The following is a 109223-nucleotide window of genomic DNA, read 5'->3' on the forward strand; positions in this document are numbered from 1 at the left end:
TCTTCCACGGCAAGCTGCTGGTGCTGCGCGCGCTGGTGCAGGCGCGGCTCAAGGTCGCGCTCGACCAGGCGTAGCATCGCGTTACCTGCCGGACGCGGCGCGGAACGTTGCCGCGCCGTCGCGGTCCCATCCCCTGCCTATAATGATGCAGCTTTTTGCCCCCCAAGCCGGCGGGCTCTTGATCGTGGACTCTTTGCCGATGAAAAAAAACCGCTCCTTTCCGTCTCCTGTTGCGTTCCCCCGCCGCGCGCTTGCCGGCGCCGTGTTGTCGGCGCTGATGGCGGTTTCCATGCCCGCCTGGGCGCAGCAGCAGCCGGCGGGCCCCGCCACCGCCTCGGCGCCCGCCGCGGCCGTGGCGCCCGTCGCGGAACTGTCGGCGGTGCCGGCGCCCACTATCGCCGCGCGCGCCTGGGTCACCATCGACGTCAACAGCGGCCAGGTGCTGGCATCGTCCAACCCGGACATGCAGATCGAGCCCGCCTCGCTGACCAAGATCATGACCGCCTACGTGGTGTTCAACGCGCTGAAGGAAAAGCGCCTGACGCTCGAGCAGCAGGTGCCGGTGTCCGAGCATGCCTGGCGCACCGGCGGCTCGCGCATGTTCATCGAGCCGCGCAAGCCGGTCACGGTCGACGAGCTCATCCAGGGCATGATCGTGCAGTCGGGCAATGACGCCTCGGTGGCGCTGGCCGAGGCGGTGGGCGGCAGCGAGTCTGCCTTCGCCGCCCTGATGAACCAGGAAGCCGAGCGGCTCGGCATGGCGCATACGCATTTCATGAACGCCACCGGCCTGCCCGATCCGCAGCACATGACCACGGTGGCCGACCTGGCCATCCTGTCGGCGGCGCTGATCAAGGATCACCCCGATTACTACCACTACTACAAGCAGAAAGAGTACACCTACAACAAGATCACGCAGCCCAACCGCAACCGCCTGCTGTGGGCCGATCCGTCCGTGGACGGCATGAAGACCGGCCATACCGAGGCGGCCGGCTACTGCCTGGTGTCGACCGCGCTGCGCGGCGACCGGCGCGTGCTCACGGTGCTGGCCGGGGCCGACAGCGAGGCCACCCGCGCCGAGGAAAGCCTGAAGCTGCTGAACTGGAGCTTCCAGAACTTCGATACGGTCCAGCTGTATGGCCAGAGCCAGCCCGGGCTGGATGCCCGCGTCTGGGAAGGCACGGTCGAGACCGTCAAGCTGGGGCCGCCCAGCCCGGTGTGGCTGACCGTGCCGCGCGGCAAGTCGGCCGAGGTCAAGCCGGTAGCGCAGCGCACCGATCCGCTGGTCGCGCCGCTGTCCAAGGGCCAGCAGGTCGGCACGCTACAGCTCACGCTCGACGGCAAGACGCTGCGCAGCGAGCCGCTGGTGGTGCAGAGCGATGTCGAGCGCGCGGGCTTCTTCGGCCGCCTGGTCGACATGGTCAAGCGCAAGTTCCAATAATCATCCAGTCATTGCGGGGCGGGCGTGCCGCCCCTTTTTCCTTTTGAGGAGCCATCCATGATTCCGGGCATGCCGGGCGACAGCCAGGTGTATCTCAACGGCGAGTTCATGCGGGCCGACGAGGCCAAGATCTCGGTACTGGACCGCGGGTTCATTTTCGGCGACGGCATCTACGAGGTGGTGCCGGTCTACGACGGCAAGCCGTTCCGCATGACCGAGCACCTCGACCGCCTGGATCGCAGCCTGAAGGCGCTGCGCATCGCGCAGCCGATGGAACGCGCGGCCTGGGTCGACCTGATCGGCCAGCTGGCCAGCCGTTCGGCCACGCCCACCTGCATCGTGTACCTGCAGGTCACGCGCGGCGTCTACAAGCGCGACCACGCTTTCCCGGCGCAGGCCGTGTCGCCGACCGTGTTCGGCATGGCCACGGTGTTCAACCCGCCCTCGGCGGCGCAGCGCGAACAGGGCATCAGCCTGATCGGCATCCCCGACGAGCGCTGGCTGCACTGCGAGATCAAGTCGGTCTCGCTGCTGGGCAACGTGCTGGCGCGCCAGCAGGCGGTCGAGGCTGGCGCGGACGAAGTCGCGCAGTTCCGCGACGGCTTCCTGACCGAAGGCTCGTCGAGCAATATCTGGGTGGTGTCGGGCGGCAAGCTGCTGGCGCCGCCGAAGAACAACCTCATCCTGGAAGGCATCCGCTACGGCCTGATGGGCGAGCTGGCGGCCGAGGCCGGCATCCCGTTCGAGGCGCGCCGCATCACCGAGGACGAAGTGGCCGCCGCCGACGAGCTGCTGGTGACCTCGGCCACCAAGGAGGTGTTGCCGGCCACGTCCTTCAACGGCAAGCCGGTGGGCAGCGGCAAACCCGGCCCCGTTTATGCCCGGATCCGCGCGGGTTATGATGCCCGTATCGCCGCCCTGTAGGCCCGACGCGGCCGATCCGCCATGCACCATATCCCGCCCGAAGACTCGCTGATCGAGTACCCGTCCGACTTTCCCATCAAAGTCATGGGCAAGCAGCATCCCGATTTCGCGCAGACCATGACCGACGTGGTGCTGCAGTTCGATCCGGAATTCGATCCGGCCACGGTCGAGATGCGGCCCAGCAAGGGCGGCAACTACATCGGCCTGACCTTCACCGTGCGCGCCACCTCGCGCGAGCAGCTCGACAACCTGTATCGGGCGCTGCACGGGCACCCCATGGTGTCGATCGTCCTGTAGGCGGCCGGGCGCATGCCATGATCAAGTGGTTGCCCCGGCCGGCGGACTACACGCCGGTATGGCAGGCCATGCGGGCGTTCACCGCCGCGCGGCATGCCGGCACGGCCGACCAGGTCTGGCTGTGCGAGCACGCGCCCGTCTACACGCTGGGCCAGGCCGGCAAGCCCGAACACCTGCTCAATCCCGGCGCCATTCCGGTGGTGCAGTGCGATCGCGGCGGCCAGGTCACGTACCACGGCCCCGGCCAGGTGGTGGCGTATGCCTTGTTCGACCTGCGGCGCGCCGGCCTGTTCGTGCGCGAATACGTGCAGCTGCTCGAAGCGGCGGCCATCGGCACATTGGCCGACTTCGGCATCGCCGGCGCCTGCCGCAAACCTGGTGCGCCGGGCGTATACGTGCCGCAGGGGCCGGCCGGCGAACTGGCCAAGATCGCCGCGCTGGGCATCAAGATCCGCAACGGCTACGCCTATCACGGCGTGGCGCTGAACGTCGACATGGACCTGGCGCCGTTCCTGGGCATCAATCCCTGCGGCTATGAAGGCCTGCGCACTGTCGACATGGCTGTATGCGGCGCGCGGCACGACCTGGCGGCCGTGGGCGAGCGCCTGGCGGCCCGCCTGCTGGCCGCGCTGCCGCGGCCGCTGGACGCAACGCGCTAAAATGCCTTTTTCTCTCGGATCGCGCGGTGTTTTCCCGAACGGCGAGCGGTCAAGACGAAGGTGACGAATGTCCACGCTCGAGCCCTCCCTTTCCTCGAACGAATCGCAGGCCGCCGCGCCGGCCGCCTACGATGCCACGCAGAAGCAGAAGTCGCAGGCCAAGACCGCGCGCATTCCCATCAAGATCGTGCCGGCCGAGCGCCTGAAGAAGCCCGAGTGGATCCGCGTCAAGGCGGCCGCGCCGGGCTCGCGCTTCTACGACATCAAGCGCATCCTGCGCGAGCACAACCTGCACACCGTCTGTGAAGAGGCCTCGTGCCCCAACATCGGCGAATGCTTCGGCAAGGGCACGGCCACGTTCATGATCATGGGCGACAAGTGCACGCGCCGCTGCCCGTTCTGCGACGTGGGGCATGGCCGGCCCGATCCGCTCGATGCCAGCGAGCCCGAGAACCTGGCGCGCACCATCGCGGCGCTCAAGCTGTCGTACGTGGTGATCACCTCGGTCGACCGCGACGACCTGCGCGACGGCGGTGCCGCCCATTTCGTCGACTGCATCTCGCGCATCCGCGCCCTGTCGCCCAGCACGCGCATCGAGGTCCTGGTGCCCGATTTCCGCGGCCGCCTGGAACGCGCATTGGCCATCCTGAACGCCGGCCCGCCCGATGTCATGAACCACAACCTGGAAACCGTGCCGCGCCTGTACAAGCAGGCGCGCCCGGGCTCCGACTATGCGCATTCGCTGAAGCTGCTGGCCGAGTTCAAGCAGCTGCATCCCGAAGTGCCGACCAAGTCCGGCCTGATGCTGGGCCTGGGCGAAACCGACGAGGAAATCCTGCAGGTCATGCGCGACATGCGCGCCCATGGCGTGGACATGCTCACCATTGGCCAGTACCTGCAGCCGTCGGAACACCACCTGCCGGTGCTGCGCTACGCGCACCCGGACACCTTCGCCATGTTCGAGCGCGAAGCCTACGCCATGGGCTTCTCGCACGCGGCGGTGGGCGCCATGGTGCGTTCGTCGTACCACGCCGACGAGCAGGCGCACGCGGCCGGCGTCAACTGAACGCGGCGCAACTACGCAGCATCTATCCAGGTGTCAGACACCGGAAGGTGTCTGACACCGCCGCGATGCAACGCCATCCAGGTGTTCACAAGTGTCAGCCACCCTGCGGTGTCTGACGCCTCCGCCCTGCAACGCGCTCCAGGTGTCAGACACCCCATGCGGCGGTCGTTGCCTGCGTGGGGCGTCTCGCGGGGTGTCTGACACCTTCCGAGACACCTTCCCAGCCCGCTTGCCCTGCCGCTTACGGATACGTCTCCGCGTCCGCCAGCGCCAGCCCGCGCTCGTCTTTCTGCGACACGATCACGTCCGTCGTGCGCGGCCACTCGATGCCGATGGCCGGGTCGTCCCAGCGCAGGCAGCGCTCGTGCTGCGGGGCATAGTAGTCGGTGGCCTTGTACAGGGTCTCGGCGGCGTCCGACAGCACCATGAACCCGTGCGCGAAGCCCTCCGGTATCCATAGCTGGCGCTTGTTGTCGGCCGACAGCAGGGCGCCGGCCCAGCGTCCGAAGGTGGGCGAGGACTGGCGCAAGTCCACCGCCACGTCGTAGACCTCGCCGACGATCGCGCGCACCAGCTTGGCCTGCGGCTGGTGGATCTGGTAATGCAGGCCGCGCACCACGTGGCGCGCCGAGCGCGAATGGTTGTCTTGCACGAAGCGCGGCCGGCGCCCGAGCGCGGCTTCGAAGCGCGCGGCGTTGTAGCTCTCGTAGAAGAAGCCGCGCGCGTCGCTGAATACATCCGGCTCGATCAGCACGACATCGGGAATGGCCAGGGGCGTGATTTTCATGAGGCGTCGGACAGGGCGTCGAACGGGCGGGTCAGACAGTCTACCGTGCGGTCCAGGTGCACGGTCCAGTCCGGCAGATCCAGCCCCAGCGCGCCGGACAGCAGGCCGGTATCCAGCAGCGAATTGCGCGGCCGCGGCGCGGGCAGGGGATAGTCCTCCGTGGCGATGGCGCGGATGCGCTCGGGCCGCAGCCGCAGCGGCGCGCCGTTGCGGCGGGCCCGCTCGACCGTGCGGCGCGCCAGGTCGTGCCAGCTGGCGCGTCCGGCCGCGCTCAGGTGGTACAGCCCCTCGTCCAGCTGTTGCCGGCCGTAGGCGGCCAGCGCCAGCGCGGTCACGTCGGCGATCAGCTCGGCCGAGGTGGGGGCGCCGTGCTGGTCGTCCACCACGCGCAGCTCGTCGCGCTCGCGCGCCAGCCGCAGCACCGTCTTGACGAAATTGCGGCCGTGCGCGCCGTATACCCAGCTGGTGCGCAAGACCACCGCGCGGCAGCCGCTGGCCCGGATGGCTTCTTCGCCGGCCAGCTTCGAGCGACCGTATTCATTGAGCGGCGCGGCGGCATCGGTTTCGCGATAGGCGTCCGCCTTCAGGCCGTCGAAGACATAGTCGGTGGAATAGTGCAGCAGCAGCGCGTCGTGCTGCCGCGCGTGCGCGGCCAGCACCGCCACCGCCTCGGCGTTGACGCGGAAGGCCTCGCCCGGATGCTCCTGTGCGCGGTCGACCGCCGTGTGCGCGGCGGCATTCACGATCACCCGCGGCGCCTGCGCCTGCAGCAGGGCCCGCAGCGCGTCCAGGTCGGCCAGGTCCGCCTGCGCGCGCGGCGGCGCCGCCACGCCGCCCAGCGGCAGCAGCGTGCGCCGCAACGCGTTGCCTACCTGGCCGGTGGCGCCGAGCAAGAGTATCTTCATGGCGTGTATTGGGTCTGGATCCACTGGCGATAGGCGCCGCCCGCCACGTCCGCCACCCATTGGGCATGGTCCAGGTACCACTGCACGGTGGCGCGCAGCCCCGACTCGAAGTCGTGCGCCGGGCGCCAACCCAGCTCGCGCTGGATCTTGCCGGCGTCGATGGCATAGCGCCGGTCGTGGCCCGGCCGGTCGCGCACGAAGGTGATCAGCTCGTGGTACGAGCGCCCGCCGTCGCGGGGCCGGCAGGCGTCGAGCAGGGCGCACAGCGCTTGCGCCACCTGCAGGTTGCTGCGTTCCTGGCCGGCGCCGATATGGTAAGCCTGCCCGGGCTCGCCAGCCTGCAGGACGCGGCGCAGCCCGGCGCAGTGGTCCTCGACATACAGCCAGTCGCGCACATGGGCGCCGTCTCCGTACAGCGGCAGCGGCTGGCCGGCCAGCGCGCGGTGGATCAGCAGCGGGATCAGCTTTTCGGGGAACTGGCGCGGGCCGTAGTTGTTGGGGCAATGCGAGGTCAGCACCGGCAGCCCGTAGGTGTGCCCGTAGGCCCGCACCAGGTGGTCGGCGGCCGCCTTGCTGGCGGAATAGGGGTTGTTGGGACGGTACGGATCGCCTTCGGCGAAGGCCGGCGCGCCGGGCGCCAGCGACCCGTAGACCTCGTCGGTGGACACTTGCAGGTAGCGGAACGCATCGCGCGCCTCGCCCGCCAGGGTGTTCCAGTAGGCGCGCACCGCTTCCAGCAGCTGGAAGGTGCCCGCGACGTTGGTCTGGATGAAGGCCTCGGGTCCGCGGATGGCGCGGTCGACGTGCGATTCGGCGGCGAAGTTCAGCACCGCGCGAGGCTGGTGCCTGCGCAGCAGGTCGGCCACCAGCGCGGCGTCGGCGATGTCGCCCTGCACGAACAGATGGCGAGGGTCGCCCCGCAGGCTCGCCAGGTTGCCGGCGTGGCCGGCATAGGTGAGCTTGTCGAGGTTGATGACCGGCTCATCGGTCCGGCCGAGCCAGTCCAGCACGAAGTTCGCGCCGATGAAGCCCGCGCCGCCGGTGACGAGAATGCTCATGGAAGATCCGATCGCCCTAGGGTTGCACGCGCGAATGCTTGCTGGTCCAGAATACATCGCCCGTGCCCTGGGCGCGGTTCAGGTGCCGCGCCAGCACGAACATCAGGTCCGACAGCCGGTTCAGGTACTGTCGCGCCGGGGCATTGACGGGTTCGTCGCGGCCCAGTGCCACCACCGAACGCTCGGCGCGGCGCGCCACGGTGCGGGCCAGGTGCGCCAGCGCGGCTGCGCGGCCGCCCCCCGGCAGGATGAACTCGCGCAGCGGCGGCAGGGCCTCGTTGTACTGCGCCAGGCGCTGGTCCAGGAAGGCGAGCTGGTCTGGCTCGATGGCCGTGTGGCCGGGAATGCAGAGTTCGGCGCCCAGGTCGAACAGGTCGTGCTGGATGGTGTCCAGGTCGGCCTGGACCGCATCGGGCAGGGGTTCGGCGCGCAGCAGGCCGATGACGCTGTTCAGCTCGTCCACGTCGCCCAGCGCGGCGATGCGCGGCGCGTCTTTCGGCGTGCGGCTGCCGTCGCCCAGGCCGGTGGTGCCATCGTCGCCGGTGCGGGTGGCGATGGCGGAGAGTCGGTTGCCCATTGCGGATTCCTTGGGTCTGGAGGTGTTGTCGAGCGGACAAAGCCCTAGTGTAGTGCCGGGCCCGGCCGCGCGAACGCGTTATCCTGTACCTGTACGGACGGCGCCGTTTGCCGGCGCCGCAGGCAACAAGGAGCAATGCAGATGAAACGAGCGCGCACAATGGGGGCCCTGGCGCTGCTGGCCGCCGCGGGACTGGCCCTGTGGGCCGCCGGTCCGGCGCCCGCCCAGGCGGCTTCCCAGGAGACGCAGGCCACGGCCAGCGCCAGCGGCGAGGTGCGCCGGGTGGACGCCGCGGCCGGCAAGGTGACGATCAAGCACGGCGAGATCTCGGCCCTGGGCCTGCCCGCCATGACCCTGGTGTACCAGGCCGAGCCCGCCAAGCTGGCCGGCATCAAGCCAGGCGACAGCGTGCGCTTCACGGCCACGCGCAAGAACGGCAGCTACGTCGTCACGGAAATCAGCAAGTAACGCGGCGCGGCCCGCGGGGCCGCGCCCTGGCTACAGCACGTAGCGCGCCAGGTCCTGGCTGGCGGCGGCCTCCGACAGCTGCGCATCCACGTAGGCGGCATCGACCTTGATCGTCTTGCCGCTGCTGGCGGCGGCGTCGAACGACAGCTCTTCCAGCAGTTTTTCCATGACCGTGTACAGGCGCCGCGCACCGATGTTCTCGGTGCGCTCGTTGACCGAGAACGCCAGCTCGGCCAGCCGTTCGATGCCGTCCTGCGTGAAGTCCAGCTGCACCTCTTCGGTGGCCAGCAGCGCCGAGTATTGCTTGATCAGCGAGGCGTCGGTGTCCGACAGGATGCGCACGAAGTCCTGGGCCGACAGCGATTCCAGCTCGACGCGGATCGGAAAGCGTCCCTGCAGTTCGGGGATCAGGTCCGACGGGCGCGACAGGTGGAAAGCGCCGGAGGCGATGAACAGGATGTGGTCGGTACGCACCATGCCGTAGCGGGTGTTGACCGTGGTGCCTTCCACCAGCGGCAGCAGGTCGCGCTGCACGCCCTGGCGCGAGACGTCCGCGCCGCCGGTTTCCTGGCGCGCGGCGATCTTGTCGATTTCGTCGAGGAACACGATGCCGTTCTGCTCGACATTGGCGATGGCGGCGGTGCGCAGGTCGTCTTCGTTGATGCGCTTGGCGGCCTCTTCTTCGACGATCAGCTTGAAGGCTTCCCGGACCTTCATTTTCTTGGGCTTTTTCTTGTCGCGCGCCAGGCCGGCGAACATGCCGCGCAGCTGTTCGGCCATTTCTTCCATGCCGGGCGGCGTCATGACGTCCATCTGCGGCATGGGCTGGGCGATCTCGATCTCGACTTCCAGGTCGTCGATCTTGCCCTCGCGCAAGCGCTTGCGGAACGTCTGGCGGGCGCTGCCTTCCTCGCCGCGGTCCGGCTCGCCGGCGGCATTGCGCGCGGGCGGCACCAGCACGTCGAGGATGCGGTCCTCGGCGGCGTCTTCGGCCTGGGTGCGCACGCGGCGCATCTCCAGTTCGCGCGTCTGCTTGATGGAGTATTCGGTCAGGTCGCGGATGATGGTGTCGACATCGCGCCCCACGTAGCCGACCTCGGTGAACTTGGTGGCCTCGATCTTGATGAAGGGCGCGTTGGCCAGCTTGGCCAGGCGGCGCGCGATCTCGGTCTTGCCCACGCCGGTGGGCCCGATCATCAGGATGTTCTTGGGATGGATCTCGTGGCGCAGCGGCTCGGCCACCTGCTGGCGGCGCCAGCGGTTGCGCAGGGCCACGGCCACCGCGCGCTTGGCGCGGTTCTGGCCGATGATGTATTTATCGAGTTCGGAGACGATTTCTCCGGGGGTCATGGTGGATGCGGACATAAAGCGGAATCCTTGCTGCGGCCGGCCTGCGCCGGCGGCTTATTCGCCCAGGGTTTCGATGACGTGGTTCTGGTTGGTGTAGATGCAGATGTCGCCGGCGATCTCCAGCGATTGCTTGACGATCTCCTGGGGCGACAGCTCGGTGTTGCGCAGCAGCGCCAGGGCGGCCGACTGGGCGTAGGCGCCGCCCGAGCCGATGGCGGCCAGGCCGTGCTCGGGTTCGAGGACGTCGCCGTTGCCGGTCAGCACCAGGGTGTGCTCGGCGTCGGCCACGATCAGCATGGCCTCCAGGCGGCGCAGCACGCGGTCGGTGCGCCAGTCGCGGGTCAGTTCGACCGCGGCGCGCATCAGGTTGCCCTGGTGTTTTTCCAGCTTTGCTTCGAAGCGTTCCTGCAAGGTGAAGGCATCGGCCGTGGCGCCGGCGAAGCCGGCCAGGATCTTGTCGTGGTACAGGCGGCGGATCTTGCGGGCCGTACCCTTGATGACGACGTTGCCCAGGGTGACCTGGCCATCGCCGCCCAGCGCGACGCGGTTGCCGCGGCGCACGCAGACGATGGTGGTGGCGTGAAATTGTTCCATGCTTTCCTTCCTATGAAGGCCCTAGCTGGGGGCGAAGCGCAGGATTTCAAGGCGCGGCGGCCGCGGCCGCGCCGTCCATTATCCACCCGGCAGCGGAATGGAAAAGGGCCGCCGCGATGCTTCGCGGCGGCCCTGGCAAGCGGGCGATAAAGCAGGGACGGGCTCAGTCGCCGTACAGCTTCTGGCGCATTTCGCGCCGTTCCTGTGCTTCGAGCGACAGGGTGGCGGTGGGGCGGGCCAGCAGGCGGGGAATGCCGATGGGTTCGCCGGTTTCCTCGCACCAGCCGTATTCGCCGCTGTCGATGCGGGCAATAGACTGTTGCACTTTCTTGAGCAGCTTGCGCTCGCGGTCGCGGGTGCGCAGCTCGAGCGCGTGTTCTTCCTCGATGGTGGCGCGGTCGGCCGGGTCGGGCACGAACTGGGTTTCGCGCAGGTGCTCGGTGGTCTCGCCGGCGTTGGCCAGGATGTCCTGTTCGAGTTGCTTGAGCCGTTCCTTGAAGAACGCCAGCTGGCGCTCGTTCATGTAGTCGGACTCGGGCATGGCCAGCAATTCTTCCTCGCTGGGCAGATCAATCGCCGTATCGCTCGTCGACTTGCTTGATTTTTTGGTTGCTGCCTTGGTAGCCATGAAAACACTCCACTATGAATCGATCCTGGCGCGGGTCGCGCGTCGGGATGGCGGCATTAGCCTGCCAGGCACTGCTCCAAGCCCCGGGTGAAAATCTCCTGGGGCAGCTTGCGGCCGATGAAGACCATTTTGGTGAATGGCTTTTCGGCCGCGGTCCACGGCTTGCCGGGTTCGGCGCCCATCATCATGTGCACGCCCTGGAACAGCATGCGGCGGTTGATGCCCTTCATGTACAGGATGCCTTTGTAGCGCATCAGGTCGGGGCCGTATACCTGCACCACGCCACCCAGGAATTCCTCGAGCCGCGCGGGATCGAAGGGCTTGTTGGAGCGGAAGACGAACGCGCCGATTTCGTCGTCGTGGTGGTGGTGATGATGGTGGTGATCGTGATGGCAATGGTCGCCGCATTCGCCTTCGTGGTCATGATCGTGGTCGTGGCCATGGTCATGCCCGTGGGCGTGGCTGTGCGCGGCGTCGGGGTGTTCATCGGCCAGGAAGTCCGGGTCGATGTCGAGAATGGAATTCAGGTTGAAGCCGCTGATGTCGATGATGGACTTCAGGTCGGCGTCGCCGAAGTTGACCGGCGAGATGGGCGCGCGCGGGTTGATGCGCACCAGCCGGGCGCGCAGCGCTTCGTAGTCGGCCTCGTTGACCAGGTCTTTCTTCGAGACCAGGATGCGGTCGGCGAAGCCGACCTGCTTCTGGGCTTCGGTCTGGGCGTCGAGCGTGGCCATGCCGTGCTTGGCGTCCACCACGGTGACCACCGCATCCAGGCGGTAGTACTCGGCGATCTCGTCGTCCATGAAGAACGTCTGGCATACCGGGCCGGGGTTGGCCATGCCGGTGGTCTCGAGGATGACGCGTTCGAAGCTGAGCTGGCCGGCCTCGCGCTTGGCGCGCAGGTCGGCCAGGGTGCGCATCAGGTCGCCGCGCACGGTGCAGCACACGCAGCCGTTGCTGAGCTCGATGATCTCTTCGTCGCTGTCCTGCACGAGCAGATCGTTGTCGATGCTTTCCGGCCCGAATTCGTTCTCGATGACCGCGACGCGCCGGCCGTGGTATTCGGTGAGGATGCGCTTGAGCAGGGTGGTCTTGCCCGCACCGAGAAAGCCGGTGAGGATGGTGACGGGAACCATTTTGTCCAAACTGCGCTGGGTATTCATGGCAAGGCGAAAGCTGAAGGCGCGGAGGCGCAGGGGCGCGGCTCGGGCGCGGACTACGGGCGGCCGCTGTTGCGGCCGGACGCAGGATTACAGCACAGTAAGGGCGGGGGGGCAAACCCCGGGCCAACCCTGGCAAATGCCCTGGCGGAGCGACCGGAAACGGTGCCGCAATCCAATAGATAAGGTTATATGGGGATGTATTGCGGAAATTCAAGCCGCGCGCTTTTTCCGCTTGCCGACTCAGTGCGTATGGCCGTGGTGATGCGTCGCGTCAGCGGGCTGCTTCTGTTGGCACTGTGGGCACAGCGCGCGGATTTCCGTCTCGTGCGTGGCCAGCGCGAAGCCGGTGCGCGCCACCCGTTCGGCCAATTGGCGGCTCATGGCGGGGTCGCTGACTTCGGCCACGGCGCCGCAGCCGGTGCATACCACCAGCAGGTCGTGTGGCGCGCCGGCCGCGTCATGGCAAGCCGTCCAGGCATTGACCGCGTCCAGGCGGTGGATCAGCCCCTCGTCCATCAGGAAGTCGAGCGCGCGGTAGACGGTGGGCGGCGCCGCGCCCGGATGCACGGCGCGCATGGCGTCGAGCAGTTCATACGCCTTCAGGCTGCGGCCGTGCCGCAGCAGCAGTTCCAGCACCTTGCGGCGAATGGGGGTCAGGCGCCGGCCGCGCTGCGCACAGAGCGACTCGGCGGTGCGCAATTGCTCGCCTATGGGGTCGGAACGGGTCGAGCGGGAGGAAGTAGACATCGGCGGCCGGGCAGTGCGGGAATTTACGCGAAGGTAGCAGAAAACGCGGCCGGCGGGGACTGCCGGCGTGGCGGCGTGCCATATTTGTTATGATATAACATTGTGTTTGCTAATGGGCCGGCTCAGGCCCGCCGCCGCACCCTTTGCTTCCGAGTATGTCTCACAATGTTTCGGCCGTCTGCGCCCGGCCTCTCCGCTCCGCCTTGCGTGCCTCGGCCGCCGGCCGGCTGGTCGTCGCCCTGGCCGCCGCCGCGGCGCTGTGGGCGCTGACGGGCTGGGCACTGGGCTGGTGGGGGGGCGCCTGATGGCCGGCTGGTCGGATGCCGACCCCGGCACGCCGGTCATCGCGCTGCACGACGCCGCGTTCGGCTGGCGTGGGCAGCCCGCCGTACGCGCCGTCTCGGGCGGCTTCGCGCGCGGTTCGATGACGGCCATCGCGGGGCCGAACGGCGCCGGCAAATCCACCCTGGTCAAGGGCATCATGGGCCTGTTGCGGCCGTTGGCCGGCACGGTGCGGGTGGCCGCGGCCGAACGCGCGCGCCTGGCCTGGCTGCCGCAGGCCGCCGACCTGGACCGCGGCTTTCCCGTCACCGTGCTGGACATGGTGGCCATGGGGGGCTGGCGCCGCGTCGGGGCCTGGCGCGGCTTCGGACGGCAGGAGACCCGGCGCGCCTGGCAGGCCCTGGAAACCGTCGGCCTGGCCGGCGAGGCCGGGCGCATCGTCGGCACGCTGTCGGGCGGGCAGATGCAGCGGGCGCTGTTCGCGCGCCTGCTGGTGCAGGATGCCCAGGTGCTGCTGCTGGACGAACCCTTCGCCGCCGTCGACAGCGACACCGCCGACACGCTGATGCGATTGTTGTGCGGCCTGCACCGGGAAGGCCGCACGGTGATCGCGGTCCTGCATGATCTGGGCTTGGTGCGGCGCCATTTCTCGCAGACCTTGCTGCTGGCCGGGCGGCCGGTGGCCTGGGGGGCCACCGGCGAGGTACTGACGGCCGCCAACCTGTGCGCCGCGCGCGGCGCCGCGGAGCCGTGGCTGTGAGCCTGTTCGACTGGGCCGTCGCGCCATTCCTCGACTATGGGTTCATGCGCCGCGCCCTGGCGGGCACTTGCGCGGCGGCGTTCGGCGCCGCGCCCCTCGGCGTGTTCCTGGTACTGCGCCGCATGAGCCTGATGGGCGACGCGATGTCGCACGCCATCCTGCCCGGCGTGGCGGCGGGCTTCCTGCTGGCCGGCCTGTCATGGGGCGCGATGTTGCTGGGCGGCCTGGCCACTGGCCTGGCGGTCGCGCTGCTGGCGGGCCTGGTAGCGCGCCTGACGCCGTTGCGCGAAGACGCCAGCTTTGCCGCGTTCTATTTGATATCGCTCGGCCTGGGCGTGCTGCTGGTGTCGGCGCGCGGCTCGAACATGGATCTGCTGCATGTGCTGTTCGGCACCGTGCTGGGGCTGGACGACGCGGCCCTGCTGCTGGTGACCAGCGCGGCCAGCGCGACGCTGCTGGTCCTGGCTGCCCTGTACCGCCTGCTGGTGGCGGAATGCCTGGATCCGGGCTTCCTGCGCGCCAGCGGGGGCGGGGGCGCGCTGGCGCACATGATCTTCCTGGTGCTGGTGGTGCTGAACCTGGTGGCCGGCTTCCAGGTGCTGGGCACGCTGATGGTGGTGGGCATGATGATGCTGCCCGCCGCGGCGGCGCGCTTCTGGCTGCCCACGGCGGCCGCGCAGATCGCGCTGGCCGCGGTCCTGGGCGTGGTCGCGGGCATCGCCGGGCTGTTGGTCTCGTACCACTACAACCTGCCCGCCTCGCCGGCCATCATCCTGGCGGCGGGGCTGCTCTACCTGGTGTCCGTCGCCTGCGGTGCGCAAGGCGGCCTGCTGCACCACCTGGTCTGGCATCGCCGGCCGTCATACCGCTGAATGGAGAACGACATGCATCGGTTCTTTGCCGCCCAGGCGCGGCGCCGCGTATTGATGATGCTGGCCCTGGGCGCGGCTTGCGTGTCCGCGCCGCTGGCGGCGCGCGGTGCGCCCCCCGTGCCGGTGGTGGCCACGTTCTCGGTGCTGGGCGACATGGTACGCATCGTCGGCGGCGACGATGTGGCGGTGACCACGCTGGTCGGGCCGGACGGCGACGCGCACGGATACGAGCCGACCCCGGCGGCGGCGCGCGAGCTGGCCAAGGCCGCCGTGCTGGTCGAGAACGGCCTGGGTTTCGAGAGCTGGCTGCCGCGCCTGGCGAAGGCGGCAGGGTTCACGGGGCGCAGCGTGGTCGCATCGGCGGGCATCGCGCCCCGCAAGTTCGACGCCGACGCCCACAGCCATCACCATGATGGCGACCACGACCACGACCACGACCACGACCACGACCACGGCCACGACCATGGCCAGGCGGCGGGCGGGGGGCATCATCATCACGGCGACGTCGACCCGCATGCCTGGCAGAGCCTGTCCAATGGCGCGGCATATGTGCGCAATATCGCGGCCGGGCTGGCGGCCGCCGACCCGGCGCGGGCCTCCGCCTATCAGGCGCGCGCCCGGGCCTATATCGCCCGCATCGAGGCCCTGGACGCGCAGATCCGCGCGACGTTCGCGGCCCTGCCGGCCGAGCGCCGGCAGGTGGTGACTTCGCACGACGCGTTCGGCTACTTCGGCGACGCCTATGGCGTGCGTTTCATTGCCGTGGCTGGCTTGTCCACCGACGCCGAGCCGTCGGCCGCCGATATGGCCCGCATCATTGAGCAGGTCAAGCGCGAACGCGTGCCCGCGCTGTTCGTCGAGAACATCACCAACCCCGCGCTGGTGCGCCAGATCGCCCGGGAAACCGGCGCGCAAGTCGGTGGTACGCTGTATTCCGATGCGCTGGCGCCATCGGGAGAGCCGGCCGCGACCTATCTGGGAATGTTCGAATGGAATGCGCGCCAGCTTTCCGCGGCCTTGCAGCCGCGCTGATCATGGCCTGCACTGCGCCAGCGGTACAGGCTCATCCGCATATGTGGATCGACGCCCGGGCGCGCATTGCGTTCGACTCGCAAGGGCGCATCGCGGGCATCCAGCAGGACTGGCAATTCGATGAAATGTTCGGCGCCTATACCACCCAGGGCCTGGACAAAGGCCCGGACGGCAGCCTGCCGGCCGAGACGCTGCAGGGCATGGCGCGCGACTGGATGAGCGCCCTGGGCGAGCCGATCTCGCACTATTTCACGCGCGCGACGCTGGACGGGCAGACCCTGGCGTTTGGCGAGCCGCGCGACGCGACGGTGCGCTGGAATCCGCAAGACGAGCGCCTGACCCTGTCGTTCACGCTGCCGCTGGCCCAGCCGGTGGCGCCGGGCGCGCCGGGCGTGCGCTTTGACATCTACGACCCGACCTACTTCGTCGCCTATGCCTTCGACGCGCCGGGCGCCGTGACGCTGGCCGCCGCGCCGGCCGGCTGCGCGCCGGCCTACCAGCCGCCGCGCGAACTCGACTGGAAGACCATGCAGCAACTGGCCGCCATTCCGGCCGACCCGGACGCCTTGCCGGAGGAACTGTTCGCCATCACCAAGGGCCTGACCCATCGCATCGAGGTGGCGTGTCGATGAGCCGGTTGCGCGCCTGGGCATGGCTGTTGCTGTTGTCGCTGGCCCCGGCGCTGGCGTGGGGGCAGGGCGCGCACCCGTTCGGCGTGCCGGAGAGCGGCGCCGGCTGGGCCGGCCCCGATTGGCTGACGGCGCTGTTCGGGCAGGTGTCGGCCTGGCAGACGCATTTCTATCGGCAACTGACCGGCGCGGTGCGCGCCTGGCAGGCCGACGGCACGGCGGCGTGGGGCCTGCTGGGGCTGTCGTTCGCGTACGGCGTGTTCCACGCGCTGGGGCCCGGTCACGGCAAGGCGGTGATCGCGTCCTACGTGCTGGCCAACCGCCAGACCGCCCGCAACGGCGCGGTGCTGGCCTTGCTGTCGGCGCTGTTGCAGGCGCTGGTGGCGATCGCGCTGGTGGCGGTGTTGGCGTGGCTGCTGCACGCCACCGCGCCGGCCATGAACCGCGCCACTCGCTGGCTGGAAACCGCGTCTTATGTGTTGATCACCTTGCTGGGGGCCTGGCTGGTCTGGGCCAAGGCGGTGCGGCCCTCGCTGCGCCGCGGCGCGCGGCGGGATCCTCCTCATGCACCGGCGCATGCGCATGAGCATGGCCATGGCCACGCTCACGGGCACGCCGCGGCGCACGATCATGGCGCCTGCGGTTGCGGGCATGCGCACGCGCCCGCGGCGGAGCAGGTCGCCGGCGCGCTCGAATGGCGCAAGGCCGTGTCAGCCATCCTGGCGATGGGCTTGCGGCCGTGCAGTGGGGCGCTCATCGTGCTGGTATTCGCCTTGTCGCAGGGGTTTTTCGTGGCCGGTATCGCCGCGGCCCTGGCGATGGGCCTGGGCACCGGCCTGACCGTGGCCCTGCTGGCGGTGTTCGCCGTGCTGGCCGGCAGCGCGGCCACGCGCTTCAGCGCCCGCCTCTCTACCGCCGGCGCGGCGCGCGCGCGCATGGCCATCGAGGCGCTGGCCGCGCTATCCATCTTGCTGCTGGGTGTGCTGCTGCTGGGCGGCCAGCTCGCCGGCGGCGCCTGAGCCCCCATTCACCGCCGGCCGCCGCATGTCGCGGCTGGCCCGGCTGCCTGTCCGCGCCGGCCATTTTCCTGCTGTAAATCGAGTTGATATGTTATATCATTCGCTAGTTTTGAAATGATATAACGTTTAACGGGAAGGGAAATGGATTTCAAACCGCAGCCCCTGGCGCTCGCCTTGTCTCTGGCCCTGGCGCCCGCGGTCCAGGCGCAGCAGCAACCGGCCGCGCCGGATGCGGCGCCTACGCTGGCGCCGGTCATCGTCTCGGCCAGCCCCCTGGGCCTGGACGCCGACAGCATGGCGCTGCCGGCCCTGGTGGTGGACGGCGACGCGCTGATCGAGCGCCGCCAGGGCACCTTGGGCGACACGCTGAATGGCCTGCCGGGGGTTCATTCCGACACGTTCGGCGGCGGCGCCAGCCGGCCGGTCATCCGCGGCCAGACTGCGCCGCGCGTCAAGGTGCTGTCCGACGGGTCCGAACTGATGGACGCTTCCGGCGTGTCGCCCGACCACGCGGTGACGACCGAGCCGCTGCTGGCCGAGCGCATCGAAGTGCTGCGCGGCCCGGCCACGCTGCTCTACGGCGGCGGGGCCATTGGCGGGGTAGTCAATGTGCTGGACCGCAAGATCCCCACCGCCATCCCGGAGCGCGGCGTCGAGGCCGAGGCGGAAGTGCGCGGCGCCACTGGCACCCGCGAGCGCGCGGGCGCGGTCGGCATCACGGCGGGCGCCGGCCAGTTCGCGGTGCGGGTCGAAGGCATGAAGCGCCGCACCAGCGACTACGACGTGCCCGACTGGCCGGGCGGCAAGCTGGAAGGCTCGTATAGCGAATCGGCGCAGGGCAGCGTGGGCTTGTCCTGGGTGACGCCGCGCGGCTACGTCGGCGTGGCCTATACCTACCTGGAAAGCGAATATGGCTTGCCGGGCCACAATCATGACTACGAGGGCTGCCATCCGCACGGCTCGCACCTGCATTGCGGCGGGCATGACGGCCACGATCACGGCGAGGACGAGCACGGCGATGAGCATGGCGAGGGGCACGATCACGAACATGAGCATGGCGGCGTGCCGTATGTGAAGCTGCGCAGTGACCGGGTCGACCTGCGCGCGGAGTATCGCGAGCCGTTCGCCGGCTTCGAGAAAGTACGCTTCCGCGGCGGGCTGACCGACTACCAGCACCAGGAAATCGAAGGCGGCGAGGTCGGCACGACCTTCAAGAACCGCGGCTACGACGCGCGCCTGGAGCTGGAGCACAAGCCGCTGTACGGATGGCGCGGCGTCATCGGCATGCAGAATGCCTTCAGCGATTTCAGCGCCGATGGCGAAGAAGCGTTCCTGCCGCGCAGCGAAACGCGTTCCACCGGCATCTTCCTGCTGGAGGAGTACCGCCTGGCCGACTGGCGCTTCGAGGTGGGCGCGCGCCAGGACTGGCAGCGCATTTCACCCGAGGGCGGGCAGCCGCGCTCGAGCCAGTCGGGCACTTCGCTGTCGGCCGCCGCCATCTGGGACTTCGCGCCGCAATATTCGCTGGCCCTGTCGCTGTCGCGCTCGCAGCGGCTGCCGTCGGCGCAGGAGCTGTACGCCGACGGCGTGCACCTGGCCACCAATACCTATGAGGTCGGCAACCCCGACCTGGGCAAGGAAACCTCGCGCAATATCGACCTGACGCTGCGCAAGCACGCCGGCGACACGACCTTCAGCCTGAGCGCCTTCCACAACCGGGTGAAGAACTACATCTACGCCGACACGCTGGACCAGTTCGAGGACTTCCGCCTGATCGAGTACACGCAGCGCGACGCGGAATTCACCGGCCTGGAAGGCGAGGTGCGCCACCAGTTCACCAAGGTGTTCTCGGCGGCCGTGTTCGGCGACTATGTGCGGGGCAAGCTGACCGGCGGCGACGGCAACCTGCCGCGCATCCCGGCCGCGCGCCTGGGCCTGCGCGCCGACGCGAAGTGGCGCCAGTGGTCGGGCGGCGTGGAGTACTACCATGTGTTCCGCCAGAACGACCTGGCCGACTACGAGTCCAGCACGCCCGGCTACGACATGGTCAACGCGGTGGTCAGCTATCGCGGCGGGCTGGGCGCCGAGGCGGGCTACGAAGTGTATGTGCGCGGCACCAACCTGCTGGACAAGCTGGCCTACAACCATGCATCGTTCATCTCGCGCGTGGCTCCCTTGCCGGGCCGCAGCGTCATGCTGGGGGTCCGGGTCACGTACTGACCCGGACGGGCGTCAGGACTTGCGGCCGGCGCGCGGGTGCGCCTGGTCGTAGGCCTTGGCCAGGTGCTGGAAATCCAGCCGGGTGTAGATCTGGGTGGTGGAGATATTGGCGTGGCCCAGCATCTCTTGTACGGCGCGCAGGTCCTGCGCCGATTGCAGGACATGGCTGGCGAAGCTGTGGCGCAGCACATGCGGATGCACGTGCGCCGGCAGGCCGGCCGCCTGCGCGACCTTGGCCAGTTGCAGCTGCACGACGCGCGGCGAGATGCGCCGTCCGCGCGCGCCGACAAACAGGGCGGCGGCGTCGGACGGCGCGGCCGCCGCGGCCGCCAGTTGGGGGCGCGCCTCGATCCAGCGCTGCAGCGCGGCCAGGGCTGCCTGCCCCACCGGCACGCTGCGCCGCTTGCCGCCCTTGCCCAGCACGGTTACTTCGGCATCGACCAGGTTCAGCCAACTGCGCGATTCATAATCCGCCGATCGCTCGTAGCGCAGGTCCAGCCCGACCAGTTCCGACAGGCGCAGACCGCTGGAATACAGCAGTTCGAACATGGCCTGGTCGCGCAGCGCGGCGGGTTCGGTGGCCAGCCGCGCGGGCGCGTTGTCGAGCAGGGCCTGGGCCTGCTCGACCGACAGGGCCTTGGGCAGCCCGCGCGCCGCCTTGGGCGCGCGCACGCCCGTGGCGGGGTTGCCGGGCAGCCCCGCCACGGGCGCCCACCATTGATAGAAACCGCGCCAGGCGGCCAGCGTGCGCGCCAGGCTGCGCGGCCCCAGGCCCTGGGCGTGCAGGCGCGCGATGAACTGGCGGATGTGGCCATTGGCGAGCTGGTCCAGCGGCAGGCGCGCCGCGCCTGCCAGCTCGGCCAACTGGCGCAGGTCGCGCCGGTAGCCGTCCAGGGTATGGGGAGAATAGCGCCGGTGCGCCCGCAGGTGCTGCAGCCAGGCGTCCATCGGCTGTGGCAGCGGCGGGGACGATTCGGCGGTCGCCATGGCGGTTCCGGGCGGGAGGGCGGCCACCGGATGTCCCGGGATCAGCGTCCGGCCGAGGTGTCGAGCCGGCGCAGCGCGGCCGACGAGAGCCGGCCGATCGCTTCGAGGAAGACCGTGCCCATTTCCGGGCTGAAGCGCTCGGGGTCGTCCGACCCCAGCACCAGCAGGCCCACGCTGGGCTGGTCGGGCTCGAGGCGCAGCGGGACCAGGGCCAGCGACTGGGGCTTGGCGTCGAGCCAGCCGGCCGCTTCGAAGCCGGTGTCGGGGCCGCAATAGGGGGCCTTGAGGCTGTCGGTGAAAGCCTGCACGTCCGACGAGACCGGCTCGCCGTAGCCGGTGGGCGGCAGCCCCGCCAGGTTCCACAGGCGCAACGCCACGTGGTTCAAGTCGAACTGCTGGGCCAGGCCCAGCGCGATTTCGCCGGGCAGGTGCTGCGGGTCGGTCTCGCCGAGCAGGCGGGAGCACCATTGCGCGACGTGGTCGCCGATGGCCTCGTTGGAGTCGGCCTGGTGCACCAGCTCGTTGAGCCGCCATTCGAGTTCGCGATTGCGCTCGCGCAGCGTGAGGATCTGCCGTTCGCCCAGCGAAATGGCCTGCGCGCCATGCGGATGAGGCACGCGCAGCGTGGCGAAGACCTCGGCGTGCTGGTCGAAGAAATCCGGATTGTCCTGCAGGAAGGCCGCCACGTCCTGGGCGGTGAGAGCGGTGTCAGTCATGGGTATGTAGGGCCTGTTGGCACTGAAGGGGGGGCCGTCCTAGCGGCCGAGGGCCAGGGAAAAGACCAGTTTGTCGATATCGACCTGGCCTGCAAAGACCGAGGCGGCGGGGCCGGTCATGCGCAGGCGTTCGCCGTTCCAGTCGACCGTGAGCGTGCCGCCGCGCGTGTGCACGCGCACGGGCGAATCGAGCAGGCCGCGCCGGATGCCGGCGGCCACCGCCGCGCAAGCGCCGGTGCCGCAGGCCAGGGTTTCGCCGGCGCCGCGCTCGTAGACGCGCAGCCGGATGGCGTGGCGGTCGACCACTTGCATGAAACCGGCGTTGACGCGCCTGGGGAAGCGCGGATGGCGTTCGATGAGCGGCCCGATGGCGGCCACCGGCGCGGTGTCGACGTCATCGACCTGCTGCACGGCATGCGGATTGGAGATGGCCACGGCCGACACCTGCACGCTGCGCGGCAGGCCGGCGGACGCCTCGGGCAGGTCGAGCTGCCAGAGGGTGTCCTGGCCCTGCGTCGTGGCGGCCAGCCCGTTGGTGTCGAACGGCAGGGCGGCGGGATCGAAGCGGGTCACGCCCATGTCGACCGTGACCTGCTCGTCGTCGCCTTCGTCCAGCACCAGGATGCCGGTGGCGATTTCGGCGCGCAGCGGGTTGCGGTCGGACAGGCGCTGTTCGTGCACGAAGCGCACGAAACAGCGCGCGCCATTGCCGCAGTGCTCGACCTCGGAGCCGTCGGCGTTGAAGATGCGATAACGGAAGTCGGCGTCGGGGCGCGTGGCGGCCTCGACCAGGAGGATCTGGTCGGCGCCGATGCCGAAATGGCGGTCGGCCAGGGCGCGCGCTCGCTCGGGCGTCATCTGGATGGCCTGGCGCACGCCGTCGAGCACGACGAAGTCGTTGCCCGCGCCGTGCATTTTGGTGAAGTTCCACATCATGAGGCGATTATCGCCCATTACGCGGCCGCGTTGGCGTCAATAGAACTTCGGCTCGCCCAGCGGGCGGGTCTTGAAGCGCCGGTGCACCCAGTAGTACTGGCTGGGGCAGCGCCGCACCAGGGTTTCGATCTCGCGGTTCAGGCGCGCCGTGGCGTCTTCGAGGCTGCCGTCGCCCGGGAAGTCTTCGAGCGGCGGCAGGACTTCGACGTGATAGCGGCCGGTGGCAGGGTCCCAGAAATCGGCCACCGGCATGACGACGGCATTCCATTTGCGGGCCAGTTGCGCCGTGGCCAGCAGGGTGGCCGCCGGCACCCCGAAGAACGGCACGAACACCGCGCCGGCGCGGCCGAAGTCCATGTCGGGCAGGTAGTAGACCGGACGCGGCGCGCGCAGGTGGCGGATGAGCTCGCGCACGCCGTCCTTGCGGTTGACCAGGAAGACCTCGTTGAAGCGGGCGCGGCCGACGCGCACGATGGTGTCCACGGCCGGGTCGCTTTGCGGGGTGTACATGGTGGCGCTGCTGGGCACTTCCATGGTGAGCCGGGTGGCGGCTGCGTCCAGCGCCACGAAATGCGGCGCCAGCAGGATCACCGTGCGCCCCTGGGCGATGTGGTCGTTGATGCGGTCGGCGCCGGTCTGGGTGACCAGTTCGCGCACGGCCTCGGGCGTGCCGTACCAGAGCACGCCGCGGTCGACGATGGTCTGCGCCAGGGCGCGGAAGTGCTCGCGGGCCCAGCGCTCGCGGACTGCTTCCGGCTGGTCGGGAAAGCACAGGCGCAGGTTCAGGCGCACGATGCGCGCGCGCGAGCGGGCCAGCTTCAGGGTGAGCCAGCCCAGGGCGGCGCCAATTTTCAGGCGGGTGGCCGGGCGCAGGCGGCCGAACCAGGCGAACAGCCAGGCCAGGGCGCGCGTCTTGAATTCAGTCATGGGGCGGCAGGGCGGTTTCGGCAGCGGGCCCCGGCGGCGGGGGCGGCGCGCCGCGCGGGGTCTTGTAGCGGTTGTAGCTCCATAGGTATTGGTGCGGAATGCGGCGGATCAAGCCTTCCATGGCGGCGTTGAACAGCGCGGCCTGGGCCTGCGGGTCGGCCGGCAGCGGTTCCGGCACCCGCGCGAAGTGCACCCGCCAGCCGCGCCCGCGCGCCAGGCGTTCGCCCGCGACCACGATGACGGCGACTTGCGTCTGCGCGGCGAGCTTGCCGGGCAGGGTCATGGTGTAGGCCATGCGGCCGAAGAACGGCGCCCACACGCCTTCCCCCTCGCCGGGAGCCTGGTCGGGCAGCAGCCCGACCGATTCGCCGCGGCGCAGGGTGCGCACGAACTCGCGCACGCCCTGCATGGTGGCCGGCACGGCTTTCAGGCCGGAGGTGTTGCGGGCGGTTTCCAGCAAGGGTGCCAGCGCCGCGATGCGCGGCGGGCGGAACATCACCGTGACGGGGGTGCGGCGCGCCACCGCCACATAGCGGGCGGTGATCTCGAAACAGCCCAGGTGCGGCGTCAGGAACAGGATGCCGCGGCCTTCGGCCAGGGCCGCCTCGACCACGTGGAAATCGTCGGAGACCACCTTGGACAGGCTTTCCGCGCTGCGGAACCAGACCTTGGGCATTTCCAGGATCATCGCGCCGGTCTCGGCGGCGGCGCGGCGCGCGAAGGCGGCGTCGGGATAGCCGGCCTGGGCGGCGTTGGCGCGCAGGCGCTGGCGATAGCGCCCGGGCCAGGCGTAGATCAGGCGGCCCAGCAGGCGTCCGGCCGCGTGCAGCACGGGCAGGGGAAGCAGGGCGACGGCGCGGAACAGGGCAAGCAGCATGCGGGGCTTGGGCCGGCGGCGCGCCCGGGCGCGCCGCCAGAAACAGGTATGGATGCAGGCGATCAGCAAGAAGCGGGCATTTTCGCCTAAAATGGCCCGAGTCGCCGAGTTAACCGACAACTTGCGGGGCGACGCCGGGGGCGCGGGTACGCGGCCCGGGCAAAATCCGCTAAAGCGTCGCGCCCAGATCGTCATGTCAGGTTCAGGTCCGGGGCGCAACGCGCCTCGTCAAACCTGTGTGCCGGCCCCGCCGGTTTCGTAAGGACGCATCCGTGGCCAACAACGATTTCCTCTTCACCTCTGAATCCGTCTCGGAAGGGCACCCCGATAAGGTCGCCGACCAGATCTCCGATTCCATCCTCGACGCCATCTTCACGCAGGACCCCAACGCCCGCGTTGCCGCGGAAACGCTGTGCAATACCGGGCTGGTGGTGCTGGCCGGCGAGATCACCACCACGGCCAACGTCGACTACATCCAGGTCGCGCGCGACACCATCCGCCGCATCGGCTACGACAACACCGACTACGGCATCGACTACAAGGGCTGCGCGGTGCTGGTGGCCTACGACAAGCAATCGCCCGACATCGCCCAGGGCGTCGACCGCAAATCGGAGGACTACCTGAACCAGGGCGCCGGCGACCAGGGCCTGATGTTCGGCTACGCCTGCGACGAAACCCCCGACCTGATGCCGGCGCCCATCTGGTACGCGCACCGCCTGGTGCAGCGCCAGAGCGAACTGCGCAAGGACGGCCGCCTGCCGTGGCTGCGCCCGGACGCCAAGTCGCAGGTGACGTTCCGCTATGTCGACGGCCGTCCGGTCGAAGTCGACACCGTGGTGCTGTCCACGCAGCACGCGCCCGAGATTTCCCAATCGTCCATCCACGAAGCGGTCATCGAGGACATCATCAAGCCCAGCTTTCCCGACGGCCTGATCACGCCCAAGACCAAGTTCCTGGTGAACCCCACCGGGCGCTTCGTCATCGGCGGCCCGCAGGGCGACTGCGGCCTGACCGGCCGCAAGATCATCGTCGACACCTACGGTGGCGCCTGCCCGCACGGCGGCGGCGCATTCTCGGGCAAGGACCCGTCCAAGGTCGACCGTTCGGCCGCCTATGCGGCGCGCTACGTGGCCAAGAACGTGGTGGCCGCGGGCCTGGCGCGCCAGTGCCAGGTGCAGGTCAGCTATGCCATCGGCGTGGCCGAGCCCATCAACATCACGGTGTACACCGAAGGCACCGGCGTCATCCCCGACGACCAGATCGCCAAGCTGGTGCGCGAGCATTTCGACCTGCGCCCCAAGGGCATCGTCAACATGCTCGACCTGCTGCGCCCCATCTACGCCAAGACGGCAGCCTATGGCCACTTCGGCCGCGCCGAGCCGGAGTTCTCGTGGGAAGCCACGGACAAGGCGCAGGCCCTCAAGACCAGCGCCTGATCCTTCCGCGCATGCAGCAAGACCCCGCCCTGGTGGCGGGGTTTTTCATTAGCATGCCCGCCGGCCCCGGTGGCGTTCAAGGCCGCGCGGCCTGGCGCGCCGCGTCCAGCCGCATGTGCAGCAGCGGAAAAGGATTGCCCTGGCCGTCGACCGGCGAGCGGCCGACGATGACGAACCCCTGGCGCTGGTAGAACCCCACCGCCTGGGGGTTTTGTTCGTTCACGTCCAGCGCCGTGGCGCCCATTTGTTCGACGGCATGCCGCAACAGTTGCCTGCCGATCCCCTGCCCGCGCGCCTGCGGCGCGATGAACAGCATCTCGACCTTGCCGTCCGCGACGCCGACGAATCCGAGGACATGGCCCGATTCGTTCTTGAAGACGCGCAGCACGACCGCGTGAAGATATTCGTGGCGAACCCGTGGACGCAATTCTGCGATATCGGCTTCCCGCAGGAAGCCGTGCGTGGCCCTGACCGACGCTTCCCACAGGGTGGCAAGGGCGTCGAACTCGCTTTCCCGTGCCGTAAAAATCCCGTTCATTGCCAGAAAACTCCCTCGCCCTGAATTACCACACGTTTGCGTCGCTGCCCGGCGGCCGCACATGGCCGGCAAAGCGCTGCACCAGGAAATCCACGAACGCCACGGTCTTGGCCGGCAGGTTCAGGCGCTCCGGGTAGAGCGCATGGATGTCGGCCGGCGGCGTGTCCCAGTCGGGCAGCACCTGCCGCAGGCGGCCCGAGCGCAGATAGGCCGCGGTTTCCCATTCCGAGCGCATGACGACCCCGTGGCCGGCCAGGGCCCATTCCAGGGCGCTCTGCCCGTCGTTGGAACTGAGCGGGCCGCGCACTTTCACGGTTTCGACACGCTGCCCGGCGCGCAGGTGCCAGGTGCCGTAGGCCACGTCGTTCTCGCGCACCACGATGCAGCGATGGCGCTGCAGGTCGCCCGGCGCGCGGGGCTCGCCGTGGGCCGCCAGGTACTGGGGCGAGGCGCACAGCAGGCGCCGGTTCGAGGCGATCTTGCGGGCGGTGAGGCGCGCGTCGGGGATCTCGCCGAAGCGCACGGCAACGTCGAAGCCCTCGTCCAGCAAGCTGACCGGCCTGTCGGTCAGCCGCATCTGCACTTCCACGTCGGGGTATTGCCGCACGAAGTCCGACACGGCGGGCACGATGTGGGCGCGGCCGAAGCCGAAGGTGGCATTCAGGCGCAGCAGCCCGCGCGGCTGCGCCCGCGTGCTGGCCACGTTGCGTTCCAGCGCTTCCAGGTCGGCCAGGATGCGGCCGCCTTCGGCCAGGTACAGCTCGCCTTCCTGGGTGACGCTGACGCGCCGCGTGGTGCGGTTGAGCAACCGCACGCCCAGCCGGCGCTCCAGGTTCGCCAGCCGCGTGCTCACCGCCGGCGGCGTGAGCCCCAGTTCGCGCGCGGCCGCCGACAGGTTGCCGTGCTTGACCAGCAGCGAGAAGAAAGCCAGGTCGGACAGGGCATCCACGGCGCAGGCCTCGCCAATTATTAAATTGAATTAAATAAAGGTTTATCCAGGCATTAATTATAAGAACAAGATGGGCCTATACACTGGCCGCACAACATCAACCAAGGCCGCCCGGCGGCCCACCCCAGAGGAGACCCCATGGCTACATCCGTTTTCCGGCGCTTCATATCCGCTGCCAGCCTGGCCGCCTGTACGGCGGCCGCGCCCGCATTGGCCCAGGATTTCCCGCAGCGGGCCATCACCCTGGTCGCGCCGTTCGCGCCGGGCGGCAGCGTGGACATCACCGCGCGCCTGATCGCCGATGCCTGGGCCAGGAAGCTGGGGCAGAGCGTGGTGATTGAGAACCGCGCCGGCGCCTCGGGCAATATCGGCATGGCGGCGGTGGCCCGCGCCCGGCCGGACGGCTACACGCTGGCCATCAACACCATGTCGCTGGCGATCAATCCGTCGCTGTTCAAGGACATGCCGTTCGACACGCGCAAGGACCTGCGCTCGGTCGGCACGGTGGCGACCTCGCAGCACGTGCTGACGGTCACCAACAGCCTGCCCGTCGACAGCGTGGCCGAGCTGCTGGCCTATGTGCGCGCGCGGCCGGCCAACGAAGTGAGCTTCGGTTCGGCCGGCACCGGCAGCACCTTCCACATGGCGGCCGAGCTGTTCAAGTCGGTCTCGCAGACGCAGATCCTCCACGTGCCGTACAAGGGCGGCGGGCCCGCCATGCTGGACACCATCAGCGGCCAGGTGCAGATGAGCTTCCCGGTGCTGTCGGCGGCCAAGCCGCAAGTCGACGGCGGCAAGCTCAAGCCGCTGGGCGTGACCGGCAAGGTGCGCTCGCCGCTGTTGCCTGATGTGCCGACCATTGCCGAATCGGGCTTGCCCGACTACGAGTTCAATACCTGGTTCGTCATCAGCGCGCCCGCCGGCACGCCGCAGGCGGTGGTGGACGTGCTCAACGCCCGCCTGGGCGAGGCGCTGCGCTCCCCCGAGGTCGCCGAGCGCATGCGCAAGGAAGGATTCGAGCCGCTGATCTCCGCCCCCGACGAGACCGACCGCATGGTGGCCGCCGAGATGACGCGCTGGGCCGGCATCATCCAGGCCGCCGGCATTACGCCCAACTGAAGCATCCGCACGGCCCGCGGCGCGGTGCCGCGGGCGTGGCACATCGAGGACCCCGATCATGCCCGGCATGACTCTCTACGACAAACTGGTCGCCAGCCACGAAGTGGCCCGCATCGACGACGAGCATGTGCTGCTGTACGTCGACCTGCACATCATGAACGAATACACCAGCCCGCAGGCCTTCAGCGGCCTGGCTGCGCGCGGGCGCGGGGTGCTGCGGCCAGGCCAGCAGATGGCGGTGGTGGACCACGTCATTCCCACGCATCCCGTGCCCGCCGCGGCGCGCATCATCCCGCAGCCGGACGCCTCCCTGCAGGCGCGCAACCTCAAGCGCAACTGCAACGAGCAGGGCATCGCCCTGTTCGACACCACCGATCCGCTGCAGGGCATTGAACATGTGGTGGCGCCGGAGCACGGCATGATCCTGCCGGGCATGGTGGTGCTGTGCGGCGACAGCCATACCACCACCTACGGGGCGCTGGGCGCGCTGGGCTTTGGCATCGGCACATCCGAAGTGGAGCATATTCTCGCCACCCAGACGCTGGTGTATCGCGTGGCGCGCAACATGCGGGTCCGCGTCGACGGGCGCCTGGGCGCGGGCGTGTCGGCCAAGGACCTGGTGATCTACGTGGTGCATCGCCTGGGGGCGCAGGGCGCGCGGGGCTATGCGGTGGAATACTGCGGCGAGGCCATCGCCGGCCTGTCGGCCGAGGCGCGCATGACCTTGTGCAACATGACCGTGGAAGCGGGCGCGCGCGCCGCGCTGATCGCGCCCGACGCCACCACCCGCGCTTATGTCGAGGCGCGCGCCCGCCACCTCGACGCCGCCGAACTGGCGCAGGCCCGCGCGCACTGGCGCACCTTGTATACGGATGCCGACGCGCGCTTCGAGGCGGAGCATGCCTTCGACGCCGCCGCCATCGCGCCGTTCGTGACCTGGGGCACCAGCCCCGACCAGGCGTTGCCGGTGACGGGCGCGGTGCCCGACCCGGAGGCCGAGCCGGACGCGCTGGCGCGCCTCGCGCTGCGCAAGGCCGTCGACTACATCGGCCTTGCGCCTGGCACGCCGATCGCCGGGGTGCCGATCGACCGTGTCTTCATCGGTTCCTGCACCAATGGCCGCATCGAGGACTTGCGGGTGGTGGCGGGGCTGGTGCGGGGCCGCCGGGTGGCGCCCGGCGTGCGGGCCATGGTGGTGCCGGGTTCGGGCGCGGTGCGGGCCCAGGCCGAGGCCGAGGGTATTGCCGCCCAGTTGATCGAGGCCGGCTTCGAATGGCGCCAGCCGGGCTGTTCGATGTGCCTGGCCATGAATGACGACGTGCTGCGCCCGGGCGAGCGCTGCGCGTCCACCACCAACCGTAATTTCGAGGGCCGCCAGGGTCGCGGCGGCCGCACGCACTTGATGAGCCCCGCCATGGCGGCGGCCGCCGCGCTGGCCGGCCGCATCGTGGACGCGCGCCAACTGGAGCACGCCGCATGACGACATCTTCCCTGATCGCGGGCATTGCCGCCCCGCTGCCGCTCAGCAACCTGGACACCGACCAGATCATGCCCAAGCAGTTCCTGCGCATCGTCGACAAGGCCGGGCTGGACCGCGGCTTGCTGTACGACCTGCGCTTCGACGCGGCGGGCGCGCCGCGCGCCGATTGCGTGCTCAACCAGCCGGCCTATGCGGGCGCGTCGATACTGGTGGCCGGCCCCAACTTCGGCTGCGGCTCCAGCCGCGAGCACGCGGTCTGGGGGCTGCAGCAGTTCGGCATCCGCGCGGTCATCGCGCCGAGCTTTGGCGAGATCTTCTTCTTCAACGCCTTGAACAACGGCCTGTTGCTGGTGCCCCTGCCGGCCCCGGACGTGGACGCGCTGTTGCAGCGGGTGTCCAATGCCGCCGGCCCGCGCGTCGAGATCGACGTGCTGGCCGGGCGGGTGCGGGCGGCGGATGGCTGGGCGGCGTCGTTCCAGTTGTCGGCCCGGCATCGCGACATGTTCGCCCATGGGCGGGATATGGTCGGCGCCACGCTGGCGCAGCTGGACGCGGTGGCCCGCTACGAGGCCGCCCACTGGGCGCGCCACCCCTGGCTGAAAGATACCGCGCGCCGCGTGCGCGCCCGGCTGGACGCGGCGGGCTGACCGGCCCGCCGGCATCATGCGAGGAAACGCATCGTGACCGACACGCTCTTTGACCTGCCGCTGCGCAGCTTTACCGTCAATGGCATCCGCATCGCCGCCCGCGTGCAGGGGGAGGGGCCGCCCTTGCTGCTGCTGCACGGGCATCCCCAGACCCATGTCATCTGGCACCGGGTCTGGCCCGAACTGACCCGTCACCACACTTGCGTCGCCGCTGACTTGCGCGGCTATGGCGACAGCGACAAGCCGCCGGCCTCGGCCAGCCATGCCGCGTATTCCAAGCGCGAGATGGCGCGCGACATGGTCGATTTGATGGCGGCCCTGGGGTTCGAGCATTTCGACGTGCTGGCGCACGACCGCGGCGCGCGCGTGGCGCACCGCCTGGGGCTGGACCATGCCGCCCGCGTGGGGCGCATGATGCTGCTGGATATTGCGCCGACCCTGGACATGTACGAGGGCACCACGCGCGCCTTCGCGCAGGCTTATTTCCATTGGTTCTGGCTGATCCAGCCGGCCCCCCTGCCGGAAACCATGATCGGCCGCGACCCGGCTTTCTATGTGCGGTCGGTAATGGGCGGGCGGCCCGGCGGGCTGGCGCTGTTCGCGCCGCGCGCTCTGGCCGAATACGAGCGCTGCGCCGGGCTGCCGGGCTGGGCGACGGGCGTGTGCGAAGACTATCGCGCATCGGCCACGGTGGACCTGGAGCATGACCGCGCCGGCCGGCAGAGCGGCGAACGGCTGCGCATGCCGGTGCGCGTGTTCTGGGGCGAGCGTGGCGCGGTGGGCCGCAATTTCGATGTGCTGGGGCTGTGGCGGGCGGTTGCCGACGATGTCGCGGGCCGCGCCCTGCCAGGCGCGCATTACCTGGCCGAGGAGGTGCCCGAGCTGGTGCTGGAGGAGGCGGCGCGGCTGTTCCGCTGAACGCCTTGCGGTTGACCCGACCCGGCGGCAGGGGCATCTAAAAGGGGACGCACTGCGGGTGCTAAGCTTCGCAGATGAGCAACACCCCTCCCGATCACGCCGCCGTTGCCGCGCCCGATGCCGCGGCGCAGCGCAGCCTGGCCGCCAGCGATTCTCCCTGCGTGGCCGTGTGTTCCACCCTGTTCGACGATATCTGCCGCGGCTGCGGCCGTACGGCCATGGAGGTGGCCAACTGGGTGTTCATGACCGACGCGGAAAAGCAGGCCGTGTGGCAGCGCATCCGCGCCCAGGGCTACCCGCGCCGCAAGGGCTAGCGGGGGGCGCCGCGGCGCGGCCGGGCTGTCTCTGGCAGGTCACATTTCTGTCGTGGGTGTGTCATATTGGGCAGGCTAAATCCCGCTATTGCCCACTCTTCCGCCCGGGGGTCGCCCGATGCGCATTGTCCTCGTCACCGATGCCTGGCCGCCGCAAGTCAATGGCGTGGTCCGCACCTGGACCACCATGCAGCGTCTGCTGACCCAGTGGGGCCATGAGCTGATCGTGGTCAGCCCGCAGGGCTCGCGCACCATTCCGGCGCCATCCGAGCCCGAGCTGCGGCTGTGCCTGACGCCGGGCCGGCAGTTGCGCCGCATCCTGGGCGACACGGTGCCGGACGCGCTGCACATCGCCACCGAGGGCCCTCTTGGCGTGGCGGCGCGCCGCATGGCGCTGCGCCGGGGCTGGCGCTTCACCACGTCGTTCCACACGCTGTTTCCCGATTATCTGCAGGCCCGCATGGGGATCCCGGCGTCGCTGCCGTGGCGCTACATGCGCTGGTTCCACCGGCCGTCGGCGCGGGTGCTGGTGCCTACGCCGACGGTGCGCGACATCGTCGCGGCGCGCGGCCTGGCAAACCTGCAGGTCTGGTCGCGCGGCGTGGACGCGGCGCATTTCCGGCCGGGCCCGCGCGATGCCTTCGGCGATTTGCCGCGGCCGATTTTCCTGAATGTCGGGCGGGTGGCGCGCGAGAAGAACCTGGATGCGTTCCTGTCGCTGGATTTGCCGGGCAGCAAGGTGGTGGTCGGCGCCGGTCCGGACGAGGCGCGCCTGCGCAAGGCTTATCCCGAGGTTCATTTCACCGGCATGCAGCCGGACGAGAAGCTGCCCGCGTATTACTCGGCTGCCGATGTGTTCGTCTTTCCCAGCCTGACCGACACGTTCGGCCTGGTGATGCTGGAAGCCATGGCCTGCGGCACGCCGGTGGCGGCGTTCCATACCGAGGCGCCGCTGGCGGTGATCGAGGCGGGCGCGACCGGTTTCGTCAACGACGACCTGGGCATGGCGTGCCGCCAGGCGCTGGAGCTGGACCGGGCCGGCGTGCGCGAGGGCGCGCTCAAGCGCACCTGGGAGAAGATCGCCCAGGACCTGCTCGAGGCGCTGGTGCCGCTGACCCCGGCCGGCGCGGCTGACTGGCCGGTTGCGGCGGGACCGGCGGCTACGGCGTCGCCTTAGCGGGGCTTGATTCTTCTGTCGGCCAGACGATCGCAGTAGGGAGTCCAGGGCGGGGCTGGGGCGTGCGGGACGGCCAGTTGGAGCGAGGGCAGCCCCCGCAGGGGCCGAGGGCGCCTGGTGGCGCGCCCGAGCCGAGCGACGTGGCCGGCCCGCACGCCCCAGCCCCGCCCTGGACTCCCAACAGCGGCATGCGTCGGTCCGCTGGACCGTTGGCGATGGGGCCCGTTGGTGTTGATGTCGTGTGCATCGCCGTGTCACCTTGATGCCCGCATGTTGGTGTCAGACACCCCTGCCACGTTTTCTCCGTTAGCAAGGCAGTGCACAAGGGGTGTCTGACACCGCATACGAGGCTTCCCACATGGGATGTCCGGCACCGGCATTGTCCCGATACGAGACATTGCGAGCCCGAGCCTGCTGGCGAAACCCGGGCGGCCAGTTGGAGCGAGGGCAGCCCCCGCAGGGGGCCGAGGGCGCCTGGTGGCGCGCCCGAGCCGAGCGACGTGGCCGACCGGGTTTCGCCAGCAGGCTCGGGCGTCTCAAGAACCCACTATCAACCAACCAATCCAGCCACGGCAAACCAGCGTCAACCGGTTTGCACGCCTCCCATCAGCCGGTACAATTCGATCCAGTCCTGAGGAGCGCTGCGACGACCTCCGGCTGCCCGCCATGCGGGCGGTACGCAGGGGCCGCCAGGCTCAGGAATCTTCCCGGGCGCCGCAGTCGCGGCGCCCAGCAACGGCGCTCACCTTTGTCGCAACGACGGCGGCAAGGGCGGGCGCCGGTCTCATAGGTGTTCCGCACGGCCGTCCGCAATGCGCACATTGCCGTTGAATCTTTACCGGAGCACACACATGAATGCCGTAACCGACCAAGCCGTTGCTGATTACCACGTTGCCGACATGTCGCTGGCAGGCTGGGGCCGCCGCGAACTGGCCATCGCCGAAACCGAAATGCCTGGCCTGATGGCCATCCGCGAAGAGTACGCCGCCAGCCAGCCCCTCAAGGGCGCGCGCATCGCCGGCAGCCTGCACATGACCATCCAGACCGGCGTGCTCATCGAAACCCTGGTGGCGCTGGGCGCCGAAGTGCGCTGGGCCTCGTGCAACATCTTCTCGACCCAGGACCACGCCGCCGCCGCCATCGCCGCCACCGGCACGCCGGTGTTCGCCGTCAAGGGCGAGACCCTGGAAGAGTACTGGCAGTACACGCACCGCATCTTCGAATGGCCCGAAGGTCGCCACGCCAACATGATCCTCGACGACGGCGGCGACGCGACCCTGCTGCTGCACCTGGGCGCCCGCGCCGAGAAGGACGCCTCCGTGCTGGCCAAGCCGGGCAGCGAGGAAGAGCGCGTGCTGTTCGCCGCCATCAAGGCCACCCTGGCGCGCGACCCGCAGTGGTATTCGACCCGCCTGGCGCAGATCAAGGGCGTGACCGAAGAAACCACCACCGGCGTGCACCGCCTCTACCAGATGGCGCAGAAGGGCGAACTGGCCTTCGCCGCCATCAACGTCAACGACTCGGTCACCAAGTCCAAGTTCGACAACCTGTACGGCTGCCGCGAATCGCTGGTCGACGGCATCAAGCGCGCCACCGACGTCATGGTGGCGGGCAAGATCGCCGTGGTGGCCGGCTACGGCGACGTGGGCAAGGGCTGCGCCCAGGCGCTGGCCGCGCTGCGCGCCCAGGTGTGGGTCACCGAAATCGATCCGATCTGCGCGCTGCAGGCCGCCATGGAAGGGTACAAGGTCGTCACCATGGAAGAGGCCGCCGCCCATGCCGACATCTTCGTCACCGCCACCGGCAACTACCACGTCATCACCCGCGCGCACATGGAAGCCATGAAAGACCAGGCCATCGTGTGCAACATCGGCCACTTCGACAATGAAATCGACGTGGCCGCGCTGGAAGACTGCCAGTGGGAAGAAATCAAGCCGCAGGTCGACCACGTGGTGTTCCCCGACGGCAAGCGCATCATCCTGCTGGCCAAGGGGCGCCTGGTGAACCTGGGCTGCGCCACCGGCCATCCCTCGTTCGTGATGTCCTCGTCGTTCGCCAACCAGACCATCGCCCAGATCGAGCTCTTCACGCGCAACGACGCCTATGTGCGTGGCCAGGTCTATGTGCTGCCCAAGCACCTGGACGAGAAGGTGGCGCGCCTGCACCTGAAGAAGCTGGGCGCCAACCTCAGCACGCTGCGGCCCGAACAGGCCGACTACATCAACGTGCCGGTCGAAGGCCCGTACAAGCCCGAGCACTACCGCTACTGATGTAGCACAATAGGCACATGCCGCGCCCGCCCGGCGCGGCATGTCCCGCCTGTCCTGGCGCCTACCGGAGAACACAATGACCTTGATACTCGTCTGGCTCTTGAATGCCGTCGCCTTGCTGGCCGTGGCCTACCTGCTGCCCGGCATCACCGTCGCCAGCTTCGGCTCGGCGCTGGTCGCCGCGCTGGTGCTGGGCCTGTTGAACATGCTGGTCAAGCCGGTGCTGGTGTTGTTGACGCTGCCCATCACCATCGTCACCCTGGGCCTGTTCCTCATCGTGCTCAACGCCTTGTTGTTCTGGCTGGCCGGGTCCATCCTGCGCGGCTTCCAGGTCAACGGGTTCTGGTGGGCGGTGGCGGGCGCCATTTTGTACAGCATCATTTCCGGCCTGCTTTCCCGACTGATTCCCTGATGACCTCTACCCCCGCCCTGAGCCTGGAGTTCTTCCCCCCGCGCGACATCGCCGCCCAAGAGCGGCTGGTGCGCGCGGCCAAGCAGATGCTGGCCATCCAGCCGCGTTACGTCAGCGTCACTTTCGGGGCGGGCGGCTCGACCCGCGCCGGCACGGCCGACACGGTGCGCATGCTGCAGAACCTGGGCTGCGATGCCGCGCCGCACTTGTCGTGCATCGGCGCCACCCGCGACAACCTGCGCGAGATCCTGGCCGCTTATCGCGAGCAGGGCGTGCGCCGCCTGGTGGCGTTGCGCGGCGACCTGCCCTCGGGCATGGGCGGCGATGCCGGCGAGCTGCGCTACGCGGCCGACCTGGTGGCCTTCATCCGCCAGGAAACCGGCGACGCCTTCCACATCGAAGTGGCGGCCTATCCCGAGATGCACCCGCAGGCGGCCAGCCCGGCCGCCGACCTGGCCCATTTCGTGGCCAAGGTCGGTGCCGGCGCCGACGCCGCCATCACGCAATACTTTTTTAACGCCGACGCCTATTTCGACTTCGTCGACCGCGCCCAGGCCAAGGGCGTGTCCATTCCCATCGTGCCCGGCATCATGCCGATCACCAACCACTCGCAGCTGGTCCGGTTCTCGGAAATGTGCGGCGCCGAGATCCCGCGCTGGATCCGCCTGCGACTGGCCGAGTTCGGCGACGACAAGGCTTCCATACGCGCGTTCGGCGTGGACGTGGTGGCCGACCTGTGCCAGAACCTGCTCGACAACGGCGCGCCGGGGCTGCATTTCTATACGCTGAACCATGCCGAGGCGACCCTCGGCATCTGGCGCCAGCTCGATCTTGCGTCGGCTGGCGTCGCCTGATCGCGCTCCCGCATTGGTGTCATCGCCGGTGTCTGACACCCTGCGGGTGTCAGACACCTGAAAACGTGAAACGGAAAGGATCAGTCCTGCGGGCGCCAGGCAACTGGAACCGGAACGATCAGCTGGCTTGCGACTTGCCCGGGTCCTGCGCCAGCACTTGCAGCGGCGCGGGTGTCGCGTCGGCGCCGCCCGGCGTGAGCCGGTGCGGCTGGTGCAGGCGGCCCGCGGCGGCCAGCGAGCCGCTCGCGCCGGCGTCGGTCCAGCTGGGGTCGGCGATCTCGGCGAAGACTTGTCGCAGGCGTTCGCCCCAGGTCTTGCGGATCATGCGGAAGTACTCGTTGTCTTCGTCGATGTGGGCGAAGTGCGTGACGCGCAACGCGCCGGCTTCGTACACCAGCATGTCCAGCGGCAGGCCGACCGAGATATTCGAGCGCAGCGTCGAGTCCATGGAAATCAGCGCGCACTTGGCGGCCTCGTCCAGCGATGTGTCGGGGCGCAGCACGCGGTCCAGGATGGGCTTGCCGTACTTGGCCTCGCCGATCTGCACGTACGGCACGTCCGGGCTGGCCTCGATGAAGTTGCCGGCCGAGTAGATCTGGAACAGGCGGCAGCGTTCGGCGCCGATCTGGCCGCCGAAGATCAGGTTGATGTTGAAGTCGACGCCGTGTTCGCTGAGCGCCTCGGCGTCGCGCTCGTGCACGCGCCGCACGGCCTCGCCCACGCGGCGGGCGGCCTCGTACATGTCGGGCGCCGACCAGAGGGAATCGGGGCTGTCGCTGTCGAGCTGGGCCAGCAGGTTTACCACGGCCTGGCTGATCGCCAGGTTGCCGGAGGTCAGCAGCACCATGACGCGGTCGCCGGGTTGCTCGAAGACGTTCAGCTTGCGGGCAACGCTGATCTGGTCCACGCCCGCGTTGGTGCGCGAGTCGGACAGGAAAACCAGGCCCGCGTCCAGGCGGGCGGCTACACAGTAGGTCATTGGTCGTACGGTGGAAAACGGCTGGCGTATTGTAGGGGGGAACCGGGATGGCGTGCCGGCCGCGACTGTGAACCGACCCCGATTTATTGCTGGCCGGCCGCCTGCACCTGGACCGAGACGGTCATCGATTCCTCGCCGCCGCCGTGGCGCACCCCGCGCACCGGCGAGGCGGAGTCATAGTCGCGCGCCACCGCCAGGCGGCAGTGGCATTCCGAGGCAAACTGGCGGTTGGTGATGTCGATGCTGGTCCAGCCGATATCGGCCAGCCATACGTCGGCCCAGGCGTGGCTGGCGGCATGCTCCGCTTCGGTGTACAGGTAGCCGCTCACATACCGGGCCGGGATGCCCAGCCCGCGCACGCAGGCCAGGAACAGGTGGGCATGGTCCTGGCACACGCCATGGCCCAGCGCCAGCACCTGGCCGGCGGCGGTGGTGACATCGGTGGTGCCGGGTTCGTAGGCCACCTGGTCGCAGATGGCGCCGGCCAGGGCCAGCGCGTCGCCGGGCGTGCGCAGGCCGCCGGGCAATGCGGCATGCACGAACTCCCGGATGGCGCCGTCGGCCAGGGTCAGCGGCGTCGGCACGCAATAAGCATGCACCGGCAGCCGGTTTTCCTCGGGGCGCAGCCGGCCATCGGGCAGCGCATCGATGTCGACCTGCCCGGTCACGCACAGCTCGATGCTGTCGTGCGGGCGGGTCAGGGCCAGCACATGGGTGATGTTGCCGTAGGCGTCGACCTGCTGTTGCAGCGGGCCCGGCGCGTCGATGCGCCAGCGCCGCGTGCGCTGGTGTTCGTCGGGGCGCGGCGTCAGGCGCAGGGTCTGGATGCTGTAGCCGACCGGCGCGGTGTAGCGGTACTGGGTCAGGTGCCTGATCAAATGCTTCATGCGGGGCTCCTCAGGCGGCCAGCGGGACCAGGAAGTCCTGGCTGATCCGGTTGCCCAGGTCGTTGATGCGGTCGAGGAAGCGTTCCAGGTAACGGTGCAGGCCGCTGTGCAGGATGTCCTCGACGCGCGCGTAGCGCAGTTCGGCGTGCAGCATGCCGGCGCGCCGCTCGGTCTCGGCCGAGCGCTGGTTCGACACGCGCGCCAGGTCCTCGTTGAGCGCCTGCACCGAGGCCAGCAGCGAGCGCGGCATGTCCGGGCGCAGGATCAGCAACTCGGCCACCCGGTCCGGCGTGATCACGTCGCGGTACACCTTGCGGTAGATCTCCAGTCCGGAGACCGAGCTCAGCAGCGCCGACCATCGGTAGAACTCGCTGTGCCGGCTGGCGCGCGCGGGGTTGTCGCCGTCGTCTTCGTGGAACTTCACGTCGAGCAGGCGCGCGGTGTTGTCGGCGCGCTCCAGGTGCATGCCCAGCCGCAGGAAGTGCAGCGCCTCGTCTTCCAGCATGGTGCCGATGGTGACGCCGCGCGCCAAGTGGGCGCGGAACTTGACCCATTCGAAGAATTCGCCCGGATTGCGCTCGGGCAGGTTGGTCTGCAGGTGCTTCTGCAGTTCCAGCCAGGTGGCGTTGTAGGTTTCCCAGACTTCGGTGGTCAGGCTGCCGCGCACCGCGCGGGCGTTTTCGCGCGCGGCGCGCAGGCAGGCGTAGATGGACGACTCGTTGCGCGGTTCGCGCACCATGTAGTGCAGCACGTCCAGCGGCGTGACGGCGGGGTAGCGCGCGTCGTAGCCGTGCTGCAGTTCCGAGATGCGCAGCACGGCGCGCCACAGGCCGTCGCGTGCCTGCGCGTCCTGCGGCAGCAGCGACATCTGCAGATTGACGTCCAGCATGCGGGCGGTGTTCTCGGCGCGCTCGATGTAGCGGCACATCCAGAACAGGTTGTCGGCGGTGCGGCTCAGCATGGTCAGTCTCCCAGTACCCAGGTGTCCTTGGTGCCGCCGCCCTGGCTGCTGTTGACCACCAGCGAGCCCTCCACCAGGGCCACGCGGCACAGCCCGCCGGGCACGGTGCGGATATCCTTGCCGCACAGCACATAGGGACGCAGGTCGACGTGGCGCGGCGCCACGCCGGCATCGACATAGGTGGGGATGGTCGACAGCGCCAGGGTGGGCTGGGCGATGTAGTTGGCCGGATTGGCGCGCACCCGTTGCTTGAAGGCCTCGACCTGCGCGCGCGTCGAGGCCGGGCCCACCAGCATGCCGTAGCCGCCGGCGCCGTGCACCTCCTTGACCACCAGTTCGTGCATGTGGGCCAGCACGTGCGACAGCTCGTCGGGCCGCGCGCAGCGCCAGGTGGGCACATTGGCCAGGATCGGCTCTTCCCGCAGGTAGAAGCGGATCATGTCGGGCACGTACTGGTAGGTGGACTTGTCGTCGGCGATGCCGGTGCCGATGGCGTTGGCCAGCGTGACGCGCCCGGCGCGGTACACCGACAGCAGGCCCGGCACGCCCAGCGCCGAATCGGCGCGGAACGACAACGGGTCGAGGAAGTCGTCGTCCACCCGCCGGTAGATCACGTCGACCCGGCGCGGTCCTTGCGTGGTGCGCATGTACACGGTGTTCTGCTCGACGAACAGGTCCCGGCCCTCGACCAGCTCCACGCCCATCTGCTGGGCCAGGAAGGCATGCTCGAAGTACGCGGAGTTGTACATGCCGGGCGTCAGCACGACCACCGTCGGGGCGTCGATGCTGCGCGGCGCCACTTCGCGCAGGTTGTCCAGCAGCAGGTCCGGGTAATGCGCCACCGGCTTCACCTTCACGCGCCCGAACACATCGGGCATCAGGCGCATCGACATCTTGCGGTTTTCCAGCATGTACGACACGCCGGAGGGCACGCGCAGATTGTCTTCCAGTACATAGAACTCGCCGGCCCCGGCCCGCACGATGTCCACGCCGGCAATGTGGCAGTAGATGTCCTCGGCCACGTCCACGTCCTGCATCTCGGGGCGGTATTGCGCATTCAGGAACACCTGTTCGGCCGGCACCACGCCCGCGCGCACGATCTCGTGCCCATGGTAGATGTCGTGGATGAACAGGTTCAGCGCCCGCACGCGCTGCTTCAGGCCGGCGTCGAGCCGCTGCCATTCGTCGGCGGGGATGATGCGGGGGATCAGGTCGAACGGGATCAGCCGCTCGGTGCCGGCTTCGTCGCCGGCCACCGAAAAGGTGATGCCGACGCGCCGGAAGCTCAGGTCGGCCTCGATCTGGCGCGCCGCCATGGCGTCCTCGGGCTCTTGCGCCAGCCATTGCGAGAACGCCTGGTAGTGAGGGCGTACTTCGCCGTGGGCGTCGACCATCTCGTCATACGCCGCCCGGGGGGCGGGCTGGGGATGCTGCATGGCTCCTCCTTGTACCGGTTCGGGCCGGCCGCGTGATCCGGATGGAGCCTGCGGCCCGAAACGTGGGCGCGTGGGCGGGCGCGCCAACTGCAATCAAGCAACCCTCATGCCAAGTCCCGCAGGCATGGGGCGCCCGGGGGCCTGTAGCCGTTTTAGCAGAAGGCCCGCCGCGCAGGTAGGAGGGTTGGCCCTGAGGCATGCACCAAGTTGGTGCGAGCCTGGCCCGCGCGCGGGCGCCTGGCAAGGCTGTGCGCGGCCCGCGGCCCAGGCGCGGCAATCGTCAAGAATGGCAAAGGCCCCGCGCTGGCCGCCACGCGCCGGCGGGCGGTCAGCGCAGCACGTACGACCCCAGGCTGCCGCCAGTGGGCGCGCCGGGGCCCAGCAGCGGCGGCTCGGGTACCCAGCCATCGGGCGTGAGCACGGCATCGAGCCGCACGTCGTGCTCGGCCGGCTGGTAATCGTCGGCGTCGATCAAGCCTTCGTTCCAGGCCACGCCGATGGTGGTGCAGGGCTGGCCGTCGCGCTGCAGCGCGGCGAGCGTGCGGTCGTAGTAGCCGCCGCCGTAGCCCAGGCGGTCGGCCTGCAGGGTGTAGCCCAGCGTAGGCACCAGCACCACATCGGGACGCAGGGGCGGGCTGTCCGCGGCCGGCTCTTGCACGTTGTAAGGGCCGGCACGCAAGGCGGCGCCGGGCGTCCAGGCGCGGAACTCGAGCGGCGCGGCGGGCTCGCGGATGGCCGGCAGCGCGATGGCAATGCCGGCCTGCGCCCATTGATCGAGCAGCGGGCGCAGGTCGGGTTCGTGTTCCAGCGGCCAGAATGCCGCCACCGTGGCCGGGGGGCGCGCGCCGCGCTTGACGGCCTGGTCGCGCGCCGCATTGAGCCAGGTGAACAGGCGTCCGCGCATCAGCAAGCCGCCGCGGTCGCGTTGCGCGGCGGGCAGGTCGGCGCGGGCTTGCCGCAATCGCGCACGTAGCGCGACTGCGTTATTCTGTGCGGAATTTCGAATGTTCATGTGGGTCAACAATGCGGCAGTGGCTTGAATCAGGACCTTATCAGAAATCCGGCACGTTCGAGCCCCGCGGGGCCCGTCGCTGGTTGCCCGCATTGGCCCTGTTCACCGCTGCCTGCTCGTCGGTCGATGCCCAGCAAGGGCAGGTGCCGGCCGCCGCGGCGGCCCAGGCCGCCCGGCCGGCCATCGCCGTGCCACCGGTCAAGCTGGCCGGCCTGCCGCCCGCGACGCAGACGCCCGCCCGGGACGCGGTCGTCGCGGCTCGCGAAGCCAATGAGCGCAAGCAATGGTCGGTGCTGGCCATGCTGGCGCCGCAGGCGCGCGGCGACTTGCTGGGCGGCTACCCGGACTACTGGCTGCTGCGCTACCAGCTCTGGAACCCGCCCGGCGGCGTGCAGCCCAAGGCCGAGGCGGCGCGTTTCCTGAAAGACCACGCCGGCACTTACCTGGCCGAGCGGTTGCGCAGCAGTTGGATCCTGTCCGCGGCGCGCAGCGGCGATTTCGAAACGGCGCGCGAGCTGGGCGACCTGCCCGACGCCAATGCGCAGACCCGCTGCGCCATCCTCGAGGCGCGCCACATGACCGGCCAGCGCACCACCGCCAGGCAGGCGCTCGAGGCCTTCTCGCCGGGCCGCGACTGCTGGAACCTCTACGACCAGCTCGTGGCCGACGGCGTCTTGGGCTGGGACGAGATCCAGCCGCAGTTGCGCGCCGCCATCGAGACCGACCGAATCGGCGATGCGCGCAAGTTCGCCGACTATATCTTCGAGCCCAAGGACCAGAAGACCTTCGACGCGCTGCTCAAGAGCCCCATGAAGTGGCTGACCCGGCGCGACCACCAACTGGTGGGCCGCAATGAAAAGGAACTGGCCACCGTGGCGCTGGCGCGCCTGGCGCGCCAGGATCTCGACGTGGCCGACTCCTACTTGCGGCGCGAATGGGCCGGCAACCTGCCCAAGTCGAGCCTGGCCTGGGTGCGCAGCCAGTATGCGCTGATCGCCGCGTTGAATCTCGACAGCCGGGCGGACGCCTGGTACCGCGAGGCGGGCGACATCGCGCTGACCGACTATAACGGCGCCTGGCGCGTGCGCTCGGCCCTGCGCCAGCCCGACATCGACTGGCGCTGGGTGCATACGGCCATCGAACTGATGCCGGCCGCGCAGCAGGCCGAGCCGGTATGGGTGTACTGGAAGGCGCGCAGCGACGCGGCGCGCGGCCGCGCGACCCAGGCGCAGCGCGGCTATGCCAGCATCGCCGACCAATACAACTTCTATGGCCAGCTCGCGGCCGAGGAACTCGGCCGCCGCATCACGGTGCCGCCGCGGCCGACGCCGGTCACCGACCAGGAAATGGCCGAGGCGCGCGCCAATGCCGGCCTGCGCCGCGCCGTGCACCTGTTCCGGCTGGGGTGGCGGTCCGAGGCGGTGGGCGAATGGAATTTCGCGCTGCGCGGCATGTCGGACCGCCAGTTGCTGGCCGCCGCCGAGCTGGCGCGCGCCGAAGACATCTACGACCGGGTCGTCAATACGTCGGAGCGCACCGAGAAAGAAGTCGATTTCACGCAGCGCTACATCGCGCCGTTCGAGGGGCGGGTCACCGCCCAGGCCAACGCCATCGCCCTCGACCCCGCCTGGGTGTATGGGCTGATCCGCCAGGAATCGCGCTTCGTCATGAACGCGCGTTCGCATGTGGGCGCCTCGGGGCTGATGCAGCTCATGCCCGCCACCGCCAAATGGGTGGCGCGCAAGATCGGCATGGCCGACTATTCCCCGTCCAGCGTCAACGATTTCGACACCAACACCATCCTGGGCACCAATTACCTCAGCATCGTGCTCAATGGCCTGGATGGCTCGCAGGTGCTGGCCAGCGCCGGCTACAACGCCGGTCCGGGCCGGCCGAAGACCTGGCGCGCCACGCTGTCGCACCCGGTCGAGGGCGCCATCTTCGCCGAGACCATCCCGTTCACCGAGACGCGCCTGTACGTCAAGCACGTGATGTCCAACGCCACGTATTACGCCGCCATGTTTACCGGGCAGCCGCAGTCGCTGAAGGCGCGGCTCGGCCGCATCGAGCCGCCCACGGTGCGCACGGCCGAGCTACCGTGAACGCCGCCCCCGGCCTGCCCGCCGACCCCGACTGCGCCGGCTTGCAGGTGTATATCGTGGGCGGCGCCGTGCGCGACGACTTGCTGGGCCTGCCGGCGGGCGATCGCGACTGGGTCGTGGTGGGCGCCACGCCCGAGGACATGGCCCAGCGCGGCTTCATCCCGGTGGGCGGTGATTTCCCCGTGTTCCTGCATCCGCGCACCAAAGAGGAATACGCCCTGGCGCGCACCGAACGCAAATCGGGGCGCGGCTACAAGGGCTTCACCTTCTATACGGGGGCGGATGTCACGCTGGAGCAGGACCTGCGCCGTCGCGACCTGACCGTCAATGCCATCGCCCGCACGCCGCAGGGCGAACTGCTGGATCCGCTCAATGGCGCGGCCGACATTCGCGCGCGCGTGCTGCGGCACGTGGGCGAGGCGTTCGCCGAGGACCCGGTGCGCATCCTGCGCCTGGGCCGCTTTGCCGCGCGCTTCGGCGAATTTTCCGTGGCGCCGGAGACCTTGGCCTTGTGCCGCCGCATGGTGGATGCCGGCGAGGCTGATGCGCTGGTGCCGGAACGGGTCTGGAAAGAGCTGTCGCGCGGCTTGATGGCGGCCACGCCGTCGCGCATGCTGGCAGTGCTGCAGCAATCCGGCGCCCTGGCGCGCATCATGCCCGAATTGCAGGAGGTGGAGACGGTGAGCGCCGAGCTGGATCGCGCCGCCGGCACGGCGCTGGCATTGCCGGGCCGCTACGCCCTGCTGTGCCGGTTGACTCCCGAGCGCGATGCGCTGGCCCGCCGCCTGCGCGTGCCGACCGACTGCGCCGACCAGGCGCGCCTGCTGCCGCGCGTGGTGGACCAGGCCGGCGCGGCCGGTCCGGCCGCACAATTGGCGCTGATCGAATCCTGCGACGCGCTGCGCAAGCCGGACCGCTTCATCGCCCTGTTGCGCGCCGCCGCGGTGGTGGCTCCGGTCGACCTGCCGGCCTGGCAGCGCCGCGCCGAGGCCGTGCGCGGCGTGGATGCCGGCGCCATCGCCCGCCAGTGCGCGGGCGACCCGGCGCGCATCAAGCCGGCATTGCACGAGGCGCGCTTGCGCGCGCTCGCGGCGGCATCGCGCTGCGGCAAGGAGGATGAATGAATACCCCGTCGCCACCGCGCTCCGCGCCGCGGCCAGCCGGCGAAACGCCGCAGGCGGCGCCTCGCGAGGCCGCCGAGCCGCCCGGGATCATCCAGGAGTTCCTGTATCACGGCTTGTTGAATGCGTTGCCGGCCGCCATCTACACCACCGACGCGCAGGGCCGCATCACCTTTTATAACGAGGCTGCCGTCACCTTGTCGGGCCGCCGCCCCATCCTGGGATCGGACGAATGGTGTGTGACCTGGCGCTTGTATCGCCTGGACGGAAGCCCCATGCGGCACGACGAATGCCCGATGGCCGTGGCGCTGAAAGAAGGGCGCGAGGTGCGGGGAGTGGAAGCGATCGCCGAGCGCCCCGACGGCTCTCGCATTGTGTTCCTGCCCTATCCGACGCCCTTGCGCGACGCCCAAGGCAATATCGTCGGTGGCATCAACATGCTGGTCGACATCACCGAGCGCAAGGAGGCCGAGGAGCGGCAGCGGCTGTTGCTGCACGAAGTGAATCATCGCGCGAATAATCTGTTGTCGGTCATGCAGTCGTTCGTCGCCCTGACCGTAGCCCCGGATGTGCCCAGTTACCGCGCGGCGCTGGATGGCCGTTTGCGGACCCTGGCCCGCGCCCACAACCTGCTGGCCCACAGCAGTTGGGCGGGGGCCGACCTGGCCCGGCTGGTCACCGAAGAGCTGGCGCCTTACATGAAAAGCGATGAAAGCGGCGTCTGGCTGCAAGGGCCGGCGCTGCCGCTGGCGCCGATGGCCGCGCAATCGGTTGCCATGATCATCCACGAATTGGCCACCAATGCCGCCAAATACGGTGCGCTATCGGTGCCGGACGCCAGGCTTGCGGTCCAGTGGCACCACGCGCCGGACGACATCGTGATCCGCTGGACCGAAAATGGCGGTCCGGCGGTGCGTCAGCCGACGCGCGCCGGGTTGGGCTCTGCGCTCATCGACCGGTGCGTGGCGCAACTGGGCGGCACGCTGTCGCGCCAGTGGCTGGCCTCGGGGTTGCATGTCGAGCTGTGCCTGCCGTGGCGCCAGGACGGCGTCACGGGTTCGCTGGGCCAGGCGCCGAGATCTGCTCCAGCGCCCGGCGCAGTTGATTGACTTCCAGCGGCTTGCTCAGTACCGGCGCATCCGGATAGGCCTCGACAGGCTGGCTGCCGTATCCGGTCAGGAACAGGAACGGAATGCTCTTGGCGGAAAGCGCGCGGGCCACGGGGTTGACGTGTTCCCCGGCCAGATTCATGTCCAGGATCGCGGCGTCGGCGCCAGGTTCGTCTTCGATCAGCTGCAGCGCCGCCCGCACGCTGTTCGCCGAGCCCGCGAGCTCGCATCCGAAATCGGCCAGGTGAACCTCGAGCAGCATGGCGATCATCGCTTCATCTTCGACAACAAGAATGCGGCGTCCGTCTAGCGATGAGGAGGGCATGAAGGTCTCCGTGACATTGTCCGGGATATCCGGTCTCCGCGCCGGCGCCAGACAGTTTCCGATATTGTGCCGCGCCAGGCAAACGCCGCATGGGCGATCGAGCGGCCCGCCGCGTGCTGCGCGGCCACTCAGCACGCGGCCCATCCCCGGGGGGCGGGCTGTGGAGGTGCTGGCGCCGCTGTACGCGCGGCTAAGTCGTAGCTCGGTGTCTGACACCCGCAGGGTGTCAGACATCTGCCGACCTGCCGACCTGTCGGGCGCGCCGCCTACAGCGCCGCCAGCCGGTCGCCGCGCGCGAAGCCGCGCAGTGGCGCGGGGGTGTCGCGGCCCACGGCCAGCACCTTGAACAGTTCGCCCATCTCGGCTTCGCTCAGGAGCTTCTGCACCGGCGCCACCGCCTGCGCATAGGCGCGCGCGTCGGCCGGATCATGCCGCGCCAGCAGTTCCGCCAAGCCGGCATTCATCAGGAAGCGCGCCTGCGAGGTATAGCCCAGCACCTGCAGGCCGGCCTCGAGCGCCGCGTCGGCCATGGCGGTGAAATCCACGTGGGCGGTGATGTCCTGCACGCCGGGCGCGACCAGCGGATCGGCGTGGGCATGGTGGCGCAGATGGCACATCAGGGTGCCGCCGGCGCGTTGCGGATGGTAGTACTCGCGGCGCGGAAACCCGTAATCGAACAGCAGGGCGGCGCCGCGCGCCAGCCAACCGCCCATCGCCCGCATCCAGGCTTCCGCCTGCAGGTTGATCTCGGACACATAGCCGGGCAGGGGCGGCATGCGCGCGGCGACGGCCTGCGCCAACGGCGCGCCGGCCGGCCGGTCGTCCCAGGTGAAATCGCCGTTCGCGTCCAGGGCCACGCCGCGTTCCAGCACGGCGCCGGACTCGCTCCAGCGGAATAGCGATACCGGCATGGCGTCGAGCACTTCATTGGCCAGCACGCAGCCTGAAAAACTGGCCGGCAGCGCGTCGAGCCACTGCACGCGGGCGCCATGCGGCGCCAGGCGCGCCTGCTGGCGCGCCCGCAGGTCGGCCGAGACTTCGATGATGCGGTAGTCGGCGGCCACGCCGAGCGCGTCCAGCCCGGCCAGCACACTGTCGGCCAGGGCGCCGGTGCCGGCGCCGAATTCCAGCACGGTGGCCGTGCCGGTGTCGGCCAGCACCTGGGCCGCTTGCCGGGCCACGGTATGCCCGAACAATGGCGTCAGTTCCGGCGCCGTGATGAAGTCGCCCGCCGCGATGGGCATGCCGCGCGCATCCACGGCCGGCGCGGCCAGCTTCAGCGCGCCGGCCGCGTAATAGCCCAGGCCCGGCGCATAGAGCGCCTGCGACATCCATTGGTCGAACGGCAGCCAGCCGCCCGCCGCGCCGATGGCCTCGCGCAGGTGGGCGGCAGCGCGCGCGCTGTGGCGCGCGCTGTCCGGGTCGAGAGCAGGAAGGGAAGTGGTGGCAGGGCGTTGCATGGGCGCTATTGTCCCATGCCGCCCCTGCCGTGCGGTTTAGCCGCGGCGCGGGCCGCCGGGCTTGCCGTAGTGCTTGGACGGGCCGCCGGCGCGTTGCGCGAACGGCTTGGTCGACGGCCGGAAGCCGGCGGGACGGCGCTCGGCGCCACGAAATTCGCCTTCGCCGCGCGCCTGGCGGGGCTGGAATTCACCGCGGGGCTGGAACTCTCCGCGTGGCTTGAATTCACTGCGCGGCTTGAACTCACCACGCGGCTTGAACTCGCCACGAGGCTGGAATTCGCCGCGCGGTTGGAATTCGCCGCGCCGGCCGCCATCGCGGTGCGGACGCGGTTCGTACCCGGCCGTCGGACGGGCGTCGCGCTCGGCGCGCCAGTCGCCGTGTTGCGGACGCTCGCCAAAGGCGCGGGCGGGCCGGAAATCGCGCTCGCCGGCCGGACGGGCGGGGCGCTCGTCGCGGCCGCGCCAGCCGCCTTCGCGCGGCTGGAACTCGGCGCGGAAGCCGCCCTCGCGGGGCTTGGCGTCGTGGTTGCGCCAGCCGCCCTCGCGCTGCGCATCGGTGCGGAAGCCCCGCCCCTCGCGCGCCTGTGGGCGATCGCCGCCGAAACCTCCGGGCCGCTTGCCGAACGGCTTGCCGCCGCGACCGGCGCCGCCCGCATAGGGGCGCGGCGTACGCTTGGGCTCCAGGCCGGCAATCGTTTCCGGGGTGATCGACTGGCCGATGTAATGCTCGATGCGGCGCACCTTGTGGCGCTCCGCGTGGGTGGCCAGCGTGAAGGCCTGGCCATCGCGGCCGGCGCGGCCGGTGCGGCCGATGCGGTGCACGTAGTCTTCGGCCTGCATGGGCAGGTCGAAGTTGACGGCATGGCTGATGCCTTGCACGTCGATGCCGCGCGCCGCCACGTCGGTGGCCACCAGGACGCGCAGCTGGCCGCGCTGCAGCTGGGTCAGCGTGCGGGTGCGCTGGCGCTGATTCATGTCGCCGTGCAGGGCGGCGGCGGCAAAGCCCTGGTCGGCCAGGCGGTCGGCCAGGTCGTCGGCGCCGCGCTTGGTGGCGGTGAAGACGATCGCCTGGTCCAGCGTGGCGTCGCGCAGCACGTGGTCGAGCAGCTGCATCTTGTGGCTGGCGTCGTCGGCGTACAGCAGGCTTTGCGTGATATTGGCGTGCTTTTCTTTCTGGGCCGCCATTTCGATGCGCTGCGGTTCGCGCATCATGCGCGCGGCCAGCTTGGCCACGGTGCCGTCCAGCGTGGCCGAGAACAGCAGCGTCTGGCGCTGCTCGGGCAGGCGCTCGACGATGGTTTCGATATCTTCGATGAAGCCCATGTCCAGCATGCGGTCGGCTTCATCCAGCACCAGGGTGTGCACGGTGTTCAGCTTGACGCGGCCGGCCTTCAGGTGGTCGATCAGGCGGCCGGGCGTGGCCACCAGCACGTCGACGCGGCGCGACAGCGCCTTGAGCTGCGCGCCGTAGGGCATGCCGCCCACCACGGTGGCGGTGCGCAGGCCGGGCAGGTTGCGGCCGTACGAGCCGGTCGCCTCGGTGACCTGCATGGCCAGTTCGCGGGTGGGGGTCAGCACCAGCACTTGCACGCCCACGCCCTTGTTGCCGGGCTGGCCGGCGATACGGTTGAGGGCGGGCAGCATGAAGGCGGCGGTCTTGCCGCTGCCGGTCTGCGACGAGACCATCAGGTCATGGCCGGCCAGCGCCTGCGGAATGGCGGCCGCCTGGACGGGGGTGGGGGCGGAAAAGCCAGCCTCTTGCAGGGCCGACAATAGGGTGGGCGCGAGACCCAGGGTTTCGAAAGACATACCTTGTCCTTGCCGCGCGAAGCGGCGCATGTGCCAGGCGAGCCGAAGGAAAGCGGCCGGGTCCGGGCGACGGTTGATGGAGCATCGGGCCGACCGGAACAACCGTGCGCGCGGCGCGCTACAAGTGAAGCGCGAGGCGAAAGGAAAGGAGGTCAGGAATCGATGGTGACCGGCATGGGGTCGGGAAGCTGACCCGACAAACTGCGTCAGTGACCGCGTGGTGCTACTCAGGGCGCGGATTTAATGCCGGCACAAATTTGTGCAGTGCCGCGATCATAACCCGAATTCGCCTTGGCGTACATCCCCTTGGTTTTCTTCAGTCGTCCAGTCAATAGGGGTTTTGCCTTGTCCGGCCAGCCAGGCATTGACCTGGGTGAAGTGGCCGCAACCCAGGAACGGCACGGGGGGGCGCCGCGCGGACAGCGGCGAGGGGTGGTTGGCGGTCAGTACCAGGTGGCCGCTGTGGTCGGGCAGCAACACCTGCTTGGCCTGCGCATGCGCGCCCCACAGCAAGAACGCCTTGGGTGCCGGGTCGCGCGCCACCAGGCTGATCAGGGCGTCCGTCACGGTTTCCCAGCCGCGCCTGGCATGCGCAGCCGGCTGGCCGTCTTCCACGGTAAGCGCGGTATTCAATAGCAGCACCCCCTGGCGGGTCCAGCGCGACAAGTCGTTGCCCCGCGGCAGCGGCGTGCCGGGATGCTCCTGGGCGATCTGGTTGAAAATGTTGCGCAGGCTGGGCGGACGCTTGCAATCGTCCGGCACCGAGAAGGCCAGGCCCTGCGCCTGTCCGGGGCCATGGTAGGGGTCCTGGCCCAGGATCACGACCCGCACCTCGGCCGGGACCAGCCCCTCCAGGGCCCGGAAAGGGGTAGCCGGGTACACCACGGCCCCCGCGGCCAGCCGCTGCTCGACATAGGCGGTCACTTCGCGCAGCGCCCGGGCCACCTCGGGCTGCTGGAACGCTGCCTGCCAGGCGGCCGGCAACCGGGCGGCCTGGGCGGCCAGGGAATTTTTCTGCAAGCGATTGTCAAAAGGCATGGGCCGGATTTTTGCATACCGCGGCGCGGCTCTTCCAATGGCGGCCCGGCGCGGGCGCCGCACCCTTGAAACGCCGTGATGCCGCTTTTACATGGCGCGCCGGCCGGGTGCGCGACAGGCCCGCGGCGCGGGAGTAAAGTACATATGGCTGTCCCCGCCCGCGTTTCCCTCCACGGCCTCCCGGTGGTGCCGGCAGCCAGTGATTTTCAGGAAAGACGAACATGAAGTCCCGATTTTGGTGCGCGGCCGTCGCGGCCGCCCTGCTGGCCACGGCCAGCGGCCAGGCCTCGGCCCATGGCCGCTACCATGGCGGCTATTACTCCGGCTGGTGGGTGGGCGGCGCGGCGTTGCTGGGTGCGGGCGTGGCGCTGGCGCTCAGCAGCGGGCCGCGCTATGGCTACAGCGGCGTCACCTATGTGTCGCCGCCGGTGTACTACCCGCCGGTGGCCTACCCGGCGCCGGTCTATGCGGCCCCGCCCGCCACTTATGTGGCGCCCGCGGTTACATATTCGACGCCGCGCATCGCGGCCTCGTCCAGCCTGGACGTCATCGCCTACCCGGCCAAGGGCCAGAGCGATGCCCAGCAGGCGCGCGACCGCGCCGAATGCCGCCGCTGGGCCATGAACCAGAGCGGTTTCGACCCCGACAACATCAGCGAATACACCACCGGCGTCGCTACCGAATCGTACAGCCGCGCCATGGGCGCGTGCTTCAAGGGCCGCGGCTACAGCATCAATTGAGCGGCGGGGGGTTCAATTCCCCCCGGCCGCCGCGCTGCCGGCTTCAGCGTATGGGCAGCGCGTACATCAGGCCACCGTCGCGCCATTGCGCATTCAGCCCGCGCTCGATCTTCAGCGGGCTGCCGGCGCCCACGTTGCGGTCGAAGCTTTCGCCGTAGTTGCCCACCTGCTTGATGATGTTGTAGGCCCACTTTTCGTCCAGGCCCATGTTGGCGCCGGCGCCGGGTGTGACGCCCAGGATGCGGCGGATATTCGGGTTGGCGCTGTTGGTCTGCTGGTCCACGTTGGCGGAGGTGATGCCGTATTCCTCGGCCTCGATCATCGCCGACAGCGACCAGCGCACGATGTTCAGCCAGGCGTCGTCGCCCTGGCGCACGAAGGGCCCCAGCGGCTCTTTCGAGATGATCTCGGGCAGCACGAGGTAGTCGTCGGGGTTCTGCAGCCTGGAGATGCGGATGGAGGCCAGGCCGGAGGCATCGGTACTGAACACGTCGCAGCGTCCCGAGGCGAAGGCGTTGACCACTTCATTGAAGGTCTCGATGACCACCGGCTTGTATTCCACCTTGTGCGCGCGCGCCCAGTCGGCCAGCGTGTTCTCGTTGGATGTGCCGGTCTGCAGGCAGATGGTCGCGCCATTGAGCTCGGTGGCGTGCTTCACGCCCAGCGACTTGGGCACCAGGAAACCCTGTCCGTCGTAGAAATTGATGCCGGCATGGATGATGCCCAGCGCCGTATCGCGCTGCTGGGTCACCGTGGTGTTGCGCGTCAGCACGTCGACCTCGCCCGACTGCAGCGCGGTGAAGCGCTGCTGCGAATTCAGCGGCACGACCTTGATCTTCCCGGCGTCGCCGAACACCGCGGCGGCAATCGCGCGGCATAGGTCTACGTCCAGGCCGCGCCATTCGCCCTTGGCGTCCGGCGCGGAGAAGCCGGCAAAGCCGGTCGTCGTGCCGCAGCGCAGCTCGCCCCGTTCGCGCACGACGTCCAGGGTGGCGGCCTGCGCGCCGGCCATGGCGCCGGCCAGCAGGGCGGCGCCGATTAATCCTTTTGCGATCTTCATGGTGTGCTTCCCCATAAGCGCGGCCGCCACAGCGCCGGCCGCATTTCCAAGCCCGACAGCTTAGCCAGCCCGCCGTGCCGCGCCAAATAACCTGATCGTCGTAAGATATACGTGACCAGGCATTTTGCGATAGCGCAAACATTCACGTAATAGCCCGCCGACATCGGCGCGATGGCCGTTGGCGTTGCGCCGCGCGGGTAGACTCGTGCACAGCCGTGCCCGTCCGCACGGCGCCATTTTCTTGTCCGACAGCCATGGTCCAGATTCCCCTTTCTCCCTCTTCCCTGCATCGGCCCGCCGAGCCCCGGCAAGCGCCGCCTTCGGGCTGGGCGTTGTTCGCCCTGGGCTTCCGGCCCTTCTATCTGTGCGGCGCACTGTTCGCCGCCGTGGCGGTGGCGATCTGGGCCGGACAGCTGGCTGGCCTGGTGCCGCCGCCGGGAGCCGGCGCCATGGGCCTGGCCCTGCTGTGGCACGCGCACGAAATGGTGTTCGGTTTCGCCGCCGCGATCGTCGTGGGTTTCCTGTTCACCGCCGGCCGCGCCTGGACCGGCGTCGACACGCCGGCCGGCCCGGCGCTGGCGGCCCTGACGGCGCTGTGGCTGGCCGGCCGCGTGGCCATGTGGTCCGGCCCGCTGTGGCTGGCGACCCTGCTCGACGGGCTGTTCCTGCCGCTGGCGGCCTTGGCTTTCACGCGGGTGCTCCAGTGCGCGGGCAATCGTCGCAACTATCCGCTCGCCCTCGCGCTGTGGGTGTATGGCGCCGTCAACCTGGCCTTTCACGTCTATGCCTGGCTGGGCGAGCCCGGCCAGGCCCTGCGCGTGTGCGTGGCGGGCCTGGCCCTGCCCGTGCTGTTCGTGGTGGTGATCGGCGCGCGCGTGCTGCCCATGTTCACGACCAATGCCGTGCCTGGCTTTCGCCTGAAGTCGTACCCCAGGCTGGGCAAGCCCATCCTGGTGGCGACCATCCTGGCGCTGCTGGCCTGGGTGCTGGCCGCGCCCGGCTGGCTGACGGCGCCGCTGGCCGCGCTGGCCGGCGCATTGCTGGCGGTGCGGGTGGCGGGCTGGCGCGGCTATGCGGTGGGCAACCGGCCCATTCTGTGGATCCTGCACCTGGCGTACGCCTGGCTGCCGGCCAGTTTCCTGCTGCTGGCGGCCAGCGCGCTGGGCTGGGTGATGCCCGGCGTGGCAGAGCACGCCTTCGCGGTGGGCGTGGTGGGCACGGCCATCATTGCCATGATCACCCGCACGGCGCTGGGCCATACGGGCCGGCGGCTGGCGGCGGGCCGGGCCGAGGTCGCGGCCTACTGGCTGGTCGTCGCCGCCGCGGTGCTGCGCGTGCTGGGGCCGCTGGCCTGGCCGGCGGGCTTCCTGCACTGGGTCTACGGCGCCGCGTTGTGCTGGGCGCTGGGCTTCGCGCTGTACGTGCTGGCCTACGCGCCCCGGCTGGCGCGGCCGCGCGTGGACGGCCGCCCCGGCTGAATCCGCCAGCGTGGCGGCGCGTCATGCGGCTGTGAGAGAATGGCCGCTTCCCTGATCGTCACGCCATGGCCACTACCAAGAAGCCCGCAGCCTCCGGCGCCGAAGCTCCCGCCACGCCCGCGGCGCCGCCCGCCATGCTGGCGCGCATCGAAAGTCTGCTGTCGTCCATGGGGCCCGCCACGCAGCGCATCGGCGAATTCGTGATCCGGCATCCTGCCCAGGTCGTGCATATGTCGGTCAGCGAGGTGGCCGAGAAAACCGAGTCCAGCGAAGGCAGCGTGATCGGTTTCTGCAAAATGGTGGGCGCCACGGGGTTCCAGCAGCTGAAAATCGCCCTGGCGCAGGAAATCGTCCGGCCGGTGCAGTACATCCACGAAGACCTCGCGCCCGAGGACAGCGCCGGCACGGTGGTGGGCAAGATCTTCCAGAGCAATATCCAGGCCCTGCAGGAAACCGCCTCGGTGCTCGACACGCAGGCCCTGGAGCATGCCGTGCGGCTGCTGGCGCAGGCGCGCCGCATCGAGATCTACGGCATCGGCAGCTCGGCCACCATCGCCGAAGACGCGCACTACCGGATGCTGCGCATCGGCCTGAACGCCACCGCGGTCACCGATTCGCACGTGCAAGCCATCAGCGCATCGCTGACCGGGCCCGACGTGGCCGTGCTGACCATCTCGCATTCGGGCAGCACCCACGAAACCGTGCTGGCCACGCGCCTGGCCAAAGAGGCCGGTGCGCGTACCATCTGCATTACCAACTTCGGCAAGTCGCCGATCCAGGCCTTCGCCGACGTGCTGCTGCACACCATGGCGCGCGAGACGCGTTTTCGCACCGAAGCCATGACCAGCCGGCTGGCGCAGCTCGCCATCATCGACGCGCTGATTGCCTGCCTGGCGCTGGCCAACTACGACAAATCGGTCGATACCCTGAAGCGCACCTTCAACGTGCTGTCGCTCAAGCGCTACTGAGCGGGGCGTCGTCCAGCGCGAGCAGCTGCGCGGGCGTGGCCGCGGTCGCGCGCGCGTCGTTGCCCAGCAGCAGACAGGGCAGGCCGGCGCGCGCGGCGCCGGCGCCGTCGGTCAGCGGGTTGTCGCCGATCACCAGGGTGTCGTGCGGCGCGCCGCCCAGGCGGCGCAGCCCTTCCTCGAACATGGCCGGCTCGGGCTTGCCCACCATATGCCAGGACGCCACGCCGGCGCAGGCCCGCACGGCCTGCAGCAGGGCGCCAGTCTCCGGCACCTGCCGGCCGTCCGGTCCCGGGTGCGTCAGGTCGGGGTTGCTCACCACCAGGCGCGCGCCGCGCGCCAGCTCGTGCGCGGCGTCGGCCAGCGCGCCATAGCCGAAGCGCTTGTCCAGCGCCAGCGCGACGATGTGCGCATCGTGCTCGACCAACTGGCAGCCGCACGCCGCCGCGTGGCGCCGCAGCGCCGCGGATGCATACATCAGGATGCGCGCCCGCGCATGGTGGACGCGCAGGTATTCCACCATCTGTTCGCCCGCCAGCACCAGATCCGCCGCGCGCACCGGCAGGCCCATGCCGCGCAGGCGCCGGGCCAGTTGGCGCGCCGTGTGCGTGGAATTGTTCGAGACGATCACGAAGCGCCCGCGAAACGCCTGCAGCAGCGCGTGCGCGCCCTCGATCGGCTCGTGTTCGCGGATCAGCGTGCCGTCCAGGTCGAGGATCAGCCTGGAGCGCCCGGCGTGCCAGGGCGCGGCGGACGGTCGGGACGGCGCGGGACGGGGCAGGGCGGGGGAGGCGTAGGCGGGCATGCAATGCGTCGGGAAACAGGAGGCCCGCGCAGTGTAGCTGAGTAACACTCAATTATTGGAAAGTAATATTTGAAATCTATTCATTGTCCTGTCATGTCGGCTACCTAAGCTGCCATTCATCGACGACTCCACCTGCACAAAAGGACCCGTGATGAATGCGCTTTCTTCCCGCCCCTGGGCCGCGCTGGCGGCCAGCCTGCTGTTCTGCCTGTTGACCGCCTGTGGCAGCGGCAGCGACGACGACGATGATCCGCCGGTGCAGCAGCCCGAGACGCCGGAGAACCCCGCGCCGCAGCTGCGCTGCGCGCCCTGATCCGGCTGTTGCCGCGGCCAGCTCCTGTCCACCGTTCCCTTCCTGCCTGAGAACCTCCATGAACAAGCCTTTCCCCCCGGCGGCCGGCGCCCCCGCGCCCCGCAATGCGAACCGGCGCGACTTCCTGCGCAAATCGGCCGGCGCCATGGGCGCGCTGTCGGCCGCCGCCATGCTGCCGGCGTCGATCCAGCGGGCGCTGGCGATTCCGGCCGCGGTTGAAACCGGCACCATCCAGGACGTCAAGCACGTGGTGATCCTGATGCAGGAGAACCGCGCCTTCAATCACTACTTCGGCGCGATGCGCGGCGTGCGCGGCTTCGGCGACCGCTTCCCCATCCCGCTGGCCAGCGGCAAATCGGTGTGGTTCCAGTCCGACGGCACCAAGGAGGTGCCGCCGTACCACCTGGACCGCGAGTCGATGAACGCCATCTTCGTGCCCGGCACGCCGCATTCGTTCTCGGATTCCCAGGCGGCCTGGAACCAGGGCAAGTTCGGCTTCTGGCCCAAGTACAAGAACGTGCATTCGATGGGCTACTACCGCCGCAACGACATCCCGTTCCAGTACGCGCTGGCGGAAGCCTTCACCATCTGCGACGGCTATCACTGTTCGATCACCACCGGCACCGATCCCAATCGCATCGTGTTCTGGTCGGGCTCGAACTTCAACCCCGAGCTGGGCCGCCAGGGCATCAACTGCACCGATGCGGATGCCGAGCCGAACAACCTACGCTGCTGGATCACCGGGGCGCTGCCCGAACCGGGCTACACCTACCAGGGCTCGTCGTTCAAGTGGCCGACGCTGCCCGACCTGCTGGAGCAGGCCGGCGTGAGCTGGCGCTTCTACCAGGACCCCAACAACAACTGGACCGGCGCCATGCATGGCGGCCTGGCATTCGAGTCGTTCCGCACCGCCGAACCGGGCTCGCCGCTGTATGAAAAGGGCATGAAGCACTACAGCCTGGAGGACCTGACCGACGATGTGCGCAACAACAGCCTGCCGCAGGTCTCGTGGGTGCTGCCCTGGCCGGCCGTGTCCGAGCATCCCAGCGGCGGCGGCAGCACCTCGCAGGGCGCCGACTACATCTCGCGCGTGCTGGACGCGCTGACCGCCAACCCGGAAGTCTGGAGCAAGACGGCGTTCTTCATCACCTTCGACGAGAACGACGGCTTGTTCGACCACCTGCCGCCGCCCGCCGTGCCGTCGTACGACGCCGACGGCAAGCTGATGGGCAAATCCACGGTGCCGCTGGACGGCGAGTATTTCTCGGACCCCGGCCGCCAGTACCTGAAGGAGGATGACACCATCAGCGGCACCACGCGCCCGTGGGGCCTGGGGCCGCGCGTGCCCATGTACGTGATCTCGCCGTGGAGCCGCGGCGGCTGGGTCAGTTCGGAAGTGTTCGACCACACCTCGGTCGGCCGTTTCCTGGAAAAGCGCTTCGGCATCACGGTCGACAGCATCAGCCCCTGGCATCGCGCCGTGTGCGGCGACCTGACCTCGGCCTTCGATTTCGCCAGCCCCAATGACCCCTCCTTCCCGGTGCTGCCCGACAACGGCGACTACGCCGCGCAAGAGGCCCAGCAGCGCACCCTGCCGCGCGCCGATCCGCCGGCGACGCCGCAGGCGCTGTTCCAGGAAACCGGCACCCGGCCTTCGCGCGCGTTGCCGTATGAGCTGCACGTCAGCGCCCGGGTGGACGGGGACGGCCGCGTGAAGCTGCTGTTCAGCAACACGGGGGTGGCCGGCGCGGTATTCCATGTGTACGACAAGAAACACCTGGACCTGATTCCGCGCCGCTACACGGTCGAGCCCGGCAAGCTGCTGGAAGACGAATGGGACGCGTCCGCCGACGGAGGCGATTACGACCTGTGGGTCTACAGCACCAACGGCTTCGTGCGCACGTTCAGCGGCAACAGCGCGACCGGCGCCAAAGTGGAGGCACAGGTCTGCTACGACGTGCAGAACGGCGCGGTGTATGCCAAGGTGGCCAATAGCGGCGGCGCGCCGGCCAGCGTGGCGCTGCAGGCCAACGCTTATCGCGGCGACGGCCCCTGGCAGCTGGAGGTGCCGGCCGGCGGCGTGGCCGAGCAGCACTGGGCGCTGGGCGACAGCGGCAACTGGTACGACTTCACGCTGGTTGCCGATGGCGTCGAGCGGCGCTTCGCCGGCCGGTTGGAAACCGGCAAGCACGGCATCAGCGACCCGGCCATGGCGACCACGCTCTAGCCTGCGGGGACCGGGACGTCAGGCACCTTGCCGGGGGATCGAGGTGTCTGGCGCCTTCCCTGGAGGCCGAGGTGTCTGACACCCCTTGCCGCGCCCGTTGCCAGCGCGGGGCGCTTCATGGGGTGTCAGACACCTTCCCGGGAGAACCGAACTGTCTGACACCCTCTGCCACGCTCGTTGCCGGCGCAGGGCGCTTCATGGGGTGCCAGACACCTCCATGCGCCAAGCGGCGCCGGGCCTTTGCATTCAATGCCACAACAAGGCGTTCATGGCTTCGGCCAGCCGGTTGCGGTAGCGCGGCAGCAGCTGCTGGATGCGGCTTTGCCGCGCGTGCCAGTCCGGCGGTTCGGCGCCGGAGGCGACGCGCGGCGGCGCCCATACCGCGTCGGGGAAATGCCGGTCGCCGCGCCAGCGCGGGATGATGTGCCAATGCAGGTGCGGCACCATGTTGCCCAGCGAGGCCAGGTTGACCTTGTCGGGCGCCAGGATGTCGCGCTGCGCCTGTTCCACGGCGTAGACCGCGCGCATCAGCAGCTCGCGCCCGTGGGTGGACAGGCTGGTCATCTCCGGGATGTGGGCGTTCCAGATGACCCGGGTGAAGCCGGGGTAGTCGGCGTCATGCACCTCGATGACGCGCAGGTGCGGGCCCTGCCACAGCAGGCTGCCGCCCTCGTCCCGGCACAGCGGGCAGTCGGGGTCGCGCGCGCTCACAGGACCTTCCGGTACTGAAGGAACCCGGGCCGGTCGGCGATGCGGTCATAGAGCTGCATTGCCGTGTGGTTGGTTTCGTGGGTCAGCCAGTAGACGCGCGCGGCGTTGACGGCGCGCGCCTGGGCGTATACGTGCTCGATGAGCGCGCGGCCGTGGCCGCCGCCGCGCACGTCCGGCGCCACGAAAAGGTCCTGCAGGTAGCAGTAGTCGCCGGCCGTCCAGGTCGAGCGATGCAGGATCCAGTGCACCAGGCCGACCGCGCGGCCGCTGTCGTAGGCCAGCGCGGCGTGCATGGGCTCGGACGGATCCAGGAAGCGTTCCCAGGTAGTGCGGGTGACCGCGTCGGGGATGTCGACGTTGTAGAAGGACTGGTAGCCTTTCCAGAGGGGCAGCCAGGCGTCGAAATTGGCGGCGGCGACGGGGCGGATATCGGCGGGGGGCTTGGCGGGCTTCATGGCAGTAACCAATGGGTCAGAGGGAGTCTTCCAGGGCGGCGACGATATGCCGCAGCACTTGCACGCGCGCGTAGCGCTTGTCGTTGGACGGGATCACGTGCCAGGGCGCGTGGCCGGTGTCGGTGCGCGCCAGCATGTCGTCGACCGCGGCGGCATATTCACGCCACTTCTTGCGGTTGCGCCAGTCGTCGGGCGTGATCTTGAAATGCTTGAAGGGCGATTGCTCGCGCTCGCGGAAGCGCCGCAATTGCTCGTCGGCCGTGACCGCCAGCCAGAACTTCAGCACGATGGCGCCGTGCTCGGCCAGCTGGCGCTCGAAATCGTTGATCTCGGTATAGGCGCGGCGCCAGGCGCCCGGCGCGGCCAGGCCCTCGACGCGCTCGACCAGCACCCGGCCGTACCAGGAGCGGTCGAAGATGGCGATGCGGCCCTGCCGGGGCAGGCGGCGCCAGAACCGCCACAGATACGGGCGCGCCAGTTCGTGCCGCGCGGGCGCGCTGACCGGGGTGATGTCGAACTGCCGCGCGTCCAGCGCATGCGTGACGCGCCGGATGGTGCCGCCCTTGCCGGCGGCGTCCTGGCCTTCGAACACCAGGATCAGGCTGCGCCGGCGGAAGTCCGGCGAGCGGACGGCGCGCGCCAGGCGCCCCTGCAGCAGGCCCAGCACGGTTTCGTAGTCGTCCTTGTCGATATGGGCGTCGTAGTCGAGCTGGTCGAGCCGGCGGGCGTCGCGCGCCGGCTTGGCGGGCGGCCCGGCATAGGCCGGGTCGACGCGCGGCGCGGCGCGCTGCCGCAGCGCGGCCAGCACCGCTTCGCTGGTGCGTATGGCGCGCAGGCGATCGTCGGCGCTGGGTATCACTACCCAGGGCGCGTGGGCGCCGTTGGTCAGGCCGATGGCCAGGCGGCCGGCATCGCACAGGCGGTCGTATTTCTTGCGCACCTTGCGGTCGGCCGGCGTCACCTGCCAGGCGGTCTCGGGGCTGGCCAGCAGGCGCCGGGTGCGCTCGGCTTGCGCCTTGTCCGACAGGTGGTACCACAGCTTGATGATCTGCACCCCGTCGGCCGACAGCGCGGCCTCGAAGCGGCGGATGGCTTCTGCGTGCGCCTCGATGCGGCGTTGGCGGGGCTTCTTGCGCGCCGCTTCCAGCAGCAGCGGCACATACCACGATCCGAACACGATGCCGGTGCGGCCCTTGGCCGGCAGCTCGTTCCAGTAGCGCCACATGGGCGGGCGTTCCTGCTCGTCGGTCTCGGGAGGGCCGAAGGCCATGGTCTGGATGTGGCGCGGGTCCATCCATTCGTTCAGCAGGTTGATGGTGGCGCCCTTGCCGGCCCCGTCGATGCCGGCCACCACGATCAGCAGCGCGCGGTCGGCGCGTTCGAGGCGCTCGTACTGTGCCTTCAGCAGGGCGACGCGCAGCCGCGCTTCCTGGGCTTCGTAGGCCTCTTTGGACAGGGAAGGGTCGGATTGCGCTTCGGCGAACATGAGGCGACGCGTGCAAGGCCAGGCGGCGATGCATCGATGTTGCGGGATATTGGCGCGCGGCGCAAGCAGCGAGCGGCGGTGTGCCGGCAGGAGGTGTCAGACACCCACGGGGTGTCTGACACCTGGCAGAGGCGGTGGCGTGTCGGCGGAAGGTGTCAGACACCCATAAGGGTGTCTGACATCTGGAGGCGCCGCGCTACTTGTACGACCGCACGTCGTCGATGACCTTGCCGTCGTTGGGCAGGCTGCCGGGCTCGGCCCATTGCACATCGGCGCGCAGCTTGGTCATCTCGCGCACCGATTCGGCGATGCGCGCGGCCAGCGCCTCGCTGTGCTCGGGCGCCTCGATCTGCAGCACCATGCGGTCGGCGCCCATCTCGCCACTGACCACCAGCCGGGCGCGGGCGATCTCGGGGTGGCGCGCCAGCACCTCGGCGACCTGGGAGGGGTGCACGAACATGCCGCGCACCTTGGTGGTCTGGTCGGCGCGGCCCATCCAGCCCTTGATGCGGATATTGGTGCGGCCGCAAGGCGACGCGCCGGGCAGGATGGCCGACAGGTCGCCGGTGCCGAAGCGCACCAGCGGGTAGTCGGGGTTGAACGTCGTGACGACCACTTCCCCCACCTCGCCATCGGGCACCGGCGTGCCGGTGCCTGGCCGCACGATCTCGACGATGATCTCCTCGCCCACCACCAGGCCCTCGCGGGCGCCGGTCTCGAAGGCGATCATGCCCAGGTCGGCGCTGCCGTAGGCCTGGTAGCCGTCGATGCCGCGCGCGGCCAGCCAGTCGCGCAGCGAGGGCGGAAACGCCTCGCCCGACACCAGCGCGCGCCGCAGCGACGGCAGCGGCACGCCCAGCTCGTCGGCTTTTTCCAGGATGATCTTGAGGAAGCTGGGGGTGCCGGTGTAGCCGCTGGGGGCCAGGTCGGCAATGGCGCGCACTTGCTGCTCGGTCTGCCCGGTGCCGCCCGGGAAGACGGTGCAGCCGACGGCATGGGCCGCTGTCTCCATCATGGAGCCGGCCGGCGTGAAATGGTAGGAGAAGCAGTTGTAGGCCAGTTCGCCCGGCCGGAAGCCGGCCGCGTACAGGGCGCGGGCGAAGCGCCAGTAGTCGGCGCGCGCGCTCTCGGGTTCGTAGATCGGGCCGGGCGAGGCGAACACGCGCAGCGCGTGGCCCCAGCCGATGGTCGAGAAGCCGCCGAAGGCCTTCGCCGGGCCGGCCGGCCCGGCGCCGCCACGGCTGTGCTGCTGGCGCTCCAGCAGTTCGTGCTTGCGCAGCACCGGCAGCGCGGCCAGCGCCTGGCGCGAGGTGATGCCGCGCGGGTCGATGCCGCGCAGCTGGGCGGCGATGGCGGGCGCCCCGGCCATGGCGCGTTCGATGACGCCTGGCAGGGCCGCCATCAGGTCGCGTTCGCGCTCTTCGGGCGCGCGGGTTTCCAGTGCATCAAAAAACGCAGGCATGAGGTCGCACTCTTCGGGATGCCATAGGGAGAAAGCGTCGGGGCCGGTCCTGGAAGCCCTAGGCCAGCCAGCGCTTGCGACGCCGGTAGAACTTGTGGTCGCGGAAGCTCTTGCGCTCGCCGCTGGAAATGCCCAGGTAGAACTCCTTGACGTCCTCGTTGCGCGCCAGGTCGTCGGCCGCCCCGTCCATCATGACGCGGCCGTTTTCCAGGATGTAGCCGTAGTCGGCATAGCGCAGGGCGATGTTGGTGTTCTGCTCGGCCAGCAGGAAGCTGACCCGTTCGCGCTGGTTCAGGTCGCGCACGATCTCGAAGATCTCTTCGACGATCTGCGGGGCCAGCCCCATCGACGGCTCGTCGAGCAGGATCATGTTGGGGTTGGCCATCAGCGCGCGGCCGATGGCGGTCATCTGCTGTTCGCCGCCCGAGGTGTAGCCGGCCTGGCTGGCGCGGCGCTGCTTCAGGCGCGGGAAATACTGGTACACCCGCTCCAGCGCGGCGGCCGTGTCGCCGCGATTCAGGTCGCGGGTGTAGGCGCCGGTCAGCAGGTTTTCCTCGATGGTCAGGTGGGCGAAGCAGTGGCGGCCTTCCATCACCTGCACCACGCCGCGCTTGACCAGCTCGGCCGGCGACAGCCGCTCGATGCGCTGGCCGCGATACTGGATGTAGCCCTTGGTGACGTCGCCGCGCTCGCCCTTGAGCAGGTTGGACACGGCGCGCAGCGTAGTGGTCTTGCCGGCGCCGTTGGCACCCAGCAGCGCCACGATGCGGCCTTCCGGGACTTGCAGCGAGACGCCCTTGAGCACCAGGATGACGTGGTTGTAGATGACCTCGATGCCGTTCACGTCCAACAGTATCTTGGCGGTTTCGGCGGGGTTTGCAGCGGTCATGGCGGTTCCTGCGGCGGGTAGCCGCCGGCGCACGGGCGCCGGCGGCCGGTTCACATCAGCCTTCGCACTTGCGGGGCGTGATGTTCTTCTCTTTGGCGTACTTCGCCGCGGCTTCCTGCACCAGCGAGCGCGTCACCGACTTGTCGGACTGGTACCAGTCCGATGCCACCTTGAACTCCTTGCCGTCCCACTGCACGATGCGGGCCCAGTCGTCGCCCATATGGTTGCTGCACGAGGTCTTGACCGGCCGCATGATGTCGCCGAAGCCCAGCTCGTTCAGGCGTTCCTGGGTGATGTTCAGGTTCTCGAAGCCCCAGCGCACTTGTTCCGGCGTCATGTGCTTGCCCTTGCCGAACTTCTCCTGGGCGGTGCGGATCGCCTCGACCTGCAGCATCGAGATCATCATGCCGCGCGTGTGGGCGATGGTGCCCAGCGTGGTGTTGCCGGAAGCGTCGCTGCCCTGGCCTTTGTCGTAGACGTACTTCTTCAGGTCTTCATAGACCTTGCCCTGGGCGGCGCTGTTGTGGATGGTGATGGCGTTGTAGCCCTTGGCGACGCTGCCCAGGTCCTTGACGTCGCCTTCGGAGCCGGCCCACCAGATCGCGTACATCTTTTCGCGCGGGTAGCCGCTGGCCTGCGCCTCGCGGATGGCGGTGGGCGTCATGATGCCGGCGCTCCATAACAGCACGTAGGCCGGGCGCGACTGGCGGATCTGCAGCCAGGTGGATTTCTGTTCCACGCCGGGCGCGGTCACCGGATACAGCAGCAGTTCGAAGCCCTGCGCGGCGGCGCGCTTCTGCAACAGCGGGATCGGCTCCTTGCCATAGGGCGAGTCATGGTAGACCAGGGCGATCTTCTTGCCCTTGAGCTTGTCCATGCCGCCTTCTTTCTTGGCGATGTCCTGGATCATCACGTCGGCGGCGGTCCAGTAGGTGCCCAGCAGCGGGAAGTTCCATTCGAACACGCTGCCGTCCACCGACTGGGACAGGCCGTAGCCCATGGTCTCGACCGGCACCTTGTCGACGATGGCCTTGTCGCTGACCGCGAAAGTAATGCCGGTGGACTGGGTGTCGAAGCCGGACGCCCCGCCGTTCTTGCCCTTGAGGCGTTCGTAGCATTCCACGCCGCGGTCGGTGGCGTAGGCGGTCTCGCATTCCTCGTAGGTGATCTTCACACCGTTGACGCCGCCGTCGCGCGCGTTGACCAGCTTCAGGTAGTCGAGCTTGCCGTCGGCCCAGGGAATGCCCAGCGGCGCGAACGAGCCGGTGCGGTACACCAAGAGCGGAACGAATTGCTCTTCCGCCGCCAGCGCCGGCGCGGCGGCCGCGGTCAGGGCGCCGGATACGGCCACCATGGCCGCTGCCCACTTCAGGTTAAGACGCTTCATCTCCATTTACCTCCTGCTTGGTGCATGTGACACCGGGATTGGCCCGGTCTGAGGCCGGGTAGTCGAAAGGGCCGCCGCGCCGCGCGTGCCGGCGCGGCGGCCGGAACTCAATGCGGGAATGGCCAGATGCGCAGTTTCTCTTTGCCGATGCTCCACAGGCGGGCCAGCCCGTGCGGCTCGGCGATCAGGAAGAACACGATCAGCGCGCCGAACACCATGTGCTCGATGTGCGCGGCGGTGTCCACCGACAGGGACAGGCCCAGCAGGTGCGGCACGTTGGTCAGGGCCACCGGCACCAGCACGATGAATGCCGCGCCGAAGAAGCTGCCCATGATGGAACCCAGCCCGCCGATGATCACCATGAACAGCAGCTGGAACGAACGCGCCAGGTCGAAGGCCAGCGGCTCCCAGGAGCCGAGGTGGATGTAGCCCCACAGCGCGCCCGCCACGCCCACGATGAACGAGCTGACCGCGAAGGCGGTGAGCTTGGCGTACATGGGCCGGATGCCGATCACCGCCGCCGCCACGTCCATGTCGCGGATCGCCATCCATTGCCGGCCGATGGCGCCGCGCACCAGGTTCTTGGCCAGCAGGGCGAACACCACCACGAAGACCAGGACGAACAGGTAGCGCTGCAGCGAGGTGTGCACCGGCAGTCCGAACGCCGTCAGCGGCGGCACCGATACGCTGCCCGACGAGGAATAATTGGTGAAGAACGGGATGCGCAGGAACGCCCAGTCGACGAAGAACTGCGCCGCCAGCGTGGCCACCGCCAGGTACAGGCCGCGGATGCGCAGGCTGGGTATGCCGAACAGCACCCCCACCAGCGTGGCGAAGCAGCCGCCCAGCAGGATCTGCGCCACCAGCGGCATGCCGGGAAAGCGCACCCCGAAATTCCAGGCGGCGTAGGCGCCCACCGCCATGAAGGCGCCGGTGCCCAGCGAAATCTGGCCGCAGTAGCCCACCAGGATGTTCAGGCCCACGGCGGCCAGCGCCAGAATCAGGAACGGGATCAGGATGGCGCGCAGCAGGTAGTCGCTGGCCAGCAGCGGCACCGCCACGAAGGCGATCGCCAGCAGCAGGCCGATGAAGATACGGTCCTGGCGGATCGGGAAGATCTGCTGGTCGGCGCGATAGCCGGTCTTGAATTGGCCGTTTTCGCGGTAGAACATGGTTGCTTCCTCAGACCCGGTCGATGATTTTCTCGCCGAACAGCCCTTGCGGGCGGAACAGCAGGAACACGAGCGCCAGCACGTAGGCGAACCAGATTTCGATGCCGCCGCCCACCAGCGAGCCCAGGTAGACTTCCGACAGCTTTTCGCCCACGCCGATGATCAGGCCGCCCAGGATGGCGCCCGGCACCGAAGTCAGCCCGCCCAGGATGACCACCGGCAGGGCGCGCAGCGCCGCCGTGGAAAGGGTGAACTGCACGCCGAACTTCGAGCCCCAGATAATGCCCGCCACCAGCGCCACCAGCCCCGCCACGCTCCAGACGATGACCCAGATGCGGTTCAGCGGGATGCCGATCGACTGCGCCGCCTGGTGGTCGTCGGCCACCGCGCGCAGCGCCCGGCCGGTGCCGGTGTACTGGAAGAAGATCGCCAGGGCGGCCACCAGCAGCGCCGCCACCACGGCGGCGGTGAGGTCTTCCAGGTTGATCAGGATGCCGCCCTCGAACATGGACTCCAGGATGAAGGCGGGGTCCTTGGGCATGCCCACGTCGATGCTGTAGACCGAACTGCCGAAGGCGATCTGGCCCAGGCCGTCGAGGAAATAGCTGATGCCCAGCGTGGCCATCAGCAGCGTGGTGGCCTCCTGGTTGACCAGGTGGCGCAGCACGTAGCGTTCCACCGCCACGGCCAGCAGGAACATCAGCAGGGCGCTGACGATGAAGGCCAGCACATTGGCCAGCAGCAGGTTCTCGAAGCCGAGCCAGGCCGGTATCCATTCCGAGAAGCGCGCCATCGACAGCGCGGCCACCAGCACCATGGCGCCCTGCGCGAAATTGAACACGCCCGAGGCCTTGAAGATCAGCACGAAGCCCAGGCCGATCAGCGCGTACAGCATGCCGCTCATCAGGCCGCCGAACAGGGTTTCCAGGAAAAATCCCATGTCTTTCCGCCTTCTTTAGTGCGAGACGCCCAGGTAGGCCTGGATCACCGCCTCGTTGGACCGGACTTCGTCGGGCTTGCCGTCGCCGATCTTCTTGCCATAGTCCAGCACCACCACGCGGTCGGAGATATCCATCACCACGCCCATGTCATGCTCGATCAGCACGATGGTGGTGCCGAATTCGTCGTTGACGTCGAGGATGAAGCGGCTCATGTCCTGCTTTTCCTCGATGTTCATGCCCGCCATGGGCTCGTCCAGCAGCAGCAGGCGCGGCTCCATGGCCAGCGCCCGGCCCAGGTCGACGCGCTTTTGCAGGCCGTACGGCAATCGGCCGACCGGGGTCTTGCGGTGGGCCTGGATCTCCAGGAAGTCGATGATGTTCTCGACGAATTCGCGGTGGCGGATTTCCTCGCGCTCGGCCGGCCCCCAGCGCAGCGCCTGGGCCAGCAGGCCGCACTTCATGCGCAGGTTGCGGCCGGTCATGATGTTGTCCAGCACGCTCATGCCCTTGAACAGCGCCAGGTTCTGGAACGTGCGGGCAATGCCCATCTCGGCGGCGCGGCGCGGGTTCATGCGCGAGTAGCGCCGGCCCTCGAATTCGATGCCGCCCTGCTGCGGCGTATAGACGCCGTTGATGACGTTGAGCATCGAGCTCTTGCCGGCGCCGTTCGGGCCGATAATGGCGCGGATCTCGTGTTCGCGCACATTGAACGAGATGTCGGTCAGGGCCTTCACGCCCCCGAACGACAGCGAGATGTTCTGCAGGTCGAGCATGACCTTGCCGATGCGCTGGTCGCGGTCTGTCTGGCTCATGGTCTACGCGGCCCGGGCGGTAATGGGAGGGAAAGTCTTGACCGGGCGGATCTTCAGGTCGGCGGAAATCTTGCCGACGCGCCCGTCCTCGAACTTGACCTCGGTCTCGATGTATTGCGATTCCTGGCCGGCGAACAGGGCGTCGACCAGTACGCCGTATTTCTGGGCGATGAAGGCGCGCCGCACCTTGCGGGTGCGGGTGAGTTCGTCGTCATCGGGGTCCAGTTCCTTGTGCAGGATCAGGAAGCGCGCGATCTGCGAGGCAGCGAGCTTCGGGTCGCCCGCCAGGTCGGCGTTGATCTGCTCGATGCACTCGCCCACCAACTGGTAGACCTCGTCCTTGCCGGCCAGGTCGGTGTAGCCGGCGTAGGGCAGGCCGCGGCGCTCGGCCCAGTTGCCGACGGCCTCGAGGTCGATATTGACGAAGGCGCAGACGTGGTCGCGGCCCGCGCCGAAGGCCACCGCTTCCTTGATGTGCGGGAAGAACTTGAGCTTGTTCTCGAGGTACTTGGGCGCGAACAGGCTGCCGTCGGCCAGCTTGCCGACGTCCTTGGCGCGGTCGATGATCTTGAGCTGGCCGTCGGTGTCCAGGTAGCCGGCGTCCCCCGTATGGAACCAGCCGTCGGCATCGCGCGCTTCCTCGGTGGCCTGCGGGTTGCGGTAGTACTCCCTGAACAGCCCGGGGCTCTTGACCAGGATCTCGCCGTTGTCGGCCACCCGGATTTCCACCCCGCTGACGGGCGGGCCCACGGTGTCGTCGCGCACCTGGCCGTCGGGCTGCACGCAGACGAACACCGAGGTCTCGGTCGAGCCGTACAGCTGCTTGAGGTTGATGCCGATGGACCGGTAGAACACGAACAGGTCCGGGCCGATGGCTTCGCCGGCCGTATAGGCCACGCGTACCCGGCTCATGCCCAGCGCGTTGCGCAGCGGGCCGTAGACCAGCACATTGCCGATGGCGTAGCGCAGGCGGTCCCACGCGCCGACCGGTTCGCCGTCGAGGATGCGCACGCCCACCTTGCGCGCCAGGTTCATGCAGCGGCGGAACATCGCGCGCTTGACGCGGCCGGCGTCTTCCATGCGGATCATGACATGGGTGAGCAGGCCTTCCAGCACGCGCGGCGGCGCGAAATAATAAGTGGGGCCGATGTCGCGCATGTCGATCGCCACTGTATCGGGCGATTCGGGGTGGTTGACCGTGAAGCCGCTGACCAGCAGCTGGGTGTACGAGAACATGTTCTGGCCGATCCATGCCGGCGGCAGGTAGGCCAGCACGTCTTCCTGGTCGGTGAGTTTTTCCAGTTCGGCCACGGCGCGCGCGCGGTCGATCAGGGCATGGTGCGTCAGCACCACGCCCTTGGGCTTGCCGGTGGTGCCGGAGGTATAGAACATGGCGGCGGCGTCGTGCGGCTGCACCGCCGCCACCGCGTCGTCGAAATACGCGGGATGGCGTTCGGCATGTTCGCGGCCGATGGCCTCGAGCTGCTCGTAAGAGCGCAGCATCGGGTCGGCGTAATGGCGCATGCCGCGCGGGTCGTCGTACACCACGTGCGCCAGGGCCGGGCACTGGTCGCGCACTTCGAGCATCTTGTCGACCTGTTCCTGGTCTTCGACCACGGCCACGGTAATGCCGGCGTCCTGCAGCACATAGACCATTTCCTGCGCGACCGCGTCCTGGTAGAGCGGCACCGGGATCGCGCCGAGCGCCTGCGTGGCCATCATGGCGATGTACAGGCGCGGGCGGTTTTCGCCGATGACGGCCACGTGCATGCCCGGCGCGATGCCCAGCGCGGCCAGGCCATGCGCGGCCTGGCGGACGTGGCTGGCGACCTCGGCCCAGGTGAGCGTCTGCCAGATGCCCAGGTCTTTCTCGCGGATGGCCGGCCGCGTGCCGCGCACCCGGGCGTGCTCCAGCAGCAGGCCAGGAAAAGTGCCTGGCGTGGCCGGCGCGGGTGCGCCGGCGGGCAGTGCATGCGCCACGTTGTCTCCTCCGGTTTGGGGGCCGCCCCGTGTGGCGTTCAAGCTGGCGGCAGGAACACCGGGGCGGCACTTGACCAGTTCATTTTCGATATGCAGCGGTAGTTAAGGTATAAGGTTGGGTTGCGACCGACTGTCACGATTGCGACATTCCAGGAACATATAGGGTATTCCCGATGCAGTTAGCCGATTCCCTGCACCTTGCCGCGGCCTGGTTCCGCGTCTTGACCGACGAGCAGCAAGCGCGCGTCGAGCGGGATATCGCCGTGCAGTCCGCGCAGGCTGGCACGATCATAGAGCGCAAAGGCGAACTTGCGCAGGTCTGGATCGGCGTGCTGGCGGGGCTGGTGAAGGTTTCGGTGGGCAATGCCGAAGGCAAGATCGCCTCGCTGACCGGAGTGCCGGCCGGCGGCTGGATCGGCGAAGGCTCGCTGCTCAAGCGCGAGGTGCGCAAGTATGACGTGGTGGCATTGCGCGATTCCGTGGTGGCGCGGCTGCCGGCGGCCACCTTCGACTGGCTGCTCGACACCAGTATTCCGTTCAACCGCTATCTGCTGCACCAACTGAATGAGCGCGTGGCGCAGTTCATCGGCAAGGCCGAGTACGACCGCCTGCTGGACCCGGATGCCCGCGTGGCGCGTTGCCTGGCCGAACTCTTCAACCCGCTGCTGTACCCCGGCATGGGGATGCGGCTGGCCATCACGCAGGAAGAAGTCGGCTACCTGGCGCGGGTGTCGCGGCAGCGTGCCAACCAGGCGTTGGGGAAGCTGGAGGGGGCGGGGTTGCTGAGGGTGGAGTATGGGGCGGTGCGGGTGCTGGATCTGGAGGGGTTGAAGGAGTACGGAGGGGACGGGGCTGGCGAATGACCTTGTGACGAGGTTTATTTGTGGGTTCTGTCTGGGCCAGAATTCTTCTGGACGTCGTGGCGGGGCGGGGGCCGGGAACGGGCTTCACGGTGCCGGCCGGGCGCCCAGCGCGCCCGGCACCGCGTCGTCAACCTCGTCGCTGCGCTCCTTCGGTTTCCCTCGCTCGGCCCCGAGGCGCCCGCTCCCGGCCCCCGCCCCGCCACGACTCGCATCGGCTTGCGTTCACCCCGTCGCTGGGCAGGCCGTCTTGCTTGCGCTTCGTCGGTTCCCGCGGGTGGAGAGAGGAACAGTTTGCGGGGCCGCCTTTCGGGGGCCGCCCCGAGCGGCCCCCGAAAGGCATTCGACCCTGGCATGCCCGGGGCGTGGCGATGGAGTTCGTGGCGCGAGCGGTGATTGGCTGGTACCTGCGTCTATAAAGAAAACTTCTCGATGGTTCGCGTTTGACGTGTGCGAGTAAAGTGATCGTCACCATATGGTGGTGGCTGAGAGGCCGAGCCATTTAATTCTTCGGCAAGAAGGACGCCGTGGCCGCAAAGAGGCCTGCCTACCGGTCGCACCGCCACCCCCGCCACGACGTCCAGAAGAACCCGCCATCTGCCCTCAGGCACCGACCGGTTATCCCGCCACTCCTTTGTACGCCAGCCGCCCCGCTAATACGATCAGCACCACGGCGATCCCGCCGTCCAACACCCGCCAGGCGCGCGGGTTGGCGAACCAGGGGGCGAACAGGCGGGAGCCGATGCCCAGCACGGCCAGCCATAGCACGCTGGCGGTGAGCGCGCCGGCGGCGAAGGCCAGGCGGGCGTCTTCGAAGCTGTGCGCCAGCGAACCCACCACCATGATGTCCAGCCAGAAATGCGGGTTCAGCAGCGTGAAGCCGGCCGCGCCGAGCAGTGCGGCGCGGCGCGACGGCACGGCTTGCCGCGCGGCGACCAGGCCGCCCTGCGCCCGCAGCGCGCGGCGGGCCGACTGCAGCGCGTACCAGGCCAGGAACGCCACGCCGAACCACAGCACCGCCTCGGTCAGCCAGGGGAACCAGGCGGCCACGGCCTGCAGCCCCCACACGCTGGCGAAGATGAAGACGGCGTCGATGGCGGCGCACAGGGCCAGGATGCTCAACAGGTGCGCGCGCATCAGCCCCTGTCGCAGGATGAACGCGCTTTGCGCGCCCACCACGGCGAACAGCCCCAGGCCGGTGGCGGTGCCACTGGCCCAGGCGGTGAAGAAGGCGGGCAAGGACGCGAGCGAAAACATGATCCGTGGGTTCAGCAGGACATTGCCGTGGCGATGAAAACAACGCCGCGGCAATGCGCCGCGGCCAGGACCCGTATTCTGGCTTGTGGAGCGGATGAAATAAAGCTAATTTTGTTTAAGCTGATTAAGCAATGCTAATGTCATGAAAATCGATCACGGCAACCTGCGGGCCTTGGCCGCGGTAGTGCGCGAAGGCAGTTTCGAACGGGCCGCCTCGGCCCTCAACGTCACCCCTTCGGCCGTGTCGCAACGGGTCAAGGCGCTCGAGGCGCGCATGGGCCGGCTGCTGGTGCAGCGCACGGTGCCGGCGGTGGCCACGCCCGACGGCCAGGTGCTGGTGCAGCTGGCCGAACAGACCGCGCTGCTCGAGCACGACGCGCTGGACCGCCTCGGCCTGGAAGGCGACGCCGTGCCGCACGCCAGCATCGCGGTGGCAGTCAATCACGACAGCCTGGAGACCTGGTTCATGGACGCGGCCCGGCTGTTCGCGGCGCGCAGCCGGGCGACGCTGGACCTGCAGTCCGAAGACCAGGACCACACCGCGGCGCTGCTGCGCAACGGCTCGGTGATGGGCGCGGTCACCGCGCTGGCCGACCCGGTGCAGGGCTGCCGCATCCATCCGCTGGGCAGCATGCGCTACGTGGCGACCTGCACGCCGGACTTCCATGCCCGCCATTTCGGCCAGGGCGTCAATGCGCGCAGCCTGGCCAGCGCGCCGGTGCTGGTCTTCAACCGCAAGGACGCCCTGCAGGCGCGCTTTGCCCGCAAGGTCATGGGCGATGTGCCGTGGCAGCCGCCCGTGTGGTGGCTGCCCTCGTCGCGCGCCTTCGTGCAGGCCACCCTCGATGGCCTGGGCTGGACCATGAACCCCTTGCCGCTGATCAACGAAGCCCTGGAAAGCGGGCGCCTGGTCCCGCTGCGCGCCCGCGCCACGGAAGATGTGCCGCTGTACTGGCAGCACTGGCGGGTAAACTCGCAGGCTATGGAAGCCTTGACCCAGTCGGTCCTGGCGGCCGCCGGCAACCTGGTCCGGCGGCGTTAACCCGCCGCGCCCGGTCGCGGGCCGGCAGCATGGAGGAACGCCTCATGAAATTGCGTCAATGGACACTCATGGCCGCGCTGGGATTGTGCGCCGCGACGTCCGCCTGGGCAGTGGACTACAAGGTCGGCCAGGTCGAGATCGACGACGCCTGGGTGCGCGCGACCGCGCCCGGCCAGGCCAACGGCGCCGGCTACATGGAGATCGACAACGACGCCAAGACCGCCGACCGCCTGGTGTCGGTGACTTCCGACGCCGCCGAGCGCGTCGAGCTGCATACCGTGCAGACCGAAAACGGCGTGGCCCGCATGCGCCACCTGCCGGAGGGCATTCCCGTGCCGGCCGACGGCGACGTCAAGCTGGCGCCCGGCGGCTATCACATCATGTTCCTGAAGCTGAAGCAGCCGTTCGCCGAAGGCGGCGAAGTGCCCGCCACCCTGAAGTTCGAGCACGCCGGGGAAGTCGCGGTGAAATTCAAGGTCATGCCGATCGGCCACAACGCCGGCCATGGCATGCACATGAAGCACTGACGCCGCCCGGCCCTGCCGGGGCCCGCTAGGCGTAGTGCCGGGCCCCGAAAACGGCGCTGCCGATACGCACTTCGGTGGCGCCTTCTTCCACGGCGATCTCGAAATCGCCGCTCATGCCCATCGACAGGCGGTCCAGCCGCACCCCGTCGATGGCTTCGTCGCGCAGGCGGTCGCGCAATTCCCGCAGGCTGCGGAAGCAGGCGCGCACCGCGCCGGCGTCGTCCGACTGCACCGCCATGGTCATCAGCCCCTGCACCCGCAGGGCCGGGCATTCGCGCGCCACGGTGCGCAGGAAAGCGGCGGCGTCTTGCGGCGCCAGGCCATGCTTGCCGGGTTCGGGCGAGGTCTTGACCTGCACCAGCACGTCGATGGCGCGACCGGCGGCCTCGAGCCGGCGCTGCAGCGCGTGGGCCAGCTCCAGGCGGTCCAGCGACTGCACTTCGGCGGCATCGCGCGCCGCGTCCTTGGCCTTGTTGGTCTGCAGATGGCCGATCATCACCCATTGGATGTCCAGGTCGGCCAGCGGCGCGGCCTTCTGGCGGATTTCCTGGGTCTTGTTTTCGCCGAAGCGGCGAAAGCCCAGGGCCGCCGCCGCGCGCACCGCCTCGGCGCCGAAGGTCTTGCTGACTGGCAGCAATGCCACGCTGCCGGGGGCCCGGCCGGCCCGTTCGCAGGCCGCGTCGATGCGCTGGCGCAGCCGCGCCACGCGCGCCGCCATGGAGTCGTCGGAGCTCATCTGTGTGGGGGATTCCATACAAAACGACATGATAAACGCCGCCCACCGCCGCGCCGGCGCGCCGCGCGTTGACCGGCCTGGGGGGCGGGCATAGAATCTTTCGATATTTGTTTATATTTCAAGGTTCTATGCCGTCCCGCGGCGTCCTGCCGCGTCGATGCCCCTGTTCCCGCCGGCCTCGCCCTCCATCATGTCCTCCGCAGCGCCACGCTACGCTTTCGCCGCTCCCTTCCAGACCCCCGCCGCCTCGCCCATCCGCTCGCTCATGTCGTACGCCATGAGCCCCGGCACCATTTCGCTGGCGGGCGGCTATCCCGCCCAGGAACTGTTCGACATCGACGGCCTGACCAGCGCGTCGAACCAGGTGCTGGCCCGCCTCGGGGCGTGCCTGCAGTATTCCAACATCGACGGGCAGGCCAGCCTGCGCGCCGAGCTGGCGCGCCTCACCGCCGAGCGCGGGCTGGCATGCGATCCCGATACCGAGCTGGCCGTCACCGGCGGCTCGCAGCAGGCGTTGGCGCTGGTCAGCCGCGTCATGCTGCAGCCCGGCGACCATGCCTTCATCGAAAGCCCGGCCTTTCCCAATTCGGTGCAGGCCCTGCGCTACACTGGCGCCACGGTGCATCCGGTGGCGTCCGGGCCGGAAGGCATCGACGTGGACGCCCTGGACGACATGGCCGCGCGCCTGAAGCCCAAGATCGTCTGCGTGGTGGCATCGTTCTCCAATCCGTGCGGCGCCACTATCAGCCGGCAGCGCCGCCTGCGCCTGCTCGAGCTGGCCGTCAAGCACCAGTTCCTGATCGTCGAGGACGACCCCTATGGCGAGCTGCGCTTCGCCGGCGAGGCGGTCCCGCCCATCGCCGCCCTGGCCGAAGGCGAGGCGCGCCACTGGGCGGTGTATATCTCGACCATGTCCAAGACCATGGCGCCGGCGCTGCGCATCGGCTGGCTGGTGGCTCCCGCCGAGGTGCGCCGCCGCTGCGTGGGCGCCAAGGCGGCCGACGACATGGCCTCGTCGGCATGGGTGCAGGAAGTGGTGGCGCAGTATCTGGCCAGTGGCCGCTACCAGCAGCACGTGCCGCGCATCCGCGCCGCCTATGGCGCGCGTTGCGACGCCCTGGCGCAGGCGCTGGACGGCCTGGCGGGCCGCGTCAGCTTCCGCAAGCCGGAAGGCGGCATGTTCTTCTGGGCGCGCCTCGAGGGCGAAGCCGACGCCACCCGGCTGCTGCCCTATGCCATCGAGCAGGGCGTGGTCTACGTGCCGGGCAAGGCGTTCTATGCCGATCCGGCGCAGGCCGACCTGCACGCCATGCGCATGTCGTTCGCCACCATGAACGAAACGCAGATCGCCCAGGGCATCGCGCGCCTCGGCCAGGCGCTGGATGCGTGCGCCGCCAACGCGCCGGTCTCGGTGTCGCTGGCCGCCTGAGCGCGCGGCGCTAGCGCTTGCGCCGGTACAGCAGGGAAATCTTCGCGAAGGCGATCTGCAGTTCCCGCGTGCCGCCCTGGAACACCACCGGGCGGCCGCGCTGGGTGAACACCACCAACCGCTTCGAGAACAGCAGCGGCACGAACTTGGCGAACTGGATTTCCTGCCAGGTCACTTCGCGGCGGGTGATCCAGGTCTGGCGCAGGCCGGCTTCGTCGATGGTGGTGATGGATTTCTGCATGTGCCAGGAGACCAGCACCAGCCCCAGGAAACACAGGATCACGATGGCCGCCAGCACGGTGCTGACCTGGCCGGGCGGCAGCCGGATCGCCGACGAGACGATCTGCACGCCGATGATGGCCAGGATGATCCAGGCCAGGATGCGCACCCAGTCCGGCCAGGCCTGGCCGGTCAGCGGCAGCGGGCCGATTTCGCGCAGCAGGGCGTCGCGTTCTTCCACCGGGGGCGGGGCAAAGAGTGAGGTCATGAGGGGCGGGGTCCGGTGGCGCGGCGCGAAGCGGGCATTCTGGCGTGCCCCGGCTCAGGCGGCGCGCTTGGCGGCGACCGCGTTGCCGGCGCGGCTGCCGCTCTTGCGGTCCAGGTGCGCCGACATCCACTGGCCGATGTCGACCACGGCATCGAAGTCCACGCCCGTATCGATGTCCAGCCCGCGCAGCATGTACAGGACGTCTTCGGTGGCGACGTTGCCGGTGGCGCCCTTGGCGTACGGGCAGCCGCCCAGGCCGGCCACCGAGGTGTGGAAGATGCCGATGCCGGTTTCCAGCGCCGCCAGGATGTTGGCCAGCGCCTGGCCATAAGTGTCGTGGAAATGTCCCGAGACGCGCGCCGGATCGATCACCTGGGTGACCGCCGCCATGACTTCGCGGACCCGCCGCGGCGTGCCCACGCCAATGGTGTCGGCCACGTCGATCTCGTCGCAGCCCAGCGCCACGTAGCGGCGCGCGACGTCCACCACGGCCTCGACCGGCACCTCGCCCTGGTACGGACAGCCCAGCGCGCAACTGATGCTGCCGCGCAGGCGCACCCCGGCCGCGCGCGCGGCCTCGGCCACCGGTTCGAAGCGGGCGATGGATTCGGCGATCGAGCAGTTGATGTTCTTCTGGGAAAACGCCTCGCTGGCCGCGCCGAAGATCACGACCTCGTCCGCCTTGGCGGCCAGCGCGCCTTCCAGGCCCTTCATGTTGGGCGTCAGCACCGAATAGATCACCCCCGGCTTGCGCTGGATGCGGGCCATGACGTCGGCGGCATCGGCCATCTGCGGCACCCACTTGGGGGAAACGAACGAAGTGGCCTCGATATTGGGAAAGCCGGCCGCGGTCAGGCGGTCGACCAGCTCCACTTTGATATCGGTGGCGATGAGGGCTTTTTCGTTCTGCAGGCCGTCGCGGGGCGATACCTCGACGATCTTGGCGCGGGAGGGCAGCGGCATGTCTCTTCCTGTGGCAAGTAATGGCGCGCCGGGCGGCCGGCGCGGGTCGAATATCCCAATAGTAGCCCCGCTGCTTATTTCAGGCGCTGGAAGCGGCCGCCGTCCAGGCGCGCGACGCGGCCGGCCAGTTCCAGCTCGAGCAACTGGGCGTTCAGCGCGGCGATGTCCAGCCCGGTGCGCGCCTGCAGCGCGTCCAGGTGCAGGGGGTCGTAGCCCAGGGCCTGCAGCAGCGGCGTTTCCGGCAGGGGCGGGGCGGCCGCCGCGGTCGCCGTCGCCGGAGCGGCCGGGTCGCTGCCGCCCAGCTCGTCGGTGATGTCCTGTGCCGTCTCGACCAGCTTGGCGCCCTGGCGGATCAGCGCATGGCAGCCGCGCGACAACGGTGAATGGATCGAGCCCGGAATGGCGAACACCTCGCGGCCGCTCTCGCCGGCCAGGCGGGCCGTGATCAGGGAGCCGCTCTGGCGCGCCGCTTCGACCACCAGCACGCCGCGCGCCAGGCCGGCCACCAGCCGGTTGCGGCGCGGAAAGTGGTGCGGCCGCGCGCCCGTGCCCAGCGGCAGTTCGGACACCAGCGCGCCCTGCTCGGCGATGCGGTGCGCCAGGTCGCGGTGCCGGGCGGGGTAGACGCGGTCGATGCCGGTGCCCATGACGGCCACCGTGCCCGCGCCGGCAGGGCCGGCCTGCAGCGCGCCTTCATGGGCGGCGGCGTCGATGCCCAGGGCCAGGCCGCTGACCACGCACCAGCCGTGGCCGGCCAGGTGGCGGGCAAAGGCACGCGCGTTGTCGCAGCCGCCCGGCGTGGCGCTGCGGGCGCCCACCACCGCCAGCGCCCGCGTGGCCAGGCGCGCCGGGTCGCCATTGACGTACAGCAGCAGCGGCGGGTCGGCGGTGGTCAGCAGGCTTTGCGGGTAGGCTGGATCCGACAAGGTCAGGATGTGCCGGCCGGGCTCCGCCACCCATTCCAGGGTGCGGGCGATCTGGTCCTGCACGTCGGACACTGGCGGGGCGGCCAGCTGGCGCGCCAGTTCGTGCGGGACGTGGCGGGCCAGGGCGGCCGCGCCCAGCGCGTAGATCTGTTCCGGCAGCCCGAGCGCAGACAGCAGCGGGTAGGCGTCGGCCGGGCCCAGGCCGGGCTCGAGCGACAGGCGCAGCCAGGCGGACAGTTCGGCTTCGGAGTGCGAAAGCGGCATGGTTCGTGAGAGGGCGGCCGGCAGCCAGAACGCCGGGTGCGCTAGTGTCGCACGGCTCGCGGCCGGCGCCGCGCGCGCCGCGCCAAAAGCGTCCCGGCGACTGTCCGGGCAATGGCCCAATTAGCCGGAATCTATTAGAAATCAAGCTTCTAATGAATTATTATTAATCCATCGCTGAATAATCAGCTCCGACGATTTTGCGTTTGCCATGGCTTTGCTTCCCATTCTTCATTATCCCGACCCGCGCCTGCACAAGAAGGCCGCGCCGGTTGCGGTGGTGGACGACCGCATCCGGAAACTGGTGCGCGACATGGCCGACACCATGTACGAAGCGCCCGGCGTCGGCCTGGCGGCCACGCAGGTCGACGTGCATGAACGCGTAGTCGTCATCGACGTCTCCGAAGCCGGCAACGAGCTGCGCGTGCTGATCAACCCCGAGATCACCTGGAAGAGCGACGAGCGCCAGACCTACGAGGAAGGCTGCCTGTCGGTGCCCGGCATCTATGACGAGGTCGAGCGTGCCGCGCGCATCCGCTACAAGGCGCTGGATATCGACGGCAATCCGTACGAGGCCGAGGCCGACGGCCTGCTGGCGGTGTGCGTACAGCACGAGCTCGATCATCTCGACGGCAAGGTGTTCGTCGAGTACCTGTCCAACCTGAAGCAAAGCCGCATCAAGACCAAGCTCAAGAAGGCCGAGCGCGAAGCGCTGCGCGCCTGAGCCCCATGCGCCTGGTCTTCGCCGGAACGCCGGAATTCGCGCGCGTCGCGCTGGACGCGCTGCTGGCCGCCGGCCACGATATCCCCCTGGTGCTGACGCAGCCTGACCGGCCCGCCGGCCGCGGCCTGAAATTGACGCCCAGCCCGGTCAAGCAGGCCGCCCTGGCCGCCGGCATCGCCGTGGCGCAGCCGCGCAGCCTGCGGCTCGACGGCCGCTACCCCGACGAGGCCGCGCAGGCCCGCGACCAACTGCGGCAAGCCGCGCCCGAGGTGATGGTGGTGGCCGCCTACGGCCTGATCCTGCCAGCCTGGACCCTGGCGCTGCCGGCACACGGCTGCCTGAACATCCATGCCAGCCTGTTGCCGCGCTGGCGCGGCGCGGCGCCCATCCAGCGGGCCATCGAAGGGGGCGACGCCCGCACGGGGGTGACCATCATGCAGATGGACGAGGGCCTGGATACCGGCGACATGCTGCTGGATCGCGAAGTGCCCATCGGCGCCGACGACACTGCCGCCCAGTTGCATGACGCGCTGGCCGCCGCCGGCGGCGAGGCCATTGTCGCCGCCTTGCAGGCGCTGCAGGCCGGCGGCCTGCAGCCGCGCCCGCAGCCGGCCGGCGGCGTGACCTATGCCGCCAAGCTGGACAAGGCCGAGGCGGCGCTCGATTGCTCGCAGCCCGCCGCGCTGCTGGCCCGCCGCGTGCGCGCCTTCAACCCGGCGCCCGGCGCCACCGTGCGCCTGCCCGGCTTGGCCGACCCGGTCAAGGTGTGGCGCGCCCAGGCGCTTGACCAGGCCGTCGCCGAGCCGGCGGGTACCGTATTGCGCGCTGGGGCCGATGGCATCGACCTGGCTACCGGGGAAGGGGTGCTGCGCCTGCTCGAATTGCAAAAGGCCGGTGGGAAGCGGCAGCCCGTGGATGTCTTCGTGCGGGGATGGCAGCCGGCCGGTTGATCGCGGCGCGGCCGGGGGTGTTTGCGTTCTTCCGGCACCGCGTCGTCAACCTCGTCGCTGCGCTCCTTCGGTTTCCCTCGCTCGGCCCCGAGGCGCCCCGCCGCGCCCAGCCCCGCGCCCCGGCTCGCGACAACTCGAATCGACACATCGCCGGGGCGGTCGGGGTTCTGATGCTTCGGCGGCGGCCGCGGTGGAAGGGAAGAAAATCTTGCCGGGCCGGTCATTCAAGCCGCCCTGCGCGGCTTGAATGACCCTTCGCATGGCAGCCGTCGTGAGAGTGGGCGGCCGTCATATTGCAGCGCCTGGTTCACGCTTAATCAGCCAAGCGCTCAGGCGCTTGCCATGCCACCCGCCGCATGCCTAGCCCGAATGCGCCGGACAGGCGCGCAGGGCGCCTGTCCGGCGCGGCCCCGCAAAAATGTTCCCCCCTTCCCCTTGCGCGCCCACGAAGTGCAAGAACCACGATCAGCCCGGCCTCCCACAACGACGCCTATAGAACCCAAACCCCCGCCCCGGACCATCCCCCCGGCACGCACGCAATCAATACAAGGTATCTCGCACTCTCCCCGGCAGCGCCCGGTCATAGGCTTCGCCGTCGATGGTGCCGGCGCTGATGTCGGCCAGGATCCGCCCCGTGCTGGGCAGCCGCGACCGTTCGATCTGCGTGGCCGGGTCCCACAGCGCCGAGCGCACGATGGCGCGCGAACACTGGAAGAACACGGTCTCCACGTGCACCACCAGCACCGAGCGGGGCGGCTTGTCCTGCATGGCGAAGCGCGCCAGCAGGGCCGGGTCGGTGCTGATGCTGGCGTGGCCGTTGACGCGCAGCGTCTCGCCCACGCCCGGCACCAGGAACAGCAGCGCCACGCGCGGATCCGCCAGGATATTGCGCAGCGTATCGATGCGGTTGTTGCCGCGCCGGTCCGGAATGAGCAGGGTCTTGTCGTCGGCCACGGTCACGAAGCCGGCCGGGTCGCCGCGCGGCGAGGCGTCCAGGCCGTCCGGCCCGCTGGTGGCCAGCACCGCGAACGGCGCGGCCTCGATGAAGGCGCGGTAGTGCGGGTGCACATGGTCCACTTCCTTCATGATCGAGGCCTCGCTGGGCTGGCCGTACAGGGCCAGCAAGGCGTCGAGGTCGGCAATGCGATGGGAGTCGTCGATATCCATGGTCCAGGCTCTAGTCAGTGCGTGTCAGGACGGCCGGCAGGTCGGCCACGTGCATGATGATCTCGTCGGGGCCATGGCCGCGCAGCGCGTCCACGTGGTTATAGCCCCAGGCCACGGCGCCCACGCGCACGCCGGCCTTGCGCGCCGCGTCGATGTCGCGCATTTCGTCGCCGACCAGGATGCAGCGCTGGGGCGCCACGCGGTGGCGCGCCAGCAGCCGCTTCAGCTTGGCGGCCTTGCCGAACATGTCGATGCCGCATTCGTAATCGTCGAACAGCTGGCTGGTCTGCGGGCCCAGCGCGCGGCGCACGTTGTCGGGCGAATTCGAGCTGACCACCGCCAGCCGCAGGCCCGCCTCGCGCACGCGCGCCAGCGCCGGCGCGATGCCGTCGAACAGCTGCGGGCCGGGCGCGCCATCGCGCATGAGCTGGCGCACGTGCGCCATGATGGCCGGCATTTTCCACGCCGGGATGCCCAGGTACTTGAGAATGTCGTGGGCGTTGCGGTGGCGCAGTTGCTCCCGCTCGGCGGCGTCCACCTTGCGAAAGCCATAGCGGTCGGCCACTCCGTCCAGCACTGATTCGAACCAGGGCATGGTGTCGGCCAGCGTGCCGTCGAAATCGAATGCCGCCAGGTCGTATTTCAAGCCGTGCCGTCCGCCGGGTAGGCCGTGCGCTCGACCCGGCGGATCCAGTGCATGACGGGCGCCAGCGCCTCGATGGGCGGGGCGCTGGTGACCACGCGCTGCGAGTCCGTCCAGGGGTAGGGCAGCGCGGTCAGCCAGGCGAACACCGCCGGCGCGGTGTCGGCCGGCAGGCTCAGCATGGTCTCGATGGTGATCTCCAGGCGCGTGGCCAGGTGCGGGGCCTGCTGGAACACCCAGTCATAGGTGCCGCAGCCTACCCGCACCTGCCGGGTGCCCTTCTCCGTCATGCCCACGAACCAGTCGCAGGTGTACTCGGACAGGATCGCGTCGTCGCCCGGATGGGCGAGGTAGAAGGTGAATACGTTCTCGTAGGTCTGGCCGAAGGTGCGGACCAGGGCCTCGGTGATCGCGTCCAGGCCCCGCGCCTCGGGCGGGAAGGCAATGGCCTGGGTGCGCAGCGTCATCTTCAGGACTGCGTCCGGCGCGAAGGCGCGCGCCATGAAGAGTGGGCGGTTTTCGTCCTTGGCGCGGAGGTAGTTCCGCATCAAGGACGACGTACTGGCAGGGATGACCGTGGCTGTGGGCATGGCGGGATACGCGATGGACAGGAGGGTTCAGTTCAGTGTTCGCCCGGATCGATCCATTTGGATACGGTGGGCGGCTGGTAAGAAGCGAAACGGTCCAGCAGGGCGCCCGGCTGGCTTTCCACGGCCAGCATGGCGCGGTGTTCGGCGCGCATGAACGATTCCTGCACCGCATGGTCCAGGAAGCCGGCCAGTTGATCGTAATAGCCGGCGATATTGAGCAGGCCGCAGGGCTTCTCGTGCATCCCCAGCTGGGCCCAGGTCCAGGTCTCGAAGATTTCTTCCAGGGTGCCGGCGCCGCCGGGCAGGGCCACGAAGCCGTCGGCCCGCGCCGCCATCATGGTCTTGCGCTCGTGCATGGTCTGCACCACGTGCAGCTCGGTCAGGCCGCGGTGCGCCAGTTCCTTGCGCATCAGCGGCTCGGGGATGATGCCCATGACGCGGCCGCCCTCGGCCAGCACGGCATCGGCCACGATGCCCATGATGCCGACGCTCGCGCCGCCATAGACCAGCCCGATGTCGCGCCGCACCAGTTCGCGCGCCAGTTCGCGCGCGCCATCGGCGTAGTCGGGACGGCTGCCGCCGTTGGAGCCGCAATAAACACAAATGTTCTGTAATTTCATGGTTAGAGAGCGTACACCCGTTACAAATTACATCGCCCGCCACAGGGGCGATCAGTAACTAGTTTACGCAAGTTGCAGATCCTGCCCGGCGCGCCCCAAGCAATGTTTGGACACAGCGTGGGCACGGCCCGGTCGATACACTGGGTTGTCGGCGTCCCATGGGCGCCACCATCGTCTTGCCCTCATCAAAACAAGGAGCCAGCGATATGCAACAAACTACCCAAGCCCAATCGTCATCCCGCAGCGGCGGCGCGTTCGAAGTGGACGTGGCCGGGATTCGCGCCAAGGCCCGCCAGGACATCGAGTCCGGCGCCGTCACCGAGGGCTACCGCGCCGACCGCGAAGCGGTGCTCAAGCTGCTGAACGAGGCCCTGGCCACCGAAGTGGTCTGTGTGCTGCGCTACAAGCGCCACTATTTCATGGCGCGCGGCCTGAACGCCGAGCCGGTGGCCGCTGAGTTCGCCGAGCACGCCGCCGAGGAGCTCGGCCACGCCGACCGCATCGCCGAGCGCATCGTGCAATTGGGCGGCGAGCCCAACCTGTCGCCGGTGGGCCTGCTGGAGCGCAGCCATTCGGAATACGTCGAGGCCAGCAACCTGAAGGACATGATCAAGGAGAACCTCATCGCTGAACGCATCGCCATCGACAGCTACCGGCAGATGGTCGACTACGTGGGCGACAAGGACCCCACCACGCGCCGCCTGCTGGAGGAAATCCTGGCGGTCGAGGAAGAGCACGCCGACGACTTGTCGGATTTCCTGGCCAAGAACTGATGTCGCTGGTGCCAGGCACCCCGCGGGGGCCTGACACCATAGCAAGGCCGCGCAATTTCAGGTGCCAGGCTCCCGCAGGGTGCCTGGCACCGCGCCGCCGGACCCTGCGTCAGTCCGCGTCGCCGTGCAGGTCGTATTCGTCCGCCCCGGTGACGCGCACGCGCACCAGGTCGCCCGGCCGCAGCGCGCGCGCGCTGCTGACGTAGACGTTGCCGTCGATTTCCGGCGCATCGGCGCTGGAGCGCCCGACCGCGCCGTCGGCGTCGACGCTGTCGATCAGCACATCGATGTCGTGGCCCACGCGCGCCTGCAGGCGCGCGGCCGAAATGGCCTGCTGGTGCGCCATGAAGCGGTCCCAGCGTTCCTGCTTGACCTCGTCGGGCACCGCGTCCGGCAGGGCATTGGCGGGCGCGCCGTCCACCGGCGAATACTGGAAACAGCCGACGCGGTCGAGTTGCGCCTCGTTCATCCAGTCCAGCAGGTACTGGAAGTCTTCCTCGGTTTCGCCGGGGAAGCCGACGATGAAGGTGGAGCGCAGCGTCAGGTCGGGGCACTCCTCGCGCCAGCGCTTGATGCGCGCCAGCGTCTTGTCCTCGAAGGCCGGCCGTTTCATGGCTTTCAGGATGCGCGGGCTGGCGTGCTGGAATGGAATGTCCAGGTACGGCAGCACCTTGCCCTGCGCCATCAGCGGAATCACCTCGTCCACGTGCGGGTAGGGGTACACATAGTGCAGGCGCGTCCAGACGCCGAGTTCGGACAAGGCCGTACAGAGCTCGGTCATGCGCGTCCTGACCGGCCGGCCGTGCCAGAAGCCGCTGCGATACTTGATGTCCACGCCGTAGGCGCTGGTGTCCTGCGAGATGACCAGCAGCTCCTTGACGCCCGCCTTCACCAGGCGTTCGGCCTCGTTCAGGACCTCGCCCACCGGCCGGCTGACCAGGTCGCCGCGCATGGACGGGATGATGCAGAAGCTGCAGCGGTGGTTGCAGCCTTCGGAAATTTTCAGGTAGGCGTAGTGGCGCGGCGTGAGCTTGATGCCCTGCGGCGGCACCAGGTCGACATACGGGTTGTGGTCCGCCTTCGGCGGCGCGGCCTGGTGCACCGCGCGCACCACTTCTTCATATTGCTGCGGGCCGGTCACCGCCAGCACGCTGGGATGGACCTCGCGGATCACCGATTCCTCGACGCCCATGCAGCCGGTGACGATCACCTTGCCATTCTCGGCGATGGCTTCGCCGATGGCCTCCAGCGATTCGGCCTTGGCGCTGTCGATGAAGCCGCAGGTGTTGACCACCACCACGTCGGCGTCATCGTATTCGGGCGTGACCTGGTAGCCCTCGGTGCGCAGTTGGGTCAGGATGCGTTCGGAATCGACCAGGGCTTTCGGGCAGCCAAGGCTGACGAAGCCGACTTTGGGGGAAGACATGGAATACCTCGGGGAGCGCGCGGCGCGCGCAGGCGGTCGAAAATTGCGCAATTTTAGCCCACGGCACGGGGCAAACAGGCGATTCTAGCCGCTTCGCGGCGCCCGGGGCGCGCCGTTCAGGCGCCGCCGCGCCGGTACAGCGCCAGCGTGGCCGCCATGGCGATCAGCGCGCCGCCGCACAGGCGGTTGAGCCAGCGCAGCCCGCCGTGTTTCAGCGCCCGCATCATGCGGGCGCCCAGCAGCGCATAGGCCAGCATGGCGGCCAGGTTGAGTACGGCCAGCACGGCCGCCAGCGCCAGGTACTGGGGCAGCAGCGGCGCGGCCGGGTCGATGAACTGCGGCAGGAAGGCGGACATGAACAGCAGCGCCTTGGGGTTGGTGATGGCGACCAGGAAGCTGCGCAGGAACAGTTGCCGCGCGCCGGGCGCGTCGGGGGGCTCGGCCGCCAGCACGGCCGGCGCGTCGGTGCGCAGCAGGCGCCAGCCGAGGTAGGCCAGATAGGCGGCGCCGGCCCACTTGAGGGCCTGGAAGGCAACTTCCGAGGCCGCCAGCAGCACCCCCAGCCCCGATGCCACGATGGCGACCAGGATCATGTCGGCCAGCACGGCTCCCGCCATGCCCCAGGCGGCGGCGCGCACGCCATGGCGCGAGCCGTTGCTCATGGCGAGCAGCACGGTCGGGCCCGGCGTGGCGATGGTGATGCCGGAGGCCAGGGCGAACAGCAGCAGGGTGGCGAGAGTCATGGCGGCGGCAGGCGCGGCGGGGGCGGAGAAGGGCAAGTGTGGACCGCGGCGCCGGATTCGTCCAGCCAGCGGCTACCATAGCGGGGTTGCTTCTCGTGTGTCATCCATGTCTGCGCATTCCGATTCCCCTGATCCGCCATCGCCGCGTCCGGCCCTGGCAGCCGTCTTGCTGGCCGCCGCCGGCGCCGTGCGCGCCGTGCGCGACGGCCGTTCGCTGACCGACGCCCTGGCCGGGGTGGCCCCGGACTTGCGGCCGGCCGTGCAGGCGGTGTCGTTCCATGCCATGCGCTACCTGGGCTGGGCCGACGCCATCGCGGCCAGCCTGGTGCAGCGTTCGCCCGGGGCCATGTTCGACGCGCTGCTGCGGGTGGCGCTGACGCTGCTGAAGGCGCCGGCCGCCGCGCCGGCGCCGGAAGACGCGATTCCCGGCATGCCCGTCTATGCGCCGCACACGGTGGTGAACCAGGCCGTCACGGCCGCCGCCGGCCAGCGCGGCCTGTCGGCCTACAAGGGCCTGCTCAATGCCAGCCTGCGCCGCTTCCTGCGCGAACGCGACGCCCTGGAGGCCGCCGTGGCCGACCGTCCGGAGGCGCGCTGGCATCACCCCGGCTGGTGGGTGCGGGAACTGGAAAAAGCCTACCCGGCGCTGTGGCGCGACATCGTGGCGGCCGCCAACCTGCCGGCGCCCTTGACCCTGCGGGTGAACCGGCGCCGCGCCGGTCGCGACCAGGTGCGCGACGCGCTGGGCACGGCCGGCATCGAGGCCGAACCCGCCGGCCCGGCCGGCCTGGTGCTGGCGCAGGCCCGGCCGGTGACGCAACTGCCCGGCTTCGCCGAGGGCTGGTGGTCGGTGCAGGATGCCGGCGCGCAACTGGCCGCGCCGCTGCTCGGGGTGCGCGACGGCGAGCGCGTGCTCGACGCCTGCGCGGCGCCCGGCGGCAAGACGGCGCACCTGCTGGAGCTGGCCGACATCGACCTGCTGGCGCTGGATGCCGACGCCGGGCGGCTGCAGCGCGTGGCGCAGAACCTCGACCGGCTGGGGCTGCGCTCGGACCGCGTCGCGCTGGCCGCAGCCGATGCCGCCGACCCGGACGCCTGGTGGGATGGCCGGCCTTTCGACGCGGTGCTGGCCGACGTGCCTTGCACCGCATCGGGCATCGTGCGCCGCCATCCGGATATCCGCTGGCTGCGGCGCGCGCCCGACGTGGCCCGCACCGCCGCGCTGCAGGCGCGCATCGTCGATGCGCTGTGGCGCACGGTCGCGCCGGGCGGCCGCCTGCTATATGTGACGTGTTCGGTGTTTCCCGCCGAGGGCGCCGACCAGGCCGCCGGCTTCCTGCGGCGCCACCCCGATGCCCGGCGCCTGGACGCGCCCGGCCAGCTGCTGCCTGTTGCCATCGATGCAACACCGCGGGTCCAGCACGACGGATTTTTCTATGCGCTGTTTGCCAAGCAGTCCTGAATCGCCAAGAATACCCGGATGAAGTCGTTGGATGCCGAATGTCGATGATCTCTCGCCTATGTTGCGCGCTATTGCTGGTATTTGCCCTGTTCCCGCTCGGGCCGGGGGGGCTGGCGCACGCCGATGAGGCACGCGTCACGCGCATCGAGCCGGGCATCCGCGACGGCAGCCTCGAGATCAGCGCCGACATCGATTTCCCGCTCAACGACCAGTTGCGCGACGCCGCCGAACGCGGCCTGCCGCTGTATTTCACCGCCGACATCACCATCACCCGCGCCCGCTGGTGGTGGTTCGACGAAACCGTGGTCGACACCAGCATGACCTGGCGCGTGGTCTACAACGCCCTGACGCGCCAGTGGCGCGCCGGCAGCGGCGAGCTGTCGCTGCCGGTATCGTCGCTCGACGAGGCCATGGACATGGTGCGCCACATCCGCAACTGGGCGCTGGTCGGCGCGGACGAGCTCGACTACGGCGTGCCCTACAGCGGCCAGCTGCGCCTGCGGCTCGACACCTCGCAACTGGCCCGGCCGTTCCAGGTCAACGCGCTCAACAGCAGTTCGTGGTCGCTGGCCACCCCCTGGACCGATTTCTCGTTCTCGCTGGCCGAGCCCCGGGATCCATCATGAGACTCCTGCTACGCCTGGCTCTGATCATCGGGGCGGTCAGCGGGCTGGCGCTGCTGGGCCTGCTGGCCTGGTCCACCGGCAACGCCTCGCGCTTCGCCCGCTATTACGACACTCTGCTGATCCTCAACGGCATCTTCGCGCTGGCCCTGTTCGTCTGGGTGGTGGCGCTGACCACGCGGCTGGTGCGGCAGATCCGCCGCCGCCAGTTCGGCGCCCGCATGACGGCCCGCTTCGCGCTGGCGTTCGCCCTCATCGGCGTGGTGCCGGGGGCGCTGATCTACACCGTGTCGGTGCAATTCATGTCGCGCTCGATCGAGTCCTGGTTCAACGTGCGGGTCGACAGCGCGCTCGAATCGGGCCTGAATCTCGGCCGCGCCGCGCTCGACTCGCTGCTGGCCGACATGGACGCCAAGGCCCGCGCCATGGCCTCCGAGCTCAACAACGCCGCCGACCGCGACATCCCCCTGGCGCTGACGCGGCTGCGCGAGTCCAGCGGCGTCCAGGAGGTCATGGTCTTCACGGGCAGCGGCCGGCTGGTGGCGTTCTCCACCGACCAGTACGGCCAGCTGCTGCCCGAAATGCCGCCGCCCGCCGTGCTCAACCAGCTGCGCCTGGGGCGGGGCTACTCGGGCGCCGAAGCCGAAGAGTCCGGCCCGCAGGGCGGCCAGGACCGCCTGCTGCTGCGCGTGGTCATCCCGCTGGGCGCGCCGGCGCGCTTCGACAGCCTCTTGTCCTCGCCTTCCGAGCCGCGCTGGCTGCAACTGGTGCAGCCGGTGCCCGAGCAGATCGCCGACAACGCCAACCAGGTGCAGCAGGGCTTCCGCGACTACCAGGAACTGGCCTTGTCGCGGCTGGGCCTGCGCAAGCTGTACGGCATCACCCTGACGCTGGCGCTGCTGCTGGCGGTGTTCGCGGCCATCGCCGTGGCCCTGTCGCTGTCCAAGCGGCTGGTGCGGCCGCTGCTGCGCCTGGCGGCCGGGACGCAGGCGGTGGGGGTGGGCGACTACCGTCCGCTGCCCGAACCGCCCGAGCGCGACGAGGTCGGTCAATTGACGCGCTCGTTCAACGCCATGACGCGCCAGCTGGACGAGGCCCGCCACATGGTGGAAAGCAATCGCCGCCAGCTCGAGCGTTCCAATGTGTACCTGGAAAGCGTGCTGTCGAACCTGTCGTCCGGCGTGCTGGTGTTCGACGAAGGGTTCCGCGTCACCATGGTGAACCAGGGGGCGCAATCCATTTTGCAGGCCGACCTGCGTTCGGTCATCGGGCGGCCGCTGGAAACCGTCGACGGCCTGCTGGAATTCACCCAGGTCGTGCGGCAGGCCTTCGCGCAGCACGCCGCGGTCGGGTCCGAGCGCCTGCACTGGCAGCAGCAGTTCGAGATCGTCCTCGCCGGCGACGAGCCGCCGCAGCCGCTGACCCTGCTGGCGCGCGGCACCCACTTGCGGGTCGACGGGCGCGGCAACGGCTACCTGGTGGTGTTCGACGACATCTCCGAGGTCATCTCGGCCAACCGCACCGTGGCCTGGGGCGAAGTCGCGCGCCGCCTGGCGCACGAGATCAAGAACCCGCTCACGCCCATCCAGCTCTCGGCCGAGCGCCTGGCCATGAAGCTGGCCGACCGCCTTGCGCCGGCGGACCGGCAGATGCTCGAGCGCGCCACCAACACCATCGTCAACCAGGTGGGCTCGCTCAAGCAGATGGTCGACGACTTCCGCGAGTATGCCCGCACCCCGCCGGCCGTGATGCAGTCCATCGACTTCAACGCCCTGGTGGCCGACGTCCTGGCCCTGTACGGCTGGGAGCCGGGCGAGGGCGGCGCGGCACGCGCCGGCGCGCCGGCGCTGAACCTCGATGTCGAGCTGGAGCCGGGCCTGCCCTGGATCGAGGGCGATCCCACCCAGTTGCGGCAGGTCATCCACAACCTGCTGTCGAACGCCCGCGATGCGGTCGCCGAGCAGGGCGGCCAGGGGCGCGTGCGCGTCACCACGCAACTGATGCGCGGGCCCGACGACGAAGCGGCCGCGCAGCCCGCGGTCCGATTCACCGTCGCCGACACCGGCCAGGGCTTCTCGCAGAAGGTCATGCAGCGGGCCTTCGAGCCCTACGTGACCACCAAGGCCCATGGGACTGGGTTAGGATTGGCAATTGTGCGCAAAATCATCGAAGAACATGGCGGCAGGATCGATCTTGCCAATCGCAAGGAAGGTGGGGCGCGGGTCTCGATACTGCTGACCCGCCTGGCGCCGAAAGCCGGCGCTATGGACGCGACTGCGCAAGAAAAGGATAATGCGGCTACGCAATAGGTGGATGGTTTATGGCCAGAATTCTGGTGGTTGACGACGAAGTCGGCATTCGCGAACTCCTGTCCGAGATTCTTTACGATGAAGGACACACGGTCGAGCTGGCCGAAAATGCCGCGCAGGCCCGCGCCGCGCGCCTGCGCACGCGCCCCGATCTGGTGCTGCTGGACATCTGGATGCCGGACACCGACGGCGTCAGCCTGCTCAAGGAATGGGGCTCGCAAGGCCTGCTCGACATGCCCGTCATCATGATGAGCGGCCACGCCACCATCGATACCGCCGTCGAGGCCACGCGCATCGGCGCCATGGACTTCCTCGAGAAGCCCATCACCCTGCAGCGCCTGCTCAAGACCATCGCCGCCGGCCTGGCGCGCGGCCGGGCCCCGAATCCGCTGCCCGCCGCGGCGCCGCTGGCGCCGGTGGCGCCGGTCGTGGCGCTCGAGGACGAGCTCGACGCGCCCGTGGCCATGCCCGCGGCGCCCGCGGCCCAAGCCGCCCCGCTCGCCAGCGGCCGGCTCGGCTCCATCGCCCTCGACCAGCCCCTGCGCGAGGCGCGCGACGAGTTCGAACGCATCTATTTCGAATACCACCTGGCGCGCGAGAACCACAGCATGACCCGCGTATCCGAGCGCACCGGGCTGGAACGCACCCACCTGTACCGCAAGCTCAAGCAGCTGGGCATCGAATCCGCGCGCAAGCGAGGCACATGAAAATCCTCATCATGGGGGCCGGTCGCGTCGGCACCAGCCTGGCCGAAAACCTGGTGTCCGAGCAGAACGACATTACCGTCATCGACACGAACGTCGATCACCTGCGCTACCTGCAAGACCGCTTCGACCTGCGCGTTGTGCACGGCGACGGCACCCAGGTGGCCGTGCTGGAATCCGCCGGGGCGGCCGACGCCGACCTGTTCATCGCCTGTTCGGCCTCCGACGCGGCCAACATGGTGGGCTGCAAGATCGCGCGGCAGCTGTTCAATGTGCCGCGGCGCATCGCCCGCATCCGCATGCCCGATTTCGCCGAGCATCCCGAGCTGATGGGCGAGGAAGGCTTCTGCATCGACGCCCTGATCAGCCCCGAGCGCAGCGTCACCACCTACCTGCACAGCCTGATCGAATTCCCCGAGGCCCTGCAGGTGGTCGAGTTCGCCGACGGGCGCATCAGCGTGCTCACGGTGCGCGTGGGCCACGGCAGCCCCATGGCCCACCATCCCGTGGCGCAGCTGCGCGAAGTGTGGCCCGACGTGTCCGCGCGCGTGGTCGACGTGGTGCGCGACGGCCGGCCCCTGCAGGCCGACCGGGGCACCGTCATCGCGCCGGGCGACGAAGTGGTGCTGGTGGTCGACACCCGCCATGCGCGGCGCGCCGTGCGCCAGTTGCGCGAAGCCGAGAAGTCCGTGCGCCGCGTCATGATCGCCGGCGGCGGCAATATCGGCCTGCGCCTGGCCCGCCAGCTGGCCGAGGAAGGCTACAGCGTGCGCATCATCGAGCGCGACCCCAAGCGCTGCGAATACCTGGTCGCCGAGCTGCCCAGCAACGTGCTGGTCCTGAACGGCAACGGCACCGACGAAGAACTGCTCGAGCGCGAGAACATCGAGGACATGGACACCTGGCTGGCCCTGACCAGCGACGACGAGGACAACATCATGTCGTCGCTGCTGGCCAAGCGGCTGGGCGCCCGCAAGGTGATCGCGCTGATCAACCGGCAGGCCTACGGCGAGCTGATGCAGGGCAGCCACATCGACATTGCCGTGTCGCCCTCGCAGGCCACCATGAGCGAACTGCTGCGCCATGTGCGCCGCGGCGACATCGCCGCCGTGCATCGCCTGCGGCAGGGCGTGGCCGAGGCCATCGAGGCCGTGGCGCACGGCGACCGCAGCAATTCCAAGGTGGTGGGCCGGGCGGTCGGCGCCATCCGCCTGCCCCGGGGCGCCAGCATCGGCGCGCTGGCGCGCGGCGACGAGATCATCATGCCGGACGACGACACCGTCATCCAGACCGACGACCATGTCATCGTGTTCGTGCCGTCGCGCCAGATGATGCCGCGCGTGGAAAAGCTGTTCCAGGTGTCGGCCTCCTTCTTCTGACCGCGGACGGACCCACCCATGCGCCATACGGCCACGCACGCTGAGCGGATCGCATGAAGCGCTTGCTGGCGACCTTCTACGTGGCCGGCCTGACCATGGTCGTGTTCTCGCTCACCATGCTGCTGCCGCTGCTGGTGGCGTATATCGGCGGCGACGGCGGCTTTACCGCGTTCCTCGACGGCTTCCTGCTGGCCTTCGGCGGCGGGGCGGCGGTCTGGGCGGTAACGCGGCGCTGCCGCAGCGAGCTGCACGCGCGCGACGGCTTCCTGCTGGTGTCGGTGGTATGGGCCGTGCTGCCGCTGCTGGCGGCCATCCCGCTGCTGATCTATTTCGACCGGGCCGGCCTGCCGCTGTCGTTCACCGACGCGTATTTCGAGGCCATGTCCGGCCTGACCACCACCGGCGGCACCGTGCTGACCGGCCTGGACCGGCTGCCGTCGTCCATCAACCTGTGGCGCGCCACGCTGGTCTGGATCGGCGGCCTGGGCATCCTGGTGCTGGCGGTCGCGATCATGCCGCTGCTGGGCGTGGGAGGGCACCAGGTGGTGCGCGCCGAGACCCCCGGCCCCATGAAAGACGAGCGCCTGACGCCGCGCATCGCCAGCACCGCCAAGGCCCTGTACGGCGTCTATTTCGGCATGTCGCTGCTGTGCCTGGTGGCCTATCGCGGCGTCGGGCTGTCATGGTTCGACGCCTGGTGCCATACCGCTACAACCATGGGGCTGGGCGGCTTCTCCACGCGCGACGAAGGCTTCGCCTATTTCGATTCGGTGCCGGTGGAACTGGTCGCCATGTTTTTCATGACACTGGCCGGCATCAATTTCGCCACCCATTTCAGCGCGCTGCGCCAGGGGCGCATTCGCGCCTACCTGCTCTGCCCGCAGACCATTCCCTACCTGGTCATCATGCTGGGCGCCGGCGTGGTGATCTCGGCGTACCTGTATTTCCGCGGCATCTACGACGAGCCGCTGGAAGCCCTGCGCTACGGCATGTTCAACACCATCTCGGTGGCTACCACCACCGGTTTCGCCAATGTCGACTACGCCACCTGGCCCCTGGTCGCGCCGCTGACCATGCTGCTGCTGTCGGGTTTCGTGACTTCGGCCGGCTCGACCGGCGGCGGCATCAAGATGATCCGCGCGGTGCTGCTGGTCAAGCAGGCCCGCAATGAACTGGTCACCATGCTGCATCCGCAGGCGGTCAGCCCCATCCGCATGGGCGGGCGGCTGGTGGACCCGCGCGTCATGGCCTCGGTGCTGGCTTTCATGGTGGCCTATGGCCTGTCGATCGGGGTGCTCACCAGCCTGCTGCTGGTGTCGGGCCTGGAGCCCGTCACCGCCTTTTCGGCGGTCATCGCCAGCATCAACAATACCGGCCCAGGCCTGGGGCCGGTGGGCCCGATGGGCAACTTCGCGGTGCTGACCGACTTCCAGACCTGGGTCTGCACCTTCGCGATGCTGATCGGCCGGCTGGAACTCTTGACCGTAATGGTGTTGTTCACGCCGATGTTCTGGCGAAAATAGCCTGTAAAGTCCACTTGATGGCGGTGGTGTAATATTCAGTGTACTAACAATATAAGGCTACGTCTTCCATGCCGGAACGAGACAACCAGGCAAGCAAAAAGGCGCGCGGCGCTTCCCGGCCTTCCGAAAGCACGGTGTTCGACCCGGCCAAGCAGGTGCTCTGGTCGCGTCCCGGCTACCTGGTGCGCCGGCTGAACCAGATCCACTACGCACTGTTCTATGAAGAGTGCAAGACCCAGAACGTCACCCCCGTGCAATACGGGGTGCTGACCGCGCTGTCGCTCAGCCCCTGGCTGGACCAGACCGCCATCGGCATGGAGCTCGGGCTGGACCGCACCACCACGGCCGACGTGATCAAGCGCCTGCAGGAACGCGGCCTGGTCGAGCGCCGCGTCAATCCCAACGACAAGCGGTCGCGCCAGGCGGTGATCACCCAGGAAGGCCTGCGCATCATGGGCCTGCTGCAGGGCGGCATGGCGCGCGCCCAGCAGCGCCTGCTCGAGCCCCTGACGCCGCGCAACCGCGAAATCTTCATGAAACTGCTGTCCACGCTGGTCGAGGCCAATAACCAGTACAGCCGGACGGCCCTGAAGACGTTCTGAAGCCGTCCTGCGCCGCTTTTCCCGCTGGCCGCCTTCGTCCTCTTCCCACCCGCGGCCCGGAAAGGGGCGGGATAACCCTGTGCGCGATCGCCCAAAATCCTCTTTTATTTGTCAGTATGCTGAGTATAAAATCAGTATACTGAAATAAATCGCGGCCACTGCAGGCGTGGCGGCGGCGTGATAGTCACGGCGGCGTTCGCCGCATATATTCAGTATGCTGATTAACTGACCGGGTGGCCATGGCAATGACGGCCGCATCCCCAGGGGAGTAGAGGAATGACGACAGTGCGCAAGATCGCCTTCGAGGAGCATTACACGGCGGTCGGATTCGGGGACTATTCACGGGCTTTCGTCCAGCACCTGGACCCGGCCACCGCGGCGGAGCTGGGCGCCCGGCTGACGGATTTCGGCCAGGACCGCCTGGACCTGATGGACCGCGCCGGGATCGACTATGTCATCCTGTCGCAGACCGGCCCCGGCGTGCAGGGCGAGCGCGACCCCGCCGTCGCTCTCAAGCGGGCGCGCGAGAACAACGATTTCCTGGCCGCGCAGGTCGCGCAGCGCCCCGACCGCTACGGCGCGTTTGCCACGCTGCCCATGCACGATCCGGCCACCGCCGCCGCCGAACTGGAGCGCACCGTCACCGAGTTGGGCTTCAAGGGGGCGCTGGTCAACGGCCACACCAACGGCGTGTACTACGACGATCCCGCCTACGACGTGTTCTGGGAACGCCTGCAAGACCTGGACGTGCCCCTGTACCTGCATCCGTTCTACGCGTATGTCGAGCCGCACGCCTATCGCGGCCACCCGGAACTGGCCGGCGCCACCTGGGGCTGGGGGGTCGAGACCGCCACCCACACGCTGCGCCTGGTCTTCGGCGGCGTGTTCGACCGCTATCCCGGGGTGAAGCTCATCCTGGGGCACATGGGCGAGGGCTTGCCGTTCCAGCGCTGGCGGTTCGACAGCCGCTTCGCCGCCTATCCCTACGGCGTCAAGCTGCAGCGCAAGCCTTCCGAGTACATCGGCGCCAACGTCCTGATCACCACTTCCGGCGTGTGCTCGCACGCCACCCTGGTGGGCGCCATTGCGGAAATGGGCGCCGAGGCGGTGATGTTCTCCATCGATTACCCGTACGAATCCACCGAGCTGGCGGTGGAATTCATCGAGACCGCGCCGCTGGACGAGACCACCCGCGAGCTGGTCTGTCGCGGCAATGCCCAGCGCCTGTTCAAACTCTGACCATCGACGCCCACGGAGGACGACATGCAGAAGACCTACCGCATCGGCCAGATCGTGCCGAGTTCCAACACCACGATGGAAACCGAGATTCCGGCCATGCTGATGGCGCGCCAGCAGATCCGGCCGGAGCGCTTCACTTTTCATTCCAGCCGCATGCGCATGAAGAAGGTGGTCAAGGAGGAACTGGCCGCCATGGACGCGGAGTCCGACCGCTGCGCGGTGGAACTGAGCGACGCGCGCGTCGACGTGCTGGGCTATGCCTGCCTGGTGGCCATCATGGCCATGGGGCACGGCTATCACCGGGTCTCGGAGCAGCGCCTGCAGGCGCACACCGCGGCCAATGGCGCCGATGCGCCGGTGATCACCAGCGCCGGCGCGCTGGTCAACGGGCTGCAGGTCATCGGCGCGCGGCGCATCGCCGTGGTGGCGCCCTATATGAAGCCGCTGACCGAACTGGTGGTGGACTACATCCGCAACGAAGGCTACGAAGTGGCAGACTACCGCGCGCTGGAGATCCCGGACAACCTGGAAGTGGGGCGGCACGACCCGGCGCGCCTGCCGGCCATCGTGGCGCAGATGGACACGCGCGGGGTCGATGCGATCGTGCTGTCGGCCTGCGTGCAGATGCCGTCGCTGCCCGCCATCGCCAAGGTCGAGGCGCTGACCGGCAAGCCGGTGGTCACCGCCGCGGTGGCCACGACCTACGCCATGCTCAAGGCGCTGGACCTGGAGCCGGTGGTGCCTGGCGCGGGCGCGCTGCTGTCGGGCGCGTATTGAGCCCGGCGCGGACAACGGGAGGAACCATGAGCACCTATCTTTATGGCGCCCACGTGCGCGCCAACGGCATCCGCCAGCACTACCTGCGCTACGGCGGCGCGCGCGAGGGCGCGGACCCGGTGATCATCGTGCCGGGCATCACCAGCCCGGCGGTGACCTGGGGGTTCGTCGGCGAGCGCTTCGGCGCCGTGTTCGACACCTATGTCCTGGACGTGCGCGGCCGCGGGCTGTCCGAGGCCTCGGACAGCCTGGACTACAGCCTGGACGCGCAGGCCGCCGACGTCATCGCCTTCGCCCAGGCGCTGGGCCTGGCGCGCTACAGCCTGGTGGGGCATTCCATGGGGGCGCGCATCGGTATCCGCGCTGCGCGCGCCCAGCCGGAAGGCCTGGCGCGCCTGGTCATGGTGGACCCGCCCGTCTCGGGCCCGGGGCGCCGGCCGTACCCCGCCAAGCTGCCGTGGTACGTGGGCTCCATGGCCGAAGCGCGCGCCGGCATGAGCGCCGAGGACATGCGGGCCTATTGCCCGAGCTGGACCGACGAGCAGCTGCGCCTGCGCGCCCAGTGGCTGCATACCTGCGACGAGCGGGCCATCCTGGCGAGCTTCGATGGCTTCCAGCGCGACGATATTCATGCCGACCTGCCCGCGCTGCGCGTGCCCGGCCTGCTGGTGACGGCCGAGCGCGGCGACGTGGTGCGCGACGAGGACGTGCGCGAGATCCAGCAACTGGCGCCCGGCGTGGGCCATGTGCGGGTCGCCGGCGCCGGCCACATGATCCCCTGGGACAACGAGGCGGGTTTCTATGCCGCCTTCGGCGACTTCCTCGGCGCCCCGCTTTGACAAGGAGCCCATCATGCCTGTGAGCGATCATGAAATGATCAGCGCCTGGAAGCAGGTGCTGACGTTGTCCAAGTTGCAGGCCGGCCAGACGGTCACCATCCTGACCAGCGCCGCCACGCACCCGCAGAACCTGTCCACGGCCCTGATCGCCGCCCAGTCGATGGGCGCGGTGGTCAACCGGCTGGACCTGCCGCCGGTCAACGGCGAGAAGGCGCTGAGCCGCGACTCGCTGGCCTACCTGGGCACCACGCCGCTGACCGGCAACCGTGCGGCCATCGCCGCGCTGAAGGCAAGCGACCTGGTGCTGGACCTGATGACGCTGCTGTTCTCGCCCGAGCAGCACGAGATCCTGCAGGCCGGCACCAAGATCCTGCTGGCGGTCGAGCCGCCCGAGGTGCTGGCCCGCTTGGTGCCGACCGAAGCGGATCGCGCGCGCGTCAAGCGCGCCGCCGCCCGCCTGTCGCAGGCGCGCGAGATGACAGTGGTGTCGCAGGCGGGTACCGACCTGCGCTGCCCGCTGGGCGAGTTCCCCGCCATCAGCGAGTACGGCTTCGTCGACGAGCCGGGCCGCTGGGACCACTGGCCCAGCGGTTTCGTGCTGACCTGGCCGAACGAGCGCGGCGCCAACGGCACCATCGTGCTGGACCGTGGCGACATCCTGCTGCCGCAGAAGTGCTATGTGGCCGAGCCGGTCTACCTGACGGTGGAGAACGGCTATGCCACCCGCATCGAGGGCGGCGTGGATGCCGAGCTGCTGCGCGAGTACGTGGCCTCGTTCAAGGACTCGGAGGCCTATGCCATATCGCACATCGGCTGGGGCCTGCAGCCGCGCGCGCACTGGACCACGCTGGGCCTGTACGACCGCGAGGCCACCATTGGCATGGACGCGCGCGCCTACGAGGGCAACTTCCTGTTCTCGCTGGGCCCCAACAACGAGGCGGGCGGTTCGCGCACCACCACCTGCCACATCGACATCCCGCTGCGCCGCTGCACGGTGCGGCTCGACGGCGCGGACGTGGTGGCCAACGGCAAGGTGCTGGACGGAGAACCGGCATGAGCGTGGACAGGGAAGTCGGCACTTATCGCCGCCAGGGCTTCGGCGCCAGCCTCGAGTTGAAGGCGCCCGTGGGCCTGCTGATCGTCGATTTCGTCAACGGCTTTGCCGACCCGGCGGTGTTCGGCGGCGGCAATATCCCGCAGGCCATCGACCGCACGGTGCCGCTGCTGCGGCGCGCCCGCGAACGCGGCTGGGCGGTGGCGCACAGCCGCATCGTCTATGCCGACGACGATGCCGACCACAACATCTTCAGCCTCAAGGTGCCGGGCATGCTGACCTTGAAGGAGGCGGCGCCCAACAGCGCCATCGTGCCCGAGCTGGCGCCGCGGGCCGGCGAACTGGTGGTGCGCAAGACCGTGCCGTCGGCCTTCTTCGGCACCGGCCTGGCGGCCTGGCTGGCCCAGCGCGGGGTGCAGACCCTGGCGGTGGCCGGCGCCGTCACCAGCGGCTGCGTGCGCGCCAGCGTAGTCGATGCCATGTCGTATGGCTTCCGGCCGCTGGTGGTGGCCGACTGCGTCGGCGACCGCGCCCAGGCGCCGCACGAGGCGAGCCTGTTCGACATGGAGCAGAAGTACGCCGCCGTAATGCCTCGCGATGAAGCGCTGGCCGCGCTGGAGGGGCTGTAGAAAGCGGTGGGACAGGTGTCAGGCCACGGGGGCGCCCGACACCGCTGCGTGAGGGCGGCCTGGCCGCATCTCGGTGTCTGACACCCGCAGGGTGTCAGACACCTGCCGAGGCGCTTGAGGGGCGGACGCGGGGGCTTCCATGCCTAGGTGTCTGACACCCACAGGGTGTCAGATACCTGACGAAGCGTTTGAGGGGCAGGCGCGGGGGCTTCCATGTCTAGGTGTCTGACACCCGCAGGGTGTCAGACACCTGTTGCAGACCTTCTTGTGTGTCGCCGGTCCTGGCCGCGTCCTGGGTGTCTGACACCTCTCGGTGTCAGACACCTGCCGCGACGCCTGCCCCCGGGCAGGGCGGCCGGCGCTCAGACGGGATACACCAGGTCGTTGGCCAGGATGGTGGTGTCGTACACCACCTGCCGTTCGCGCAGCTTCAGCGCGCCGTCTTCCCGCGCGTAGCGGTCGTAGTACACGCCCGCCAGGTGCACGGTGGACGGTCCTTCCACCAGTGTCTGCAGCAGCAGGAAGCTGGCCGTCGCCGCGATTTCGCCGTCGGCCGACTCGTGCGTGACGCGCGTATTGCTCAGCAGGTGCAGCATGTGGCGCGGCGCGAACATCTGCGTGCGGGCAATGGCGACGGCGCGGTCGTGCATCATGTCGCGGCCCTCGGCATACACCAGGCCGACCGGCAGGCCCAGTTCGGCGTTCTCGCGCGCCGTGACCCGGTACAGCGCGTCCTGCGTGAAGAACTCGGGCCAGCGCTCGACCTCGCCGCCGTCCAGCGCCGCGCAGTAGTCGGCGTTGAACTCCTCGATCTCCAGTTTCAGCGCAATGGCGCGGGCGGGATCGATCCGGCGCTCGGCATAGGCAAGTTGCATGCTCATTGCGCGCCCCCCACGGGGATGCCCATGACCTGGCGGTAATAGGCATACATGGAGCGGATGGCCGCCTCGGAAATCAGGCTGTCGGAGGTACCCAGCTTGCCGGACTCGAGCTTCAGCACATTGACGCCGGTGCTGGCGCGCCGCACGCCTTCCTGCACGAATTTCATCGCCTCGTTGTCTTCCAGCCCCAGGAAACCGGCCGGCCCCATCAGGTTGCCCTGGCGCAGGCGGTGCCGCTGCATTTCCGGTGTGTCGTCTTCATAGCCGAACATGGTCCACTGCATGATCATGCTGTCCGGCCCGTTGGGCACGATCTGCCGCACGCCCAGGGTGTTCATCTCGCGCTGCACGATCAGGTTCGGCCAGATGGTCTGCATGGTGACCGACCAGGGCGAATCGAATTCCTTGACGAACTCCAGGAATCGGTCGTCGCGCAGCGACAGGCCGTCATGGAACGAGCGCATTTCCTTCTTGTTCTCGTCGCTGACCTTGGCGTATTTGTCTTCGCTCTTGGCCGAGGCCATGGTGCCGTGGCGGCCGTGCACGGTATCGACCAGCATGGCCGACTTGTTGCCCGCCACCAGCAGCCCGAACACCACCAGGAACGAATGCAGCAGCGTGGCGTGGTAGGGGTCTTTCAGGTTCTCGTGGTACATCTTCCAGTTGCAGGGCAGCTCGTTGCGGTAGTACCCCAGCACCTTGAGCGGCTTGCCCGGGAACACCGTGTCGAAGTCGGCCAGGATCTCCGGCGTCAGGTATTCCTCCAGCGCCTCGGTCTCGTCCGAATACGACGCGAACACCACGCCGTGCCGCGTGGTCACGCGCAGCTTGCGCAAGCCGTGCTGCTCATTGCGGAAGTCCTTGGGCATGCCGCCGATGCGGTTGACGCCGCGCTTGAAGGGTATGCCCTGCAAGTTGCCCTTCAGGTCGTAGGACCACTGGTGATAGGGGCACACGAACTCCTTCGCGTTGCCCTGGCTGTGCCGGCAGAACTCCGCGCCGCGATGCGCGCAGCGGTTCTCGAACACGTTGACCGAGCCGTCCTCGGCGCGCGACACCACCACTGGCGTGGGGCCGACGTAAGAGCGCTTGTAGTCCCCCGGGTTGGGCACCTCGGCTTCCAGCGCCACGTAGTTCCAGGTCTTGCCATGGAAAATGGCTTCGATCTCTTTCTCATACACGGCCGCGCTGGTGTAGACCCAGTCGGGAATGGCGTGCAGCGCGTCTTCGGGCCATATGCAGTCCTCGAGCGCGGCATCCTTGGCCGCCAGGGTGCGGCCGATGACGGTTTGTGATTGATACATGGAACAAGCTCCAGTCCGGAGGGAAGAAAGAACGGTCAGGCGCCGGCGGCTGCGCTTTGCCAGGCCTTGACCAACGGCTTGAGCGGCGTGTCCGGATCGGCGAAAGCCAGCGGGTCGATGGGCAGTCCGCGTTCGAACAGCGCGCGCAGTTGCCGCAGGTCGCCGCCGGCATTGACGGCGATGCCATGCACCGGCACGCCGTCGCGCAGGCCCAGGCACAGGAAGCGCGGCGCGTCGGCCGAGGCGTCGGCCGCGCCTCGGCGGACGTAGGCCAGGCCGGGCTGCGGCATGCCCAGCATCTGGATATTGCAGCCGTACTGGTCGGTCCAGAACCATGGGTACGCTGGCGTTGGCAGCGGCATGCCCAGCAAGCCCGCGGCGGCGGCGCGCGCCTGCTCGTTGGCGTTCTGCCAGGACTCCAGGCGCAGGCATGCATCCAGGCAGGCGCGATGCTGGCTGGCGCAGTCGCCGGCCGCGTAGATATGCGGATCGCTGCTGCGGCAAGCCGCGTCCACCCGTATGCCGCCGGTGGCCGCGTCGATGGCCAGGCCGGCGTCGCGCGCCAGCTCCACCGATGGGGCCAGCCCCACCGCCACCACCAGCACGTCGGCCTGCAGTTCGGCGCCGTCCTGCAATTGCACGCGGGCCGGCTGGCCGGGCGCGCTCGCGCGCAAGCTGCAGCCCAGCCGCAACGCCACGCCGGCCTGGCGCGCCCGCGCGGCGAGCCAGTCGGAAAAGTCGGGAGGCAGGGCGCGCGGCAGCAGGCGCGGCGCCGCTTCCAGCACGGTGACGCGGGCCCCCAGCGCCAGGGCGGTGGAGGCCACCTCCAGCCCCAGGAAGCCGCCGCCCACTACGACAACAGAGGCGCCCGGCTGCAAGGCGTGGCGCAACGCGGCCGCGTCATCCAGGGTGCGGATGTAATGCACGCCGGCCGCGCCGCGCGGCAAGCCCGGCAGTTCGCGGGCCTGGCCGCCGGTGGCCAGCAGGCAGCGGTCGTAGCGCAGCTCGCGCCCATCGGCCAGCGTTACCGTGCGGGCCGCGCGGTCCAGCGCGTGCACGGCGGCGCCGGTGACCAGCCGCACATCGCGCGCGCGATAGAAGTCGGCGGGGTGCACGGCGGCGGCCGCGGCGGCGGCTTCGTCCTGCAGCACCGCCTTGGACAGCGGCGGGCGCTCGTAGGGCGGGTGCGGTTCCTGGCCCACCAGCGTGAGCGCGCCCGTGTAGCCCAGCTCGCGCAGCGTGGCCGCCGCCACTGCCCCGGCCTGCCCGGCGCCGACGATCACGATGGAAGATAAGGGTTCCATGCGGGGCTCCTCATAGAGTCAACAGGCCCTAGCCTTCCAGGTCGACCAGGATGTCGCCGTTGTCGACCTTGACCGGATAGACGCGGATATCGCGCGTGGCCGGCGCGCACAGGGCGCGGCCGGTACGGATGTCGAACTTGGCCTGGTGCAGCGGGCATTCGATGCAACCGTCTTCCAGGAAGCCGTCCGACAACAGCGCGTAAGCATGGGTACAGACGTTATCGGAAGCAAAGAACTCGCCGTCGCTGCGGTACAGCGCAAGCTGTGTCTGGCCGACCGAAACCGGCAGGATTTCGTCGTCGTCTTCCAGTTGGTCGGTCGTGGCGATCTTGGTCCAGGGCATGATTTATATATTCAGTGTGCTGAGTAAATGTGCACAGTGTACTGCCTATAAATCGTGAACCGGGCTTAGGGATTTCCCGAGGCGCGGGTTGCCGGAAGGGGCTGTCGCAACCGGTCGTCCGCCGCTATCCGGTACCGCACCGAAAGCCGCGCCAGGCAAGGCGCTGCGAGCGATCGCGGAAGACAAGGCGCAGCGTTCCCGGGCTGCGCGAAAGCGCGCCTGGCGTGCGGGGAAAACCTCGTTGACACTCGAAAAATCTATCAGTATGCTGAATAAAACGTCAGCATACTGCATTTTTTAGGCAGAACTTTGCGCAGCAGCAAGTCGCGCTTGCGCGCGCTTCGGCAAGACCTTGGCAGATGCGGCAATCAGTCTTTGTAAAGCCTTCTTCATAAACCGGCGGACCGACTGCAACGTCCTCCGGTGCCGTGACAGACCGTTCTGCGGAACGATTTTCGGAAGACCAGGAGCTATTCATGCAACGACGCCGTTTTCTCGCTCAAGCCGCCGGCGCCGCCGGCGCCGGACTGGCCGCCGCCAGCCTGCCCGCGCTGGCGCAAGGCACCCCCGCCGTGCGCTGGCGCATGTCCACCAGCTGGCCCAAGAGCCTCGACACCATCTATGGTTCGGCGGACGAGCTGTGCAAGCGCGTCGGCGAGCTGACCGACGGCAAGTTCGAGATCCGCGCCTTTCCCGGCGGCGAACTGGTTCCCTCGGCGCAGAACATGGACGCGGTCAGCAACGGCACGGTGGAATGCAACCACGTGCTCAGCACCATGTACATCGGCAAGAACACCGCGCTGACATTCGACACCGGCCTGTCGTTCGGCCTGAACGCGCGCCAGCACAATGCCTGGATCCATTATGGCGGTGGCCTGGAGCAACTGCGCAAGCTCTATAAGAAGTACAACATCGTCAATCACGTCTGTGGCAACGTGGGTGTCCAGATGGGCGGCTGGTACCGCAAGGAAATCAATTCGGTAGCCGACCTGAAGGGCCTGAACATGCGTATCGGCGGCATCGGCGGCATGGTCCTGTCCAAGCTGGGCGCGGTGCCCCAGCAGATTCCGCCGAGCGACATCTATCCCGCGCTGGAGAAGGGCACCATCGACGCGGCCGAGTGGATCGGCCCGTACGACGACGAGAAGCTCGGCTTCAACAAGGTGGCGCCGTTCTATTACTCGCCCGGCTGGTTCGAGGGCAGCGCGTCGATCACCACCATGGTCAACGACAAGGCCTGGGAGGCGCTGCCGCCGGCTTACAAGGCCGCCTTCGAGTGCGCCTGCGGCGAGCAGACCATGAAAATGCTGGCGAACTATGACGCCCGCAACCCGCTGGCCCTGCGCAAGCTCATCGCCGGCGGCGCCAAGCTGCGCTTTTTCCCCAAAGAGGTGATGGACGCGGTATACAAGGCCTCGCAACAACTGTGGGACGAACTGTCCGACAAGAACCCGGATTTCAAGGCGATCTACCCGGACTGGAAGAAGTTCCAGGCCGACGAGGCCAGCTGGTTCCGCGTGGCCGAGAATGCCCTGGACAACTACACGTTCGCGGCGGTGGCGCGCAATCAGTCCAAAGCCTGACGCAACATAGAGGATAGCGATGAAAACACAAACCGCCGGCCATGCGGCACCGGCCGGCGCGCGCCAGGGGGTGGGCGCGCGCGTGCCGCGCAAAGAAGACGCGCGCCACTTGCACGGCAAGGGCAACTTCGTGGCCGACATGGCGATGCCTGGCCTGTGCGAGGTGGCGTTCTTGCGCAGCCCGCTGGCCCATGCGCGCATCACGGCGGCGCGCGTGCCCGACAGCGTGGCGGGCAGCGTGGTGCTGCGCGACATGATGGCGGACGCGCTGGACATCGTGGCCGACTCGACGCTGCCCACCTACCAGTCGTCCAGCCAGCCGCCGCTGGCCGCCGGCAAGGTGCGCTTCGTGGGCGAACCCGTGGCCATGACGTTCGCGCCCACGCGCGCCGAGGCCGAGGACTACGCCGAGCTGATCGAAGTCGACTACGAGGACCTGCCCGTGTACGCCGATGTCGCCAGCGCCCAGGCCGCCACCTCCGACCTGGTGCACGAGCACTGGCGCGACAACGTGTTCGTCACGCTCAACGCCGACAAGGATTTCGAGGCGCACGCCGCGCAGGCCGACCTGGTGGTGCGGCGCAAGATCGACCTGGCCCGCCAGTGCATGGTTCCCATGGAAGGCAAGGCGGTGCTGGCGTATTGGGACCACCAGGCCGACCAGCTGGTGGTGGTCAGCGCCACCCAGGTGCCGCACATGATCCGCAGCATCCTGGCCCAGTGCCTGGGGCTGGACCAGGGGCGCGTGCGCGTGATCTCGCCCGATGTGGGCGGGGCGTTCGGCTACAAGTGCGTGCTGCAGCAGGAAGAGCTGTGCGTGGCGTGGCTGGCCAAGACCCACCGGCGGCCCTTCCGCTTCATCGAGGACCGCCGCGAGCACCTGACCGCTGGCGCCAACTCGCGCGAACACTACTACGAGATGGCCGCCTATGTGGACCGGCGCGGCAAGCTGCTGGCGCTGGACGCCCAGATCACCATCGACGGCGGCGCGTACTCGGTATGGCCGTTCACCATCGGCCTGGAGCCCGGCCAGGCCATCGGCAACCTGCCCGGCCCGTATGGCTTCAAGGGCTATCGCTGCGTGACGCGCTGCGTGGCTACCAACAAGCCCGGCTTCGTGCCTTACCGCGGCGTGGCCCGCACCGGCGTGTGCTTCGCCATGGAGCTGACCATGAACGCGATTGCGCGCGAAGTGGGCCGCGAGCCGTGGGAAGTGCGGCTGGAGAACCTGGTCCAGGCCGAACAGATGCCCTATGTGAACGTGACCAACAAGCACCTGGACAGCGGCGATTACCCCGCCAGCCTGCGCAAGGCGCTCGAGATGGTCGATGCGCCGGCGGTGCGGGCGCGCCAGGCGGCCGGCGAGCCCGACGGGCGCCTGATCGGCCTGGGCGTGGCCACTTATACCGAACAGGCCGCGCACGGCACGTCGGTGTTCGCCGCCTGGGGCACGCCCGTCATCCCGGGCTATGATCAAGCCACCGTGCGCGTCACGCCCGACGGCGGGCTGGAGGTGCGCGTCGGCGTGCATTCGCATGGCCAGGGCATGGAAACCACCTTTGCCCAGATCGCCCACGAGATCCTCGGCATCGACGTGGACCGCATCAAGGTGCTGCATGGCGACACCGGCCAGACGCCGTTTTCCACCGGCACCTATGCATCGCGCTCGCTGGTCATGTCGGGCGGCGCGGTGTCGCAGGCATGCAAGCGCCTGCTGCCGCGCCTGACCCACATCGCCGCGCACCTGTTGGGCGCCGAGGCGGCCCAGGTGGTACTGCAGGACGGCTGCTACCGCGCCGGTGGCAAATCGGTGCCGACCGCCGAGGTGGCCGATGCCTGGTACCTGCGGCCGCACCTCCTGCCCGCCGATGTGGATCCGGCCGGCCTGGAGGTGCACGTGGGCTACAAGCCGAAAGTGGACACCGGCTGTTTCACCTATGCCAGCCAGGCGGCCGTGGTGGCCGTTGACCCGGACACCGGCGCGGTCGAGATCCTCGATTACGCGGTGGTCGAGGACTGCGGCACCATGATCAACCCGATGGTGGTCGAGGGCCAGACCATCGGCGGCATCGCGCAGGGCATCGGCACCGCATTCCTGGAGGAAGTGCCGTACGACGGCAACGGCCAGCCGCTGGCTTCGACCCTGGCCGATTACATGCTGCCGGGCGCCACCGAGGTGCCCAACCTGCGCCTGCACCATTTCGAAACCCCCTCGCCGCATACCGAGTTCGGCGCCAAGGGCATGGGCGAGGGCGGCGCCATCGCGCCGCCGGCGGTGCTGTTCGGCGCGGTCAACGACGCGCTGGCCCGCATCGGCGCCGCCGAGCTCTCGCATACTCCGCTGACGCCCATGCGCGTGCTGGGCGCCATCGCCGCCGGCGCAAAGGAGGCCGCGTGAAAGCCGCCCGCTTCGATTATGTGCGCGCCACGTCGGTGGCGCAGGCGCTCGGCCTGCTGCGCGAGCACGAGGGGCGCGCCAAGCTCATGGCCGGCGGCCAGTCGCTGGGGCCGATGCTCAATCTGCGCCTGGCGCGGCCGGCGGTGGTGGTGGATATCGCCGGCGTGGACGAACTGCGCGGTGTCGCCGAACAGGACGGCCGCGTGCGGGTCGGCGCCGGCGTTACCCATGCCGAGATCGAGGACGGGGTATTCCCGTTGCTGCGCGGCTCGGTATTGCAGCAGGTGGCCGGCGGCATCGCCTACCGGGCCATCCGCAATCGCGGCACCCTGGGCGGCAGCCTGGCGCATGCCGATCCGGCGGCCGACTGGGTATTGACCATGGTGGCGCTGGGCGCCGACATCGAGATCGCCGGGCCGGCCGGCGCGCGCCGCGTCGCCGCCGGCGATTTCATGCAGGGCGCCTATACGACGGTGGTGGGCGAGGACGAGCTGGTCGTCGCGGTGCACGTGCCGCGCCGGGCGGCCCAGGCGCGCTGGGGCTATTACAAGTTCTGCCGCAAGACCGGCGAATTCGCCGAGGCCGCCTGCGCGGCCTGGTTCGACCCCGCGGGCAAGGTGGCCCGTGTCGCGGTGGGCGCGCTGGACGGCCCGCCCGCGCTGCTGGCCGGCCTGGCCGCCGAGGTGGCCAGCACCGGCGCGGCGCCGGCTACCGATCGCATCCTGGACGAGCTGGCCGCCGTCATGCCCGGCAAAGACCCGCTGCACCGCAAGCTGCATGCCACCGCCGTGACGCGCTGCCTCGGGCAGGCCCTGGCCGCATAGGAAGACACCATGGTTCAAGTTTCATTGGAAATCAACGGCAAGCGGGTCTCGCACGAGGCGCCCGCGCGCATGCACCTGGGCGACTTCCTGCGCGACCAGGCGCGCCTGACGGGCACCCACCTGGGCTGCGAACATGGCGTGTGCGGCGCGTGCACGGTCTTGCTGGACGGACAGCCGGTGCGTTCGTGCATCGCCTTCGCCGCCGCCTGCGAGGGCCGCCGGGTGACCACCATCGAGGGCTACGACGGCGATCCGGTCATGGCCCGCCTGCGTCCGGCCTTCACCCGCCATCATGCGCTGCAGTGCGGCTATTGCACGCCCGGCATGCTGGCCACGGCACGCGACATCGTGCTGCGCCTGCCCGAGGCCGACGAGGCCCGGGTGCGCGTGGAGCTGTCCGGCAACCTCTGCCGCTGCACTGGCTACATGGGGATCGTCGCGGCCGTGATGTCGGTGCTGGCCGAGCTGCGCGAGCAGCCCGACGCGGAGGTGAACGCGTTGCGCGAGGCGCTGGCGCAGGGGCGCGGCGCCGCCCCGGCCGTGGAGACGCCCGCGCCCGCGGGCTTCCAGGCCTTTGCCCCGGCGGCCCCGGCCAGGCCGGCTGCATCGCGGGCCGCCGCGGCCGAGCCCGCGCCGGCCCGCGCGGCCGGCAAGGGCAACCATATACAAGGCGGCTTCCAGGTGCCGTTCCCGGCAGACCAGGTATGGGCCTTCATGGTCGACCTGCCCGCGGTGGCGGCCTGCCTGCCGGGCGCCGCGATCCAGGAGCACGACGGCGACCGCGTCAAGGGCCGCATCGCCATCAAGTTCGGCCCGATGGCCGCGGCCTTCAACGGCGCCGCGCGGCTCGAACGCGACGATGCCGGCCGGCGCGCCGTGCTGCGCGGTGCGGGCCAGGACAGCCTGAGCCAGTCGCGCGCCACCGGCGACGTCGCCTACCAGGTGCGCGCGCTGGAGGGCGGCCAGACCCGGGTCGACGTCGACCTGCAGTACACGCTGCAAGGGCCGCTGGCCCAGTTCTCGCGTTCCGGGCTGGTGCAGGACTTCGTGCGCCGCATGATCGCCGATTTCGGCAAGAACGTCGGCGCCCGGCTCGGCGCCGGCGCCGGCGCCGATGGCGAAGCGCCGGCGCAGGCCGAGTTCAACGCCGTGGGCATGTTCTTCAGCGTGCTCTGGATGCGCGTCAAGCGCTGGTTCGGGCGCGCCGGCTGACGGCCGGCGGGTCCGCAGCGAGGCAATCGACAAGGGGAAAAACGATGCACTCGGTGATGGAAAGAATAGGACGTCGCGTGGTGCTGGCCCTGGCCGTCGCATGTTGCGGCCAGGCGCTAGCGGCGCAGCCGCCGGAGCCGCTCAAGGTCCGGCTCGACTGGACGCCCTGGGGCGTGCAGGCGGCCTTCCACCTGGCGCAGCACAAGGGCTGGTACCGCCAGGCGGGCCTGGATGTCACGCTGGAAGACGGCAATGGCTCGGTCACCACGGTGCAGATCGTGGGCGGCGGAGACAGCTTCGATGTGGGCCACGCCGCGCTGGCGTCCATGATGATCGCGCGCGACAAGGGCCTGCCGGTCAAGGCGGTGGCCGTGTTCGCGCGCCACAGCGACATCGGCCTGCTGGTGCCGGCCGATTCCGGCATCGAGGGCCCGGCGCAATTGAAGGGCAAGAAAGTCGCCTACACCGCCGGATCGCTGGAGGCGCCGTTCATCGACGCCTTCCTGGCGCGTGGCAAGCTGGCCAAGAGCGACCTGGAGCTGGTCAATGTGGACGCCGCCGGCAAGGCGTCGACCTATGCGGTGGGCCGCGCCGATGCGGCGTTCTCCACCATCCCGTTCTTCTTGCCGGTGGTGTCGCAGAACCGGCCGTCCAAGGCGGTGCGCTTCGCCGATTTCGGCCTGGACATGCCCAGTTTCGGCCTGTTCGCCAGCGAACAGAAACTGGCCGAGCGGCGCGATGCCATCGCGCGCTTCGCCAGCGTCAGCGCGCGTGCCTGGGAATACATTTATGCCGGCCACCAGGACGAGGCCGTGCAGGCCATCCTGGCGCAGCGGCCGCAGGCGCGCCTGGATGCCCGCGTGCTGCGCGGCCAGATCGACGCGCTGCGCGACTACTTCGGCACGCCGGGGGCCGGCCAGCGGCTGGGCGCCCCGGTGCCGGCGGACTGGGCG

At 69.1% G+C, this 109223-nt stretch carries 107 protein-coding genes and 1 riboswitch (2 of these 108 running past the window's edge); of the genes, 55 read left to right on the top strand and 52 right to left on the bottom strand.

What is annotated here, in order from left to right; translation table 11 throughout:
- From ACKTT0_RS09635 to lipA, 6 genes are all read left to right on the top strand, one after another.
- Positions 1 to 74: the 3' portion of an alpha/beta hydrolase gene (locus ACKTT0_RS09635; RefSeq protein ID WP_407849682.1), read on the top strand. Its footprint begins 586 nt before the window's first position; the window shows 74 of its 660 coding nt (coding positions 587-660); its start codon lies off the left edge, out of view; the stop codon is at positions 72 to 74.
- A 125-nt stretch (positions 75 to 199) separates the two neighbouring features.
- Positions 200 to 1441, top strand: a complete 1242-nt coding sequence (locus ACKTT0_RS09640; protein ID WP_407849683.1) for a D-alanyl-D-alanine carboxypeptidase family protein — start codon at positions 200 to 202, stop codon at positions 1439 to 1441.
- 57 nt (positions 1442 to 1498) lie between these two features.
- Positions 1499 to 2365 (top strand): D-amino acid aminotransferase, encoded by an 867-nt coding sequence (locus ACKTT0_RS09645; RefSeq protein ID WP_407849684.1) that lies wholly within the window; start codon positions 1499 to 1501, stop codon positions 2363 to 2365.
- Positions 2366 to 2386: 21 nt separating this feature from the next.
- Entirely contained in the window at positions 2387 to 2662 is a 276-nt protein-coding gene (locus ACKTT0_RS09650; protein WP_028354439.1) for a YbeD family protein, read from the top strand.
- 17 nt (positions 2663 to 2679) lie between these two features.
- The gene (lipB, locus tag ACKTT0_RS09655) at positions 2680 to 3321 is read left to right on the top strand and encodes a lipoyl(octanoyl) transferase LipB (RefSeq protein ID WP_407849685.1); all 642 of its coding nucleotides are present in this window, start codon (positions 2680 to 2682) and stop codon (positions 3319 to 3321) included.
- 67 nt (positions 3322 to 3388) lie between these two features.
- Complete coding sequence (gene lipA, locus ACKTT0_RS09660; RefSeq protein WP_407849686.1) at positions 3389 to 4387, top strand: lipoyl synthase; 999 nt, start codon at positions 3389 to 3391, stop codon at positions 4385 to 4387.
- A gap of 241 nt (positions 4388 to 4628) precedes the next feature.
- Here lipA and rfbC read toward each other — a convergent pair whose 3' ends face one another.
- Genes rfbC through ACKTT0_RS09680 form a run of 4 tightly spaced genes read right to left on the bottom strand, consistent with a single transcriptional unit; the run spans position 4629 to position 7714 of the window.
- Positions 4629 to 5174, bottom strand: a complete 546-nt coding sequence (gene rfbC / locus ACKTT0_RS09665) for a dTDP-4-dehydrorhamnose 3,5-epimerase (protein WP_407849687.1) — start codon at positions 5172 to 5174, stop codon at positions 4629 to 4631.
- The gene (gene rfbD / locus ACKTT0_RS09670) at positions 5171 to 6079 is read right to left on the bottom strand and encodes a dTDP-4-dehydrorhamnose reductase (RefSeq protein ID WP_407849688.1); all 909 of its coding nucleotides are present in this window, start codon (positions 6077 to 6079) and stop codon (positions 5171 to 5173) included. Before rfbD ends, rfbC begins: the two co-directional genes overlap by 4 nt.
- Positions 6076 to 7137 carry a dTDP-glucose 4,6-dehydratase gene (gene rfbB / locus ACKTT0_RS09675; RefSeq protein ID WP_407849689.1) on the bottom strand — a complete coding sequence of 354 codons (1062 nt, stop codon included), beginning with the start codon at positions 7135 to 7137 and terminating at the stop codon, positions 6076 to 6078. The genes rfbD and rfbB overlap by 4 nt, the downstream gene beginning before the upstream one ends.
- 16 nt (positions 7138 to 7153) lie before the next feature.
- A complete protein-coding gene (locus tag ACKTT0_RS09680) occupies positions 7154 to 7714 on the bottom strand; it encodes a cob(I)yrinic acid a,c-diamide adenosyltransferase (RefSeq protein ID WP_028354434.1) in 561 nt (186 codons plus the stop codon).
- Between the two features lie 135 nt (positions 7715 to 7849).
- On the opposite strand from ACKTT0_RS09680, the gene ACKTT0_RS09685 reads away from it, so the two are divergent.
- Positions 7850 to 8182, top strand: a complete 333-nt coding sequence (locus tag ACKTT0_RS09685; RefSeq protein ID WP_407849691.1) for a copper-binding protein — start codon at positions 7850 to 7852, stop codon at positions 8180 to 8182.
- Between the two features lie 30 nt (positions 8183 to 8212).
- Here ACKTT0_RS09685 and hslU read toward each other — a convergent pair whose 3' ends face one another.
- The 5 genes from hslU to ACKTT0_RS09710 all read right to left on the bottom strand — a co-directional run bounded on the left by hslU (position 8213) and on the right by ACKTT0_RS09710 (position 12664).
- Positions 8213 to 9547, bottom strand: coding sequence for an ATP-dependent protease ATPase subunit HslU (hslU, locus tag ACKTT0_RS09690; RefSeq protein ID WP_407849692.1), 1335 nt, complete (start codon positions 9545 to 9547; stop codon positions 8213 to 8215).
- 39 nt (positions 9548 to 9586) lie between these two features.
- Positions 9587 to 10126 (bottom strand): ATP-dependent protease subunit HslV, encoded by a 540-nt coding sequence (gene hslV, locus ACKTT0_RS09695; protein WP_407849693.1) that lies wholly within the window; start codon positions 10124 to 10126, stop codon positions 9587 to 9589.
- A 163-nt stretch (positions 10127 to 10289) separates the two neighbouring features.
- Positions 10290 to 10754, bottom strand: a complete 465-nt coding sequence (gene dksA / locus ACKTT0_RS09700; protein WP_012251620.1) for an RNA polymerase-binding protein DksA — start codon at positions 10752 to 10754, stop codon at positions 10290 to 10292.
- Between the two features lie 56 nt (positions 10755 to 10810).
- Complete coding sequence (locus ACKTT0_RS09705) at positions 10811 to 11917, bottom strand: CobW family GTP-binding protein (protein ID WP_407849694.1); 1107 nt, start codon at positions 11915 to 11917, stop codon at positions 10811 to 10813.
- Positions 11918 to 12157: 240 nt separating this feature from the next.
- The gene (locus ACKTT0_RS09710; protein WP_407849695.1) at positions 12158 to 12664 is read right to left on the bottom strand and encodes a Fur family transcriptional regulator; all 507 of its coding nucleotides are present in this window, start codon (positions 12662 to 12664) and stop codon (positions 12158 to 12160) included.
- 304 nt (positions 12665 to 12968) lie between these two features.
- Here ACKTT0_RS09710 and ACKTT0_RS09715 point away from each other — a divergent pair, with 304 nt between their 5' ends.
- The 6 genes from ACKTT0_RS09715 to ACKTT0_RS09740 all read left to right on the top strand — a co-directional run bounded on the left by ACKTT0_RS09715 (position 12969) and on the right by ACKTT0_RS09740 (position 19478).
- Entirely contained in the window at positions 12969 to 13706 is a 738-nt protein-coding gene (locus ACKTT0_RS09715; RefSeq protein WP_407849696.1) for a metal ABC transporter ATP-binding protein, read from the top strand.
- Between the two features lie 44 nt (positions 13707 to 13750).
- Positions 13751 to 14578, top strand: coding sequence for a metal ABC transporter permease (locus tag ACKTT0_RS09720; RefSeq protein ID WP_407852406.1), 828 nt, complete (start codon positions 13751 to 13753; stop codon positions 14576 to 14578).
- A gap of 12 nt (positions 14579 to 14590) precedes the next feature.
- The gene (locus tag ACKTT0_RS09725) at positions 14591 to 15610 is read left to right on the top strand and encodes a metal ABC transporter solute-binding protein, Zn/Mn family (protein WP_407849697.1); all 1020 of its coding nucleotides are present in this window, start codon (positions 14591 to 14593) and stop codon (positions 15608 to 15610) included.
- A 41-nt stretch (positions 15611 to 15651) separates the two neighbouring features.
- Positions 15652 to 16242 carry a DUF1007 family protein gene (locus ACKTT0_RS09730; RefSeq protein WP_407849698.1) on the top strand — a complete coding sequence of 197 codons (591 nt, stop codon included), beginning with the start codon at positions 15652 to 15654 and terminating at the stop codon, positions 16240 to 16242.
- Entirely contained in the window at positions 16239 to 17258 is a 1020-nt protein-coding gene (locus ACKTT0_RS09735) for a nickel/cobalt transporter (RefSeq protein WP_407849699.1), read from the top strand. Before ACKTT0_RS09730 ends, ACKTT0_RS09735 begins: the two co-directional genes overlap by 4 nt.
- Positions 17259 to 17399: 141 nt before the next feature.
- Positions 17400 to 19478: a TonB-dependent receptor domain-containing protein gene (locus tag ACKTT0_RS09740; RefSeq protein WP_407849700.1), complete on the top strand. Its 2079-nt coding sequence runs from the start codon at positions 17400 to 17402 to the stop codon at positions 19476 to 19478.
- Positions 19479 to 19490: 12 nt separating this feature from the next.
- Here ACKTT0_RS09740 and xerC read toward each other — a convergent pair whose 3' ends face one another.
- Genes xerC through ACKTT0_RS09765 form a run of 5 tightly spaced genes read right to left on the bottom strand, consistent with a single transcriptional unit; the run spans position 19491 to position 23921 of the window.
- Positions 19491 to 20465, bottom strand: coding sequence for a tyrosine recombinase XerC (gene xerC, locus ACKTT0_RS09745; protein ID WP_407849701.1), 975 nt, complete (start codon positions 20463 to 20465; stop codon positions 19491 to 19493).
- A gap of 41 nt (positions 20466 to 20506) precedes the next feature.
- On the bottom strand, positions 20507 to 21181 hold the full coding sequence (locus ACKTT0_RS09750) for a DUF484 family protein (protein ID WP_407849702.1): 675 nt from the start codon (positions 21179 to 21181) through the stop codon (positions 20507 to 20509).
- A gap of 39 nt (positions 21182 to 21220) precedes the next feature.
- The gene (gene dapF / locus ACKTT0_RS09755) at positions 21221 to 22135 is read right to left on the bottom strand and encodes a diaminopimelate epimerase (RefSeq protein ID WP_407849703.1); all 915 of its coding nucleotides are present in this window, start codon (positions 22133 to 22135) and stop codon (positions 21221 to 21223) included.
- A gap of 18 nt (positions 22136 to 22153) precedes the next feature.
- Complete coding sequence (locus ACKTT0_RS09760) at positions 22154 to 23044, bottom strand: lysophospholipid acyltransferase family protein (protein ID WP_407849704.1); 891 nt, start codon at positions 23042 to 23044, stop codon at positions 22154 to 22156.
- A complete protein-coding gene (locus ACKTT0_RS09765) occupies positions 23037 to 23921 on the bottom strand; it encodes a lysophospholipid acyltransferase family protein (protein WP_407849705.1) in 885 nt (294 codons plus the stop codon). Before ACKTT0_RS09765 ends, ACKTT0_RS09760 begins: the two co-directional genes overlap by 8 nt.
- 272 nt (positions 23922 to 24193) lie before the next feature.
- Between ACKTT0_RS09765 and metK the strand changes: the two genes are divergently transcribed.
- On the top strand, positions 24194 to 25357 hold the full coding sequence (metK, locus tag ACKTT0_RS09770) for a methionine adenosyltransferase (RefSeq protein ID WP_407849706.1): 1164 nt from the start codon (positions 24194 to 24196) through the stop codon (positions 25355 to 25357).
- Between the two features lie 76 nt (positions 25358 to 25433).
- Here metK and ACKTT0_RS09775 read toward each other — a convergent pair whose 3' ends face one another.
- Together ACKTT0_RS09775 and ACKTT0_RS09780 are read right to left on the bottom strand one after the other, a co-directional pair.
- Positions 25434 to 25895 (bottom strand): GNAT family N-acetyltransferase, encoded by a 462-nt coding sequence (locus ACKTT0_RS09775; protein WP_407849707.1) that lies wholly within the window; start codon positions 25893 to 25895, stop codon positions 25434 to 25436.
- 25 nt (positions 25896 to 25920) lie between these two features.
- The gene (locus ACKTT0_RS09780) at positions 25921 to 26844 is read right to left on the bottom strand and encodes a LysR family transcriptional regulator (protein WP_407849708.1); all 924 of its coding nucleotides are present in this window, start codon (positions 26842 to 26844) and stop codon (positions 25921 to 25923) included.
- Positions 26845 to 26982: 138 nt separating this feature from the next.
- Between ACKTT0_RS09780 and ACKTT0_RS09785 the strand changes: the two genes are divergently transcribed.
- The 9 genes from ACKTT0_RS09785 (at position 26983) to metF (ending at position 36035) form a co-directional block, all read left to right on the top strand.
- The gene (locus ACKTT0_RS09785) at positions 26983 to 27963 is read left to right on the top strand and encodes a tripartite tricarboxylate transporter substrate binding protein (protein ID WP_407849709.1); all 981 of its coding nucleotides are present in this window, start codon (positions 26983 to 26985) and stop codon (positions 27961 to 27963) included.
- A 58-nt stretch (positions 27964 to 28021) separates the two neighbouring features.
- The gene (gene leuC / locus ACKTT0_RS09790; protein ID WP_407849710.1) at positions 28022 to 29443 is read left to right on the top strand and encodes a 3-isopropylmalate dehydratase large subunit; all 1422 of its coding nucleotides are present in this window, start codon (positions 28022 to 28024) and stop codon (positions 29441 to 29443) included.
- Complete coding sequence (gene leuD, locus ACKTT0_RS09795; protein WP_407849711.1) at positions 29440 to 30090, top strand: 3-isopropylmalate dehydratase small subunit; 651 nt, start codon at positions 29440 to 29442, stop codon at positions 30088 to 30090. Before leuC ends, leuD begins: the two co-directional genes overlap by 4 nt.
- Positions 30091 to 30123: 33 nt before the next feature.
- Complete coding sequence (locus ACKTT0_RS09800) at positions 30124 to 31008, top strand: alpha/beta fold hydrolase (protein WP_407849712.1); 885 nt, start codon at positions 30124 to 30126, stop codon at positions 31006 to 31008.
- A gap of 74 nt (positions 31009 to 31082) precedes the next feature.
- Entirely contained in the window at positions 31083 to 31322 is a 240-nt protein-coding gene (locus ACKTT0_RS09805; RefSeq protein ID WP_094807992.1) for a DUF1289 domain-containing protein, read from the top strand.
- Between the two features lie 118 nt (positions 31323 to 31440).
- Entirely contained in the window at positions 31441 to 32499 is a 1059-nt protein-coding gene (locus ACKTT0_RS09810; RefSeq protein WP_407849713.1) for a glycosyltransferase family 4 protein, read from the top strand.
- Between the two features lie 627 nt (positions 32500 to 33126).
- Positions 33127 to 33250: riboswitch (S-adenosyl-L-homocysteine riboswitch) on the top strand.
- Positions 33251 to 33350: 100 nt separating this feature from the next.
- Positions 33351 to 34769, top strand: a complete 1419-nt coding sequence (gene ahcY, locus ACKTT0_RS09815; protein WP_407849714.1) for an adenosylhomocysteinase — start codon at positions 33351 to 33353, stop codon at positions 34767 to 34769.
- Between the two features lie 76 nt (positions 34770 to 34845).
- On the top strand, positions 34846 to 35181 hold the full coding sequence (locus ACKTT0_RS09820; protein ID WP_028354407.1) for a phage holin family protein: 336 nt from the start codon (positions 34846 to 34848) through the stop codon (positions 35179 to 35181).
- The gene (metF, locus tag ACKTT0_RS09825) at positions 35181 to 36035 is read left to right on the top strand and encodes a methylenetetrahydrofolate reductase [NAD(P)H] (protein WP_407849715.1); all 855 of its coding nucleotides are present in this window, start codon (positions 35181 to 35183) and stop codon (positions 36033 to 36035) included. Before ACKTT0_RS09820 ends, metF begins: the two co-directional genes overlap by 1 nt.
- A 118-nt stretch (positions 36036 to 36153) precedes the next feature.
- Here metF and ACKTT0_RS09830 read toward each other — a convergent pair whose 3' ends face one another.
- The 5 genes from ACKTT0_RS09830 to ACKTT0_RS09850 form a co-directional block, all read right to left on the bottom strand.
- Entirely contained in the window at positions 36154 to 37014 is an 861-nt protein-coding gene (locus ACKTT0_RS09830) for a proteasome-type protease (RefSeq protein ID WP_407849716.1), read from the bottom strand.
- Positions 37015 to 37097: 83 nt separating this feature from the next.
- On the bottom strand, positions 37098 to 37901 hold the full coding sequence (locus tag ACKTT0_RS09835) for a transglutaminase family protein (RefSeq protein ID WP_407849717.1): 804 nt from the start codon (positions 37899 to 37901) through the stop codon (positions 37098 to 37100).
- Between the two features lie 10 nt (positions 37902 to 37911).
- Positions 37912 to 38862, bottom strand: coding sequence for an alpha-E domain-containing protein (locus ACKTT0_RS09840; RefSeq protein ID WP_407849718.1), 951 nt, complete (start codon positions 38860 to 38862; stop codon positions 37912 to 37914).
- Positions 38863 to 38864: 2 nt separating this feature from the next.
- Positions 38865 to 40298 carry a circularly permuted type 2 ATP-grasp protein gene (locus ACKTT0_RS09845; RefSeq protein WP_407849719.1) on the bottom strand — a complete coding sequence of 478 codons (1434 nt, stop codon included), beginning with the start codon at positions 40296 to 40298 and terminating at the stop codon, positions 38865 to 38867.
- 328 nt (positions 40299 to 40626) lie between these two features.
- The gene (locus tag ACKTT0_RS09850) at positions 40627 to 41310 is read right to left on the bottom strand and encodes a 5-formyltetrahydrofolate cyclo-ligase (RefSeq protein ID WP_407849720.1); all 684 of its coding nucleotides are present in this window, start codon (positions 41308 to 41310) and stop codon (positions 40627 to 40629) included.
- Positions 41311 to 41321: 11 nt separating this feature from the next.
- Between ACKTT0_RS09850 and ACKTT0_RS09855 the strand changes: the two genes are divergently transcribed.
- Genes ACKTT0_RS09855 through ACKTT0_RS09865 form a run of 3 tightly spaced genes read left to right on the top strand, consistent with a single transcriptional unit; the run spans position 41322 to position 45642 of the window.
- A complete protein-coding gene (locus ACKTT0_RS09855; protein WP_407849721.1) occupies positions 41322 to 43412 on the top strand; it encodes a lytic transglycosylase domain-containing protein in 2091 nt (696 codons plus the stop codon).
- 14 nt (positions 43413 to 43426) lie between these two features.
- Positions 43427 to 44536 carry a tRNA nucleotidyltransferase/poly(A) polymerase-related protein gene (locus tag ACKTT0_RS09860; protein ID WP_407852407.1) on the top strand — a complete coding sequence of 370 codons (1110 nt, stop codon included), beginning with the start codon at positions 43427 to 43429 and terminating at the stop codon, positions 44534 to 44536.
- A complete protein-coding gene (locus ACKTT0_RS09865; protein ID WP_407849722.1) occupies positions 44533 to 45642 on the top strand; it encodes a sensor histidine kinase in 1110 nt (369 codons plus the stop codon). Before ACKTT0_RS09860 ends, ACKTT0_RS09865 begins: the two co-directional genes overlap by 4 nt.
- On the opposite strand, the gene ACKTT0_RS09870 is transcribed toward ACKTT0_RS09865, so the two are convergent.
- The 4 genes from ACKTT0_RS09870 to ACKTT0_RS09885 form a co-directional block, all read right to left on the bottom strand.
- Complete coding sequence (locus ACKTT0_RS09870; RefSeq protein ID WP_407849723.1) at positions 45584 to 46201, bottom strand: response regulator; 618 nt, start codon at positions 46199 to 46201, stop codon at positions 45584 to 45586. The genes ACKTT0_RS09865 and ACKTT0_RS09870 overlap by 59 nt on opposite strands.
- Positions 46202 to 46233: 32 nt before the next feature.
- Positions 46234 to 47427: a class I SAM-dependent methyltransferase gene (locus ACKTT0_RS09875; protein WP_407849724.1), complete on the bottom strand. Its 1194-nt coding sequence runs from the start codon at positions 47425 to 47427 to the stop codon at positions 46234 to 46236.
- 36 nt (positions 47428 to 47463) lie between these two features.
- Positions 47464 to 49236: a DEAD/DEAH box helicase gene (locus ACKTT0_RS09880; RefSeq protein WP_407849725.1), complete on the bottom strand. Its 1773-nt coding sequence runs from the start codon at positions 49234 to 49236 to the stop codon at positions 47464 to 47466.
- A gap of 273 nt (positions 49237 to 49509) precedes the next feature.
- Positions 49510 to 50274 (bottom strand): uracil-DNA glycosylase, encoded by a 765-nt coding sequence (locus tag ACKTT0_RS09885; protein WP_407849726.1) that lies wholly within the window; start codon positions 50272 to 50274, stop codon positions 49510 to 49512.
- Positions 50275 to 50495: 221 nt separating this feature from the next.
- Between ACKTT0_RS09885 and ACKTT0_RS09890 the strand changes: the two genes are divergently transcribed.
- A complete protein-coding gene (locus tag ACKTT0_RS09890; RefSeq protein WP_407849727.1) occupies positions 50496 to 51014 on the top strand; it encodes a hypothetical protein in 519 nt (172 codons plus the stop codon).
- 43 nt (positions 51015 to 51057) lie between these two features.
- Here the strand turns inward: ACKTT0_RS09890 and ACKTT0_RS09895 are convergent, their stop codons facing one another.
- The gene (locus ACKTT0_RS09895) at positions 51058 to 52074 is read right to left on the bottom strand and encodes an amino acid ABC transporter substrate-binding protein (RefSeq protein WP_407849728.1); all 1017 of its coding nucleotides are present in this window, start codon (positions 52072 to 52074) and stop codon (positions 51058 to 51060) included.
- 254 nt (positions 52075 to 52328) lie between these two features.
- Here ACKTT0_RS09895 and ACKTT0_RS09900 point away from each other — a divergent pair, with 254 nt between their 5' ends.
- Together ACKTT0_RS09900 and ACKTT0_RS09905 are read left to right on the top strand one after the other, a co-directional pair.
- On the top strand, positions 52329 to 53552 hold the full coding sequence (locus ACKTT0_RS09900; protein WP_407849729.1) for an NnrS family protein: 1224 nt from the start codon (positions 52329 to 52331) through the stop codon (positions 53550 to 53552).
- Positions 53553 to 53686: 134 nt separating this feature from the next.
- Complete coding sequence (locus ACKTT0_RS09905; RefSeq protein WP_407852408.1) at positions 53687 to 54520, top strand: MurR/RpiR family transcriptional regulator; 834 nt, start codon at positions 53687 to 53689, stop codon at positions 54518 to 54520.
- Here ACKTT0_RS09905 and ACKTT0_RS09910 read toward each other — a convergent pair.
- The gene (locus tag ACKTT0_RS09910) at positions 54507 to 55322 is read right to left on the bottom strand and encodes an HAD-IIA family hydrolase (RefSeq protein ID WP_407849731.1); all 816 of its coding nucleotides are present in this window, start codon (positions 55320 to 55322) and stop codon (positions 54507 to 54509) included. The genes ACKTT0_RS09905 and ACKTT0_RS09910 overlap by 14 nt on opposite strands.
- A gap of 151 nt (positions 55323 to 55473) precedes the next feature.
- Between ACKTT0_RS09910 and ACKTT0_RS09915 the strand changes: the two genes are divergently transcribed.
- On the top strand, positions 55474 to 55635 hold the full coding sequence (locus ACKTT0_RS09915; RefSeq protein WP_407849732.1) for a hypothetical protein: 162 nt from the start codon (positions 55474 to 55476) through the stop codon (positions 55633 to 55635).
- Positions 55636 to 55693: 58 nt separating this feature from the next.
- Complete coding sequence (locus tag ACKTT0_RS09920) at positions 55694 to 57862, top strand: phosphocholine-specific phospholipase C (protein ID WP_407849733.1); 2169 nt, start codon at positions 55694 to 55696, stop codon at positions 57860 to 57862.
- 246 nt (positions 57863 to 58108) lie between these two features.
- Here the strand turns inward: ACKTT0_RS09920 and ACKTT0_RS09925 are convergent, their stop codons facing one another.
- The 10 genes from ACKTT0_RS09925 to ACKTT0_RS09970 all read right to left on the bottom strand — a co-directional run bounded on the left by ACKTT0_RS09925 (position 58109) and on the right by ACKTT0_RS09970 (position 69157).
- Complete coding sequence (locus ACKTT0_RS09925; protein ID WP_407849734.1) at positions 58109 to 58573, bottom strand: HIT family protein; 465 nt, start codon at positions 58571 to 58573, stop codon at positions 58109 to 58111.
- Entirely contained in the window at positions 58570 to 59028 is a 459-nt protein-coding gene (locus ACKTT0_RS09930) for a GNAT family N-acetyltransferase (RefSeq protein ID WP_407849735.1), read from the bottom strand. Before ACKTT0_RS09930 ends, ACKTT0_RS09925 begins: the two co-directional genes overlap by 4 nt.
- A 16-nt stretch (positions 59029 to 59044) precedes the next feature.
- Positions 59045 to 60514: a polyphosphate:AMP phosphotransferase gene (pap, locus tag ACKTT0_RS09935; protein ID WP_407849736.1), complete on the bottom strand. Its 1470-nt coding sequence runs from the start codon at positions 60512 to 60514 to the stop codon at positions 59045 to 59047.
- 196 nt (positions 60515 to 60710) lie between these two features.
- Positions 60711 to 61976 (bottom strand): phenylacetate--CoA ligase family protein, encoded by a 1266-nt coding sequence (locus tag ACKTT0_RS09940; protein ID WP_407849737.1) that lies wholly within the window; start codon positions 61974 to 61976, stop codon positions 60711 to 60713.
- Positions 61977 to 62034: 58 nt separating this feature from the next.
- A complete protein-coding gene (locus tag ACKTT0_RS09945) occupies positions 62035 to 62865 on the bottom strand; it encodes an ABC transporter ATP-binding protein (RefSeq protein WP_407849738.1) in 831 nt (276 codons plus the stop codon).
- 55 nt (positions 62866 to 62920) lie between these two features.
- Complete coding sequence (locus ACKTT0_RS09950) at positions 62921 to 64258, bottom strand: ABC transporter substrate-binding protein (protein ID WP_407849739.1); 1338 nt, start codon at positions 64256 to 64258, stop codon at positions 62921 to 62923.
- A 101-nt stretch (positions 64259 to 64359) separates the two neighbouring features.
- On the bottom strand, positions 64360 to 65424 hold the full coding sequence (locus tag ACKTT0_RS09955) for a branched-chain amino acid ABC transporter permease (RefSeq protein WP_407849740.1): 1065 nt from the start codon (positions 65422 to 65424) through the stop codon (positions 64360 to 64362).
- Between the two features lie 10 nt (positions 65425 to 65434).
- A complete protein-coding gene (locus tag ACKTT0_RS09960; protein WP_407849741.1) occupies positions 65435 to 66364 on the bottom strand; it encodes a branched-chain amino acid ABC transporter permease in 930 nt (309 codons plus the stop codon).
- Between the two features lie 15 nt (positions 66365 to 66379).
- The gene (locus ACKTT0_RS09965; RefSeq protein WP_028354380.1) at positions 66380 to 67177 is read right to left on the bottom strand and encodes an ABC transporter ATP-binding protein; all 798 of its coding nucleotides are present in this window, start codon (positions 67175 to 67177) and stop codon (positions 66380 to 66382) included.
- A 3-nt stretch (positions 67178 to 67180) separates the two neighbouring features.
- On the bottom strand, positions 67181 to 69157 hold the full coding sequence (locus ACKTT0_RS09970; RefSeq protein ID WP_407849742.1) for an AMP-dependent synthetase/ligase: 1977 nt from the start codon (positions 69155 to 69157) through the stop codon (positions 67181 to 67183).
- 173 nt (positions 69158 to 69330) lie between these two features.
- Between ACKTT0_RS09970 and ACKTT0_RS09975 the strand changes: the two genes are divergently transcribed.
- On the top strand, positions 69331 to 70020 hold the full coding sequence (locus ACKTT0_RS09975) for a Crp/Fnr family transcriptional regulator (RefSeq protein ID WP_407849743.1): 690 nt from the start codon (positions 69331 to 69333) through the stop codon (positions 70018 to 70020).
- Between the two features lie 615 nt (positions 70021 to 70635).
- Here the strand turns inward: ACKTT0_RS09975 and ACKTT0_RS09980 are convergent.
- Positions 70636 to 71274, bottom strand: a complete 639-nt coding sequence (locus ACKTT0_RS09980; RefSeq protein ID WP_407849744.1) for a LysE/ArgO family amino acid transporter — start codon at positions 71272 to 71274, stop codon at positions 70636 to 70638.
- 142 nt (positions 71275 to 71416) lie between these two features.
- Between ACKTT0_RS09980 and ACKTT0_RS09985 the strand changes: the two genes are divergently transcribed.
- Together ACKTT0_RS09985 and ACKTT0_RS09990 are read left to right on the top strand one after the other, a co-directional pair.
- A complete protein-coding gene (locus ACKTT0_RS09985; protein WP_407849745.1) occupies positions 71417 to 72316 on the top strand; it encodes a LysR family transcriptional regulator ArgP in 900 nt (299 codons plus the stop codon).
- Positions 72317 to 72360: 44 nt separating this feature from the next.
- Positions 72361 to 72843 carry a copper chaperone PCu(A)C gene (locus tag ACKTT0_RS09990; protein ID WP_407849746.1) on the top strand — a complete coding sequence of 161 codons (483 nt, stop codon included), beginning with the start codon at positions 72361 to 72363 and terminating at the stop codon, positions 72841 to 72843.
- Positions 72844 to 72868: 25 nt separating this feature from the next.
- Here the strand turns inward: ACKTT0_RS09990 and ACKTT0_RS09995 are convergent, their stop codons facing one another.
- Positions 72869 to 73579, bottom strand: a complete 711-nt coding sequence (locus tag ACKTT0_RS09995; protein WP_407849748.1) for a YggS family pyridoxal phosphate-dependent enzyme — start codon at positions 73577 to 73579, stop codon at positions 72869 to 72871.
- Between the two features lie 190 nt (positions 73580 to 73769).
- On the opposite strand from ACKTT0_RS09995, the gene ACKTT0_RS10000 reads away from it, so the two are divergent.
- On the top strand, positions 73770 to 75008 hold the full coding sequence (locus ACKTT0_RS10000; RefSeq protein WP_407849749.1) for an aminotransferase-like domain-containing protein: 1239 nt from the start codon (positions 73770 to 73772) through the stop codon (positions 75006 to 75008).
- Positions 75009 to 75018: 10 nt separating this feature from the next.
- On the opposite strand, the gene ACKTT0_RS10005 is transcribed toward ACKTT0_RS10000, so the two are convergent.
- The 3 genes from ACKTT0_RS10005 to dprA all read right to left on the bottom strand — a co-directional run bounded on the left by ACKTT0_RS10005 (position 75019) and on the right by dprA (position 77648).
- Entirely contained in the window at positions 75019 to 75495 is a 477-nt protein-coding gene (locus ACKTT0_RS10005; RefSeq protein ID WP_407849750.1) for a hypothetical protein, read from the bottom strand.
- Positions 75496 to 75549: 54 nt separating this feature from the next.
- Entirely contained in the window at positions 75550 to 76458 is a 909-nt protein-coding gene (locus tag ACKTT0_RS10010; protein WP_407849751.1) for a hydroxymethylglutaryl-CoA lyase, read from the bottom strand.
- Between the two features lie 74 nt (positions 76459 to 76532).
- A complete protein-coding gene (gene dprA, locus ACKTT0_RS10015; RefSeq protein ID WP_407849753.1) occupies positions 76533 to 77648 on the bottom strand; it encodes a DNA-processing protein DprA in 1116 nt (371 codons plus the stop codon).
- Positions 77649 to 77856: 208 nt separating this feature from the next.
- Between dprA and def the strand changes: the two genes are divergently transcribed.
- Positions 77857 to 78369 (top strand): peptide deformylase, encoded by a 513-nt coding sequence (gene def / locus ACKTT0_RS10020; RefSeq protein WP_407849755.1) that lies wholly within the window; start codon positions 77857 to 77859, stop codon positions 78367 to 78369.
- A 5-nt stretch (positions 78370 to 78374) separates the two neighbouring features.
- Entirely contained in the window at positions 78375 to 79319 is a 945-nt protein-coding gene (gene fmt, locus ACKTT0_RS10025; protein ID WP_407849757.1) for a methionyl-tRNA formyltransferase, read from the top strand.
- Between the two features lie 540 nt (positions 79320 to 79859).
- Here fmt and ACKTT0_RS10030 read toward each other — a convergent pair.
- Genes ACKTT0_RS10030 through ACKTT0_RS10045 form a run of 4 tightly spaced genes read right to left on the bottom strand, consistent with a single transcriptional unit; the run spans position 79860 to position 82339 of the window.
- The gene (locus ACKTT0_RS10030) at positions 79860 to 80486 is read right to left on the bottom strand and encodes a pyridoxamine 5'-phosphate oxidase family protein (protein WP_407849759.1); all 627 of its coding nucleotides are present in this window, start codon (positions 80484 to 80486) and stop codon (positions 79860 to 79862) included.
- 10 nt (positions 80487 to 80496) lie between these two features.
- On the bottom strand, positions 80497 to 81132 hold the full coding sequence (locus ACKTT0_RS10035; RefSeq protein WP_407849760.1) for an HAD hydrolase-like protein: 636 nt from the start codon (positions 81130 to 81132) through the stop codon (positions 80497 to 80499).
- Positions 81129 to 81719 (bottom strand): hypothetical protein, encoded by a 591-nt coding sequence (locus tag ACKTT0_RS10040; protein WP_407849761.1) that lies wholly within the window; start codon positions 81717 to 81719, stop codon positions 81129 to 81131. Before ACKTT0_RS10040 ends, ACKTT0_RS10035 begins: the two co-directional genes overlap by 4 nt.
- Positions 81720 to 81751: 32 nt before the next feature.
- Positions 81752 to 82339: an LOG family protein gene (locus ACKTT0_RS10045; RefSeq protein ID WP_407849762.1), complete on the bottom strand. Its 588-nt coding sequence runs from the start codon at positions 82337 to 82339 to the stop codon at positions 81752 to 81754.
- Positions 82340 to 82545: 206 nt separating this feature from the next.
- Here ACKTT0_RS10045 and ACKTT0_RS10050 point away from each other — a divergent pair, with 206 nt between their 5' ends.
- The gene (locus tag ACKTT0_RS10050) at positions 82546 to 83112 is read left to right on the top strand and encodes a ferritin-like domain-containing protein (protein WP_407849763.1); all 567 of its coding nucleotides are present in this window, start codon (positions 82546 to 82548) and stop codon (positions 83110 to 83112) included.
- A gap of 109 nt (positions 83113 to 83221) precedes the next feature.
- On the opposite strand, the gene rimO is transcribed toward ACKTT0_RS10050, so the two are convergent.
- Together rimO and ACKTT0_RS10060 are read right to left on the bottom strand one after the other, a co-directional pair.
- Positions 83222 to 84538 (bottom strand): 30S ribosomal protein S12 methylthiotransferase RimO, encoded by a 1317-nt coding sequence (gene rimO, locus ACKTT0_RS10055; RefSeq protein ID WP_407849764.1) that lies wholly within the window; start codon positions 84536 to 84538, stop codon positions 83222 to 83224.
- A 116-nt stretch (positions 84539 to 84654) separates the two neighbouring features.
- Positions 84655 to 85281 carry a LysE family translocator gene (locus ACKTT0_RS10060; RefSeq protein ID WP_407849765.1) on the bottom strand — a complete coding sequence of 209 codons (627 nt, stop codon included), beginning with the start codon at positions 85279 to 85281 and terminating at the stop codon, positions 84655 to 84657.
- 106 nt (positions 85282 to 85387) lie between these two features.
- On the opposite strand from ACKTT0_RS10060, the gene rsmB reads away from it, so the two are divergent.
- From rsmB to ACKTT0_RS10120, 12 genes are all read left to right on the top strand, one after another.
- On the top strand, positions 85388 to 86743 hold the full coding sequence (gene rsmB, locus ACKTT0_RS10065; protein ID WP_407849766.1) for a 16S rRNA (cytosine(967)-C(5))-methyltransferase RsmB: 1356 nt from the start codon (positions 85388 to 85390) through the stop codon (positions 86741 to 86743).
- 38 nt (positions 86744 to 86781) lie between these two features.
- The gene (locus ACKTT0_RS10070; RefSeq protein WP_407849767.1) at positions 86782 to 87369 is read left to right on the top strand and encodes a DUF4390 domain-containing protein; all 588 of its coding nucleotides are present in this window, start codon (positions 86782 to 86784) and stop codon (positions 87367 to 87369) included.
- Positions 87366 to 89675 (top strand): sensor histidine kinase, encoded by a 2310-nt coding sequence (locus ACKTT0_RS10075; protein ID WP_407849768.1) that lies wholly within the window; start codon positions 87366 to 87368, stop codon positions 89673 to 89675. The genes ACKTT0_RS10070 and ACKTT0_RS10075 overlap by 4 nt, the downstream gene beginning before the upstream one ends.
- Positions 89676 to 89686: 11 nt before the next feature.
- Positions 89687 to 90382 carry a response regulator gene (locus tag ACKTT0_RS10080; protein ID WP_407849769.1) on the top strand — a complete coding sequence of 232 codons (696 nt, stop codon included), beginning with the start codon at positions 89687 to 89689 and terminating at the stop codon, positions 90380 to 90382.
- A complete protein-coding gene (gene trkA, locus ACKTT0_RS10085) occupies positions 90379 to 91758 on the top strand; it encodes a Trk system potassium transporter TrkA (RefSeq protein WP_407849770.1) in 1380 nt (459 codons plus the stop codon). Before ACKTT0_RS10080 ends, trkA begins: the two co-directional genes overlap by 4 nt.
- A gap of 53 nt (positions 91759 to 91811) precedes the next feature.
- The gene (locus ACKTT0_RS10090; RefSeq protein ID WP_407849772.1) at positions 91812 to 93281 is read left to right on the top strand and encodes a TrkH family potassium uptake protein; all 1470 of its coding nucleotides are present in this window, start codon (positions 91812 to 91814) and stop codon (positions 93279 to 93281) included.
- 134 nt (positions 93282 to 93415) lie between these two features.
- The gene (locus ACKTT0_RS10095) at positions 93416 to 93883 is read left to right on the top strand and encodes a MarR family winged helix-turn-helix transcriptional regulator (protein ID WP_407852409.1); all 468 of its coding nucleotides are present in this window, start codon (positions 93416 to 93418) and stop codon (positions 93881 to 93883) included.
- 276 nt (positions 93884 to 94159) lie between these two features.
- Positions 94160 to 95122 carry an amidohydrolase family protein gene (locus tag ACKTT0_RS10100; RefSeq protein WP_407849773.1) on the top strand — a complete coding sequence of 321 codons (963 nt, stop codon included), beginning with the start codon at positions 94160 to 94162 and terminating at the stop codon, positions 95120 to 95122.
- A 24-nt stretch (positions 95123 to 95146) separates the two neighbouring features.
- Entirely contained in the window at positions 95147 to 95899 is a 753-nt protein-coding gene (locus tag ACKTT0_RS10105; protein WP_407849774.1) for a maleate cis-trans isomerase family protein, read from the top strand.
- Between the two features lie 26 nt (positions 95900 to 95925).
- Positions 95926 to 96738, top strand: coding sequence for an alpha/beta fold hydrolase (locus tag ACKTT0_RS10110; protein ID WP_407849775.1), 813 nt, complete (start codon positions 95926 to 95928; stop codon positions 96736 to 96738).
- Between the two features lie 13 nt (positions 96739 to 96751).
- On the top strand, positions 96752 to 97795 hold the full coding sequence (locus tag ACKTT0_RS10115) for a 2,5-dihydroxypyridine 5,6-dioxygenase NicX family protein (RefSeq protein WP_407849776.1): 1044 nt from the start codon (positions 96752 to 96754) through the stop codon (positions 97793 to 97795).
- A complete protein-coding gene (locus ACKTT0_RS10120; RefSeq protein ID WP_407849777.1) occupies positions 97792 to 98421 on the top strand; it encodes an isochorismatase family protein in 630 nt (209 codons plus the stop codon). Before ACKTT0_RS10115 ends, ACKTT0_RS10120 begins: the two co-directional genes overlap by 4 nt.
- 362 nt (positions 98422 to 98783) lie before the next feature.
- Here ACKTT0_RS10120 and ACKTT0_RS10125 read toward each other — a convergent pair whose 3' ends face one another.
- From ACKTT0_RS10125 to ACKTT0_RS10140, 4 genes are read right to left on the bottom strand one after another with little or no spacing between them, the layout of a single operon-like run.
- Positions 98784 to 99302 carry an aromatic-ring-hydroxylating dioxygenase subunit beta gene (locus ACKTT0_RS10125; RefSeq protein WP_407849778.1) on the bottom strand — a complete coding sequence of 173 codons (519 nt, stop codon included), beginning with the start codon at positions 99300 to 99302 and terminating at the stop codon, positions 98784 to 98786.
- Complete coding sequence (locus tag ACKTT0_RS10130; protein WP_407849779.1) at positions 99299 to 100606, bottom strand: aromatic ring-hydroxylating dioxygenase subunit alpha; 1308 nt, start codon at positions 100604 to 100606, stop codon at positions 99299 to 99301. The genes ACKTT0_RS10125 and ACKTT0_RS10130 overlap by 4 nt, the downstream gene beginning before the upstream one ends.
- Positions 100607 to 100641: 35 nt before the next feature.
- Positions 100642 to 101910: an NAD(P)/FAD-dependent oxidoreductase gene (locus ACKTT0_RS10135; protein ID WP_407849780.1), complete on the bottom strand. Its 1269-nt coding sequence runs from the start codon at positions 101908 to 101910 to the stop codon at positions 100642 to 100644.
- A gap of 28 nt (positions 101911 to 101938) precedes the next feature.
- Positions 101939 to 102253 (bottom strand): non-heme iron oxygenase ferredoxin subunit, encoded by a 315-nt coding sequence (locus ACKTT0_RS10140; protein WP_407849781.1) that lies wholly within the window; start codon positions 102251 to 102253, stop codon positions 101939 to 101941.
- Positions 102254 to 102729: 476 nt separating this feature from the next.
- Here ACKTT0_RS10140 and ACKTT0_RS10145 point away from each other — a divergent pair, with 476 nt between their 5' ends.
- The 5 genes in view from ACKTT0_RS10145 to ACKTT0_RS10165 are tightly spaced (at most 56 nt apart) and all read left to right on the top strand, a layout consistent with a single transcriptional unit that may run on beyond the window.
- On the top strand, positions 102730 to 103836 hold the full coding sequence (locus ACKTT0_RS10145) for a TRAP transporter substrate-binding protein (RefSeq protein ID WP_407849782.1): 1107 nt from the start codon (positions 102730 to 102732) through the stop codon (positions 103834 to 103836).
- A 19-nt stretch (positions 103837 to 103855) separates the two neighbouring features.
- Positions 103856 to 106234, top strand: a complete 2379-nt coding sequence (locus tag ACKTT0_RS10150) for a xanthine dehydrogenase family protein molybdopterin-binding subunit (protein WP_407849783.1) — start codon at positions 103856 to 103858, stop codon at positions 106232 to 106234.
- Complete coding sequence (locus ACKTT0_RS10155; RefSeq protein WP_407849784.1) at positions 106231 to 107058, top strand: FAD binding domain-containing protein; 828 nt, start codon at positions 106231 to 106233, stop codon at positions 107056 to 107058. Before ACKTT0_RS10150 ends, ACKTT0_RS10155 begins: the two co-directional genes overlap by 4 nt.
- A 9-nt stretch (positions 107059 to 107067) precedes the next feature.
- Complete coding sequence (locus ACKTT0_RS10160; protein ID WP_407849785.1) at positions 107068 to 108270, top strand: xanthine dehydrogenase family Fe-S subunit; 1203 nt, start codon at positions 107068 to 107070, stop codon at positions 108268 to 108270.
- A 56-nt stretch (positions 108271 to 108326) separates the two neighbouring features.
- Positions 108327 to 109223, top strand: the 5' portion of a protein-coding gene (locus ACKTT0_RS10165; protein ID WP_407849786.1) for an ABC transporter substrate-binding protein. 117 nt of this gene lie beyond the right edge of the window; the window shows 897 of its 1014 coding nt (coding positions 1-897); the start codon lies at positions 108327 to 108329; its stop codon lies off the right edge, out of view.

The sequence above is a fragment of the Bordetella saccharivorans genome, from assembly GCF_045862855.1.
GTDB lineage: Bacteria > Pseudomonadota > Gammaproteobacteria > Burkholderiales > Burkholderiaceae_B > Bordetella_A > Bordetella_A petrii_F.

Excerpts from the sequence above, each read along its gene's own strand:
- ACKTT0_RS09640 (WP_407849683.1), top strand. The coding sequence starts at position 200 with ATGAAAAAAAACCGCTCCTTTCCGTCTCCTGTTGCGTTCCCCCGCCGC.
- ACKTT0_RS09645 (WP_407849684.1), top strand. The coding sequence starts at position 1,499 with ATGATTCCGGGCATGCCGGGCGACAGCCAGGTGTATCTCAACGGCGAG.
- ACKTT0_RS09650 (WP_028354439.1), top strand. The coding sequence starts at position 2,387 with ATGCACCATATCCCGCCCGAAGACTCGCTGATCGAGTACCCGTCCGAC.
- lipB (WP_407849685.1), top strand. The coding sequence starts at position 2,680 with ATGATCAAGTGGTTGCCCCGGCCGGCGGACTACACGCCGGTATGGCAG.
- lipA (WP_407849686.1), top strand. The coding sequence starts at position 3,389 with ATGTCCACGCTCGAGCCCTCCCTTTCCTCGAACGAATCGCAGGCCGCC.
- rfbC (WP_407849687.1), bottom strand. The coding sequence starts at position 5,174 with ATGAAAATCACGCCCCTGGCCATTCCCGATGTCGTGCTGATCGAGCCG.
- rfbD (WP_407849688.1), bottom strand. The coding sequence starts at position 6,079 with ATGAAGATACTCTTGCTCGGCGCCACCGGCCAGGTAGGCAACGCGTTG.
- rfbB (WP_407849689.1), bottom strand. The coding sequence starts at position 7,137 with ATGAGCATTCTCGTCACCGGCGGCGCGGGCTTCATCGGCGCGAACTTC.
- ACKTT0_RS09680 (WP_028354434.1), bottom strand. The coding sequence starts at position 7,714 with ATGGGCAACCGACTCTCCGCCATCGCCACCCGCACCGGCGACGATGGC.
- ACKTT0_RS09685 (WP_407849691.1), top strand. The coding sequence starts at position 7,850 with ATGCAGATGAAACGAGCGCGCACAATGGGGGCCCTGGCGCTGCTGGCC.
- hslU (WP_407849692.1), bottom strand. The coding sequence starts at position 9,547 with ATGTCCGCATCCACCATGACCCCCGGAGAAATCGTCTCCGAACTCGAT.
- hslV (WP_407849693.1), bottom strand. The coding sequence starts at position 10,126 with ATGGAACAATTTCACGCCACCACCATCGTCTGCGTGCGCCGCGGCAAC.
- dksA (WP_012251620.1), bottom strand. The coding sequence starts at position 10,754 with ATGGCTACCAAGGCAGCAACCAAAAAATCAAGCAAGTCGACGAGCGAT.
- ACKTT0_RS09705 (WP_407849694.1), bottom strand. The coding sequence starts at position 11,917 with ATGAATACCCAGCGCAGTTTGGACAAAATGGTTCCCGTCACCATCCTC.
- ACKTT0_RS09710 (WP_407849695.1), bottom strand. The coding sequence starts at position 12,664 with ATGTCTACTTCCTCCCGCTCGACCCGTTCCGACCCCATAGGCGAGCAA.
- ACKTT0_RS09715 (WP_407849696.1), top strand. The coding sequence starts at position 12,969 with ATGGCCGGCTGGTCGGATGCCGACCCCGGCACGCCGGTCATCGCGCTG.
- ACKTT0_RS09720 (WP_407852406.1), top strand. The coding sequence starts at position 13,751 with ATGCGCCGCGCCCTGGCGGGCACTTGCGCGGCGGCGTTCGGCGCCGCG.
- ACKTT0_RS09725 (WP_407849697.1), top strand. The coding sequence starts at position 14,591 with ATGCATCGGTTCTTTGCCGCCCAGGCGCGGCGCCGCGTATTGATGATG.
- ACKTT0_RS09730 (WP_407849698.1), top strand. The coding sequence starts at position 15,652 with ATGTGGATCGACGCCCGGGCGCGCATTGCGTTCGACTCGCAAGGGCGC.
- ACKTT0_RS09735 (WP_407849699.1), top strand. The coding sequence starts at position 16,239 with ATGAGCCGGTTGCGCGCCTGGGCATGGCTGTTGCTGTTGTCGCTGGCC.
- ACKTT0_RS09740 (WP_407849700.1), top strand. The coding sequence starts at position 17,400 with ATGGATTTCAAACCGCAGCCCCTGGCGCTCGCCTTGTCTCTGGCCCTG.
- xerC (WP_407849701.1), bottom strand. The coding sequence starts at position 20,465 with ATGGCGACCGCCGAATCGTCCCCGCCGCTGCCACAGCCGATGGACGCC.
- ACKTT0_RS09750 (WP_407849702.1), bottom strand. The coding sequence starts at position 21,181 with ATGACTGACACCGCTCTCACCGCCCAGGACGTGGCGGCCTTCCTGCAG.
- dapF (WP_407849703.1), bottom strand. The coding sequence starts at position 22,135 with ATGGGCGATAATCGCCTCATGATGTGGAACTTCACCAAAATGCACGGC.
- ACKTT0_RS09760 (WP_407849704.1), bottom strand. The coding sequence starts at position 23,044 with ATGACTGAATTCAAGACGCGCGCCCTGGCCTGGCTGTTCGCCTGGTTC.
- ACKTT0_RS09765 (WP_407849705.1), bottom strand. The coding sequence starts at position 23,921 with ATGCTGCTTGCCCTGTTCCGCGCCGTCGCCCTGCTTCCCCTGCCCGTG.
- ACKTT0_RS09775 (WP_407849707.1), bottom strand. The coding sequence starts at position 25,895 with ATGAACGGGATTTTTACGGCACGGGAAAGCGAGTTCGACGCCCTTGCC.
- ACKTT0_RS09785 (WP_407849709.1), top strand. The coding sequence starts at position 26,983 with ATGGCTACATCCGTTTTCCGGCGCTTCATATCCGCTGCCAGCCTGGCC.
- leuC (WP_407849710.1), top strand. The coding sequence starts at position 28,022 with ATGCCCGGCATGACTCTCTACGACAAACTGGTCGCCAGCCACGAAGTG.
- leuD (WP_407849711.1), top strand. The coding sequence starts at position 29,440 with ATGACGACATCTTCCCTGATCGCGGGCATTGCCGCCCCGCTGCCGCTC.
- ACKTT0_RS09805 (WP_094807992.1), top strand. The coding sequence starts at position 31,083 with ATGAGCAACACCCCTCCCGATCACGCCGCCGTTGCCGCGCCCGATGCC.
- ACKTT0_RS09810 (WP_407849713.1), top strand. The coding sequence starts at position 31,441 with ATGCGCATTGTCCTCGTCACCGATGCCTGGCCGCCGCAAGTCAATGGC.
- ahcY (WP_407849714.1), top strand. The coding sequence starts at position 33,351 with ATGAATGCCGTAACCGACCAAGCCGTTGCTGATTACCACGTTGCCGAC.
- ACKTT0_RS09820 (WP_028354407.1), top strand. The coding sequence starts at position 34,846 with ATGACCTTGATACTCGTCTGGCTCTTGAATGCCGTCGCCTTGCTGGCC.
- metF (WP_407849715.1), top strand. The coding sequence starts at position 35,181 with ATGACCTCTACCCCCGCCCTGAGCCTGGAGTTCTTCCCCCCGCGCGAC.
- ACKTT0_RS09830 (WP_407849716.1), bottom strand. The coding sequence starts at position 37,014 with ATGACCTACTGTGTAGCCGCCCGCCTGGACGCGGGCCTGGTTTTCCTG.
- ACKTT0_RS09835 (WP_407849717.1), bottom strand. The coding sequence starts at position 37,901 with ATGAAGCATTTGATCAGGCACCTGACCCAGTACCGCTACACCGCGCCG.
- ACKTT0_RS09840 (WP_407849718.1), bottom strand. The coding sequence starts at position 38,862 with ATGCTGAGCCGCACCGCCGACAACCTGTTCTGGATGTGCCGCTACATC.
- ACKTT0_RS09845 (WP_407849719.1), bottom strand. The coding sequence starts at position 40,298 with ATGCAGCATCCCCAGCCCGCCCCCCGGGCGGCGTATGACGAGATGGTC.
- ACKTT0_RS09850 (WP_407849720.1), bottom strand. The coding sequence starts at position 41,310 with ATGAACATTCGAAATTCCGCACAGAATAACGCAGTCGCGCTACGTGCG.
- ACKTT0_RS09855 (WP_407849721.1), top strand. The coding sequence starts at position 41,322 with ATGCGGCAGTGGCTTGAATCAGGACCTTATCAGAAATCCGGCACGTTC.
- ACKTT0_RS09865 (WP_407849722.1), top strand. The coding sequence starts at position 44,533 with ATGAATACCCCGTCGCCACCGCGCTCCGCGCCGCGGCCAGCCGGCGAA.
- ACKTT0_RS09870 (WP_407849723.1), bottom strand. The coding sequence starts at position 46,201 with ATGTCTGACACCCTGCGGGTGTCAGACACCGAGCTACGACTTAGCCGC.
- ACKTT0_RS09875 (WP_407849724.1), bottom strand. The coding sequence starts at position 47,427 with ATGCAACGCCCTGCCACCACTTCCCTTCCTGCTCTCGACCCGGACAGC.
- ACKTT0_RS09880 (WP_407849725.1), bottom strand. The coding sequence starts at position 49,236 with ATGTCTTTCGAAACCCTGGGTCTCGCGCCCACCCTATTGTCGGCCCTG.
- ACKTT0_RS09885 (WP_407849726.1), bottom strand. The coding sequence starts at position 50,274 with ATGCCTTTTGACAATCGCTTGCAGAAAAATTCCCTGGCCGCCCAGGCC.
- ACKTT0_RS09890 (WP_407849727.1), top strand. The coding sequence starts at position 50,496 with ATGAAGTCCCGATTTTGGTGCGCGGCCGTCGCGGCCGCCCTGCTGGCC.
- ACKTT0_RS09895 (WP_407849728.1), bottom strand. The coding sequence starts at position 52,074 with ATGAAGATCGCAAAAGGATTAATCGGCGCCGCCCTGCTGGCCGGCGCC.
- ACKTT0_RS09900 (WP_407849729.1), top strand. The coding sequence starts at position 52,329 with ATGGTCCAGATTCCCCTTTCTCCCTCTTCCCTGCATCGGCCCGCCGAG.
- ACKTT0_RS09905 (WP_407852408.1), top strand. The coding sequence starts at position 53,687 with ATGCTGGCGCGCATCGAAAGTCTGCTGTCGTCCATGGGGCCCGCCACG.
- ACKTT0_RS09910 (WP_407849731.1), bottom strand. The coding sequence starts at position 55,322 with ATGCCCGCCTACGCCTCCCCCGCCCTGCCCCGTCCCGCGCCGTCCCGA.
- ACKTT0_RS09915 (WP_407849732.1), top strand. The coding sequence starts at position 55,474 with ATGAATGCGCTTTCTTCCCGCCCCTGGGCCGCGCTGGCGGCCAGCCTG.
- ACKTT0_RS09920 (WP_407849733.1), top strand. The coding sequence starts at position 55,694 with ATGAACAAGCCTTTCCCCCCGGCGGCCGGCGCCCCCGCGCCCCGCAAT.
- ACKTT0_RS09930 (WP_407849735.1), bottom strand. The coding sequence starts at position 59,028 with ATGAAGCCCGCCAAGCCCCCCGCCGATATCCGCCCCGTCGCCGCCGCC.
- pap (WP_407849736.1), bottom strand. The coding sequence starts at position 60,514 with ATGTTCGCCGAAGCGCAATCCGACCCTTCCCTGTCCAAAGAGGCCTAC.
- ACKTT0_RS09940 (WP_407849737.1), bottom strand. The coding sequence starts at position 61,976 with ATGCCTGCGTTTTTTGATGCACTGGAAACCCGCGCGCCCGAAGAGCGC.
- ACKTT0_RS09945 (WP_407849738.1), bottom strand. The coding sequence starts at position 62,865 with ATGACCGCTGCAAACCCCGCCGAAACCGCCAAGATACTGTTGGACGTG.
- ACKTT0_RS09950 (WP_407849739.1), bottom strand. The coding sequence starts at position 64,258 with ATGGAGATGAAGCGTCTTAACCTGAAGTGGGCAGCGGCCATGGTGGCC.
- ACKTT0_RS09955 (WP_407849740.1), bottom strand. The coding sequence starts at position 65,424 with ATGTTCTACCGCGAAAACGGCCAATTCAAGACCGGCTATCGCGCCGAC.
- ACKTT0_RS09960 (WP_407849741.1), bottom strand. The coding sequence starts at position 66,364 with ATGGGATTTTTCCTGGAAACCCTGTTCGGCGGCCTGATGAGCGGCATG.
- ACKTT0_RS09965 (WP_028354380.1), bottom strand. The coding sequence starts at position 67,177 with ATGAGCCAGACAGACCGCGACCAGCGCATCGGCAAGGTCATGCTCGAC.
- ACKTT0_RS09975 (WP_407849743.1), top strand. The coding sequence starts at position 69,331 with ATGCAGTTAGCCGATTCCCTGCACCTTGCCGCGGCCTGGTTCCGCGTC.
- ACKTT0_RS09980 (WP_407849744.1), bottom strand. The coding sequence starts at position 71,274 with ATGTTTTCGCTCGCGTCCTTGCCCGCCTTCTTCACCGCCTGGGCCAGT.
- ACKTT0_RS09985 (WP_407849745.1), top strand. The coding sequence starts at position 71,417 with ATGAAAATCGATCACGGCAACCTGCGGGCCTTGGCCGCGGTAGTGCGC.
- ACKTT0_RS09990 (WP_407849746.1), top strand. The coding sequence starts at position 72,361 with ATGAAATTGCGTCAATGGACACTCATGGCCGCGCTGGGATTGTGCGCC.
- ACKTT0_RS09995 (WP_407849748.1), bottom strand. The coding sequence starts at position 73,579 with ATGAGCTCCGACGACTCCATGGCGGCGCGCGTGGCGCGGCTGCGCCAG.
- ACKTT0_RS10000 (WP_407849749.1), top strand. The coding sequence starts at position 73,770 with ATGTCCTCCGCAGCGCCACGCTACGCTTTCGCCGCTCCCTTCCAGACC.
- ACKTT0_RS10005 (WP_407849750.1), bottom strand. The coding sequence starts at position 75,495 with ATGACCTCACTCTTTGCCCCGCCCCCGGTGGAAGAACGCGACGCCCTG.
- ACKTT0_RS10010 (WP_407849751.1), bottom strand. The coding sequence starts at position 76,458 with ATGCCGCTGCCCTCCCGCGCCAAGATCGTCGAGGTATCGCCCCGCGAC.
- dprA (WP_407849753.1), bottom strand. The coding sequence starts at position 77,648 with ATGCCGCTTTCGCACTCCGAAGCCGAACTGTCCGCCTGGCTGCGCCTG.
- def (WP_407849755.1), top strand. The coding sequence starts at position 77,857 with ATGGCTTTGCTTCCCATTCTTCATTATCCCGACCCGCGCCTGCACAAG.
- fmt (WP_407849757.1), top strand. The coding sequence starts at position 78,375 with ATGCGCCTGGTCTTCGCCGGAACGCCGGAATTCGCGCGCGTCGCGCTG.
- ACKTT0_RS10030 (WP_407849759.1), bottom strand. The coding sequence starts at position 80,486 with ATGGATATCGACGACTCCCATCGCATTGCCGACCTCGACGCCTTGCTG.
- ACKTT0_RS10040 (WP_407849761.1), bottom strand. The coding sequence starts at position 81,719 with ATGCCCACAGCCACGGTCATCCCTGCCAGTACGTCGTCCTTGATGCGG.
- ACKTT0_RS10045 (WP_407849762.1), bottom strand. The coding sequence starts at position 82,339 with ATGAAATTACAGAACATTTGTGTTTATTGCGGCTCCAACGGCGGCAGC.
- ACKTT0_RS10050 (WP_407849763.1), top strand. The coding sequence starts at position 82,546 with ATGCAACAAACTACCCAAGCCCAATCGTCATCCCGCAGCGGCGGCGCG.
- rimO (WP_407849764.1), bottom strand. The coding sequence starts at position 84,538 with ATGTCTTCCCCCAAAGTCGGCTTCGTCAGCCTTGGCTGCCCGAAAGCC.
- ACKTT0_RS10060 (WP_407849765.1), bottom strand. The coding sequence starts at position 85,281 with ATGACTCTCGCCACCCTGCTGCTGTTCGCCCTGGCCTCCGGCATCACC.
- rsmB (WP_407849766.1), top strand. The coding sequence starts at position 85,388 with ATGTCTGCGCATTCCGATTCCCCTGATCCGCCATCGCCGCGTCCGGCC.
- ACKTT0_RS10070 (WP_407849767.1), top strand. The coding sequence starts at position 86,782 with ATGTCGATGATCTCTCGCCTATGTTGCGCGCTATTGCTGGTATTTGCC.
- ACKTT0_RS10075 (WP_407849768.1), top strand. The coding sequence starts at position 87,366 with ATGAGACTCCTGCTACGCCTGGCTCTGATCATCGGGGCGGTCAGCGGG.
- ACKTT0_RS10080 (WP_407849769.1), top strand. The coding sequence starts at position 89,687 with ATGGCCAGAATTCTGGTGGTTGACGACGAAGTCGGCATTCGCGAACTC.
- trkA (WP_407849770.1), top strand. The coding sequence starts at position 90,379 with ATGAAAATCCTCATCATGGGGGCCGGTCGCGTCGGCACCAGCCTGGCC.
- ACKTT0_RS10090 (WP_407849772.1), top strand. The coding sequence starts at position 91,812 with ATGAAGCGCTTGCTGGCGACCTTCTACGTGGCCGGCCTGACCATGGTC.
- ACKTT0_RS10100 (WP_407849773.1), top strand. The coding sequence starts at position 94,160 with ATGACGACAGTGCGCAAGATCGCCTTCGAGGAGCATTACACGGCGGTC.
- ACKTT0_RS10105 (WP_407849774.1), top strand. The coding sequence starts at position 95,147 with ATGCAGAAGACCTACCGCATCGGCCAGATCGTGCCGAGTTCCAACACC.
- ACKTT0_RS10110 (WP_407849775.1), top strand. The coding sequence starts at position 95,926 with ATGAGCACCTATCTTTATGGCGCCCACGTGCGCGCCAACGGCATCCGC.
- ACKTT0_RS10115 (WP_407849776.1), top strand. The coding sequence starts at position 96,752 with ATGCCTGTGAGCGATCATGAAATGATCAGCGCCTGGAAGCAGGTGCTG.
- ACKTT0_RS10120 (WP_407849777.1), top strand. The coding sequence starts at position 97,792 with ATGAGCGTGGACAGGGAAGTCGGCACTTATCGCCGCCAGGGCTTCGGC.
- ACKTT0_RS10125 (WP_407849778.1), bottom strand. The coding sequence starts at position 99,302 with ATGAGCATGCAACTTGCCTATGCCGAGCGCCGGATCGATCCCGCCCGC.
- ACKTT0_RS10130 (WP_407849779.1), bottom strand. The coding sequence starts at position 100,606 with ATGTATCAATCACAAACCGTCATCGGCCGCACCCTGGCGGCCAAGGAT.
- ACKTT0_RS10135 (WP_407849780.1), bottom strand. The coding sequence starts at position 101,910 with ATGGAACCCTTATCTTCCATCGTGATCGTCGGCGCCGGGCAGGCCGGG.
- ACKTT0_RS10140 (WP_407849781.1), bottom strand. The coding sequence starts at position 102,253 with ATGCCCTGGACCAAGATCGCCACGACCGACCAACTGGAAGACGACGAC.
- ACKTT0_RS10145 (WP_407849782.1), top strand. The coding sequence starts at position 102,730 with ATGCAACGACGCCGTTTTCTCGCTCAAGCCGCCGGCGCCGCCGGCGCC.
- ACKTT0_RS10150 (WP_407849783.1), top strand. The coding sequence starts at position 103,856 with ATGAAAACACAAACCGCCGGCCATGCGGCACCGGCCGGCGCGCGCCAG.
- ACKTT0_RS10160 (WP_407849785.1), top strand. The coding sequence starts at position 107,068 with ATGGTTCAAGTTTCATTGGAAATCAACGGCAAGCGGGTCTCGCACGAG.